The organism is Blastococcus sp. SYSU DS0753 (assembly GCF_054051175.1).
Genome location: NZ_JBJHAT010000003.1, coordinates 166,497 through 267,675 on the forward strand (window position 1 = coordinate 166,497; position 101,179 = coordinate 267,675).

Consider the following 101,179-nt stretch of genomic DNA (forward strand, 5'->3'; position numbering starts at 1 on the left):
TCATGGTGGTGGTCCTCCGGATGATCGGTGTGCGGTCGGTCGGTCTGGTGCTGCAGGGACGACGCTGATCGCTCGGACCGCGGAACTCACGGGAGAGAGGGGCATCCCGACGGCGCGGAGAGCGCGTCTGGACGGCGCGGTGCCGCCCTCAGAGGGCGGGACACAGGCAGCTGCCGACGCGGCACAGGTCGACTGTGCGGCGCGAGGTCAGCAGGATGCCCACGGCGCGAGGGTAGCCGATCACCGCGCCCCGCCCACGTGGGCGTCCACCAGTGCGAGGAGTTCCTCCGGCCGGGGTGCGCCGGTGCTGCGCCCCACGAGCGCTCCGGCCCGGTCGAGGTAGAAGAGCGTGGGCGTCCGCCGGACGCCGAGCTCACGCACCTCGTCCAGGTGGCTCTCCGCGTCGACGTGCACCGTGACGAGGCCGGGTCGGGTCGCCTCCAGCCGGGCCAGCCGCGCCCTGGTCGCCCGGCACGGCCCGCAGAACGCGGTGGAGAACTGCACCACGGTCAGGTCCGCCTCGGCCGGTCGCACGCCGAGCCGTCCGAACACCGCAGTCGTGTCCACCGCATCCACCTCCGCTCCGGGCACCGGCTGGCACGAACCGGGGCCACCAGGGCGCTATTCCGGCCGGAGAACCGTGTCCTCGGCCACCGCGCGCACCTCGACGCCGTCCTCCGCGGGGGTCACGTCCGTGAGCCGGAGCCCGTAGGGCAGCTCCACGGGGTACCGGAGGTCGAGCAGCTCGGTGACCCGGCCGACGAGGGAACGGGGCACCTCGACGCCGGCACCGGCGACGCGGTCGACGTCGACGACGAGCTCGTCCCCGTCGACCGAGACGGTGCCGGCTGCGGTGAGCGGCAGCGTGCGGCCGAGCAGCTCGACCGTCCGGGTGATCCGGAGCCCCTCGCCCTCGCGCTCCAGCGTGGTGTCCCCGCCGAGCTCCCGGGCGAGCAGCTCGTAGGAGAGCGTCGCCGTCCCGTCGATGCGCTCGACGGGCACCTCCTGCACCGTCCCCGACCGCAGCTCGGACAGGGGCAGGTGCACACCGCGGAGGGTGACGTCGGCGCGGGTGCCCTCGGGCTGGCCCAGGTCTTCCGCGGTCAGCGAGACGTGGACCTCCTCGTAGCGCCCGCCGACGGCCTGGGTGAGGAACGGGAACCCGCGGACGTCGACCTCCGGGCGGCCGGCCAGCTCGTCCTGGCTCGCCAGCTGCTCGGCGACCCGGTCCTCGGCGAAGCCCACCGCGACCCGGTCGAGCAGGACGCCGACGCCGAGGAGCAGGACCAGGAGGACGGCGACGACCTTCACAGGACGGTCAGCAGGGCCAGGGCCACCGGGGCGCAGGCGGCGAAGGGCAGCACGACCTGCACCACGGTCGGTGCCCACGGGGAGAGCGCCTCCGCCTGGCCCTCGCTGGTCGTCTCGACGGCGAGGTAGCTGCCGGCCACGGCCACCAGCGCCACCACCCCGGCGACGACGGCACCGACGGCCGGTGCGCGCAGCGCACCGAGCTCGGCCAGGTCGCGGACGGCCCAGGCCGTGCCCGCGCCCGCGAGCACCGCGAGGACGATGCCGAGCAAACCACGGGGGACGCCGGGGGCGAGCTGCGGCCGCGGCAGCACCTGGTCGACCAGGTGGCCGACCAGGAGCGCGACCCCGGCCACCAGGGCGGTCGTGGCCAGGCGGCCGTCGTCGGCCCGGCCCAGCGGGAGGAGCACCGCGAGTGCGCCGACGGCGGTGATCAGCACGGCCGACCCGGCCAGCGAGTCGACCAGGTCGTGCCGTGGCGAGCGCAGCATCTGCTGCAGGACGGCGGCGAGGAAGCCGATGCCGAGCACGGCCAGCAGACCGCCCGGACCCGGGTCCTCGGGCAGCGCCAGCGCGAGGTCCGCCGCCACGGCGGCGGCCGTGCCGACGGCGAGCGAGGCCGCGAAGCCCTGCATCCCGGTGGCGAGCACCCAGGAGAGGACCAGCGCCAGCTGCAGCACGAGCACGGCGGCGAGCGCGCCCACCTCGCCGACCGCCGCCGGGAGGCCGGCGAGCAGGCCCGCCGCGACGACGGCGAGCCCCGCGGCCGACAGGTGGTGCGGTCGGGCCGGTGTCGTCGACGGGACCGCGGTGGGGCTCACGCGCCGATCGTCTCAGAAGCCCGACGCCCGATCCGCCCGACGAGCGGAGCGCTCGCTCCGCTCCCGGCGTGTCCGGGCCCCGGGACCACCCGTGCGGTGGCGGTGGGCCTGCGGGCGGCACCTCGACCGGCCGCCTCCGCGGCAGCTGGGGCTGTCCGGCAGGCACGTCCGCTATCCTGCTGGCTCACCTCGACAGCGTTGTCGCAGGTCCGGTCGGCGCCCGCCGGCCTCGGACCCCGGAGGAGACGACATGCGACTCGTGCTCATGACCGCCGCACGTCAGGCCACGACCGAGGTGCTGCCCGCCCTGGGGCTGCTCGGCCACCAGGTCCGCGTCGTGGCGCCCGAGCTCTCCAGCCTCCTCGACGGCGACTCCGGCGACGTGGTCCTGGTCGACGCCCGGTACGACCTCATCCAGGCGCGCACCCTGTGCGGGCTGCTGTCCTCCACCGGGGTGGCCTCGGCGCTGGTCGCGGTGCTCTCCGAGGGCGGGTTGGTCGCCCTGTCCGCGGACTGGGGCGTCGACGACGTCCTCCTGGACACCGCCGGCCCGGCGGAGGTCGACGCCCGGCTGAAGTGGGCGACCGCCCGGCGGCTGGCCGCGACCACCCCGGCCGACGGCGCCGACGGCGGGGTCACCCAGGCCGGTGAGCTGGTGATCGACGAGCACAGCTACTCGGCGAAGCTGCGTGGCCGCCCGCTCGACCTCACCTACAAGGAGTTCGAGCTGCTGAAGTACCTGGCGCAGCACCCGGGGCGGGTCTTCTCCCGCGCGCAGCTGCTCCAGGAGATCTGGGGTTACGACTACTTCGGCGGCACCCGCACCGTCGACGTCCACGTGCGCCGGCTGCGGGCCAAGCTCGGCACCGAGCACGAGGCGCTGATCGGCACCGTGCGCAACGTCGGCTACAAGCTGGACCAGCAGGTGGCCGACGCCACCGCCCGGGCCGCCGCGGAGGGCCGCGCCGCGACCGCCGAGGACAGGGCCGGCGCCGAACTGGTCTGATGGCCCGGTGATCGACGATCCCGACGTCGCCGGCGTCCTCGCCCTGCTCCGCGCCGCCGGCGCCGCGGACGGGGTCCGCCCCGTCTCCGAGGAGGGCGAGCTGCGGCTCCGCCACGGGTCCCCCGGTGGGCACGACCTCACCGTCCACGACGAGGACGGCGCCCTGGCCGGCTACGCCCGCCTCGACGGCGACACCGCCGAGCTGGTGGTGCACCCCGAGCGGAGACGGCGTGGCCACGGCACCGCGCTGCTGCGCCGCCTCCTGGACGTCGCCGGCGACCGGCCGCTGGACGTCTGGGCGCACGGCGACCTGCCCGGATCCGCCGAGCTGCTCGCTCCGCACGGGTTCCGGCGGGCACGGGTCCTGCTGCAGATGCGGCGGGACCTGGCCGGCATCGACCCCGAGCCGCGACCCGAGCTGCCCGCCGACGTCCGGGTGGTGCCGTTCGTCCCCGGCCGCGACGAGGAGGCGTGGCTGGGGGTGAACGCCCGCGCCTTCGCCTGGCACCCGGAGCAGGGCCGGATGACGCGCGCGGACCTCGAGCTGCGCGAGGCCGAGCCGTGGTTCGACCCGGAGGGCTTCCTGATGGCCTGGCGGGGGGATCCGGGAGCCGGCGAGCTGCTCGGCTTCCACTGGACCAAGGTGCACCCGGCCGGGGACGCCGGTCCCGAGCCGGTCGGGGAGATCTACGTGCTCGGCGTCGACCCGGCGGCCCAGGGGCTGAGGCTCGGTCGGGCACTCACCGATCTGGGTCTGGCACACCTGCGCCGGCAGGGCCTCGAGGAGGTGCTGCTGTACGTCGAGGAGGACAACGCGGCGGCGGTGCGCTTGTACGAGGGGCGGGGGTTCCGCCGGTTCGCCGTCGACGTCGCGTGGCACCGGGAGTCGCAGCGCTCCTGAGGCCGTCGGCGGCTACGGGGCGGGAGCGCTCAGGACGACGTGGCGGAACCCCGACGGGCCGGGTCACCGCGGTACGCCGACTGGTCGTCGTCCTCCCCGAGGAGGTGGTCCCGGAGGAAGGTCTTCGGGTGGTAGCGGCGGAGGTCGACGTCGCGGAGGTGTTCGAAGTCCCCGCCGAGGGTGTCGTGCAGCTGTCCGCGCACACCGGTCACCGCACCCCGCACCCGCTTCAGGCCGCCGGCGGCGTCCTTCGCCAGGTCCGGCAGCCGCTCCGGGCCGAAGATGAACAGCGCGGCCAGGCCGAGGACGACGATCTCGCCCCACCCGATGGAGCTGAACACCGGCGCTCCCTTCAGGATCGATCAGCGGACAGGACTCAGCCCAGGGCGGGGACCGCGTGCCCGACGGCGGCCTCGGTGGCGATCTCCCCCGCCCAGCTCCGGACGGCTCCCCAGTTCCGGAGATCGCCTCCCGCGCCGCCGGTCGGCCAGACGCTCCGTTCGGCGGCCGAGAGCAGCCGCCGCTCCAGCCGGCCGCTGAACAGGCGGTGACCGCGGGCCCCGATGCGGTCACCGAAGGAGCGCGCGTCCCCGTCGCCACCGTCGGAGCACCCCGGGTGGCTGGCGCCCAGTCCGCTGGAGAACAGCCACGTCGGGCGGCGGAGCAGCTCCGGGGCGACGGCCTCGACGTAGCGCCGGGCCGGCTCCAGCCAGCGGCCCGAGTAGACGGCGCTGCCGAGCACGACGGCGTCGAAGTCGGCCGGGTCGGGCAGCAGCTCCACCGGGGCCAGGGTCGCGGACAACCGACCGCTGCGTCCCGCAGGCGATGCGGACAACCCCCGGGCCAGCTCGGCGGCGATCTCCCTGGTCGACCCGTGCCGGCTGGCGAAGGCCACCAGCACGCGGGGACCACCGCTGCCGCCGGTCCGGGCGGTCAGCGAGGTGAGGAGATCCCCGGTTCCGGGAGGACAGGCCCGGACGGGCGTGGGGGTCGCGCCGGGGCTCGTCGCCAGCAGGTGGGTCATGACCGTGGACGCTATGCGGCACGGGACCGCGTCGGCGTGAACTCCGGGGGAACAGCCGCCGACCCCGGGAGAGCCGGTGCAGAGGGCTCCCGAGTCCCGCGCGCGCGGAGGCCGGCGCCGCAGGAGAACGCGCGGTCGACCGGCTCGCCGCCGGGTGAACTCGACGCCCCGACCGTTGTCCGAGGGTTCGCCCGCGGGCCGTCCGAGCGCCTCATGGCGTGCCTAGCGTCCGACAGGCCCTGGGGTTGCACCGGCCCCGAGGACCCACTCCGAGGAGACACGGTTCATGACCATCTCGTTCGATCGACGCAAGTTCCTGCAGCGCGGCGCAGCGGTCACCGCCGGCACGATGCTGGCCAGCGGCACCCAGCTCCTGGGGGCGCACGGCGCGCTCGCCGCCCCCGGCGCTCGCGGCCAGCAGCTGAAGGCCCCCGACAACGGCGGCTACGGCCCGCTGCAGCCCACGAAGGACCGGACCACCGGGCGGACCCTGCTGAACCTGCCGGCCGGCTTCGAGTACGCCTCGTTCGGCCACGCCGCCGAGTACGCCGCCGCCCTCGGCCTGCCGGCCGCGGTCGGTTCCGACGGGTACCCCACCCCCGGCCGTCACGACGGCATGGCGACGTTCACCGAGCCCCAGAGCTACCGGGGCATCATCAAGCTGGTCCGCAACCACGAGCAGGGCTACTCGCCGATCGACGCGGGGCAGGAGCCGGGGGACTACACCGGCCGCGACTACGACCGCGACCTGATCGGTGACCCGGCGTCGGCGTACGACCCGATGGCCGCCGGTGGGACCACGACCCTGACGTTCGACACGCGTTCGCTGACGCTGGTCGACAGCTTCATCAGCCTCAACGGCACGTCGGTCAACTGCGCCGGCGGCCCGACGCCCTGGGGCTCCTGGCTGAGCTGCGAGGAGACGGTCAACGGGACCCAGAACGGGTTCACGAAGAACCACGGCTACATCTTCGAGGTCCCGGCCAACGCCCCCGACCGGAAGCGGAGCCGCGGCCCCTTCCCGGAGATGGGCCGGTTCGCGCACGAGGCGGTGGCCGTCGACCCGGCCAACGGGACCGTCTACGAGACCGAGGACAGCGGCAACACCTCCGGGTTCTACCGCTTCCTCCCCAACAAGCCGGGCTACCTGGCCGAGGGCGGCACCCTCCAGATGCTCGCCGTCAAGGGTCAGCCCCAGCTGAAGACGTACGAGGGCCACAGCGACCGCGTGGGCCAGCCGATGCAGGTCGAGTGGGTCACCATCGACGACCCGGACCCGGCCGACATCACCACGGAGTCGGTCTTCAACCAGGGCTTCGCCAAGGGTGGCGCCGCCTTCGCCCGTCTCGAGGGCTGCTGGTACGACGGGGGCAGCATCTTCTTCAACGCCACCAGCGGCGGTGACGTCGGCGCCGGCCAGGTGTGGGAGTTCCGGCCGCGCGGTCGCTCCGGCGGCCAGCTGATCCTGCTCTTCGAGTCGCCGTCCCCGGAGGTGCTCGACGCGCCGGACAACCTGACCGTCAGCCCCCGCGGCGGGCTGGTCCTGTGCGAGGACGGCGGCGGTGAGCAGTACGTCCGCGCCCTCAACGAGCGGGGCGAGATCTTCGACTTCGCGCGCAACAGCATCGAGGGCACGGAGGACGACATGAACAACGAGTTCGCCGGGGCCTGCTTCAGCCCGGACGGCGACGTCCTCTTCGTCAACATCCAGACCCCGGGTGTCAGCTTCGCCATCCGCGGCCCCTGGGAGAAGGGCGCGATCTGACGCCCGGTACCTGCGCGGGGCTCCGGCACGCACGCTGACGCCTCGGTCCACCGGCTGCGCCCCGGCATCTCCCCGGATGCCGGGGCGCAGTCGCGTGTCCCGGGTCGTCCATCGCCCCGCCCGTGACTCTTCGATCCGCCGTCGCGCCGGCTCTGCCTCGCGGACACCGCACATCCACCCGGACCCGCGACCGTGTCGTCGTGCCCCTTGCCCCAGACCACGCCGGCCGGCCCGACGCTCCCGGCCGCTCCCGGACCCGCCGGCGCGGATGCGCGTCGATCCCCGTGGACGCCGGCGTCCGGGGAGTCCGCGCCCGGCACCTCCCCTCCTGGCCTTGCGGGTGCCCCCGCACGAGCCCGTCGACGTCGAGGCGCCCGCTCGGCCGGAGCGCTCGGTGACGTCGCCGCTGGAGCGGAGCCCGCTGCAGACGCCGGCGGATCACTGCGGGTGGGCTGACGGCCCTCGCGCCGACGCGGCGACCCGCCGGCGCCGGTCGTGTCGCCTGGTCGGGGCGCTGCTGGCCGCGGCGATCCGCGTCCCGCTGCGGGCAGGCGCCGGCGGGAACGGCCGGCGGCGGTCCGCCGTCTGCAGCGCCGCCGGCATCCTCACCGCGCTGGGGGTCCGCGTCGAGGTCGTGAACCCGCCGCGGCCCTGGCCGCGCCCGCGGACCGGCCACCTCGTCGTGAGCAACCACGCCTCCTGGCTCGACGGGCTCGCTCTGCTCGTCGCCGTGCGGGCGACACCGGTGGTCGAGGCCGGCGAGCGGGACCGGGCGCTCGTGGGCCGGCTGGCACGGCGCCTCGGCGTGGTGGTCGTGGAGCCCGAGCGACCGCAGTCGGTCGCGGCAGCGGCTGCGGAGGTCGCTGCACGACTCCGTCGCGGCGAATCCGTCACGGTGCGCCCGGAGGGAGCACCGAGCTGCAGCGGACCGGTCCTGGGCTTCCGCCCGGTCTTCTTCCAGGCCGCCGTGGACGCCGGCGCGGCGGTGTGCCCCGTGTCGATCCGGTACCGCACCGCCACCGCGGGGCCCACCGGCCGGCACGTCTGCGTCGGTGGCTCGCTGGGGAGCAGCATCCGACGGGTCCTCGCCACGCGGGACCTCGTGGTCGAAGTGCACCTGCTGCCCGCGCTGGAGGCGACCACGCACGACCGGAGGGCCCTCGCGGCGCACGCGATCGGTGGTGCCGGCCGGCCCCTGCCATCGCCGGACGGCAGCACACCCGGCCCCGCCCGGTCGAGCTCCACCCTCGGCCGGCCCGGGATCCCCGTCCCGCGCCGGCACATCCCGCCGGCCGCTTGAGGCGACGCCGACGGGACACCGCCGCGCTACAGCCCGACGCCGGCGCCCCGGCGACCGCGACCGCCCCGCCGGCCGCGGCAGACCCCTGCGACGAGCGGGGTCAGCACCAGGGCCGCGGGGAAGGCGAACGGTCCCAGGCCGCCGGCGGACACCTCGCCCGTGCTCACCAGGGCGGCCCCTGCGGTCCCCGCGGCGACGGCCGATGCCGCCAGGACGAGGACCCGCACCGCGCGACCGCACTCGCGTTCGGGGTCGCCGGACTCCACCGGCGGCTCCCCCGCCTGGTGGACCATCGACGCGCCCGCGGCGACCGCCAGCACCGCGGCCGCCAGCAGCAGCAGGACGGCGACCATCGTGGTCACGCCCCGCGGATCTCGACGCGGCCGGAATGGCTCCTCACGGGCCCACCGTCGGCGGTCGACGTGACCCTGGGGTGGCGCGGACGTGTCAGCCGGCTGGAGTCTGCGAGGCGTCTCCGGGCGCCGACCGCCCCCCTGACGGCGACCTCCGCGACGCCTGGTGACACCGACCCGGGAGGACACGCCCCGAGCCGCACCCGGTCTTGCCCGGCAGGCAGCGCCTGAGGGACCATCGTCCCTGGCCGACGTGACGCCGGCCACCCATGATCATCTCAGTCCTCTGCGGTCGTTCACCCTGCGTTCACCTGCCCTCGGTAAGCGCGCCACCTGAGGTCCCTAGCTTCGGTCGCGTCGGTCCCACGCTGCCCGGAAGACGTCCGGGCGAACCTGAGAGGCCCTGAGTTGAAGCTCAGCACCAAGACGCGCGCCACCACGCTCTCCGTGGCGCTCGCCAGCACCCTCGCGCTCGCCGCCTGCGGCGCGTCCAACGAGTCGAGCAACGCCGGTGGGGGTAGCGACGCCGGCAGCGGCGGCGAGCTGAGCGGCACGCTCGTCGGCGCCGGCGCCAGCAGCCAGCAGGCGGCCATGCAGGGTTGGACCGCGGGGTACAACAGCGTCCAGCCGGACGTGACCGTCAACTACGACCCGGTCGGCTCGGGCGGTGGCCGCGAGCAGTTCCTCGCCGGCGGTACGGACTTCGCCGGCTCGGACGCCGCGCTGGACGAGGAGGAGCTCGCCGAGGCCGAGGAGCGCTGCGGGACCTCCGGGGTGTTCGAGCTGGTCAACTACATCGCGCCGATCGCCGTGGTCTACAACCTCGAGGGCGTCGACGAGCTGAACCTCTCCCCCGAGACGCTCGCGGGGATCTTCAACCAGCAGATCACCAACTGGAACGACCCGGCGATCGCCGCCGACAACCCCGACGCGACGCTGCCCGACCTCCCGATCACGCCGGTCAACCGTGCCGACGACTCCGGCACCACGGAGAACTTCACCGAGTACCTGGCCGCCGCGGCGGCCGACGCGTGGCCGCACGAGCCCGACGGCGTCTGGCCGGTGTCCGGCGGCGAGGCTGCCCAGGGCACCTCGGGCGTGGTGAGCGCGGTCGGCGCCGGCAACGGCGCCATCGGCTACGCCGACCTGAGCCAGGCCGGCAGCCTCGGCGTGGCCAACATCGGGGTGGGCGACGAGTTCGTCGAGCCGTCCGCCGAGGCCGCGGCCGCGGTCGTCGAGAACTCCGAGACGCTGGAGGGCCGCGGCGAGTACGACTTCGCCATCGAGCTCGCCCGCGACACGACGGAGTCCGGCAACTACCCGATCGTGCTGGTCAGCTACCACGTCGGCTGCATCGAGTACGAGGACCAGGAGACCGCTGACCTGGTCAAGGACTTCATGGGCTACGTGATCAGCGAGGAGGGCCAGCAGGCCGCCGCCGAGGCCGCCGGGTCGGCGCCGATCTCGGACTCCCTGCGCGAGCAGAACCAGTCCGCGATCGACGCGATCACCGCCGCCGGCTGATCCGGCACCATCAGTGACGGCCCGGAGCGTCTGAGACGCTCCGGGCCGTCACTCCGCCCGCCGCCGGCGGGCACACCCGACGGGCACCCCATCGACGCGCAGCAGACGGAGCAGCGGTGACAGTCAGCAGTCCCCCGCAGGAACCGACGGCTCCCCGGGCAGTACGACGGCCCGGCGACCGGATCTTCGCCGGCAGCGCCAAGGGCGCCGGGATCCTCATCCTCGTCATCCTCGCCGGGGTGACCGTCTTCCTCCTCGCCGAGTCGCTCCCGGCGCTGACCGCGCCGGCGGAGGAGCTCCCGGGCGAGGCCGGGCTGGTCTCCTACGTCTGGCCGCTGATCTTCGGCACGCTGCTGTCCGCCGCGATCGCCCTGCTGGTGGCCACGCCGCTGGCGGTGGGCATCGCGCTGTTCATCACCCACTACGCGCCGCGCCGACTGGCCCAGGTCCTCGGCTACGTCGTCGACCTCCTCGCCGCCATCCCGAGCATCGTCTACGGGTTCTGGGGCATCTTCTGGCTGGCGCCGCGGCTGGTCCCCTTCTACCGCTGGCTCGAGGAGAACCTCGGCTTCATCCCGCTGTTCGCCGGCCCGGTCTCGGCCACAGGCCGGACGATGCTCACCATCGGCCTGGTGCTGGCGGTCATGATCCTGCCGATCGTCAGCGCCATCTCCCGCGAGGTCTTCACCCAGGTGCCCACGTTGCACACGGAGGCCGCGCTCGCCCTGGGGGCCACCCGGTGGGAGATGATCAAGATGGCGGTCATCCCCTACGGCAAGAGCGGCGTCATCGGTGGCGCCATGCTCGGCCTGGGACGCGCACTGGGCGAGACCATGGCGGTCGCCATCATCCTCTCCGGCTCGGCCGCCGGCATCACCTTCGCCCTGATCTCCAGCGCCAACCCGCAGACCATCGCGGCGAACATCGCGCTGCAGTTCCCGGAGCAGACCGGGCTCGGTGTCAACACGCTGATCGCCAGTGGCCTGGTGCTGTTCGTGATCACGCTCCTGGTCAACATGCTCGCCCGCTGGATCGTCAACCGCCGGGCCGACTTCTCCGGAGCCAACTGATGAGCACGTCGATGCAGCAGCGCAGCACGGGCGTCAGCGCCCCGGGCACGCCCCCCGAGCGGCGCGGGGAAGGCCGGCTCCCCCAGTGGGCGCCGTGGGCCTGCTTCGCCGCGGCCCTGGCGCTGGCGGCCCTCATCGGGTTCCTGACCAGCCCGAACATCGTCCTGCTGGTCATCTTCACCGTCGTCCTGGGCACCATCGCCGTCTACGCGACATCGCGCGTCGTCGAAGGCCCCCGGCGGGCCGTCGACCGGCTGGTCACGTGCCTGGTGGTGACGGCGTTCGGGATCGCCATGGTGCCCCTGGTGTCGCTCGCCTACGAGGTGATCCGCCGCGGCGCGGAGCGGTTCGACGGCGAGTTCTTCGGCGCGTCGCTCCAGGGCATCATCGGCGAGGGCGGTGGCGCCTACCACGCGATCATGGGCACGCTGATCATCACCGCGCTGACCACGCTCATTTCGGTGCCCATCGGCCTGATGACCGCCATCTACCTGGTCGAGTACGGCTCCGGCCGGCTCAAGCGATCCATCACCTTCTTCGTCGACGTCATGACCGGCATCCCGTCGATCGTCGCCGGCCTCTTCGCCTACGCCCTCTTCGTGATCTTCTTCGGCCCGGGGATCCGGCTCGGCATCATGGGTGCCGTGGCCCTCTCGGTCCTGATGATCCCCGTCGTGGTGCGGTCGGCCGAGGAGGTCCTGAAGCTGGTGCCCAACGAGCTGCGCGAGGCCGCCTACGCCCTCGGCGTGCCGAAGTGGCGCACGATCCTCAAGGTCGTCATCCCCACGGCGATCGCCGGCCTCGGGACCGGCATCACGCTGGCCATCGCCCGCGTGATCGGCGAGACCGCTCCGCTCCTGGTGACCGTCGGCATCACCAACGCCACCAACTTCGATCCGTTCGACGGCCGCATGGCCACGCTGCCGGTCTACGCCTACTACCAGCTGACCCAGCCGGGTGTGCCCCCCGAGCACGCGATCGCCCGGGCCTGGACGGCAGCCCTGGTCCTCGTCATGCTGGTCATGGGCCTCAACGTGGTCGCTCGCCTGATCAGCCGCTTCTTCGCCCCCAAGACCAGTCGCTGAGCTTCATCCACCCAGGAAGGGACCACCCCCGTGGCCAAGCGCATCGAGGTGTCGGATCTCGACATCTACTACGGCAAGTTCCTCGCCGTGCAGGGCGTGAACGTCTCCATCGAGCCGCGCAGCATCACGGCGCTCATCGGGCCGTCGGGCTGCGGCAAGTCGACGTTCCTGCGTGCGCTCAACCGCATGCACGAGGTCATCCCCGGTGCGCGCGTCGAGGGCAAGGTCGTCATGGACGGCCAGGACCTCTACGGCTCCGACTCCGACCCCGTGACGGTCCGCCGGCAGATCGGCATGGTGTTCCAGCGGCCGAACCCGTTCCCGACGATGTCCATCTACGACAACGTCGCTGCCGGCATGCGCCTGAACGCGAAGAAGATGAAGAAGTCGGAGACCGACGAGCTCGTCGAGCGCTCGCTGCGCGGAGCCAACCTGTGGGAAGAGGTGAAGGACCGCCTCGACCGGCCCGGCTCGGGCCTCTCCGGTGGTCAGCAGCAGCGGCTCTGCATCGCCCGCGCCATCGCCGTCGAGCCCGACGTGCTGCTCATGGACGAGCCGTGCTCGGCTCTGGACCCGATCTCGACGCTGGCCATCGAGGACCTGATGACCGAGCTCAAGGAGCGGTTCACGATCGTCATCGTGACCCACAACATGCAGCAGGCGGCCCGGGTCAGCGAGCAGACCGGCTTCTTCAACCTCAACGGGGTCGGGCAGCCCGGCCGGCTGATCGAGTTCAACCCGACCGAGAAGATCTTCAGCAACCCCGACGAGAAGGCGACCGAGGACTACATCTCCGGACGCTTCGGCTGAACGGCCCTGGTGCACGGCCCCGCCGCGAGCCTGCGAGCGGTGGGGGGCACCAGGGTCCTTCTACTAGCAGGTGACGGCGGCCGCCTCCGGCTCGGGGGCGGCCGCCGCCGTGTCCGGCGCGGCCTGGACCGGCTCCCGGGCACCGACCTCGACGGGCACGACCGTGGAGTAGCCCGGTCCGATGACCAGCTGGACCGTGTCGACGATCGCGTCGCTGGGCTCGATGACGGCGCCGGGGACCGCGGCGGCCACGGTGCGGGCCTGCTCCAGCGCACCCGGCCCGTACCGGACGACGCTCTCGTTCACGGTGCCCGGCTCGTTGCCCACCGCGCCCACGGCGAAGCCCTGCCCCCGGAGCGCGTCGGCGACCGTGGCGGCCAGCCCGGTGGTGGCCGTGCCGTTGAGCACGTCCACGGTGATCTCACCGGGGGCCGCGGTGAGCGGCTCGGGCGCCGCCGGCTCGGGGGCCTGCTCCGGCGCCGGTTCGGGCGCGGCCGTCTCCGGGGTGGCCAGCAGCTCCGCCGGCACCTGGGCGCCGTCGATGACCGCGTCGAAGAGCGCGCGCGTGCCCTGCCGATCGAGGACCACGTAGGCCTCATCGGTGCCGGCCGGCACGTAGCCGACCTGGGCGACCGGCAGCGCGGCGCGCTGGACCGCGTCACCGGAGAGGTCGCCGAGCGTGGCAGCGAGGACGCGCAGATCCCCCAGCGTCGTCTGCTCGTCGACCGTCAGCGCATCCGCGGCCCGGGAGAGGAAGCGGGTGAGGGTGACCGGGTCGAGCACCGTGTCCGCGGACATCGCGGCCCGGAGGGTGGAGGTGAGCAGCCGCTGGGCGCGTTCGGCGACGGCCGCACCGGTGACGTCGACCCCGCTGTCCCCCGGCTCCAGGAAACCCGACGCCGCGGCGCCGGACAGCTCGGACGGCCCGGCCGGGGGCGGGGTGGCCGCGGCAGCGGTGGTCGTCGAGGGAATGACGCAGACGGGGACACCGCCCAGGGCGTCGACCATCCCGGGGAGGCCGGCGAGGTCCACGCCGAGGTAGTGGTCGATCCGGAGGCCGGACAGCTGCTGGACCGCCCGCACCGTGCACGCGGGCCCGCCCTGGAGCAGCGAGCTGGCGAACGCCTCGGTGACCGGGTCGCGCAGCGTGCCGTCGGGCGTACGGCAGACCGGGGTGTCCACGAGCGCCGTGGGGGGCACGCTGACCAGCGCTGCGCGGTCACCCTCGGCCGAGACCGAGACGACCAGGGTGGCCACCGACGCCGCGCCCGTCTGCCCGGGGACGCCCGTACCGACGACCAGATAGGTCTCGGCGGCGTCCTGCAGACCCGGGGCGAGGACCTCGGGGCCGTCGACCGCGAGCGCGTCGACCCGGTCGATGCTCTGGTCGACGTAGAAGTACAGCGCCAGGTGGTAGAGGACGACCACGCCCACCACCGCGGCCAGCGCCGTTCCCGCACGCATCAGGCGGCGGCGACGCGGGCTGCGCGGAGGGCGGTCAGCGGCCCGCCGGCGGGTGGCGCCCGACGGGCGCGGCGGCGGAGCCAGCCCGGGGAGCGGGGGGATGGGTCCACTGCGCCGGGAGGGCCGCTCGTCGGGCGCCCAGGCCGTCGGTGTCCCGGCCGCCGACGACCGGTCCGGCGCGGACGGGACCGGGGGAAGTCCTGGCTGCGCACCGGCCGCCGGTGGCACCCCCGGCTCGGCGCCGGGGACCGGCGGGAGGCCGGGCTGCGACCCCGCGACGCGGCCGGGCCGGGCGGCGCCGGGGACCGGCGGGAGCCCGGACCGGACGGCGGGGGCGTCCGCTGGGCCGGCCGGAGGGATGCCGGCGCCGGGCCCGGAGAGCGGACCGCGCTCGGCCGGCCGCGGCTGGTCGCCGCCTCGGGCCGGATCTGCCGCCTCCCGCCGGCCATCGGGGGCAGCGGTGTCACCGCGGGAGGACGACGGCTGGGCAGAGCCCCGCCGAGCGGCCCGTCGACCACCGACGGCGTTGCCCTGCCGGGCGAGGAGCTGCTCGACGGTCACCGGCTCCGCGACGCCGTCGGCCGGGGCGCGCCTCCGGCGGGTGCGACCGGGGACGTCGCGGCCATCCGCGTCGCCCCACCTCGGCTGATCACCCACAGGTGTCGACACCTTTTCGTCGTCCGCATGTCCCTGCCTGTCGGTCCCACGATACGGGCGGATCTGCGATCGCCACGCCGACGCGCGGGCGCCGCTGCGCCGACGTGCGGCCCGATCGGGGCGAGGGGCGCAACCGAATGGTGGGCCACCGGCGCACTGCGTACCGTCCACACGGTGCGCCTGCCCTCCGTTCCCGGCCCGTCCGACGTCCTCGCCGCGGTGGGCGGTCTGCGCGAGGGCGTGGCGGACGCCCTCGCTCTGGTGCCGCGGGCAGCCGGCGTCCTCGGCCGCGTGGAGCAGCTGCTGGACCAGGCGTCCGGGATGGTTGCCCGCGTCGAGACGCTGCTCGACCGGGCGGACGTGGCGATCACCGGTCTGGACGACACCCGGTTGGCCGCGGACGAGGCCATCGTCGCCGTCGGCCGGACCCGGATCGCCGCGGACGAGGCCATCACCGCCATCGGCGACACCCGTACCAAGGCCGACGACGCCATCGAGGCCATGGGCCACACCCGCGCCAAAGCCGACGACGCCATCGAGGCCATGGGCCACACCCGTACCAAGGCCGACGACGCCATCGAGGCCATGGGCCACACCCGCGCCAAAGCCGACGACGCCATCGAGGCCATGGGCCACACCCGCGCCAAAGCCGACGACGCCATCGAGGCCATGGGCCACACCCGCGCCAAAGCCGACGACGCCATCGAGGCCATGGGCCACACCCGCACCAAAGCCGACGACGCCATCGAGGCCATGGGCCACACCCGCACCAAAGCCGACGACGCCATCGACCGGGTCGCCGGCACCACGGAACGGGCCGACGGCATCGTCGGGCGCGCGGAGGGGCTGGTCGGTCGCGTCGAGCCGCTGCTGACCGACTACGAGCCCGCGCTCACCGCCCTGGCGCCGTCCATCCGGCGACTGGCGGCCGAGTTCGACGCGACGGAGGTGGACGCGCTCATCACGCTCATCGACCGGCTGCCGCAGGTGCTCGGGCACCTCGACGAGCAGGTCCTCCCCGCGCTGGAGGGGCTGGAGAACGTGGGGACCGACGTCCGGGACCTCGTCGACACGGTCCAGGACATGCGGCAGATCGTGAAGGGCTTCCCCGGCTCGAAGCTGTTCCGCCGGCGCGGTGCCGAGGAGATCGCCGACGGCGAGGCGCGGGAGAGAGAGGCGGAGGGCGCCGGCTCCTGAGCCGACGCCCTCCCACCCCGGGCGGTCGAGGCGACCGGAGGGGCGTCCGGGCTAGGCGCCCGGACCGGAGCCGGTCTCGGTGGGGTAGCCCAGCGCGCGGACCACGTCGCCGATCCGCTCGTAGGTCTCCCCCTCGGGCAGTCGCTCCAGCTCGCTGACGACGACGTCGGGGGCCCGGTGGTCGCGGGCCGCCTCGACCAGGTCGGGGCCGGTGCTCGGGAAGTCGGCCCGGTCCAGCCACCGCGCGAGCTCGGCGCGCGCCACGACCGCGTCCTCGGTCATGCCCACGGGGGTGCCACCGACGAGGGTGCCGGCCGGATCGGCGTCGACGTCGGGGTCACCTTCGGCGACCGGCTCGACCTCGCGCCACTCGTGCGACCGGGTGGCCCGCTCGGCCTTCATCATCCCCTGCGTCTCGTGCTCGAGCTCCTCGTCGAGGCGCGGGTTGTGCTTGGTGCTGCGCGAGCCGGCGAACTCGCCTGCGGACTCGGTCACGTGTGCCTCCTGGTGTTGGGGCCCGGCACCGCCGGGCCGTGGATCCGTCCGCGAAGGGGGTCAGGCCTCGTCGAGGGCACCCGGCTTGTGCACCGCGGTGCGCCCGGACTTCTCGCTGCGCACCTCGTACTGCGGGTCGTCCTCGCTGGCGCGCACGGTGCGGCCGGAGGCCTCGGTGTCGGAGGTGATCTTCCGCTCGACCGTGCCCTCCGTCGTCGAGCCGTGGCTCTTCCAGGTGACGTGGTCACCCTTGTCGAACTCGTCGGCCATCGTGGTCTCCGTTCGTCGGACGGTGCTGCCCCTGCCCCTGCCCGCAGCAAGGCCCGGACACACATGCGCAGACCGGGCCGGCCGCCCGCCTAGGCTCGTCGGACGTGACCACCGCGAACGACGCCGCCCTCGTGGACGGCCTGCGCCCGGTCGACGTCCTCACCGTCGTCGCGGTCACCGACGTGACGCCCTCGGTCCGCCGGGTGACCCTCACCGGGACGGCGGAGGCGGTGGCGGCGGCCGGGCCGACGGTGAACCTGCTGGTGCCCCGGGTGGACGACCCGGCTCCCCGCTGGCCGCTGATCCAGCGCGACGGCCGGGTCGTGTGGCCCGACGGCAGCCACGGCGTCGCACTGCGCAGCTACACCGCCCGCCGGCAGGACCCGGCCGCGGGCGAGCTGGACATCGACTTCGTGCTCCACGGCGACGGACCGGCCGCGTCCTGGGCCGCGGCGGCCCGTCCCGGCGCCCTGCTCGGCGTCGCCGGCGCCGCCTCGCTCGCCGAACGCCCGGCCCGGTGGCTGCTCCTCGCCGCGGACGAGACGGCGCTGCCCGCCGTGAGCCGCATCCTCGCCGCCGCACCGCCGGAGACGACCGGTGTGGCCTACCTCGAGGTGGCCGGACCGGAGGAGGAGCAGCAGCTGGCCGCCCCACCGGGCGTCGACCTGCGCTGGCTGCACCGGGGCGCGACGCCTCCCGGGGAGAGCACGCTGCTCGTCGACGCCGTGGCGGCCCTGGAGCGGCCCCCGGGTGACGACGTCTTCGCCTGGGTGGGCGCCGAGTCGGCCGCCGTGCGGGCCATCCGGGCCGACCTGCGCGGTCGCTGGGGGCTCGGCCGGGCCCAGCACCATGCCATCGGTTACTGGCGGCGCGGCCGGGCGATGGCGCCGGCCGGCTGACCCGTCCGCCGCGTGGCCCGGGTCGGTTCCCAGGGGGTTCACAGGTAGCGTCCAGATCCACCGCAGCCGGCGTCCCCACCCTGGGGGCATGACGACGGCATCGGCGCACGCCACCGGAGGAGCGATGTCCGGCACCCAGCCCACCGGGCGCACGGCGCCGGAGGCCCGCCTGCTCGTGGTCGACGACGAGCCGAACATCCGCGAGCTGCTGTCGGCCAGCCTCCGCTACGCGGGCTTCGAGGTGGCCACCGCCGCCGACGGTCAGCAGGCCCTCGCGCTGGCCGCCTCGTTCCGGCCCGACCTCCTGGTGCTGGACGTCATGATGCCGGGCCTCGACGGCTTCGGTGTCGTGCGGCGCCTCCGGGAGACCGGCCGCCACACCCCGGTGCTCTTCCTCACCGCCCGGGATGCCGCGGAGGACAAGATCTCCGGGCTGACCCTCGGCGGCGACGACTACGTGACCAAGCCGTTCAGCCTGGACGAGGTCGTGGCCCGCATCCGGGCCGTCCTGCGGCGCACGGCGGGAACGCAGCGGGAGGCCGATGCCCCCCGGATGACGTTCGCCGACATCGAGCTGGACGAGGAGACCCACGAGGTCATCAAGGCCGGCGAGGTCATCAGCCTCTCCCCCACCGAATTCAAGCTGCTGCGCTACCTGATGGCCAACGCCGGGCGGGTGCTGTCGAAGGCGCAGATCCTCGACCACGTGTGGAACTACGACTTCAACGGCGAGGCGAACGTCGTGGAGTCCTACATCTCCTACCTACGCCGCAAGATCGACACGACCGAGCCGCGCCTGCTGCAGACGATCCGCGGGGTCGGCTACACCCTGCGGCTGCCGCGCGGCTCCTGACCGCGATGGACGGGCAGGGCCCCGTGCGCGCCGGGGGGCAGCAGATCCCCCTGCGCGTGACCCTGGTCGCGCTCCTGGTCGCCCTCGTCTCGGTCGCGCTCCTGGCCACCGGGGCCGCCGCGACGTCCCTGCTCGCGGACTACCTGCAGGAGCAGCAGGACGACGAGCTGCAGGCCATCGTCGCCAGCAACCAGGGCCCGCGGCTGGTCAGCACCTGCCTCCGGGAGATCTCGGAACCCAGCCCCCTCTACGTCGCCTGCCTCCCGCCGGACAGCGACGAGCCCGTGGTCATCGGGGAGCCGTACGGCCCCGGCGTCCACGAGCTGCCGGAGCTGGACGAGGCGGACGTCGAGGCCCTCCGCGAGGGTGGTCCCGCGATCACGGTCGGCTCCGGCCGGAACGCGTGGCGCATGGCCTCGGGCGAGCTGCCGGGGGGCTACACCCTGGTGGTCGGCGAGGACCAGGGGCGCGACGGAGGGGCGATCTCCCGGCTGATCCGCATCGAGCTGGTCGTGGGTCTGGCGGTGCTGGCGCTGCTGGGCGCCGCCGGCTACGTCCTGGTGCGCAACAGCCTCCGGCCGCTGGCCGAGGTCGAGGAGACCGCCCGGGCCATCGCCGCGGGCGATCTCTCGCGGCGGGTCCCGGTCGGCGACGACCGTACGGAGGTGGGCCGTCTCTCCACGGCGCTCAACGGCATGCTCGCCCGGATCGAGACCGCCTTCCGCGCCCAGCAGGCGTCGGAGGAGCAGGCACGCGGCTCCGAGCAGCGGCTGCGCCGGTTCGTCGCCGACGCCAGCCACGAGCTGCGCACCCCGCTGACCTCCATCCGCGGCTTCGCCGAGCTGTACCGGCAGGGGGCCGTCCGGGAGGAGGCGGACGTCGCCCGGCTGATGCAGCGGATCGAGGCCGAGGGCAGCCGGATGGGGCTGCTCGTCGAGGACCTGCTGCTGCTGGCCCGGATGGACCAGCAGCGACCGCTGTCCCTGGCCCCGGTCGACCTGGCCGCGATCGCCGGCGACGCGGTGCACGACGCCCGCGCCGTCCAGCCGGACCGGCCGATCAGCCTGCACCTGGACGAGTCGCTCACCGACGTGCCGGTCGTGCTCGGCGACGAGAGCCGCCTGCGGCAGGTGGTCGGCAACCTCGTCACGAACGCGCTCACGCACACCCCGGCGGGAACCCGCGTGCAGGTCTCCGTGGCACAGGACCCCGCCGACGACGACGTCCTCCTGCTCCGGGTCGCCGACGAGGGCCCGGGCATGGAGCCGGCCGACGCCGAGCGCGCGTTCGAGCGCTTCTACCGGGCCGACGCCTCCCGCACGCGGGCGGCCGGCGGCACCGGCCTCGGGCTGTCGATCGTCGCCTCGCTCGCGGCTGCCCACGGCGGATCCGCCTCGCTGGAGACCGCGCCCGGGGCGGGCCTGGCCGTCACCGTGCGACTGCCCCGCGGTGGCCCGGACGGGGGTGCGACGCGTTCGTCGTGACCCGGCTTGCGACCATCTGGTGGTGACGACGAACGACGGCCACCCGGACACCGCGGCCTCCTACGACCCGGCGCTGATGGCGGCGTCCACCGACCTGGGGGCGGCGATCCGCGAGCTGATCGAGATGTCGGTCACCACGACGGAGCCGGCGACCGAGATCGCGGCCGCGACCGACCTGGTGCGGCAGGCGACCGCCCGCATCGCCGCCTCCCGGCGCCCGGCCTCGGTGCTGCCGGCGCTCGACGACCCGTCCGTGGGCCGACGGGTCTTCAATCCGGTCGTCGGCGCCGGGAACGCCCTCGCGCCGCCGCTCGTGGTGCGCCGGGAGGAGGGCGGTGTGGTCGCCGAGGTCACCCTGGGTGTCGCCTACGAGGGCCCGCCCAGCTACGTGCACGGCGGCATGAGCGCCCTGTTCATGGACCAGCTGCTCGGCAGCGCGGCCGGCGCGGCGGGCCTGTGGGGCATGACCGCGCACCTGGAGCTGGACTACCGCGGCCCGCTGCCGCTGGAGACCCCGCTGGTGCTGCGCGCGTGGGTCGAGAGCACCGAGGGCCGCAAGTCGGTCATCGCCGGCACGATCGCGCTGGCCGCCGAGCCCGGGCAGCCGCTCGTCGAGGCGCGCGGGATCTTCGTCATGCCGCGCCCGGAGAAGGCCCGGGCCTACTTCGGCGCCATCACCGACGTCGAGGGCCGGCACACCCCGCCCCGCCGGCCCGGCGACGCCACCTCGGTCCAGTGGAGCTGACCCCGGGCGGCGACGTCGCGGTCGCGGTGGCGGCCGCCCGCGCCGCGGCCACCGCCCTCCTGCCGCTGCGGACCGGCGGGCCCGGCGGGCGGGCGCTGGGAGACGCCGGGGACGCCGCCGCGCAGCGGGCGATCCTCGCCGTGCTCACCGACGCGCGCCCCGGCGACGCCGTGTTCAGCGAGGAGGCCGTGGACGACCCCCGCCGGCTGACCGCCGACCGCGTCTGGATCGTCGATCCGCTCGACGGCACCCGCGAGTACTCCGATCCCGCCCGGAGCGACTGGGCGGTGCACGTCGCGCTGTGGGCCGGCGGTGACCTGGTGGCGGCGGCCGTGGCGCTGCCGGCGCTCGGCGAGGTGCACGTCACCGACCCCGCACCGGTGCTGCCACCCCGGCCGGCGGGGCCGGTCCGCATCGCCGTCAGCCGCACCCGCCCTCCGGCCGAGGCGCAGGCCGTGGCCGCCGCTCTGGGCGGCGAGCTGGTGCCGATGGGCTCGGCCGGCTACAAGACCCTCGCGGTGGTGCGCGGCGAGGTCGACGCCTACGTGCACGGCGGCGGGATGTACCAGTGGGACTCCGCCGCGCCGGTCGGCGTCGCTCGCGCCGCCGGCCTGGTGACCTGCCGGCTGGACGGGTCGCCGCTGGTCTACAACGCCCCCGACCCCTACCTGCCCGACCTGGTCGTCGCGCGTCCGGAGCTGGCCGACGAGGTCCTGGCTGCGGTCGCCGCCGCCCGATAGCGGACACTGGGCACCAATCCCCACCGATCCGACCGGGTTGCGCCGGTCGGGTCGCCCGACCCCTAGCCCCGTGGAGCACGAGAGCGTGACGACGCCCGACTACCGGCTCAGCCAGCTGGAGACGCTGGAGGCCGAGTCCATCCACGTCATCCGTGAGGTGGTCGCCGAACTGGAGCGGCCGGTGCTGCTGTTCTCCGGCGGCAAGGACTCCATCGTGATGCTGGAGCTGGCCCGCAAGGCCTTCGCGCCGGCGCGCATCCCGTTCCCGGTCATGCACGTGGACACCGGGCTGAACTTCCCGGAGGTCCTGGAGTTCCGCGACCGGAGGGTGGCGGAGCTGGGTGTCCAGCTCGTGGTCGCCTCGGTGCCCGAGGCGATCGCGGCGGGCACGGTGAAGGAGGAGCCCAACGGCTCCCGCAACCGCATCCAGACGCCGGTGCTGCTCGACGCGGTCGAGGAGCACGGGTTCACCGCGCTGTTCGGCGGCGCCCGGCGCGACGAGGACAAGGCCCGCGCCAAGGAGCGGGTGTTCTCCTTCCGCGACGAGTTCGGCCAGTGGGACCCGAAGAACCAGCGGCCCGAGCTCTGGGACCTCTACAACGGCCGGATCCACCTCGGCGAGTCGATCCGGGTGTTCCCGCTGTCGAACTGGACCGAGCTCGACATCTGGCAGTACATCCTCCGCGAGGAGATCGCCATCCCCCCGCTGTACCTCGCGCAGGAGCGGGACGTCGTGGAGCGCCAGGGCATGCTGTACGCGGTCAACCAGTTCATCTCCCCGCGCGAGGGCGAGGAGGTCCAGCGCCGGAGCGTCCGCTACCGCACCGTCGGTGACGCGAACCTGACCGCCGCCGTGCCGTCGACCGCCACCACGGTCGAGGAGGTCATCGCCGAGATCGCGGTGACCCGCATGACCGAGCGCGGCGCCACCCGGGGCGACGACAAGGTCAGCGACGCCGCGATGGAGGACCGCAAGAAGGAGGGCTACTTCTGATGCCCCTCCCGTCCGCGGCGACGCCGGAGCACGAGCAGCGCCCGCACCACGGCGGCGAGCAGCACCACGCCCGTCGACCAGCCGGTCACCTCCGGCGTGCTGCCCGGTCGCGCGCCGAGCAGGTCGCAGACCCAGCCCGCCACCGCGAAGCCGACGACGTAGCCGGCGACCACGACGAGCAGCGCCGGTACCGCCGCGACCAGCACGAACACGCTCTGCCTCCCCGGACGACGGACCCCAGCGTCCGCCGCTCCGCCGTCCTCTGCCAGGAGATCTCCCGATGACCGCCGGCTCCGCCGACCAGCCCGGCGTCCACCCCGACGCCCCCATCGACGTCCACTCACCCGCGGCGGAGGCGGCGGCGGAGATCGCCACCGCGCGCAAGGACATCCTGCGCATCGCCACCGCGGGCTCGGTGGACGACGGCAAGAGCACGCTCATCGGCCGCCTGCTCTACGACAGCAAGGCGGTGTTCGAGGACCAGTACGAGGCGGTCGAGCGCGCGAGCAAGGGTGACTACGTCGACCTGGCCCTGCTCACCGACGGCCTGCGCGCCGAGCGCGAGCAGGGCATCACCATCGACGTCGCCTACCGGTACTTCGCCACCCCGCGGCGCACCTTCATCCTGGCCGACACCCCCGGTCACGTGCAGTACACGCGGAACATGGTCACCGGCGCCTCGACCGCCGACCTGGCGATCGTGCTGGTCGATGCGCGCAAGGGCATGCTGGAGCAGAGCCGGCGCCATGCCTTCCTCGCCTCGCTGCTGCGAGTGCCCCACCTGGTCGTCGCGGTCAACAAGATGGATCTCGTCGACTGGTCGGAGGACACCTACGAGGCGATCCGCGACGAGTTCACCGCGTTCGCCGCGAAGCTCGACGTCCCCGACCTCACCGTCGTCCCGATCTCGGCGCTGCACGGCGACAACGTCGTCCGCCGCTCCGAGCACACCCCCTGGTACCAGGGTTCCTCGCTGCTGCACCACCTCGAGCACGTGCACGTGGCCAGCGACCGGAACCTCATCGACGTCCGGTTCCCGGTGCAGTACGTGATCCGCCCGCAGTCGGACGCGCACCACGACTACCGGGGCTACGCCGGGACGGTCGCCAGCGGGGTGCTGCGCCCCGGCGACGAGGTCCAGGTGCTGCCCAGCGGGCTGACGACGACGATCGCCGGCATCGACGGGCCGCGCGGCCCCGTCGAGGAGGCCTTCGCCCCGATGTCGGTGACCGTCCGGCTGGCCGACGACCTGGACGTCTCCCGCGGCGACCTGATCTGCCGGCCCGCGAACGCCCCGCACGTGACGCAGGACCTGGACGCGCTGGTGTGCTGGATGACCGACGAGCCGCTGCGTCCCCGGCAGCGACTGGCCGTCAAGCACACGACCCGCTCGGTGCGCGCGGTGGTCAAGGAGCTGCAGTACCGGCTGGACGTCAACACGCTGCACCGCGAGCAGGGCGCGACCGAGCTCGGCCTCAACGACATCGGCCGGGTGCGGCTGCGCACCACCCAGCCGCTGTTCGTGGACGAGTACAGCCGCAACCGGGTGACCGGCCGGTTCATCCTGGTGGACGAGGCGACCAACGCGACGGTCGGCGCCGGGATGCTGGTCCCCGGCAGCTGAACGGGCGGTCCTGGCTCACCTCGAGGGTCCTGGCTCACCTGCAGGGGTCCTGGCTCACCGTCCACCGTGAGCCAGGACCCCTGTTGATCAGGTGACCTGATCAACAGGGAGCGGAGCGGGTTCCTAGCGCAGGGTCACCGGGAGGACCTCGAAACCGCGGAGGGTCCGCAGGTCGCGGCGCCGCGGACGGCCGGCCACCCGCAGCCGCGGGAAGCGCTCGTCGAGCGCCTGCAACCCGACGGCGCCCTCCAGCCGCGCCAGCCCCGCGCCCAGGCAGTAGTGGATGCCGCCGGAGAAGGCCAGGTGCTCCCGCGCGTTGGCCCGGGTGACGTCGAACCTCGCCGGGTCGGGGAACACCTCGGGGTCGCGGTTGGCCGCCCCCAGCAGCAGCGTCACCCGGGTGCCGGCGGCCACCGTCCGCCCGGCGAGCTCGACCTCTGCGCGCGCCGTCCGGCCGGTCACCTGCACGGGGCTGTCCAGCCGGAGCACCTCCTCGACGGCGTCGTCCCAGCCCGCGGCGCCGCTGCGGAGGAGCTCCCGCTCGCCGGGGTGCACGTCGAGCAGCACGACGGCGTTGCCCAGCAGGTTCATCGTGGTCTCGAAGCCGGCGCCGAGCAGGAGCAGCACCGTGGCGTGCAGCTCCCGGTCGGTGAGCGCCTCCTCCGCCGGCAGGGTGACCAGCCGGCTGACCAGATCGTCGGCCGGGTCGTGACGCAGCCGCGCGAAGTGCTCCGCCAGGAATCGGTGCATGGCCCGCAGCGCCTTCTCGGCGGCGAGGTAGCGGCGCAGCGGCAGGCCGGGGTCCAGGGTCGCGGCGGCCGCTGCGCCCCACCGCAGGAAGTCCTCCCGGCGCTCGAGAGGCACGCCGAGCAGGTCCGCGATCACCAGCACCGGCAGCTGGGCGGCGTAGGCACCGACGAGGTCGACCGTGCCGTCGCGGCGCGCCAGGTCGTCCAGGAGGCGCTCGGCCGTGCGCCGGATGACCGGCTCGAACGCCGCCGTCGCCCGGGGGGTGAAGGCCCGGCTCACCAGCCGGCGGAACCGGGTGTGGTCGGGTGGGTCGACCACGAGCATGGACGGCGGTTCGGCGACACCGGCCGCCGTGGGGTCGTCGCCGAACTCCAGCGCCCAGCGGATCACCCCGGGGGCGGCCGAACGGTCCCAGCCGACGCCGAACCGGTCGCTGCGCAGGACCTCCTGCGCAACGGGGTGCGACGTCGTCACCAGACCCAGGCTGCTGCCCGGGAGCGGGCCGCGGGCGCGCAGCTGCTCGTAGAGGTCGTAGGGGTGCTCGCGCAGCGCCGGATCACGCATCAGCCGGCCGACCAGGTCACCGCGGCGCGCACTGCGGGACAGGTAGACCGCCGGCAGGGCGTGCCGGACGGCCCAGCGCACCGCGGTGCGCGCGGGGCGGGCGAGCGGCCCGAGCGCCGCCCCGGAGGGTGCGGGCCGCACCTCGGCTGTGGCGGTCATCACCGAAGTCTGCCAGCGCGGACCCGGCGACGGAACGCGGCGCCGCCCCCGTCCCGGGAGCGGGACGGGGGCGGTGCGGGACGTCGGGAGGTCAGGCCTCGTCGGTGGGCGCGGGCGCCGCGCCCGGATCGCCGTCCCAGTCCTTGCCCGCCACGTCGGCGTTCTCCGACGCGCTGTCGGTCTGGCCGGCGACGGTCTCGATCATCTCCTCGTCGGAGACTCCCTCACCTGCAGCGTGGGTGTTCGGCTCGCTCATCGCGCAGTCCCTTCCTTCGGCTGGCTTCCCCTCCGCCCGTCCCCGCTCGGCGAGGGCGGCAAACCAGCTGGTGGATCACAGCCGGGGCGGACGCAGCTCGAACCACACCCGCTTGCCGTCGCGGTAGTCCTCGCACCCCCACCGGTCGGCGAGGACCTCCACCATCAGCATGCCCCTCCCGCGGGGTCGGTCCGGGGTGAGCTGCTGGACCGCCGGCCGGACCGGGGAGCAGTCGACGACGGCGAGCCGGAGCCAGTCCTCGGAGTAGGTCGCCTCCACGGTGAGACACGCGCTGCCGCCCACGTGGTCCACGACGTTGGCCACCAGTTCGGTCACCAGGAGGGCCGCGTCGTCGTGGTCCTGGCGGGCGCCCCACGACCGCAGCAGCTCGCGCACCAGCCGCCGGGCAGCCGGGACACTGGCGGCGACCGGGGGGAGGTCGAGGCTGGCGCTGAGCGTGGACATGGAGCCTTCCGTTCTGCCGGCGGGCGGGTCGGCGCGGCCGCCCGATGCCGGACTCATCGGCAGTTCGGACGGGGAACTCGACTGTGTTGTGCGCAACTGTCCACTGCCGAAGCACGGGGCGCAACCCCCCTTGCGCCCCATGCCGGTTGTGTGCGATATATATCCCGCTAGAGTTCGCCCGTCCCGTTGCCCGCGTCCGTGAGGAGCAGCATGCCCAGTCCGGACGCAGCACCGGACGAGCCCGCCACGCAGGCGCTCGAAGGCCTGATCGCCTGCATCGACGGCTCGCTCGTAGAGCTGCAACGCGCTCGCGCCCGGGCCGACCGGCTGCTGGTCGAGCGCCGCGCGGGCCGGCCCTGGCTGGAGCTGGTGACGGAGGAGTCCCGCCCGCTGGTCGTCGAGAGGGTCTCCACCGTGCTGACCTCCCTGGCGACGGCCGGCCACACCTGGCGGTGCGAGGAGGCGGCGGCGCTGCAGCGCGAGCAGGTGAGCATCAACCGGATCGCCGCGCTGTTCGGCGTCACCCGCCAGCGCATCTCGGCGCTGCTGAAGGAGAGCGGCGCCGGCGCGGCCGGGTGAGCCCGTCGGACTACCCCAGGATCGCGTCGATCGCCTTGTAGATGCGCTGCTCGGAGACCGGGCGCGGCGTGCCGACGTTCTGGGCGAAGAGAGCAACCCGCAGCTCCTCGATCATCCAGCGCACCCGGACGACCGGGTCGTCCGGCGCCCCGGTCGGCGGGACCTGCCGCCGCAGCTGCTCGTACTCGGCCGTCACCGCGGCCACCTGCTGCATCCACAGCTCGTCGCGCGCCGCGTTCGTCGGCAGCTTCTCGAGCCGGTGTGCCATCGCCGTGAGGTACCGGACGACGTCGGGCAGGCGCCGGCGACCGGTCGCGGCCACGAAGCCGCGGTGCAGCAGCCCGGTCATCTGGCGCCGGAGGTCGGCGACCGCCGCGTCGGGCACCCGGCGGCCCGGCGCCGCACCGATCGCCACCGCCACCTCGCGCGCCCGGGTCAGCACGGCCTCGACCCGGCCGACGACGTCGACGGCGAGCGGCTGCAACTGCGCCTTGGCCGTGGTCACCAGTGCCGCGAAGGCCTCCGGTTCCCGCGGAGGGCCGCCCGCCGCGGCGATCAGCTCGTCGGCGGCCGCGTCGACGCAGTCGGCCACGAGGTCGGGGATCTCGCCGTCCGGATTGAACTGCAGGGCCAGCCGGGTGGCGGGCCGCAGCCCCTTCACCACCTGCTTGACCGGCGAGCCCGCGACCAGGACCAGCAGCCGGCGCGCGCCACGCCAGGTCAGCCGGCTCGCCTCCGCCTCGGTCGGGACCACCCGGACGCCGACCGTCGTCCCCTCGTCCACCAGCGCGGGATAGGCGGTGACGACGTGGTCGCCGCGGCGCACCTCCACGGTGCGCGGCAGCTCACCGAACTGCCACGACGTGCAGCCGATCCGCTCGAGGTCCGACGCCGCCCGCGCCAGGCTGGCCCGGGCGTGCGGCGCCACCTGGGCCTTGAGCGCCGCGAGGTCCTTGCCGGTCGCCAGCGGCCGCTGCTGGTCGTCGAGCACGCGGAAGGTGGCACGCAGGTGATCGGGCACCTGGTCCGGCTGCCAGGCGTCCGGCGGGATCACCACACCGGCCGTCCGTCGCAGTTCCCGCTCCAGGGCCGGCAACAGGGGCTCGCCGGGGTCGATCCGGGGCAGGACGGCGCGGACCCGGTCGGGGATCGGGACCAGCGCCCGGCGCTGCGGCTTGGGCAGCGTGCGCAGCAGCGCCGTCACCAGCTCCTCGCGCAGCCCCGGCACGGTGAACGCCAGCGATTCGCCCGACGTGCGCTGCGCCACCGAGTCCAGCACGCCCAGCGGCACGTCGACGGTCACGCCGTCCTCGGCGCTGCCGGGGGCGAAGGCGTACGAGAGCGGCAGGGCGAGGCCCTGGGTCAGGCGCACCTCGTCGGGGTAGTCCTCCGGCCGGACCTGCGCCGCCGCGGCGGCGTTGGTGAGCATCTCCGGCGTGAAGGTCAGCAGGTCCGGCTGTTCGTGGCGGGCGCGCTTCCACCAGCGGTCGAAGTGCCGGGTGGAGACGACGTCGGCGGGGATGCGGGCCTCGTACAGCTCGAACAGCGTCTCGTCGTCGACGCCGATGTCGCGCCGGCGGGCCCGCTCCTCCAGCTCCGCGACCCGCTCGATCGCGCGCTGGTTCTCCGCCCAGAAGCGGTGGTGGGTGGTCCACTCCCCCTGGACCAGGGCGTGCCGGATGAACAGCTCGCGGGAGACGACCGGGTCGATGGAGCCGTACTGGACGCGCCGGCCCACGACCAGCGGGAGCCCGTAGAGGGTCACCCGCTCGGTGGCGACGACCGAGCCCCGCTTGGCGTCCCAGCGCGGCTCGGAGTACTGGCGCTTGACCAGGTGGTCGGCGAGCTTCTCGACGGTCTCGGGGTCGATGCGGGCCACCGTGCGGGCGAACAGCCGGCTGGTCTCGACCAGTTCGGCGGCGACGACCCAGCGGGGCGGCTTCTTCGCCAGCGGGGTGCCCGGCGCGATCACGAACCGGGTGTTCCGGGTGCCCAGGTACTCGCGACCGGGGCGCTTGTCACGCTCTGCTTCCTGCCCGCCCCGCCGCCCCTGGCCGTGCTCGACCTGCAGCCCCACGTGGCTGAGCAGCCCGGCGAGCAGGGACGCGTGGATGCCCCGCTCGTCGGGCTCGCCGGCCGGCTCGCCGACCGCCATGCCCAGCCGCCGCGCGGTGCCGCGCAGCTGGCCGTGCAGGTCCTGCCACTCGCGGATGCGGAGATAGTGCAGGAACTCCCGCTTCACGGTCCGGCGGAACTGGTTGCCGGACAGCGCGTCCTGCTGCTCGCCGAGGTAGCGCCACAGGTTGAGCAGGGCCAGGAAGTCGGAGTTCTCGTCGGCGAACCGGGCGTGCATCTGGTCGGCGGCCTGCTGGTGCTCGGCGGGCCGCTCGCGCGGGTCCTGGATGGTCAGGCCGGCGGCGATGACCAGCACCTCGTCGAGGACGCCGCGCCGGTCGGCCTCCACCACCATGCGGGCCATGCGGGGGTCCAGCGGCAGCGCGGCCAGGGCGCGGCCGGTCGGGGTGAGCCTGCCGTGCTCGTCGAGGGCGTGCAGCTCCTCCAGCAGCGCCAGCCCGTCGGCGACGGAGCGGCGGTCGGGCGGGTCGATGAACGGGAACTCGGCGACCTCCCCGAGGTCCAGCGCGGCCATCTGGAGCAGCACGGACGCCAGGTTGGTGCGCAGGATCTCGGGATCGGTGAACTCCGGCCGGGCGAGGAAGTCGTCCTCGCTGTAGAGCCGGATCGCGACGCCCGGGCCGAGCCGCCCGCACCGTCCCGAGCGCTGGCGGGCCGACGCCTGGCTGACCGGCTCGATGGGCAGCCGCTGGACCTTCGTGCGATGGCTGTACCGGGAGATGCGCGCGGTGCCCGGGTCGATCACGTAGCGGATGCCCGGAACCGTCAGTGACGTCTCGGCGACGTTGGTCGAGAGCACGACCCGCCGGCCGGTGTGCGGCTGGAACACCCGGTGCTGCTCGGCGGCCGAGAGCCGGCTGTAGAGCGGCACCACCTCGGTGTTCGGCAGGGCGCGGTCGGCCAGTGCGTCGGCGGTGTCGCGGATCTCCCGCTCGCCGGCGAGGAAGACCAGGATGTCGCCCGGCCCCTCGGCGACCAGCTCGTCGACCGCGTCGAGGATCGCGCTCACCTGGTCGCGGTCCGGATCGGCGTCCGGATCGTCCGGGTCCACCACGGGGCGGTAGCGGACCTCGACCGGGTAGGTGCGGCCACTGACCTCCACCACCGGCGCATCACCGAAGTGCTTCGCGACCCGCTCGACGTCGATCGTCGCGGAGGTGATGACGACCTTCAGGTCGGGCCGCTTCGGCAGCAGCTGGGCGAGGTAGCCCAGCAGGAAGTCGATGTTGAGGCTCCGCTCGTGCGCCTCGTCGATGATGATCGTGTCGTACTGGCGCAGCAGCCGGTCGTGCCCGATCTCGGCCAGCAGCACGCCGTCGGTCATCAGCTTCACCAGCGTCGAGTCCGACACCTGGTCGGCGAAGCGCATCTTGAAGCCGACGACCTCGCCGAGGGGCGTGCCGAGCTCCTCGGCGATCCGCTCGGCCACGCTGCGTGCCGCGATCCGCCGCGGCTGGGTGTGCCCGATCCGGCCCCGCACGCCACGGCCGAGCTCGAGGGCGATCTTGGGCAGCTGGGTGGTCTTCCCCGACCCGGTCTCGCCGGCGACGACCACGACCTGGGCGTCCCGGAGCGCGGCGGCGATGTCCTCGCGCCGGGCGCTGACCGGCAGCTCCTCGGGGTAGCCGATCGCCGGCACGGCGGCCCGCCGCCGTGCGATCCGCTCCTCGGCCGCCGCGACGTCGGCGGCGATGCGCTCCCGCTGCCGGTCGCGCGCCCCCTGGTCCTTCGTCCGGCGCAGCCCGTCCAGCCGGCGGCGCAGCCGGTGCTCGTCGGCGAGAGTCAGGCCGGCGAGGCGCTCCCGGAGATCGTCGCGCGGCGCCCGCTGCTCGGGGTGCACATGGCTCACGGGGGCGCTCGCGTTCCTCTCGGCCGGGACGGGGTACCGGGGCGCCGACCCCGGGACGGGCGGGCCGCCGTCCAGGATCCCACTGCCCGACCGCCCGGCGCGGCGGCGGTGGGGCAGGTCACCGCCCGTGCGGACCGCAACTCGTTGCATGCACCGCACAACGGGTTGTACGTTACATCCAATTTCCCCGTTCCTGGAGGCCCATGTCTTCCCCCGCGCGCCCCGGAGCGGCCACCACCCCCACGGGCGGCCGTCCGCAGGTGGAACTGCTCTCCGAGCAGCTGCCCCGGTTCATGCGACTGGTCCAGGCCCTGAAGAACCAGGCCTCCGGCCCGGAGAACCGCGACCGCGCAGCGCTCGTCCTGCTCTTCCCCCTGGTGCGCCTCGGAGCCCTCCGCCAAGGAGCCCTGGCGGACCTGGTGCACGCCGACCCCTCCACGATCAGCCGGCACGTGGCGGCACTGGTGGAGCAGGGGCTGGTGCGCCGGGTCGCCGACGAGAGCGACGGCCGGGCCAGCCTGCTCGTCGTCACCGATGCCGGACGCGCCGCCCTGGAAGCGCTGCACAGCGAGCGGACGGCCCACCTGGCGCGGGTGACCGCGCACTGGGACGAGGCCGACCTCGCCGCCCTGACCACTCTGTTCGGCCGCCTGCTCGACGACATCGCGGCCGACCTGCCCGGAGCCGCCGAGAACGCCGCCGCCTCCACCCCGAGCACCGATCCAGCCGGAGAGACCCGATGAGCCAGACCACCCGCAACGCCGCTGCGGCGCGCCGCAGCGCCCGCGCGGCCGCCGCCGCACCCGATTCCGGCGGGACCTTCAGCCACCGGCAGATCGTCACCATCCTGGTCGGCCTGATGGTCGCGATGTTCCTGGCGGCCCTGGACCAGACCGTCGTGGCCACCGCGATCCGCACGATCGCCGACGACCTGCAGGGCTACGACCTGCAGGCCTGGGCGACGACGGCCTTCCTCATCACCTCGACCATCGCCACGCCGCTCTACGGCAAGCTCTCCGACATCTACGGCCGGCGGCCGTTCTACCTGTTCGCCATCACGATCTTCGTGGTCGGCTCGGCGCTGTGCGGCATCGCCGACACGATGTACCAGCTCGCCGCCTACCGGGCGGTCCAGGGCATCGGCGCCGGTGGCCTGATGTCCCTGGCGCTGGCGATCATCGGCGACATCGTCCCGCCCCGGGAGCGGTCGCGGTACCAGGGCTACTTCATGGCCGTCTTCGGCACCTCGAGCGTGCTCGGCCCGGTCATCGGCGGCTTCTTCGCCGGCCACGACTCGATCCTCGGCGTCGACGGCTGGCGCTGGATCTTCTGGATCAACGTGCCGCTCGGCGTGCTGGCCTTCGCCGCCGTGTGGCGGGTGCTCCACCTCCCGCACGAGCGCCGTGAGCACCGGATCGACTGGCCCGGCGCCCTGGCGCTGGTCACCTTCCTCGTCCCCCTGCTGATCGTCGCCGAGCAGGGCCGCACCTGGGGCTGGACCTCCTCGGCGGCCGTCACCTGCTACGTGATCGGCGCCGTCGGCTTCGTGCTGTTCCTCCTGGCCGAGCGCGCGTACGGGGACGACGCCCTGCTGCCCCTGCGGCTGTTCGGCAACCGCAGCTTCGCGGTGAGCGGTGTGGGCAGCGTGGTCATGGGTGCCGGGATGTTCGGCGGCCTGCTGCTGCTGCCGCAGTACCTGCAGATCGTGCAGGGCTCCAGCGCCACGGTGGCGGGGCTGCAGATGATCCCCCTCGTCGGCGGGATCATGGTCGGCGCGATGAGCTCCGGCATCGCCATCTCCAGGACCGGCAAGTACAAGGTCTTCCCGCTCGTCGGCATCGCCCTCATGGTGACCGCGCTGCTGTCGATGTCCTTCCTCGTCGAGGCCGACACCTCCATCTGGTCCCTGGTCCCGTTCATGGTGCTGCTGGGCCTCGGGCTGGGCTTCAACTTCCAGCCGGTCATCCTCGCCGTCCAGAACGCCGTCTCCCCCCGGGAGATGGGCGTGGCCACCTCCTCGGTCACGTTCTTCCGCCAGATGGGCGGCACGATCGGGACGGCGGCCTTCCTGTCGATCCTGTTCACCCGGCTGCCGCGGGACATCGACGCCGCCGTGCAGGACACCGTGCGGGCCAACCCGGAGCTGGCCCCGCAGTTCCAGCAGCTGGACGCCGGCGGCGGAGCAGCGCTGGACGACACCTCCTTCATCCAGGAGCTCCCGGCCGCCCTGGCCCAGCCCTTCAAGGTCGGCTTCTCGAACTCGATCGACCTGGTGTTCCTCATCGCCGCCTGCGTCGTGGCGGTCGGGTTCTTCGTGTTCCTCTTCCTGCCCCAGCTGGCGCTGAGCACCAAGTCGGGCATCCAGGCCCGCCAGGGCGAGGCGGCCGGCACGGCGACCAGCGACCCCGGAGATCCCGCGGAGGAGGCGACCGAGGCCGTGGGCGCGGCCGCGCCGACGTCGGTCCCGCCGCCGGTGGGCCAGCCCGGCGACCGGCCCGACGCCCGGCGCTGACCGCGACCGCCGACGACCCCTTCCCGCACCGCGGGAGGGGGTCGTCACGCATCGGGCGGGCAGCAGCCCTACGGCGGTGACCCGCGGGCGGACATCCCGGCGGGCAGGATGTCCGCCTCGGGGTCAATGCCGGGCTGCGCCGCCCGCGGTCAGGGCAGGAAGACCGCGCGCACGCAGCCGTCCTCCTTCTCCTTGAACAGCCGGTAGCCCTCCGGCGCCTCGGTCAGCGGCATGACGTGGGTGGCCAGGTGCTCGGTGACCAGCTCCCCGGCCTCCATCCGGCGCAGCAGCTCCGGGATGTAGCGCTGGGCGTGGACCTGGGCGCCGCGGATCGTGAGGCCCTTGTTCATGGCCGCTCCCAGGGGGAACTTGTCCACCATCGCGGCGAAGACCCCGAGGGTGAAGACCGTGCCGCCCTTCCTGCACGCCATGATCGCCTCGCGCACCGCGGTCGGCCGGTCGGTCTGCAGCCGCAGCTGCTGCTTGACCTGGTCGTAGATGCCGGGCGCTCCCGGGGCGTGCGCCTCCATCCCCACGGCCTCGATGCAGACGTCCGGGCCTCGCCCGCCGGTGCGCTCGCGCAGCTCCGCGACGACGTCGGTGGTCGTGTAGTCCACGGCCTCGGCGCCCACGTTGTCCCGCACCTGCGCGAGCCGCTCGGGGATCCGGTCGATCACCACGACCTGTGCGGCACCCAGCAGCATCGCCGCGCGGGCGGCCATCTGACCGACGCCGCCGGCCCCCCAGACCGCGACGACGTCACCGGGCTTCGTCCCGGCCAGGTCGGCGCCCATCCAGCCGGTCGATGCGGCGTCGGAGGCGAACAGCGCCCGGGTGTCGGAGACCCCGTCGGGGACGACGAAGGTGCCGACGTCGGCGTAGGGCACCCGCATGAACTCCGCGTGGCTGCCGGCGTACCCGCCCATCGCGTGCGAGTAGCCGAAGCACCCGCCGGGGCTCTGGCCCCACAGCCCCTCGGTGATCCCCGGGTTCGCGTTGCCGTTGTCGCAGAGCGAGTACAGCTCCTGCTTGCAGTACCAGCAGCTGCCGCAGGCCGCGAACGGCGCGACGACGACGCGGTCGCCGACCTTGCGGTTCCGGACCTCCTTGCCGACCTCGACGACCTCGCCGATGAACTCGTGGCCCAGCACGTCACCGGCGCGCATGAACGGGATGTAGCCGCCGATCAGGTGCAGGTCGGAGCCGCAGGTGACCGACTGGCTGATCTTCAGGATCACGTCGTGGTCGTTGAGGAGCTGCGGCTCGGGGACGTCCTCCACCGACACCTCGTTGACCCCGGTCCACGTCGCGGCCTTCACAGCACACCCTCCTTCGCAGCCGATCCCGTCATGCCCTCCAGGGCCGCGCCCTGGGGGGTCGGCTTGCGGAAGCCGTGCGGCTGCGGGTCCACGCGCAGCACCTCACCGGTCTCCAGCCGCTGCTTCGCCTCGCGCAGCGCGGCGCGCAGCTCGCCGATCTCGTCGTCGGTCGGCGTCTCCTTGAAGCGGGCCGCGAGCTCGGTCCCCCTGTCCCCGGGGGCTGCGGCGATGCGCACCTCGACCCGGTCGCCGAAGCGGTCCAGCGGGGGCGGCGGCGACGCCGGCGAACCGACCTGGTCAGGCGCCTTCAGCACGGTGACCGCCCGCCAGCGGCGGGCGGCGGTCGCCGGGTCGTCGGTCACCGACGCCTGCCCCACGCCCGGGATGCGGACGTGCTGCAGGGTGCTCAGCAGCGCGCCTCCGGCGCGGCTGACGATGGCGGGTAGCTCCATGGCTCCTCCTCGGTCGACGACGGTCCCGACCTACCCGCACATGCCGCCGGGGCAACCGGCCTAGTGTGAGGTGGTTCGCACCGCCCCGGAGACCCGCGCCCTGGAGACCTCGTGCCGTCGTCGCTGATCCTGTCCCGCCGTGACCTGGACTTCCTGCTGAACGAGTGGCTCGACGTCGAGTCGCTCACCAAGCGGTCACGCTTCACCGAGCACTCGCGAGAGACCTTCGACGCGGTGCTCGACCTGGCCGAGCAGATCGCCACCGAGCACTTCGCCCCGCACAACCGCAAGGCCGACGAGAACGAGCCGCGGTTCGTCGACGGCAAGGTCGAGCTGATCCCGGAGGTCGCCGAGGCGCTCCAGGTCTTCGCCGAGGCCGGGCTGATGGCCGGCGAGTTCGACGAGGAGTTCGGCGGCATGCAGCTGCCGCACGTGGTCGGGCAGGCCGTCTTCGCGTGGTTCAAGGCGGCCAACGTGGGCACGTCGGCCTACCCGTTCCTCACGATGGGCAACGCGCGCCTGCTGCTGGCCCACGGCAGCCGGGAGCAGATCGACACCTACGTGGCCCCGGAGATCGAGGGCCGCTGGTTCGGCACCATGGCGCTGTCCGAGCCGCAGGCCGGCTCCTCGCTGGCCGACATCACCACCCGGGCGGTGCCGCAGGACGACGGCACCTACCGGCTCACCGGCAACAAGATGTGGATCTCCGGTGGCGACCACGAGCTCACCGAGAACATCGTCCACCTGGTGCTGGCCAAGATCCCCGGCGGCCCGCCCGGGGTGAAGGGCATCTCGCTGTTCATCGTCCCGAAGTTCCTGGTGAACGAGGACGGCTCGCTGGGCGAGCGCAACGACGTCGTCCTGGCCGGGCTCAACCACAAGATGGGCTACCGGGGGACGACGAACACGCTGCTCAACTTCGGCGAGGGCGTGCACAGGCCGGGCGGGCAGCCCGGCGCCGTCGGCTACCTGGTCGGTGAGCCGCACAAGGGCCTCACCTACATGTTCCACATGATGAACGAGGCCCGGATCGGCGTCGGGATGGGCGCGACCGTGCTCGGCTACACCGGTTACCTGCACGCGCTCGAGTACGCGCGCACCCGCACGCAGGGGCGGCCGGCGGGCGCGAAGGACCCGGCCTCGCCGATGGTGCCGATCATCGAGCACGCCGACGTCCGCCGGATGCTGCTGGCCGCGAAGTCCTACGCCGAGGGCGGCCTGGCCCTGGGCCTGTACTGCGCGCGCCTGGTCGACGAGGAGCAGACCGCGGAGACCCAGGAGGAGCGGGAGCGAGCGCACCTCCTGCTCGACATGCTCACCCCGGTCGCCAAGGCGTGGCCCTCGCAGTGGGGGCTGGCCGCCAACGACCTGGCCATCCAGGTGCACGGCGGCTACGGGTACACGCGGGACTACCCGGTGGAGCAGTTCTACCGGGACAACCGGCTCAACCCGATCCACGAGGGCACCCAGGGCATCCAGTCCCTCGACCTGCTCGGCCGCAAGGTCGTCATGCAGGGCGGGGCGGGGCTCGCCCTGCTGGGCGAGACGATCGCCGCGACCACCGCCCGCGCCGCCGGCACGCAGTGGGCCGGCTTCGCCGCGGACCTGGACGCCGCGGTCGCCCGGATGGGAGCGGTCACCGCCGCCCTCTGGGGCACCGGCGACCCCGACCTGGCCCTGGCCAACTCCCACGTCTACCTGGAGGCGGCGGGCCACATCGTGGTCGCGTGGCTGTGGCTGGAGCAGGCGCTGGCCGCCGAGGCCGGCACCACCGACTTCCACGAGGGCAAGCGCGCCGCGGCCCGCTACTTCTGGCGCTGGGAGCTGCCCCGCACCCGGGGCTGGTTCGACCTGCTGGAGTCGCTGGACCGCACGGTGCTGGACGCCCGCGACGCCTGGTTCTGAGACGCGACGACGGCGCCCCGCCGCTCCGGGTGGAGCGGCGGGGCGCCGTCGTTCGCTGTGCTGCGGGGGTCAGGCTCGTGCGGCCCCCACGGGCTCGGAGCCGGAGCGCCGGGCGTTCGCGGCACCGCGGGCCGCCCGCTGCTCCTGCTCGTACCGGGCGGTGGACTGGGTGCCCATCGCGATGACCAGGGCCGTCAGGACGAAGAACCCCAGCAGGGTCACGGCCGGCCACAACATCATCAGATCGCTCTCCTCGCAGAACTCGCGGATGCCACCACCGGGTCAGGGACGGCGGCACGTCGTCGGGGCTCACTGTCCCCCGCTCGAACCCGTCTCAATCGTCGGTTCCGGGAGTTCACCTGGCCGGGTGTGATCCGATGCACAACCGTTACGCGCGCCGAGCGGGGAACCGCGGCGTGGTTGCATCACAGCGTGTCCGAACCCACAGCAGCTCCGGCGGCCGGCACCGGTTCCGGCACCCGTCCCGTGGCGTTGGTCGTGGCCCTCTCCCTGGGCGTCACCACGCTGTCGCTGCTGCAGAGCCTGGTCGTGCCGGCGCTGGGACGGATCGAGGAGCAGCTCGGGGTCTCACCCGGGGCCGCTGGCTGGGTGCTCACCGCCAACCTGCTCGCCGCCGCCGTCCTGACCCCGGTGCTCGGCCGGCTCGGCGACCTGAAGGGCGAGCGCCCCGTCATCCTCGGCATCCTGGTCGCGGTCGTGCTGGGCACCCTGCTGATCGTCCTGACGGAGTCCCTGCCGCTGCTGCTGGCCGGCCGGGTCCTGCAGGGGGCGTCCTACGGCCTCTTCCCCCTGTCGATCAGCGTCCTGCGACGGGAGCTCCCCGAGGCCCGGCTGAGCGTGGCGATGTCGGTGGTCAGCAGCACGCTCGCGGTGGGCGGCGTCGTCGGCCTGGTCGCCACCGGGCTGATCACCGGCGACGACGGCGACTACCGGCACGCCTTCTGGCTGGGGCTGGGCATCGCCCTCGTCGCCCTGCTGCTCGCCGCCTGGCTGCTCCCCCGCCGCCGGGTCTCGGCGAGCGGCCGGGTCGACTGGTGGGGCGCCCTGGTGCTGGGCTTGGGCCTGGTGCTCCTTCTCCTGCCCCTCTCCCAGGGGCACACCTGGGGTTGGGCCTCACCGGGCACGCTCGGCTGCCTCGCCGGCTCGGGCGTCGTCCTGACCGCGTGGGTGGCGCTGCAGCGGCGCACCGCCGAACCGCTGGTGCGCCCGTCCATGCTCGCCGACCGGCGCACCCTCGTCCCGAACGTGGCCGGCCTCATGAGCGGGATCGCGCTGTTCGCCTCCTTCCTCGCCGTCCTGCAGTACGTGCAGGCCGACCCGGAGGTCACCGGGTACGGCTTCGACGCGAGCGTGCTGGAGGCAGCAGTGGTCTACCTGCTGCCCGGCGGGGTGGTCGGCATCCTGCTCGCGCCCTTCGCGGGCCGGGTCGTCCACCGCCTGGGCGGCCTGCCCACCCTGACCGCGGGCGCCTCGTGCGGGGTCGCCGGCTTCGCCCTGCTCGCCGGGGCACGCGGCGAACCGTGGCTGGTGATCGTCGCCGGCCTGCTCACCCAGGTCTCGGTCACCGTGGCCTACGCGGCGCTGCCCGCGCTCGTCGTCGACGCGGTCCGGGAGGAGGAGACCGGGGTGGCGAACGCGGTGAACTCGATCGCCCGCTCGGTCGGGCAGGCGCTGGGCAGCACGCTCGCCGTCACGCTGATCGCGGGCAGCATCGACGCCGCCACCGGGTTGCCGCGGGCCATCGCCTTCACGCTGGTCGCGCTCATCGGCGTCGGCGCCTCGGTCGTGGTCGTGCTCGTCGCGCTGCTCGGCATGCTCGCCGACCGCCGCGGCGGGCGAGGCCGCCGCGATCCGCTGGCGGAGGTGGAACAGGCCACCGCCGGGGCGGGCGAGTGGTCACCGGTGTCCGGGGTGCGCTGACCGGGGCACGGGCGCCGGTGAGAGGTGTGGCCGGACCGTTACCGGCGCGTCCGGCATGGAACGAGTTCGTCCGGGGCATCGACAGGCGCGACCGCCCGCGTCCCAGGAGGACTTCTTCATGGCCCGACCCACCGGCTCGTCCAGCCGCACCAAGGCTGAGACGCGCTTCACCGACAACCGCGCCGGCGGCGATCCCGCGCCGCAGGACGACAACATCAGCGGCACGCGGGCCGATTACGCGCCCACCGGCGCCGATCCGAAGCCCACGACGGGCGGCACGCTCAAGCGCGCGGCCAAGGAGTTCAGCGAGGACAACCTCACCGACTGGGCCGCCGCGCTGACCTACTACGGGGTGCTGGCGCTGTTCCCCGCGCTCGCCGCCCTGGCCGCCGTCGTGGGTCTGTTCACCAGCCCGCAGCAGCTCACCGACGCGTTGACGCAGGTCGTCCCGCAGTCCGCGGCCGAGACCATCAGACCGGCCATCGAGGACATCGCCGGCAACACCGCGCCCCTGGGCTTCGCCCTCGTCCTCGGTCTCCTCGGTTCGCTGTGGACGGCCTCCGGTTACGTCGGCGCCTTCACCCGCGCGGCGAACGTCGTCTACGAGACGCGCGAGGGGCGCAAGGTCTGGAAGCTCAAGCCGCTGCAGATCCTGATCACCCTGGTCGGCATCCTGTTCGCGGCGCTGCTCGTCGCCATGCTGGTGCTCAGCGGCCCGGTGGTCGACGCGGTCGGCCAGGCGATCGGCCTGGGTGACACCGTCCTGACCGTCTGGAGCTGGGCCAAGTGGCCGGTCATGCTGGTGATCCTGGCGCTGATGATCGCGGTGCTCTACTACTCGACGCCGAACGCCAAGCTGCGCGGCTTCAAGTTCATCAGCCCCGGGGCCGGCGTCGCCATCCTGGTGGCGGTCGTCGCGTCGGCCGCGTTCGCCTTCTACGTGGCGAACTTCGGCAGCTACAACGCCACCTACGGGGCGCTCGCGGGCGTCGTGATCTTCCTGATCTGGTTCTGGCTGATCAACGTCTCGCTGCTCTTCGGCATCGAGCTCGACGCCGAGATGGAGCGCACCAAGGAGCTGAAGGAGGGCGTGCCGCGGGCGGAGAAGGAGATCCAGCTCGACGCCCGGGACGAGCCCGACGACAAGCAGACGACCTGACCGGACTGCCCGAGTGCGACGTAGGCGCAGCACGCACTGCGGCTGACGGCCCCCTCCCGCTGCGGGAGGGGGCCGTCGACGTTCATCGGGCGAGGCCGGGGCCGCCCGGGCTGCGGCGCGCGGCTCAGCGGCTGGTCGGCGGCCCGTCGCCGCGCCGGGCCAGGGGCACCCGCTCCACCACGCCGGCGACGGCGGCCAGGCCCTGGCTCACCGCCCGCCCGGCGGGGGCGAACCGGTCCGGCACACGGCGCACCCCGGCGTCGACGACGTCGCGGGTGCGGTCGATCAGCGACAGCGGCAGCCCGGACAGCGCGTTGCCCGGTGGGCGACGGGAGACGGTGGGGTGCGGGCGGGTGGGCGAGATCCGCCGCATCACCGCCCACCGCCGGCCCAGGGCGCGGAGCTCCTCGGGGCTGAGCGCCTCCTGGAGCCGCGGGAACATCACGTCCTCCTCGTCACGCACGTCCTCGCGGAGCACCTCCACCAGCCGCTGCAGCCGCGCCGGGCGCTCGGGGTGGTCCAGGCCGTCGCGCTCCAGCGCGCTGACCAGCTCGTTGACCTCCTGGTGCTCCTCCTCCACCTGCCGCGTGAGGGCGTCCCCGTCGGGCAGCGCCCGGCGGATCACCGGCCAGAGGACGGTCTCCTCCGCGAAGGCGTGGCTGAACACCAGCCGGTCGATGCGGGTGAGCACCTCCTCCTGGGCGGCGCCGGTCGTGCCGTCGAGCTCGTGCAGCAGCCGGTCGAGCTCCGCGTGGTCGCGGCGCTGGCGGACGAGCACGCTGCCCGGCCCGCCCAGCTCCTCGACGGTCTGGTCGGCGATGGAACGCATCAGGAACTCCTCCGGTCGGTCGGTCACCTGGTGTCCTGCCCCCGGCGGGCCCGCGGCACGCCTGGTTGCCACCACGACCCCCGGGTAGGTGCGGACCACCGTTCCCCGATCCAGGAGGCCCGAGCCCCCATGAGCAGCGAACCGTCGACGATCACCTCCGACTTCTACGACCTCGAGGCGCTGCTCGACGACGACGACCGGGCGCTGCTGCACCGGGTTCGCACCTTCATGGACGAGCAGGTGACGCCGGTCATCAACGAGTACTGGACCCGCGCGGAGTTCCCCCGTCAGCTCATCCCCGCCATGGCCGAGCTGGGCATCGCCGGCGTCTCGCTCCAGGGCTACGGCTGCCCGGGGCGCTCATCCCTGCTCGACGGCATGATCGCGATGGAGCTCTCCAAGGGCGACCCCTCCATCTCGACGTTCATGGGCGTGCACGGCGGCCTGGCCATGGGCTCGATCTACCTCTGCGGCTCAGAGGAGCAGAAGGAGCGCTGGCTCCCGGCGATGGCCCGCATGGAGCTCATCGGCGCGTTCGGGCTGACCGAGCCCGACCACGGCTCCGACGTCGCCCGCGGCCTGCAGACGACGTGCCGCCGGGACGGCGACGAGTGGGTGCTCGACGGCGAGAAGAAGTGGATCGGCAACGCCAGCTTCGCCGACCTGGTCATCATCTGGGCGCGCGACGTGGACACCGAACGCGTGCTGGGCTTCGTCGTCGAGCAGGGGGCGCCAGGCTTCACCGCCGTCGACCTCCAGGACAAGATCGCGCTCCGCGCCGTGCAGAACGCGCACATCACCCTGGACGGTGTGCGGGTGCCGGAGGAGAACCGGCTGCAGGAGGCGCACAGCTTCCGGGAGACGGCCAACGTGCTGCGCACCACCCGGGCCGGGGTCGCCTGGTCGGCGGTCGGGTGCTCGCGCGGCGCCTATGAGCACGCGCTGCGCTACGCGCTGGAGCGCGAGCAGTTCGGGCAGCCCATCGTGGAGTTCCAGCTCGTGCAGGACCTGCTGGTGCGGATGCTCGGCAACATCACCGCCTCGGGGGCGATGTGCGCCCGGCTGTCCCAGCTGCAGATGGCGGGCACCATGACCGACGAGCACGCGTCGCTGGCCAAGGCCTTCTGCACGATGCGCATGCGCGAGACCGTGGGCTGGGCCCGCGAGCTCATGGGCGGGAACGGGATCCTGCTGGAGAACCACGTCGGCCGGTACGTCGCCGACGCCGAGGCGATCTACTCCTACGAGGGCACCCGCGAGGTGAACACGCTCATCGTCGGCCGCGGCGTCACGGGGGCCAGCGCGATCGTCTGACCGGCTGCGTGCACGGCCTGCCGGGTACCGAGGGCTGTGGTTGAGTGGTCGGGGTCACACACTGCCCCTCCCAGGGGCCGGCGACGTCGCCGGCCCGGGGAAGCGCACGAAGGGAACCGCCATGGCGCAGCCCGCGACCGAACCGGACCGGACGGCCTCCACACCCACCGCCGGCCGCCCCGAGAGCGACCTCCCCGCCGGGACTCCCGAGCAGGCCGCCGAGGCCGCTACGGGCCTCGACATGGTCCTGGTCGACGCCGCCCGCGGGCCGCTGCGCCGGCTGGTCCCGCCGGCCGGCACCGCGCTGCGCTTCGGCTCGGCGCTGGCCCGCAAGCCGGACGTGGTGGCCCGCCGCGGCGGGGAACTGGCCCGCGAGCTCGGCAAGGTCGTGCTCGGCCGCTCGGAGCTCGCGCCCGGGAAGAAGGACAAGCGGTTCGCCGACCCCGCGTGGAGCGGCAACCCGCTGCTCCGGCGGGCCATGCAGGCGCACCTGGCGACGGCGCGGGTGGCCTGGGAGCTGATCGAGGACGCCGACCTCGACTGGCAGGACGACGAGCGGATCCGGTTCACCGCCACGAACCTGGTCGACGCGCTCGCCCCCAGCAACGTGCCGGTGCTCAACCCGCTGGCCCTCAAGGCGGTCATCGACACCGGCGGCAAGAACGCCGTCGAGGGCGTGCGGCGGATGGTCAAGGACCTGGCGAACCCGCCCCGGGTGCCGTCGATGGTCGAGCCCGACGCCTTCACCGTCGGGGAGGACCTCGCGGTGACGCCGGGGGCCGTGGTGTTCCGCACCGATGTCTTCGAGCTGATCCAGTACCGGCCGACGACGGAGCGGGTGCGCGCGGTGCCGCTGGTGATCGTCCCGCCGACGATCAACAAGTACTACATCACCGACCTGGCGCCTGGCCGCAGCATCGTGGAGCACTACGTGGCCAGCGGCCAGCAGGTCTTCATGATCTCGTGGCGCAACCCCGACGAGCGGCACGCAGACTGGGGCCTGGACGCCTACGGGCAGGCGGTCCTCGACGCGATGGACGCCGTCGAGCGGGTCACCGGGCAGGAGCAGGTGAGCGTCCAGGCGTTCTGCTCCGGCGGCATCATCACCGCGATGGTGCTGGCCCACCTGGCCGCGACCGGCCGGCAGGACCGGGTGCGCGCGGCCAGCTACGCCGTCACCGTCCTCGACTGGGCGCGCGCCGGCACCATCTCCGCCCTCATGGACGAGGACGAGGTGCAGGCCGCCACCGAACGCTCCCGGAAGAAGGGCTACCTCGACGGCGCCCAGCTGGCGGAGGTGTTCGCCTGGCTGCGACCCAACGACCTGATCTGGAACTACTGGGTCAACAACTACCTGCAGGGCAAGCCGCCGCCGAACTTCGACATCCTGTTCTGGAACGCCGACACGACCCGGATGAGCGCGGCCCTGCACCGCGACTTCATCGAGGTGGCACTGGGCAACGCGCTGACCGAGCCCGGCCGGGCCACCATGCTCGGCTCGCCGGTGGACCTGTCGGCGGTCACCGTCGACTCCTACGTCACCGCGGGGATCGCCGACCACCTGTGCCCGTGGCAGGCCTGCTACCGGACCACCCAGCTGCTCGGCGGGGAGAGCCGGTTCATCCTCTCCACCAGCGGCCACATCGCCTCCCTGGTGAACCCGCCGGGCAACCCGAAGTCCACCTTCCAGGTGGCGGGCGCCACGCCACCCGACCCCCAGGAGTGGCTGCGGTCGGCCGAGACGGTGCAGGGCTCCTGGTGGCCGGACTTCATGGCCTGGCTCGGCGAGCGGTCGGGCGAGGAGGTGCCGGCGCCGGCCGAGCTGGGTGGGAACGGCCTCGAGGTGCTCGCCGAGGCCCCGGGCACCTATGTCTTCGACAAGTAGTCGGGAGGTCGTCCGCAGCCTCACCGTCGGGGGCCGGACGCTCCGGACCGCCGTGCGGCCGGGTACCGACGACGCGGTGCCGCCGCTGCTGCTGATGAACGGCATCGGCGCCAGCCTGGAGGTGCTGCAGCCCTTCGTCGACGCGCTGGATCCCCGGCGCACCGTCATCCGGTTCGACGTACCGGGCGTGGGCGGCTCACCGCCACCCGTCGTCCCCTACCTGCTCTCCACGCTGAGCCCCGTGGTCGCCGGGCTGCTGGACCGGCTGGGCCACCACCGGCCGGTGGACGTCCTCGGGCTGTCCTGGGGCGGAGGGCTGGCCCAGCACTTCGCGGTGCAGCACCGGCGCCGCTGCCGGCGGCTGGTGCTGGCCGCGACGGCGACCGGCTCCCTCATGGTGCCGGCCCGCCCCGCCGTGCTGGCCCGCATGCTGACCCCGCGGCGGCACCGCGACCCGGAGTACGCCCGCGAGATCGCCGGCCTGATCTACGGCGGGACGATGCGCACCGACCCCGAGCGGGCGGCGGCGGCGCTGCACACGCACACCCGGGTCGGCCCGAAGCGCGGCTACTACTACCAGCTCGCCTCGAGCACCGGGTGGAGCAGCCTGCCGTTCCTGCGGCTCATCCGGCAGCCGACGCTGGTGGTGGCGGGGGACGACGACCCGATCATCCCGGTCGTGAACGCCCGGGTGATGGCCCGGCTGATCCCCCGGGCGCAGCTGCACGTCTACCGCGGCGGGCACATCGCGCTGGTCACCGAGGCCGACGAGCTGGCCCCGGTGATCGAGTCGTTCCTCGACGGCTGACCGGGCGGTTCAGCCGCGGGCGGCCGCGGCGGCGACGTGCTGCTCGAAGCGGTCCATCACGTCGTCGATGAGCTGGGCGTGGGTGTAGTTCATGACGTCGTAGCCGCCCGCCCCCGCCGGGCTGCCCGGCTCGACCTGGACGTCGAGCCGGGAGGCACCCGGGTCCGACGACGGCCGGGCGCCGTCCCCGCGGCGCGGCGGGCGGCTGGGCCGGATGCGGTAGCGGAACGGCGCGCCGCCGTCGGCCTGCGCCGTGAGCTCGACGCAGGGCGCGCCGGAGTCGTCGACGGCCCAGTGCATGTCCGACTCGACCTCCCGGGCGCGCAGCTCGGCCGCGGCCTCCGCCAGGGCCGGCCGCGCCGTCTCGTGGAGGTACTGGTCGACCCGCTCACGGCCGGTGGGGACAGGTGCCCGGCGCCGTCGCAGCCGGGCGCGCCGCCGCGCGGCCGGCCGGCCGGAGGGAGCGATCCGGTGGCGGTTGACGGCGCGATCGGCCTCGCTGCGCAGCGCGCGGTGCAGCCCGACCATCACCGCCACCATCACGAAGGCGAAGGGCAGGCCCATGATGATGGTCGCGTTCTGGAGCGCGGGCACGCCGCCGACCAGCAGCATCGCAGCGGTGAGCACGCCGGTCACGACCGCCCAGACGATCCGGACGCCGGCGGCCGCGTCGTCCTGCGGCCGGCGCAGCCGCGAGGACAGGTTCGCCATCACCAGCGCGCCGGAGTCCGCGGACGTCACGTAGAACAGCAGGCCGATGAAGGTCGCGATCGAGGCGATGAACGGAAAGGCCGGGTAGTCCGCCAGGAGGGTGTAGAAGCCCCGCTCCGGGATGTTCATCGCCGTCTCGCCGAACGCCGCATCGCCCTGCCGGATGCGGTCGATGGCGCTGTTCCCGAAGATCGACACCCACATCAGGATGTAGCTGAAGGGCAGCAGCAGCGTCCCGGCCACGAACTGGCGGATCGTCCGGCCCCGCGAGATGCGGGCGAGGAAGAGCCCGACGAAGGACGCCCAGGCGATCCACCACGCCCAGAAGAACAGCGTCCAGCCGTTCAGCCACTCGTCCGGCCGGTCGTAGGCGAAGGTCTCCATGGTGAGGCCGGGGAAGCTGCTCACGAAGTCCCCGACGTTCTGGACCAGCCCGTTGAGCAGGAACGCGGTGTTGCCGGTCACCAGCACGAAGCCGGCCAGCCCCAGGGCGAGGACGACGTTGAGCTGGGAGAGCCGCTTGATGCCCCGGTCGACACCGCTCACCGCGGACACCGTCGCCACGCCCACGGCCAGGGCGATCAACCCCAGCTGCGCGGCCCGGCCCTCGGGGATGCCGAACAGCACCGACAACCCGTAGTTCAGCTGCACCACACCGATGCCCAGCGACGTGGCGACGCCGAAGATCGTGCCGAGGACCGCCGCGACGTCCACGGCGTCGCCCAGCGAGCCGTGCACGCGCCGGCCGAAGATCGGGTACAGCACCGAGCGGATGGCCAGCGGCATGTTCATGCGGTAGGCGAAGTAGGCCAGCGCCATCCCCATCAGCGCGTACATGCCCCAGCCGTTGATGCCGTAGTGGAACAGCGTCCACACGGTCGCCTCGCGGGCGGCCTCCACCGTCTCGCCCTCAACCACCGGCGGGGCCAGGTACTGCGTGACCGGCTCGGCGACGGCGAAGAACATCAGGTCGGTGCCGATGCCGGCGGCGAAGAGCATCGACGCCCAGGCGAAGGTGCTGAACTGCGGGGTGGAGTGCTCGGGGCCGAGCTTGACCTTCCCGTACCGCGAGAAGGCGATGGCCAGGACGAAGACGAGCACGGCGGTGGCGAAGGCGATGTAGAACCAGCCGAACCACTCCGACGTCCAGCCGACCAGGGAGCCGATCGTCTCCGCGGCCGACGTCGGGGTCGCCGTCGCCCAGAGCGCGATCGCGAGGACGCCGGCGACCGAGCCGTAGAAGACGCGCCGTTTGATCCCGGAGCCCGCGTCGGGGGACCGGGTGCCGGGCTCGCTCATGCCCGCTTCCCCCACTCTGTCGCGAGGTGCGCTGCCGACGTCTTCGATGTGCCGCTCACCGGCCGGATGGTGGCACACCCGGCGGCGTGCGGCAGCCGCACGGCAGCCCGGGCCGACGGGCTCAGGTGGTGGGGGCGGCCGTCTCCTCCCGGCGCAGCAGCGCTCCGGCCTCGGCCGCGGGCAGCGGCCGGGACAGCAGGTAGCCCTGCGCCCGGTCGCACGCCTGTGCCCGGAGCCGCGCCATCTGCGCGTCCTCCTCGACCCCCTCGGCGACCACGGTGAGACCGAACGTGTGCGCCGCGCGGATCATCAGGGCGACCAGTTCGAGGTGGGCGGGCTCCCCCGACGCCACGAAGCTGCGGTCGATCTTCAGCGTGTCCACGGGCATGTTCCGCAGCTGCCCGATCGAGGTGTACCCGGTGCCGAAGTCGTCGATGGCGATGCCGACGCCCATGTCCCGCAGCTCGGTCAGGTGGTCGTACGCGGCCGGGTCGTCCACCAGCACCGTCTCGGTGACCTCGAGGACCAGCAGCCGCGCCGGCAGCCCGGAGGTGGCGAGCGCGTCCGCGACGTCGGTGACCACCCGCCGGTCGGCGAGGTGCCGGCCGGAGATGTTCACCGCGATCGTCGGCTCGGGCCGCCCCGGGGCCACCGGGAACTCCACCCGCCACTGCGCCAGCTGACGGGTCGCCTCCTGCAGCACGAAGCGGTCGATGTCCCCGACGAGGCGGGACCGCTCGGCGACCGGGATGAACTGGTCCGGCGGGACCGGGCCGACGCCCGGCCGGTCCCAGCGGACCAGTGCCTCGTACCCGGTCAGCCGGTCGGACGCCAGGTCCATGACCGGCTGGTAGACCAGGTGCATCTCGCCGCTGGCCAGGCCGTGGCTGATGGCCGCCTCGAGCTCGGCCTGCTCGGTCAGCTGCAGCCGGAGCGTCTCGTCGAAGATCTCCGCCCGGCCCCGGCCGTGCGCCTTGGCCCGGTACGCGGCGGTGTCGGCCTCGGCGAAGAGCACGTCGGCGTCGGTGCCGCCGTCGCGGCTGATCGCCACGCCGACGCTGGCGCCGACGCCGACCGTCAGCGCCCCCACCGGGATCGGCTCGCTGACCGAGGCGATGAGCCGCTCGGCGAGGTCGATCAGGTCGTGCTCGGCGTGCACCGGCTCGACCAGGACGACGAACTCGTCGCCGCCGAGGCGGCAGACGACGTCACCCGGGCGCACGGCCGCCCGGAGCCGGCCCGCCACCGCGCGCAGCACCTCGTCGCCGGCCGCGTGGCCGTGGCCGTCGTTGACGGCCTTGAAGCCGTCCAGGTCGATGAAGAGGAGACCGGTCATCTCCCCGGACCGCCGGCCGCGGTGCAGGGCCGAGGTCACGAGGGTGAGGGCCTGCGCGCGGTTGGGCAGCTCGGTCAGCGGGTCGTGCGTGGCCTGGTGCGCGAGAGCGAACTGCAGCTCCTCGCGCTGGCGCACCGAGGTGACGATCGCCTTGACCGAGGCGTGCACGACCTCGCCGAGCGGGCCGGGCAGGGGCTCGTCGAGGAGCGCGTCGTCGAGGTCGCCGCGGGCCACGGCCTGCGCCTGGTCCTGGATCCGGCGCAGCCCGGCGACGGCCGACCCGAGCGCGGCCGAGACCGTCCGGACCTCCCGCGGCCCGGCGACCTCGACCGCCACCAGCGATCCCTCGCTGATCTCGGTCGCCTGGGCGGCGAGCAGGCGGAGCGCCCCGGTGACGCTGCGGCCGAGGACGAAGGCGCCGAGCAGCGAGGCGACGAGCAGGCCGGCTCCCATCAGCAGGACGAACTGGAGCCGGTCGCCGGCGCGCTCGAGGTCGGCGGCCACGAGCTGCCGGGCCTCGTCGACCGCCGTCCCGACCAGCTCGGCCAGCATCGTGCTGCGGTCCTGGCTCTGGAACAGCACGGTGACCAGGTCGCTGAGCGGCATGGCGGCGCCGCCGTCGTCGGTGAGTCCCTGCGCGAGCAGGCCGTCCAGCTGGGTGACGACGTCGGAGGTGCGGACCTCCTCCCAGGCATCCCGCAGGCCCTGCCCCGAGACAGTGTCCATCCGGCGCTGGGCGTCCAGGTAGTCCAGCCACTGGGTCTCCCAGGCGGTGCGGGAGCCGATCAGCTCGTCGCCGCCCTCGGCCAGCAGGGAGCCGATGAAGAGGGGCATCTGCCGGCCGGCGGCCTGCGCCAGCTGGGCCACGGTCTGGACGTCACGGATGGCCCGCAGCGTGTTCCCGGGCACGCCCTCGGAGGTCGCTGCCGCGGCGGCCGCCGCCTGCGCGTTCATGAGGTCGTTGGAGACGCGCAGGAACCGGAGGTGCAGCGCCTCGATGTCCAGCCGGCCCGCCTGGTCGGCCTGGCGCAACTCCGCCAGGTCATCGGCGGCACGCGCCGCGGCCGCCGCCCCGACGGAGCCCGCCGAGACCCGGGCCAGGGCCTGGTCGGTGACTGCTCGCGCACGAGCCGCCTCGTCGATCGCGGTCTGCCGCTGGGTGCGCAGGAAGAACTCGGGCAGCCCGAGGGCCGCCGCGGCCGCCGGATCGCCGATGACCGACAGCGACAGGACCGGGATCATCTCCTGCTCCACACCGCTGCGCGCGGCATCGAGCAGGGCCAGCGCGCGCACGGCGACCTCGGCACGCTCCGCGCCGGCGACCTCGGCCGCGCGCGCCTGGGCCGCCGCGACGGTGAGAACACCGACGCCGACCATGGGCAGGAGCACCAGCGCGATCAGGTACCGCCGCAGCGGGAACCCGCGCCGTCGCCCGCTATCCACGTCCTGGTGTGTGCGCACGCTGCTCCTATCGGGCCGTGATCCACGGCACTTGAGGTCGGTCCCCACCCGTCCAGGTGAGGTGACACGGGCAGGGGGGCACAGGCAGTTCGCAGGCGCTGCCGAGGGAAACCGTCAGACCTGCCGGGGATGCTCACGGCACGCCCCAGCCCCGAGGAGATCCGTGATCGACCTGGCCCCCCGTCCCACCCGCCCGCAGTCCGCGCGCCTGCCGTCGGCCGGCGCCCGCCTACCGGCCCGCTTGCGCCAGCGCGCCGTGCTCGTGGTGCCACCCGTTCCGGGGGCCGACCGCCGGGAGTGACACCGGTCCGCGCCCCCGGGTCAGCGGGCTGGTGCCGTCACCAGGTGGCACCCGGGGGAGCCGAACTCCTCCACCTCGAAGCCCATCAGCCGCAGCACGGTGACGACGGCCGCGGTCATCGACCGCTGCACGGCGGCCTCCATGGCACCGCCACGGGCCTGGTGGACGCTCATCCGGTCGTGCTGACGCCAGGTCACGAGGACCCCGGCCGAGTCCGGGTGCGGGGTCAGGCAGACCCCGCCCACGGCGTGCCCCACGCCTTCCCGGCCGTCGCAGTCGTGCAGGGGCAACCCGGCCTCGAGCAGCGCGGCGGTGACGTCGACGGCCAGCGTGGTCAGCACGTCGTCGTCGTCGGTCATGAACGGGTCCCAGTCCTCCGGGAGCAGGTCGAGCTGGTCCCCCAGGTCGGCCAGCCAGTCGCGCTCCTCCGCCGACTGCCGCCGGACCACGCCGCCGTCCGCCCGCCGACCGCCGTGGACGACCCGCGTGCGGTCGGTCAGGTCCTCGGCCAGGCGCGCCCACTCGGCGTCGAGCGAGTCCGCGAACGGACCGGCCACCGCCGCACCGTCGTGCTCGTCGACCAGCCACCAGCCGGTCGCCCCCGTGGTGTCGGGGAGGCTCCGGCCGGCCGGGTGGGTGGCCAGGCCGACAGCCGCCCGCTCCGCCCCGGGCTGCCCGGCCGCATCGCCGGAGGACTCGACGCCTGCGGCGTCAGCGGCCGCGCGGGCGGCCGCGCCCTGGCCGGCGGGCTGCGGCGCGTGGACGGTGGCGCGGTGCGCCCGCACCGCGTTGCGCTCGAACTCGTACCGGGCGGTGGAGCTCGCGGCCAGGACGACGACGAGCGCGATCAGCCCGCAGCACCCCAGCAGCGGCCCGGCGATGGCCAGCAGCTCACCAGGCACGCCAGGCCCCCTGCGGCCCCGCGCCCCAGGACGCCGCGCGGTTCGTCCACTCCTGCACCCGGGCCGCCCACCCGGGGTGCGGTGGGCGCACCACCGGTGGCGCGGGGACCGGCTCCTCCACCATCAGCTCCCTGAGCAGGTCCAGACCCGGGTCGTCGAAGACCTCGCGCAGGGGGAGGGACGGCGTGCGGACAGGTGATGCGGTGGCGTGCACTGGGGGCTCCTCGCAGGTGGTGCTCCGCGGCTGGGAAGCACCGCGGATGACCCGAAGGCTAGGGACGACGGGCCCCCGCGAAGGCCGCTCGGACCGGTTCCGGGCCTGGCCCGTGTCCGTTTCGTTGCGGAGCGGGGCCCGGGCGCGCGGTGACCCCTTCCCCGGGACGCCGACCTGTCGACAAACCACCCGTTCGCGAGCGTGGCGGGGGCCGATGGCCGGGTCGGTCATCCCGCCGCGGACCCGGCGCGCCGGCGTGTCGCGGGTCTACCGCAGGCCGGCGAGGAACGCCCGCACGCGCTGCGCCAGCAGGGCGGCCGCACCCGGGTCGTGGTCGGGCAGGCTGCGGTCGCTGAACAGGTGCCGGTCGCCCGGGTAGAGGAACAGCTGCGCGCCGTCGATCGCCTCGGCGAGATCGCGCGCGACGTCGACGTCCCCCCACTCATCGGCGTCCATGACGTGGAACTGCACCGGCACGCCCGCGGGCCAGTCGTCGGCGAACTCGCCGAGTGGGACGGCGGCGTGCATCAGGACCGCGCCGGCGGCCCCCGGACGGGTCTGCGCCAGCAGCTGCGCCGGCATGACCCCGAGGGAGAAACCGGCGTAGACCAGCCGCTCGGGCAGCTCCGCGACGGCCGCGCGGCCGCGCTCCAGCACCGTGCCGAAGCCGATCTCCTGAGCGTGCGCGACGCCGTTCTGGAGGGTGTCGAACGTGCGCCCCCCGTACAGGTCGGGCGTGTGGACGACGTGCCCGTCCGCGCGCAGCTCATCGGCGAACGCGAGGCACCCGGGCGTCATCCCCTGCGCGTGGTGGAACAGCACCAGCTCGGCCATGGCGGCACGCTAATCGCCGGGGCTGACGGATGGACGCCCGACGGTGGGCCCCGTGGGGATCGAACCCACAACCCGCGGATTAAAAGTCCGCTGCTCTGCCAGTTGAGCTAGAGGCCCGGGAGCGCGCGACCGACGGGCCGGCGGCACCCGGCGGAAGGCTACCGCCGGTGGCGCACCCGGCCCCGGCGCCGGCACCGTGGCGGCCGGCCGAGCAGCCGCGGAGCAGCGCCGGCGAGGTTCGATCGGGAACTGCCGGGTCGGCCCACGCATCGACCCCGGCGCACCCGGTCATAACCTTGAGGAGCCGCACCCACGAAGCGCGGTGACATACCTCATACGCCCGCGATCGCATGTAGCGGCCGAATCCGGCCGACGATCGTTGAGGAGGCGCTGCGGCGCCGGGCCGAGCACACAGCCAGAGAGGCAGACGTGACTTCCGAGCGCAGCGTTCCCGACAGCGCGAACCCCGACGTCGTACTCGTCGGCGGCGGCATCATGAGCGCGACCCTGGCGCAGCTGTTGCAGGTCGTCGCCCCCGAGTGGAGCGTCGCGGTCTTCGAGTCGGGCAGCGCCGTCGCTTCCGAGAGCTCGGGGCCCTGGAACAACGCCGGCACCGGGCACGCCGCCCTCTGCGAGCTGAACTACACGCCTGCGGGCCCCGACGGCCGGGTCGACCCGAGCAAGGCGATCACGATCAACGAGCAGTTCCAGGTGTCGCGCCAGTTCTGGTCGCACCTGGTCCGCGCCGGCATGACGGGCTCCCCCAAGGAGTTCATCTCGCCCGTTCCGCACCTGAGCTTCGTCACCGGCGAGCAGGGTCGCACCTACATGCGCAACCGGTACGCCGCGCTGAGCGCCCAGCCGCTGTTCGCGGGGATGGAGTACACCGAGAGCCCGGCGGAGATGGCCGACTGGCTGCCGCTGATGATGGAGGGGCGCGACCCGGAGCAGATCGTCGCGGCCACCCGCTCGGTCGCCGGCACCGACGTCAACTTCGGCGCCCTCACCCGCCTGATGCTCGACGACGCCGCCACCCGCGGGGTGAACGTCCACGTCAACCAGCGGGTGGACGCGCTCGAGAAGGAGAGCGACGGCCGCTGGAAGGTGACCGTCCGCGACACCCAGACCGGCGACCGCGTGACGATGCGCGCCGGCTTCGTCTTCGTCGGCGCCGGCGGCGGTGCCCTGCCCCTGCTGCAGAAGGCCGGCATCCCCGAGATCCGCGGCTTCGGCGGCTTCCCGGTCAGCGGCATGTTCCTGCGCTCCCGGTCCCCCGAGCTGGTCGGCCGCCACCAGGCGAAGGTCTACGGCCAGGCGGCCGTCGGCGCCCCGCCGATGTCCGTGCCGCACCTGGACCTGCGGCTGATCGACGGCGAGTACTCGCTGCTGTTCGGGCCCTACGCCGGCTTCTCCCCCAAGTTCCTCAAGGCCGGCTCGATGTTCGACCTGCCGAAGAGCGTCAAGCCGAACAACCTCGGCTCCATGCTCGGCGTGGCCCGCACCGAGATGGCGCTGACCAAGTACCTGATCGGCGAGCTGATGCAGACCCGGTCGGCCCGGCACCGCACCCTGCAGGAGTTCGTGCCCACCGCCGAGCAGGGCGACTGGGACATGGTCACCGCCGGCCAGCGGGTGCAGGTCATCAAGCAGGACCCGAAGTCGGGCAAGGGCGTGCTCCAGTTCGGCACCGAGCTCATCGTCGGCGGGGACGGCAGCATCGCCGGCCTGCTCGGCGCCTCGCCCGGCGCCTCGACCGCCGTCTCGGCGATGCTGACCCTCCTGGAGCGGTGCTTCCCCCAGCGCATCGACGCCTGGCGCCCCCTGCTGCAGACGGCGATCCCGTCCTACGGCCACTCGCTGAACGACGAGCCGGCGCTGCTGGCCCAGGTACGCGCGGAGACCATGCAGACGCTGGAGCTCAACGGCTGATCAGCGGTAGCCCGCTCGACACCACGGCAACGCCCGGGGAACCGGTCCGCGCAGGACGGGTTCCCCGGGCGTCGTCGTCACAGCACGCCCAGCACCAGGAGCAGCAGGAGCGTCAGCAGCGCCGAGATCAGCAGCGAGCCGAGGCAGCCGAGACGGCTGGAGAACAGGAAGAACATCCTCGGGAGTTGCCCGCGCGCCGACGGACCACACCTCCTGTGCAGTGGGTCACCGTGATTCGGTACGGTCCACCCGTTCAGGGGATCGCGGTCGACCCCGGCGGTTACGTACCGTCATCATCGTTCCGGTCGGGGAACGCGACTCCGCGCCCCTGTCCGCCGCATCCTCCGCCCCGCGCTCCGGCGCCGGGCGGGCACGACCCCGGCCCGGCTGACCCGTTCCCCCCGGGGCAGCCGGGCCGGCTTCTTCCCCCACCGCCTCAGCCGCGCCGGCACACCTGCCGGACCAGCTCGACCAGGGCGGCACGCAGCTCCTCGTCGACGGGGAGGTCGACCACCAGCTCCGGTCGTCCGCCGATCCGCACCCCGACGGGGAAGAGGTGCGGCTGCTTGGCCTCGGCCAGCACGTGCGCGTCGCACGTGGCCACGGTGAAGGTGAGCGACCCTTCCGCAGCGCCGGTCCCCGCGGGCAGCTCCAGCGGCACCTCCGCCGCGACGTCGAACTGGACGTTGCCGCCCACCCGCTCCACGAGGATCCGCGCGTCGGGCCCCCGCCGGGCCAGCGTCAGCCGGGCGGTGAGCCGGTCCGGCCCGGCCCGCGGCCCGCTCACCCCGAGCTCCACCGCGTCGGCCACCGCACGGGCCCCGCACTCCTCGCCGTGGACGCGGTCGAGGGCCTCCCCCTCCAGCGCCACCCGCACGTGTTCCACCGTGCCGTCGGGCCGCAGCAGCGTCAGCCGGGCGGTCGCGGGCCCGTCACCGGCCGGGCACACCGCCTCGCCGTAGGGCGTTGGCAGGTCGACGACGCGCCCGGGCACGAACTCGGTGGCCACCTCGGTCGGCGGCAGCGGCGCGAAGCCGGGCGCGTCCAGCGCCACCGCGGTCACCGTGTACGGCGCGCCGCCGGTGTGGGTGATCCGCACCTGGATCCGCCCGCCGACGGCCTCGTCGGTGCGCAGGCGGACCGCCTCGGCGGCGACGCCGGGCACCGCCGGCACCAGCGGAGCCGCGGCGGTCGACGGCGGGGGATCCGCCTGCCCTCCGGCCGGTTGCGTGCCGCAGGCCGCGGCCAGCAGCACCGCCAGACCCACGGCCGTGCGCCTCATGGCGCCGCAGCGTAGAGCGGCGCCACCCCCGCGTCAGCGGTGCCGGCTCGGCACCCGGGCCATGACCCGGCCGGCGTCCATGCGCACCTCGAGCTTCTCCTGCGGGTTGGCCGCCGGCCCGCGGCGCGGCTCCCCGCTGTCGAGGTCGAACGCGGAGCCGTGCCACGGGCACACCAGGCACTCGCTGCCGCGCACCGTCTCCACCGCGCCCTCGTCCAGCGGGCCGGACAGGTGGGAGCAGGCCCCGACGAAGACGTCGACCCGCGCGCCGCGGCGGACGACGGCCAGCGGCACCGACATGCTGCCGCCCTTCCCGGTGCGCAGCGTCGGCCGCCCCTCGGGCAGGTCGTCGAGCGGTCCGAGGTCGACCCAGTCGGTGGTCAGTGCCCGGACAGCGGTGGCCGCGTGCGAGGCGCCCGAGGACTGCGCGTAGGACATGTGCCCGCCGATCGCCGCCGAGCTCCCCGCGAGGCCCAGGCCCGCGTACGCCAGCGCCCGGCCCAGTGCGCCCCTGCCCTGGGACCGGGCCACCAGCGAGCCGGCGTAGAGGCCCAGCGCGGCGGTGTTCATCAGCGCGTGCAGGGCGCCGAGCCGACGGACGCCGGCGCCCTGCTCCGACCAGTCCGCCGCTCCCGACAGGGCCGCCGGCACCGCCGCGGCCACCCCCGTGCCGATCAGCACGGTGGCGGCCGGCCGCAGCGGGGGCACGGCGTCCAGCAGTCCGGCCGACACCCAGCTGCCCACTGGCACCTGCACCAGCACCGGGTGCAGCGGATGCCCCAGCCAGGTCCCGTGCAGGACGTCCTTGACCGCGCTCGGCATGCCGAGGACGGCGCGCCGTGCGGGCTCGATGGCCTTGTCGAACGCCGACACGTCCGCGATGCGGTCCAGGAAGCCCATGAGACTCATGGCCGCCCCCTACCCGCGCGGACCCGGCCCGACGCACGGCGCCCCGACGACTGCACCGAGGTGCTCACAGGTGACCGTGAGCAAGGACACGGGTGAGTGCCAGTGACGCCAGGCATGTTCAGAGGTGACAGGGGTTCTGCCGAAGAGAATCATTGACCTGTTCACCTGCGACCGACCGGAGGCCCTCCCCCGTGACCTGCCCGTCCCTGCTCCGCCGCGGCCACGCCGCCGACGCCGTCGGCGACCTGCCGCACGCAACGGTGCAGGGCCCGCCCGGGGACGCCACCTCGGCGCAGTTCCTGCGCGGGGACGCCACCTCGGCGCAGTTCCTGCGCTTCGTGCTGGTCGGCGCGGTCACCACCGTCGTCTACGCGGCGCTGTTCGTGGCGGGGCATGGCTGGGGCTACCTGCCGGCCCACCTCGTGGCGACGGCGGTCTCCACGGTGCTGGCCAACGAACTGCACCGCCGGCGCACGTTCCACGCCGACCAGCGGGTGCACTGGTTCACCGCCCAGTGGGAGGCTGGCGGCGTCACCGTCCTGGGCCTGCTCGCGACCAGCACCGCCCTGGGGCTGCTGGACGCCCTCACCGACGGCACCCACCCCCTGCTGCAGATCGCCACGGTCGCCGGCGTGACGGCCTTCATCGGCCTCATGCGGTTCCTCGCGCTGCGCTGGATCTTCCGCCCCGCACCCACCCGGATCTGAGCGCCTCGCCGCGCCGATCGGAACGACGACCCGGACGTCGCTAGCGTGGTCCACGTGAGCGAGCCCACCGCGTCGACGTCCCCCTGGCCCGGCCGGGCCCGGGTGGCCGGCCGATGGGCCGGCCGCGTGGCCATCGCGCTCGTCGGTGCCGTCATCGCGGTCCTGCTGTTCGCGCGGGTCTCCGCGCCCATCGGGCCGTTCGACGCCACGCTCGCCTTCCGCCCCGCCTCCGGCGGTGCGGAGGTCGCCGTCCCGCCGCTGGGCTCCCTGGCGGTCGACGCCTACGACGGGCCGCTCCGGCTGGACATCTCGCTGCAACGGGTCGACCAGGCCCGCGCGGAGGCGCTGGCGACCGACCCGGTGCGGCTGGCCGGCGTCGTCGACCGGGTGACCGAGGACCTGCAGTCCGCCGTCGTCCGGCTGGTCTGGGTGACCGTGCTGGTGGCGCTCGCCGGAGCCGCGCTCACCTCCTGGGTCGTGCTGCGCCGCCGCCGCGAGCCGCTCATCGCCGTCGGTATCACCGCGGCGCTGCTGGCCGGCACGGGCGCGCTGGGCGCCGCGACGTGGCGCCCCGAGGCGCTGTCGCAGCCGACGTACACCGGACTGCTGGTGAACGCCAACAGCCTGATCGGCAACGCCCAGGACATCGTCGCCCGGTTCGATGCCTACCGGGCGTCCCTCGAGGACCTGGTGGCCAACGTGGGCACGCTCTACGCGACGTTGTCCGCGCTGCCCTCGCCGAGCGGCACCGGCGACTCCGTGGCCCTCCTGCACGTGTCCGACATCCACCTCAACCCGGCCGGCTTCGACCTGGTGCGGCAGGTGGCGCAGCGCTTCGAGATCGACGGCATCCTCGACACCGGCGACATCACCGACTGGGGCAGCGAGCCCGAGAACCGGCTGATCACCGCGGTGGGCGACCTCGGCGTGCCCTACGTCTACATCCGCGGCAACCACGACTCGGCCACCACGGCGAGCATCCTCGCCGCCCAGCCCAACGTCACCGTCCTGGACGACTCGGACGTGAGCGTCGCCGGCATCCGGATCGTCGGCGCCCCCGATCCCCGGTTCACCCCGGACAAGAGCACCGGCGACGACGACGCGGGCGCCGACGTCCTCGAGCGGTCCGGCGAGGAGCTGGCGGACTACACCCGGACGCTGGCCGAGGACCCGGCCATCGCGATGGTGCACGACCCGAAGCAGGCGCCGCCGCTGGACGGCCTCGTGCCGCTGGTGCTGGCCGGGCACACGCACAACCGGGTGGTCGAGGAGCTCTCCGACGGAACCCTGCTGATGGTGCAGGGCTCGACCGGCGGCGCCGGCCTGCGAGCGCTCGAGGGCGAGTACCCGGAACCGCTCACCTGCACCGTGCTCTACCTCGACCCGGCCACCGGCGCGCTGCAGGCCTACGACGACATCACCCTCGGTGGGCTGGGCTCCACGGAGGTGACGGTGGAGCGCACCATCGTCGCGGAGAGCCCGCCGGCCGACGAGGCCCAGCTGCCCGCCGGCGGGGTGGCGCCCCCTGCCGTCGGCGGGGTGGAGCCCCCTGCCGTCGGCGGGGTGGAGCCCCCGGTGGTCGGCGAGGTGGAACCCCCCGACGCGGGCGTGGAGCCGGGGCCGGGCGGCGGCGTGGTCGTGCCCCCCGGGCCGGGCGGCGCCCCGCTCGCGCCGACCTCCCCGCCGGGATGACCGCCGGGTCCTACGCTCGCGACATGACGTCGACGACCCGCATCACCCGGTTGGCCGCTGGGGTGCTGGCCGGCGGCCTCTCCCTCGCGGCGCTCAGCGGCTGCACCCTCTCGTCCCAGAACGTCTCGTGCTCCGGGGGAACCTGCACGGTGACCCTCTCCGGCGACGGCGCGGAAGCCGAGATCCTCGGCACCACGCTGGCGTTCGACAGCGTGCAGGACGGTCGCGCCACGCTGACCGTCGGCGGGACCACCGTGTCCTGCGCCGAGGGCGAGAGCGTCTCCGCCGGCCCTCTGGAGCTCGCCTGCTCCAGCGTCACCGACGACTCGGTGGAGCTGCGGGCCACCCTCGGCTGAGACGGGTCGTCCGGCGCGCCGCCCCCTCTCGGGGGACCCCGCCTCGGGCGGGGCCCGGGAGCCATGTATTGTTCTCGCTGCCCCCGGCGAACACGAGCCCCCATCGTCTAGCGGTCCAGGACGCCGCCCTTTCAAGGCGGTAGCACGGGTTCGAACCCCGTTGGGGGCACGCAGCACCAGCACCACCAGCAAGGCCCTGTAGCGCAGTTGGTTAGCGCGCCGCCCTGTCACGGCGGAGGTCGCGGGTTCGAGTCCCGTCAGGGTCGCTCTCCGGTGAGGTCACCGGAAGGGGCAGGTAGCTCAGTCGGTACGAGCGCTCGCCTGAAAAGCGAGAGGTCGGCGGTTCGACCCCGCCCCTGCCCACACTCTCCTCATCGCACGGGCCCGGCAGTCGCCGGGCCCGTCGTCATCTCACGCCCAGCTGCGGTCGGCCACCACCTGGGCGTAGACCTCCCCGTGCACCTCGCGCACGGCGGCGCGCTGGTCCTCCCGCCAGCTCCGGTCGGCGGGCCGCGGCATGGGCCGGGTGAGCGCCGCGCCGATCGCGGCGGTCAGCGACACCGGGTCCAGGCCCGTGAACTCGTCGTTGGTGTAGGGCGCGACGTCCGACCACTGGTCGGCGAACCACCCGCAGCTCGGCGCCACCACCCGGGTGCCGACGTCCCGGCAGATCTCGACGTCGGCCGAGTGCGTGCCGCACCGCTCGGGCAGCACCGCGGCGTGCAGCTGCTGCAGCTGGGCGGTCCATCCACCGTCGCCGACCAGGACGAGCTCCACCTCTCCCTCCTCGGCGAGGGCGACGATCTCGGGATCCAGGGCCGGCGCCTCCGCCTCGTCGACGAGGACCCGCAGCCGGCCACCGCCCGACAGCGCGCCCGAGAGAGCCGCGCGGACGATCCCCACGGGGTCGGGGATCGTGCTGGACGCCGGCCCCACCCGCACGCCGACCAGCCCCCGCTCGGCGCCCAGCTCGGGGTCGGGGACGGCGATGGACGGGTGGGCCACGACGATCGCCGTGCGCCCGTACCGCTCGGCGATCTCGTCGGCCGCCCCGGGGGTGAGGGTGAGCACGACCTCCGCCGTCGCGAGCACCGCCGCGAGGTGGTCGTCGGTCTCCGCGGGCGCGGGGCGCTGCGGGTCGCGCAGCTGGTGGACCGTGACGACGAGCGGGATACCGAGCCGCTGCAGCTCCTCGGCCCACGCCTCCAGCTCGGTCGCGCCCAGGTACCCGTGGACGGCGTGCAGGTGGACGACGTCGACCTCGTCCGCGTGGACCGCCAGGTGGGCGAGGTCCAGCCACGGGCTGGGGACGACGTGGTCGCCGACCCGGATCGACCCGTCGGGGAGCACGGCGTCCACGTAGGGGTCGGTGTGCGGGATGGACACCACCCGGATGCCTGCCCCCGGCGTCGGGGGCAGCCCCGGGAGCGGGGGTTCTGCGTGCGTCACGCGCGGGTGCATCTCCTCGTGCGGTCGAGCCTCACGACAGCACGACGGTGCCGCTCGACGTCCTCAGCGCCCGGCGACGTCCATGCGCCCGGTCCGGTTCTGCATACCCCACGCGGCCCCCGGGCAATCGGTGATCAACTCCATCGGGTGAGTTGGCATCTCCGGCGCGTCACGAACCGGTGCGGCCGATCCAGCGCGCCGTGGCGTACGCAGGCTCGCGGAAGCGGGCGAGCGGGCCGTCGGCGGCCAGCCCCGGCGGCGGGTTCCGCACCGCGTCGAAGCGCAGGTCGGTGTCCAGCGAGCCGTGCCGACCGGTGGCCCGCAGCGTGGCGAAGGGGCGCCACTCCTCCAGGCCGCGGGCGGCCGCCAGGGTGAAGACGACGTCGCCCGACACGGCGGCCGCGGCCAGCGGCGCGGGGTCGGTGGGCAGGGAGGATGCCTGCGGGAGGGCGGCCAGCCGCACCGGCCCGACGGCCGAGCGGTAGGCCATGATCGAGCCGTAGGTCGCCGCCGCGTCCGCCCGCGGCACCGGCACCAGCCGCGTCAGGCGGCCGCGCCCGATGGTCGAGAGCAGCAGGTCGACCGGGAAGCCGTCCGCACCGGTCAACCGGATCGTCAGCCCCAGGACGTCGGGCAGCGGGGCCGGGAGCCCGGCGCCGCGCGACATCCGGACGACGACGTCGTCGGTACCGGCGCCGTCGAGCCACGGGACCCCGAACGGCGGTCGCGCGCCCTGCCGGTCCAGCACACCGGCCAGCACCGCCCCGCGCGGGTGCATGGGGCGGCCACGCCGCCAGCGCGCCACGGCGCCGAGCGGCACCGCCACCACCTGCCCCGCAGCTGCCACCAGATCAGGCACACGTCCTCCGTTCGACCGACGGCGCCTGCCCTACCCGCCGTCGACCGTCGGGCAACCGGCCACGGCAGAGCGACCAGTGCGGCGGCACCCCTCGGCGAAGGGTGCTGGGGCAGCTGGGGCGCGACGGGAGAACGCGGGTGAACTCTGCGCACGTCGCAGCCGATCTTCGGGGAGTTCTGCCCGGTGACAGCACAGCACCAACCGCCTACGTTGTGTACATGCTCTCCACGCTCCTGACCCTCGGCGGTGTACTGGTCGGCCTGCTCGTGCTCCTGGCCGCGATCGTGAGCCTGAGCGCCCGTCCGGCCACCACCAGCCGCGGGCCGCAGAGCGGGCCCCGCACCCCGGCCTGGACGTCCGACGTCGGACGGCCGCACCCCGACGCCTGGTCGGCCCCGACCACCACCACCAGCGAGATGTCCGCCATCCGCTGACCCGGAGCCCGGGTCCCGGCGGCCGCGCCTCTCGCGCCGCCGGGACCCGCGCCGACGGCCGCGTGGCTCAGCTCCCGGCCATCAGCTCTGCGGCGCGTTCCCCGACCAGCACGGCGGTGGCAGCCGGTCCGCGGCTGGGCACCTGCGGGAGCACCGACGTGTCGGCCACCCGGAGCCCCTCGACCCCGCGGACCCGCAGCCGCTGGTCGACCACGGCTCCGGGATCGCTCTCCGGCCCCATGCGCGCGGTCCCGGACAGGTGGACGGCGGTGGTCAGGCGGGCACGGATCCAGGCGTCCAGCGCGACGTCGTCGGCCAGCACCGCGCCGGTCGGCTCGTCGGTCGGCACACCCACCGCGGCCAGCGCGCGGGTCCGCAGCAGCTCCGCCGCCATCCGCACCCCGTCCCGCATCCGCCGGCGGTCCGGCTCCTGCGCCAGGTGCCCGTACTCCACGACCGGGAGGGCGGCCGGGTCCCGCGGGTCGAGGACCAGCCGCCCGCGGCCGACCGTCCGCTGGAGCCCCACCCCGAGCTCGACCACCTCGCCCTCGGGTGCGGCGTGGCCCGTCATCACCTGCGCGAACGGGGCCAGCCAGGGCAGCAGCTCCAGGTCGCCCGGCACCTCGGCGCCGGGCGAGGTCCCGTGCAGGACGCCGTGCAGCGGGGACCGGCCGGGCGGGGCCGTGGTGCCCGGCACGGGACGGAAGGGCAGGTAGACCAGCGGGTGGTCCGAGCACTGCTGCCCCACCCCCGGGGCGTCGACCAGCAGCTCGATCCCGGCGGCCCGTAGCACCGACGGTGGACCGATCCCCGAGAGCAGCAGCAGGTGCGCCGAGCCCACCGCCCCCGCGGCCAGCACCACCTCCTCGGCGCGCACCTCGCCGCCGGTCGTGCGCACGCCCACCGCGTGGCCGTGCTCGACCAGCACCCGCAGCACCTGGACGCCGCCGCGCACGGTGAGGCCGGGGTGCCCGCGGCGCGGGGCCAGGTAGGCCGCCGCGGTGCTGATCCGGACGCCGTCGACGACGTTGCGCGGCAACGGGCCGTAGCCGGGCGCGCCACCGGCGTTCTTGTCCGGCTCGGCCGGGACCCCCAGCTCCTCGGCCGCGGCGGCGAACGCCTCGGCGAGGGGCGGGGCGCTCCGCGGGCGCGTGACCGGCACCGGCCCGTCGGCCCCGTGGCCGGGGCGGTCGCCGAAGTCGCGGTCGCTCTCCAGCCGCACCAGCGCGGGCAGCAGCCGGTCCCAGGACCACAGGTCGTTCCCCGCCGCGGCCCAGCCGGCGGCGTCCGCGGGCGTAGGGCGCACGAAGTAGCCGGCGTTCACCGCGCTGGAGCCGCCGGACACCCGGCCGCGGGGCACCCGCACGGCCCGCCCCCCGGGCAGCAGCCCGGGCAGGTCCCAGTTCGCCGGGTGCCCGCTCACCGCGGCGCGCAGGGTGCTGGCGTCGCGGAGCTCGGGCGGGACGCGCGCGGGGTCGGGGTGGTGCGCCCCCGCCTCGAGCAGCAGCACCCGCCGGCCGGCGTCGGCCAGCCGGGCGGCCAGCGGGCACCCGGCCGTGCCCGCGCCGACGACGACGACGTCCCAGTGCTCAGCCACCGGCCAGGCCGAGCACCCCCGGCAGGTCCAGCCGGCGCACCTTGCCGGTCGAGGTGCGGGGCAGGTCGGCCAGCGCGTGCAGCGACTTGGGGCGCTTGGCCGGCGCCAGCCGCTCCCGGGCCCAGGCGGCCAGCGCGCCGGCGTCCGCGTCGCCGACGTAGGCGGCCACCACCCGCTGCCCCCACTCGGGGTCGGGGATGCCGAACACCGCGCTCTCCACGACACCGGGATGGGCGTCGAGGACCGCCTCCACCTCCGCCGGGTAGACGTTCACCCCACCGGAGATGACCAGGTCCTCCCGCCGGCCGTCCAGCCAGACGGTGCCGTCGTCGTCGACCCGGCCCAGGTCGCCGACGGTGACCCGCTCCCCCCGCCACGCCGCGGCCGTCTTCTCGGGCGCCCGCCAGTACTCGAAACGGGCCCAGCGGGGCACCGCGCACCAGAGCTGGCCGCGCTCGTCGGTCTCCAGCCGCCGCCCCGGACGGGCCCGCCCCACGCTGCCGGGGTGGGCCAGCCAGTCCTCGGGCGAGCAGACGGTGAACTGCGCCTCGGTGGACCCGTAGAACTCCCACACGCTGCCCTCCGGCAGCGCCGCGAGGACCGCGCGCTTGAGCGGCTCGGGGCACGGCGCGCCGGCGTGCACCAGCCGGCGGAACGAGGACCAGTCGACGTCGTCCCGGGCGAGCAGCCGCTGCAGGTGGGTGGGGACGCAGAACGCCGTCGTCGGCCGGTGGGTGGAGATCACCCGGGCGGCGCGGGCGGCGTCGAAGGGGCCGGGCAGCAGCACCTCACCGCCGGCCAGCAGCGTGTGGACGGCGAACCGCAGCGGCGCGCTGTGGTGCAGCGGCGAGAGGACGACGTGCCGGTCCCCCGGCCCGAAGCCCCACAGCTCGATCTCCTCCCCGGCCAGGGCGCGGGCGTCGTCGGCGCCCAGGACGCCGGACCACACGCCCTTGCGCCGGCCGGTGGTGCCGGAGGTGTAGTGCATGGGCCGCGCCAGGGGCACGGGGGCCAGCGCGGCCTCCGCGTCGCCGAGCAGACGCGCCGGGTCGGTCCCGGCGTCCAGCGCGGGGTCGGCGTCGGCGGCCAGCGCCGCGCGCTCCTCGGCCGGCAGCGCCGGGTCGAGCACCACGGGGACGACGCCGGTGCGCAGCGCGCCGAGGACGACGGCGAGCAGCGCCGGCGAGGCGACCGCGGACACGAGCACGCGGTCGCCCTCCCGCACCCCGGCGGCAGCGAGCCCGGCTGCGGCGCGCCGCTGGTCGCGCTCGCCGGCGCCGGCGGTGACCACGGCGACCCCCGCCCCGGTCATGCCGGCCGCACCCCGTCCCCGCCGACGAGCTCGACCCGGCCGTCGGCGGCGAGCTTGGCCAGGGTGGCCCGGGTCGACTGCGCCGCGGCCGGCCACACCTCGCGGGGCACGTCGGCGTAGACCGCCGCCACGAGCTCGTCGACGCTGCGGGCACCACCGGCCAGCGCGTCGAGCAGTTGCTGCTCGCGGTGCGCCCGGTGCGCCAGGTAGTACTCGAGGACCGCACCGGGATCGGTGGTCAGCTCCGGGCCGTGGCCGCAGTAGAGGGCGCTGGGCCCCAGGTCGTGCACCCGCCGCAACGACTCCAGGTACGCCACCACGTCGCCCTCGGGGTGGGTGACGACCGAGGTGCCCCGCCCCAGGACGTGGTCGCCCACCAGGACCGCCCCGGACTCCAGGCGGAACGCCAGGTGGTCGGCGGTGTGGCCGGGCGTGCCGACGACGTCGATCACCGTCCCGGCCAGGGACAGCCGTTCCCCCGGTTCGAGCACCCGTCCGGCGGGACCCGCGACGTCCCCCGACGCCGCCGCGACGGGGGCGCCGAGACGGGCCCCCCACGGCAGCGCCGCCTCGGCGTGGTCCCCGTGGTGGTGGGTGACCAGGACGGCGACGCAGCGCGCCTGCCGTGCGGCGAGCGCGGCCTCGACGGCGGCCAGGTGCGCGGCGTCGTCCGGACCCGGGTCGACCAGCACCGCCTGGCCGCTGCCCGGGGCGCCCACCACGTAGGTGTTCGTGCCGTCGAGGGTCATCGGCGAGGGGTTGGGCGCCAGCACCCTGGTGACCAGCGGCTCCAGCTCGGCGGTGCGCGGCAGTGCGCCGGGTGCGGGGAGCCCCCACGAGGTGCGGGGGTCGGTCGGGAGGGCCACCCCCGGCACGCTAGTGCGCCGCCGCCGGGGCGCGCACCCGGCGGCTACCCTCCGCCCATGCGCCGCCCCCTCCTCCGCGCCGGGGTGCTCCCGGCCGTGACCGCCCTGGCCCTGCTCACCGGTTGCGGGAGCTCCGACGACGACGGGGGGAGCACCGCAGCCGGGGAGACCACCGCGACCGGAGCTCCCGAGGCCACCGACGGTGGTTTCTGCGCGGAGGCCGTCAGCATCCAGGAGCGGCTCACCGGCAGCGCGACCGCCGCCGGCGACCCCGGTGACCTGCCGGAGATCCTCCGCGCGGCGGCGCGGGAGATGCGCGCGATCGACGCGCCGGACGAGATCGCCCCGGACTGGAGCGCGCTGGCCGACGACGCCGAGCAGCTCGCGGCCACCCTCCAGGGCGTCGACCTCAGCGACCCGGAGGCGCTGGCCACCCTCGAGCAGGAGCTGGCTCCGCTGGAGCAGGAGCTGGACACGGCCTCGACCAACGTGCAGGCCTACCTCGCCGAGGAGTGCGGGCTGGGCCTGCCCACCGAGGAGAGCGCCCCCACCAGCTGACCGTTCCCGGCCCGACCGGGCCGTGGTCAGCCGCCGCAGCCACCGAGGTAGACGCCCCGGGCGTTGAGCCACGGCACCGGGTCCACGTGTCCGCCGTACATCCGGCCGCTGGGGTGGACCTCGAAGTGCAGGTGCGGCCCGGTGGACTGCCCACGGTTGCCGACCTCGGCGATCCGCTCGCCGGCCGACACCCGCTCGCCGGCGGAGACGAAGTACCGGTTCACGTGCCCGTACACGGTGACCGCGCCGTCGTCGCCCTCGATGTAGACCGCGTACCCGAAGCCGGTCGCCGTGCCGGCGCGCCGGACGACGCCGCTGGTCACCGCGTACACCGGGGTCCCGATCGGGGCGGCGATGTCCACACCGCCGTGCAGGGCCCCCCAGCGCCAGCCGTAGCAGCTGGACACCCGCCCCGAGGTGGGCTTGACGTAGCCGGACCCGCTGACCGTGCCGCCGCCACCGCCGCCGCCGCCGCCGCCGCCAGTGCTACCGCCGCCCGCGCTGCCGCCGCCACCGGCGTTGGCACGGTTGCGGGCTGCCTCCGCCTCGGCCTCGCGGGCGGCACGCTCGGCCTCGCGGGCGGCGCGCTCGGCCGCCTCGCGGGCGGCGGCCTCCTCGGCCGCCTTCTGAGCCACCCACTGGTCGTGGGCGTTGCGCGCGCCCTGCAGCTCGAGGAGGCGGATCTGGGCGGCCTTCAACTGCTGGTCGTACTCCGCCTTCTGCGCCTCGATCCCCGCGTAGGCCGCCTGCTGGGTGGCGAGCTGCGCGTCGGCCGCCGCCTTGGCGGCCTCGGCGGTGTCCTCCGCGGCAGCGCGCTCGTCGCGCGTGGCCCGGGCGGTCGAGTTGGCGTTCGCCTGCCGCACACGAGCCACCTCGAACTCGGCCAGGACGTCGAGCTGGTTGGCCGCGACGTAGTCGAGCATCGCTGCGCGCTGGATGAGCTCGCCCGGCCCCTCGGAGTCCAGGAGCGCGGCGGAGCTGGTGAGGCTCCCACCGTTCATGTAGCTGTCGCGGGAGAACGCCGCGATCCGCAGCCCCGCCGCGGCGACGGCCTCGTCGGCGGCCCGGAGCTCGGCAGCGGCCCGCTCGGCGGCCTCCTGGGCGAGCTGCAGCTCCTCGACGGCCGCCTCGTAAGCGGTCCCGGCGGCCTCGGCCAGGACACCGACGCGCTCCAGTTCGGCCTCGGCGGTGGCGACGAGGGCCCGGATGCGGCCCACCTCCGCGGCGGCCGCGTCCTGCTCGCTCCGGGCCGCACCGAGCTCGCCGTCGGTCGGGTTGGGCGGCGGCGGAGGCACCGCGACGGCGGGCGTGCCGGTGAGCACGAGCGTCGCGCCGACCACCGCCCCGATCAGGGCGGTGCGGAACGGGCGGGGAGAGCGGCCCGCAACGGGCCGGCGGCTGCCGGCCCGTGGAGTCGCCGGTCCGGTCGGACGGCGCTGGGACATGTGCTCGCTCCCTGGGGAAGAGGGTGGGCGGTGTGGCCCGCGAACAGTCGCACTGTCACCGGTAGTCACAAAGGCAACACGCGGAACTCTCGCCGCGCCGCAACAAGAACGCTCGGTGACCGCATCGTCGCGATCGGTATGTCGACATGGCCGACGGCGTCCGTCCCCGCCCCGCGGCCGGGCTCAGCCGGATGGGCGCTCCAGCTCGTGGGACAGCGCCTCCAGCTCCGCCCCGCCGGCCATCAGCCGGGTCAGCTCCTCGCGGCTGATCTCCGCCTTCGCGAACTCCCCCATGCTGCGCCCCCGGTTGAGCACCAGGAACCGGTCACCCACCGGGTGGGCGTGGTGCGGGTTGTGCGTGATCAGCACGACGCCGACCCCGCGGTCCCGCGCCTGCGCCACGTAGCGCAGCACGACCCCCGCCTGCTTGACCCCCAGCGCCGAGGTCGGCTCGTCGAGGATCAGCACCCGCGCACCGAAGTGCACGGCCCGCGCGATGGCCACCGACTGGCGCTCCCCACCGGAGAGCGTGCCCACCGGCTGGTCGGGATCGCGGATGTCGATCCCCATCGCCGCCAGCTCCCGGCGGGTCGTCTCCTTGGCGCGCGCGACGTCGAAACGACGGAACGGCCCCCACCCACGGGTGGGCTCGGCACCGAGGAAGAAGTTCCGCCAGATCGACATCAACGGGATCATCGCCAGGTCCTGGTAGACGGTCGCGATGCCGGCGTCCAGCGCCTCGCGGGGCGAGCCGAAGGCGACGGGTCGCCCGTCGAGCAGGACCGCGCCGCGGTCTGCACCGTGCACGCCCGACAGGACCTTGATCAGCGTCGACTTCCCGGCGCCGTTGTCCCCCAGGACGCAGGTGACCTCCCCGGCTCGCACGGTCGCGCGGATCCCGTCGAGCGCGATGACCGAGCCGTAGTCCTTGCCCACGTCGCGCAGCTCGAGCAACGGCGGGGTCGTCGGCGAGGTCGTCGGTGCCGTGCTCATCGCCGGGCCGCCTCGGCGTAGCGCCGCACCAGCCGGTTGGCGAGGACCGCGAGCAGCAGCATCGCCCCCAGGAAGAAGTAGAACCAGTCGGCGTCCCAGCGCAGGTAGGGGATCCCCAGCAGGGTCATGCCGAAGATCAGCGCCCCGAGGGCGGCGCCGACGGCCGAGCCGAAGCCGCCGGTGAGCAGGCACCCGCCGATCACCGCGGCCACGATGTAGATCAGCTCCTGGCCGATGCCGGTGTTGGCCTGCACCGAGGTCAGCCGCACCGCCAGGGTGGTGCCGACGAACCACGCCGCGGCCGCCGTCGTCATGAACAGGGTGATCGTGGTGCGGCGGGCGGGCACGCCGACGTTGCGGGCGGCCACGTCGTCGCCGCCGGTGGCGAAGACCCAGTTGCCGAAGCGCGTGCGCAGCAGCACCCACGTCGCCAGCGCGGTGAACAGCAGCCACCAGAACACCGCCACCCGCACATCGGCGCCCAGGACCTGGACGCGCGAGGCGAAGACCCACTCGGCGGCGGCGTAACCGGGTGCGTCGTCGATGCCGCCGACGGTCACCGTGCTGGTGAACAACTTCGTCAGCCCCAGGTTGAGCCCCTGGAGCATCAGGAAGGTGCCGAGCGTGATGATGAAGCTCGGCAGCCCGGTGCGGGTGACCAGCCAGCCGTTGAAGAAGCCGATCGCCAGCGCCAGCACGAGCGCCACGCCGATGGCCACCCAGATGTTCTGGCCGAGCTCCGTGGCCACGATCCCCACGGTCAGCGCCGTCGTCCCCGTCATCACCCCGGCGGAGAGGTCGAAGTGCCCGCCGATCATGAGCAGCGCGACCGCGACCGCCATGATCCCCAGCGTCGACGCCGGGTCGAGCCAGTTGGCGATGCCGCGGGGCGACCGGAACACCTCGGACTGGACCGCGAAGAAGGTGAACACGGCGACCGCGCCCACCAGCGCGCCCAGCTCCGGCTTGGCCAGCAGCCGGCGGAGCGGCCCCGGTGCGGCCAGCCGCTCGTCGGCCCGCTCCTCGGCCGGAGCGGAGGCCTCCCGGGTGCTCAGCGGGTGCCCTCCGAAGCCAGGTCGGCGATCTCGTCGACGTTGTCGGCGTCCACGAAGCCGGGGCCGGTGAGCACGGCCTGCCCGCCGCCGACGGTGTTCAGGTTCTCCGCGTACAGCTTGAGCATCACGATCGGCAGGTAGCCCTGCTCGTACTGCTGCTGGTCGACGGCGAAGGCGATGTCGCCGTCCTGGATGCCGCTGATGACGTCCTCGTTGAGGTCGAACGTGGCCACCAGCGCCTCCGACCCGGCGTCCCCGGCGGCCTCCACGGCGACGGGGGCGAGCGCGGAGTTCAACGTGAGGACCGCGTCGATCCCCGGGTCGGCCTGCAGCTGGGAGGCGATCGTCGACTGGGCGCCGGTGAGGTCGTTGATGTCCACCTGCACGACGGTGAAGTCCCCGGGCGCCGAGCCGGCGTCCGCGAAGCCCTGGGAGGCGCCCGAGCAGCGCTGGTCCAGCCCGATGTTGCCGGCCTCGTGGATGACGCAGAGCACGCTCGTGGCGCCTTCCTCGGCCAGCCGCCGGCCCGCCCCCTGGCCCGCGACCACCTCGTCCTGGCCGACGTGGCCGATGGCGCCGAACTCGGCCGACCGGTCGCCGCCGGAGTTGATGGTGACGACGGGGATCCCGGCGTCCACCGCCGCCTCGACCGAGTCCCGCAGGGCGTCCGGGTTCGCCAGCGAGACGACGATCCCGTCCACGTCCTGGTTCACCGCGGCGTCGATCAGCTGCGCCTGGCGCTGCGGGTCGCCGTCGCTCTGGTAGTCGACGTCGATGCCGAGGTCCTCCCCGGCCGCCGCGGCGCCGTTCTGCACGACGTCCCAGAAGGCGTCACCGGCCGAGCCGTGCGTGACGACCGAGAAGGTGAGGTCCCCGCCGTCCGCACCACCCGCGGCGCTCTCCCCGCCCCCGCCGCCCTCGGTGGTGCACGCGGAGAGGAGCAGGGGTGCAGCCACGGCGAGTGCCAGCAGTCGCTTCGGTGCGGCCATCGGGAATCCTCCTGTGCTCGCGGGGTGCGGGCCCGCGCGTCATGTCCGCCAAGGATCATGCCCCGCCCACCTGCCGCCGGTGCCGCCGGAGGCACCGGCAGGTCACTTCCACCGACCGGGCGACGCCCGGTCGGCCTAGGCTCGGCGTCGTGGACGTGCTGGCATCCGGTCATGAGCAGGTCGTCTTCTGCAGCGATCCCGGTTCGGGGCTGCGCGCGATCATCGCGATCCACTCCACGACCCTCGGGCCGGCGCTGGGGGGCACCCGCTTCTACCCCTACGCCAGCGAGGACGCGGCGGTGGCCGACGTGCTGCGGCTGTCGGCCGCCATGTCGTACAAGAACAGCCTGGCCGGCCTGGACCTCGGCGGCGGCAAGGCCGTGATCATCGGCGATCCGCGCACCGACAGGAGCGAGGCGCTGCTGCGGGCCTACGGCCGGTTCGTGGAGTCCCTGGGCGGGCGCTACCTCACCGCCTGCGACGTCGGCACGTACAACGCCGACCTGGACGTCGTGGCACGCGAGACCCGGTACGCGCACGGCCGCTCGGAGGCCTACGGCGGGTGCGGCGACTCCTCCGTGCTCACCGCCTACGGCGTCTTCCAGGGCATGCGGGCCGCCGCCCAGCACTGCTGGGGCACCCCCGCGCTGGGCGGGCGGACCGTGGCCGTCGCCGGCGTCGGCAAGGTCGGGTCCTGGCTGGTCGACCACCTCGTGCAGGACGGCGCCGACGTCGTGGTCACCGACGTGGACCCAGGCGCCGTCGAGCGGGTGCGGGCCAGGCACCCGCAGGTGCGCGCCGTCGCCGACACCGCCGCCCTCGTGCGCACGCCGCACGACGTCTACGCGCCCTGCGCGCTCGGCGGGGCCCTGGACGACGAGACGGTGGAGGCGCTGCCGGGCCGGATCGTGTGCGGCGGGGCGAACAACCAGCTGGGCAGCCCCGGGGCGGCCGACCGGCTCCGCGCACGCGGCGTCCTCTACGCGCCCGACTTCCTGGTCAACGCCGGCGGGGTGATCCAGGTGGAGGACGAGCGGCACGGCTTCTCGTTCGACCGCGCCCGGGCCAAGGCCTCGGGGATCTTCGACGTCGCGCTGCGGGTGTTCGCGCTCGCCGACGCCGAGGGCATCTCCCCCGCGGCCGCCGCCGACCGGCTCGCCGAGGAGCGGATGCGCTCGGTCGGCCGGCTGGCCACGATCCGGCTCCCGCGCCGACCGGTGGAGGGCGCGCACACCTCCTGAGGGGGAGGGCGTGTGCCCGTCGCCGATCCGTGTCGTAATGTTGTCCGAGACATAGTCACTCAGTCGGGGTCGCCATGCGGGCCGCATCAGCCGCTTGGCTGGGCCTCCGCACTCCGTAATGAGGGGGTCGAGCCGATGGGGCGCGGCCGAGCGAAGGCCAAGCAGACACGCGTGGCCCGTGAGCTCAAGTACAGCTCACCCAACACCGACCTCACCGCGCTGCAGCGCGAGCTGGCCGGTTCGTCGTCGACCTACACCGCGCCCAGCGCGGCGAAGGACGACGACGACGAGGACGACGAGTACGCCGACCGCTGGGCGGACGACGACTCGGACGACGACTGGGCGGCCAGCCGCTGACCGGCGGTCCGGGCACCTGATCCGTCGACACCACGACACCGCCGCCCCTCGGGGCAGCGGTGTCGTGGTGTCGGGTCCGCGTCGGCTCGGCGGCGAGCTCACCGGCCACCGTGCTCACCACCCCAGCGCGGTGGTCGTCATCCCAGGGCTGTGGCCCTCGGAGGACGAGCGCAGGGCTGGGGTGACGTCGCAGCGGTGTCGTAGCGGCGGGTGTCGCTCTGGTCGGCTCAGCGGTAGGTGCCGACGAGCTCCGCCGCCGGCGCCTGCCCCGCCGGCTCGAGCACGGTTCCGGCGACCCACGCGGGAACGCCCCGGGCGGTGAGCAGCGCGACCGTGGCGTCCGCCTGCTCCGGCGCGACGGCGGCGACCATGCCGACGCCGCAGTTGAAGGCGCGCTCGGACTCCGCCCGCGGCACCCCGTGCTCCTCCATGAGCCGCACCGCGGCCGGGAGCGTCCAGGTGCCGCGGTCCAGGACCGCCTGCAGCCCGTCGGGGACCACGCGCGCGGTGTTGCCGGCCAGCCCGCCGCCGGTGATGTGCGCGAAGGCGTGCACCGCCTCCACGCCGAGCTCCTCGACCAGCGCCAGGCAGTCGCGGGCGTAGATGCGGGTGGGCTCGAGCAGCTCGTCGCCCAGCGGCCGGTCGAGGCCCGCAGGGGTGGCGGCCAGGTCGAGCCCCGCCGCCGAGACCACGCGCCGCACCAGCGAATAGCCGTTGGAGTGGAAGCCGGACGACGCCATCGCGACGACCGCGTCGCCGCTGCGCACCCGCTCCGGACCGAGGACGGCGTCGGCCTCCACGACCCCGACGGCGGTGGCGGCCAGGTCGTAGTCGTCGGCGCCCATGAGGTCGCCGTGCTCGGCGGTCTCGCCGCCGACCAGCGCGGCGCCGGCCTGGGTGCACCCTGCCGCGATGCCGGTGACGATCGCGGCGATCCGCTCCGGCACGACCTTCCCGCAGGCCACGTAGTCCTGCAGGAACAGCGGCTCGGCGCCGCAGGCGACCAGGTCGTCGACGACCATCGCCACCAGGTCGATGCCCACCGTGTCGTGCCGGTCCAGCTGCCGGGCCAGGGCGATCTTCGTCCCGACGCCGTCGGTCGAGGACGCCAGCAGGGGCCTGCGGTACTTCTGCACGTCGAGGGCGAACAGGCCGGCGAAGCCGCCGAGCCCGCCGACCACCTCGGGCCGGTTGGTCCGCTCGACAGCGGCCTTCATGAGGGTGACGGCGCGCTCGCCGGCGTCGATGTCGACGCCTGAGGCGGCGTAGGTGAACTGCCCGGCGTCGCTCCCGCGGCTCACGGCCGCCTCAGCGCGTCCTCGGCGCCACCGGGGACCGCGGCGCTACCGGCCTGCTGACCGGTCCAGCCGCTCACCGCGCGCTGGCCGATGCCCTCGAGCACGTGCTTGCCCAGCACCTCGGGGGCACCCAGCGGGATCGGGTACTCGCCGGTGAAGCAGGCGGTGCACAGCCGGTTGACCGGCTGCTCGGTGGCCGCGATCAGCCCCTGCTCGGAGACGTACCCGAGGGAGTCGGCGTTGACCGACGCCCGCACCCCGTCGATGTCCAGGCCGTTGGCGATCAGCTCGGCCCGGCTGGCGAAGTCGATGCCGTAGAAGCACGGCCACTTGACCGGCGGCGACGCGATGCGGACGTGCACCTCGACCGCACCGGCCTCGCGCAGCATCCGGACCAGCGCGCGCTGCGTGTTCCCGCGCACGATCGAGTCGTCGACGACCACGAGCCGCTTGCCGCGGATGACGTCGCGCAGCGGGTTCAGCTTGAGCCGGATGCCCAGCTGCCGGATGGTCTGGCTGGGCTGGATGAACGTGCGGCCCACGTAGGAGTTCTTGACCAGGCCCAGCCCGTAGGGGATGCCCGAGGCCTCGGCGTAGCCGACCGCCGCCGGGGTGCCCGACTCGGGCACCGGGATCACGAGGTCGGCGTCGGCGGGGTGCTCCTTCGCCAGCCGGCGGCCGATCTCCACGCGCGCCGCGTGCACGCTGCGCCCGGAGATCGTGGTGTCGGGCCGCGCCAGGTAGACGTACTCGAAGACGCAGCCCTTGGGCTCCGCCGGGGCGAAGTGCTGGCTGCGCAGGCCGTTCTCGTCGATGGCGATCAGCTCGCCGGGCTCGACCTCGCGCACCACGGAGGCGCCGACGATGTCCAGCGCGGCGGTCTCGCTGGCCACCACCCAGCCGCGCTCGAGCCGGCCGAGCACCAGCGGGCGCACGCCCTGCGGGTCACGCGCGGCGTAGAGCGTGTCCTCGTCCATGAAGGTGATGGAGAAGGCGCCCCGCAGCTGCGGCAGCACCTCCATCGCCGCCGCCTCGACCGAGACGTCCTGGTAGGAGGCGATGAGCGCGGTGACCAGGTCGGAGTCGTTGGTCGCCACGAAGGCCCCCGGGACACCGGCGTCGGCGGCCTTGCTGGCGAGCTCGGCGGTGTTGACCAGGTTCCCGTTGTGGCAGAGCGCCAGGCCGGTGCCGGCCTCGGTGGTGCGGAACGTCGGCTGCGCGTTCTCCCACGTGGAGGCCCCGGTCGTCGAGTACCGGGTGTGACCGACGGCCAGGTGGCCGCGGAGGCTGCCGAGGGTCGGCTCGTCGAAGACCTGGCTGACCAGCCCGAGGTCCTTGTAGACGACGACCGAGGCGCCGTCGGACACCGCGATCCCCGCCGCCTCCTGACCGCGGTGCTGGAGCGCGTACAGACCGAAATAGGTCAGCTTCGCGACCTCCTCCCCCGGCGCCCACACACCGAAGACGCCGCAGGCGTCCTGAGGTCCGGGGAACTGGGGATCGAGGTCGTGCGTCAGCCGTCCATCACCGCGAGGCACGGGGTCGAGCGTACCGGCGCGCGCCACCGAACCGAGAGCCGAGCGGGTGGGCCGCGTCACCCCGGTGGGTCGTCGCCGCTGGTCGCGGGACCGGCGGGCGGGAACCAGGTGTCCGGGCAGCGCGTGGTCGGCCAGTTCCCACCGGCCCCGGAGGTCCGCCTGTGCCCACGCTGCTCGCCCCTCTCCCCCCGGCTGCGGCCCAGGCCGAGCGGTTGATCGCCCTCGGCCTACCCGGGATCGCCGACGTGACGGCGGCCGACCTGCGCGCCGCGGCCGACGGACTCGCCCCCGGCGCCCTGCTGGTGGTGCACCCCGACCGGGCACCCGTGTCGGGGCTCGCCCCGCTCGTGACGCTGGCCGGCAAGCCCGGTTTCGTCGTCGCGGACATGACCGACCTCGACGCCTTCGCACCCGTCGAGTCGGTCGAGCTGCCCGCCACCCCGGTCTACGCCGTGAGCGGACTCGAGCGCGGCGACCAGTGGCGGAACTGGAGCCCGGACGAGGCACTGCCCGCCATCCTGGGTGCCGGCCGGACGCCGCTCACGCTCGGCGAGGGCATCCACTGGCTGCTCCAGTGCCCGGAGGTCCTGGCCCGGAACGCCTGCTTCATGACGATCGGCTCGCGGCTGCGCAGGCCCGACGGACGCCTGGACGCCCGGACGCCGGCGCTGTGGATCAGCAACGGCACCGGGCGCGACGGCCGCGACCGGCGGGGGGCACCCAAGGTCGGCTGGTGCTGGGCCGGCAACCGGCACACCTGGCTCGGCTTCGCCTCCGCGCAGCGGCGCGTCGCCGCCTGACGGGAACCCCGGCGGGGTCGCGCACGTTTCCCCACCGGCCGCGTCCTCACCGCCGGAGGAGGCAGACGATGGCGAACGACCGACCCGACCCGGGCGACTTCCTGGCGATGGCGCAGCGGATGCTGCGCGATCTCCTCGGCGATGCGCGGGGCACCGACGATCCGTGGTCGGAGGCGACGCGCCGGATGCGTGAGTCATCCGCCCGCAATCCCGGGAGTGCACAGCGGCATCGCGAGCCCAGCCCCAGGGAGCAGCGCGAGAACCTGACGTTCGCCCTCGCCACGCGCGCGGTGGAGGCCCTCGAGGACCTCGCACTCGACGTGGCGGCGATCCGCCAGAACCTCGAGCGGACGAGCCCGCAGCCCCGCACGAGCCCGTCCGATGCCACGAGCGGGTCCGAGCCCGAGGCCGGGTCCGAGCCCACGAGCGGGTCCGAGGCGAAGAGCCGGCCCGAGCCCACGAGCCGGTCCGAGCCCAAGGCCGGGTCCGAGGCGAAGAGCCGGTCCCAGCCCAAGAGGTCCTCCGAGCCCAAGAGCCGGTCCGGCAGCAAGCGCCGGCGTCCGGCGGAGGACGACACCGCCGGCGGGTGAGCGGGCGGCGTCGTCCCCCAGAACCAGGGGCGGGGGTCAGCCGAGGGTGCGGAGCTCCGCGGCGATCGTGGTGTCGTCGCCGTGCCCGGTCCGCACCACCGTGTCGCCGTGGAGGGTGAACAGCTCCGAGCGGATCGAGTGCTCGATCGTCGGGCGGTCGCTGAACGAGCGCCCGGTGGCTCCCGGACCGCCGCAGAACAGCGTGTCACCGGTGAAGACCGTGCTCAGGTCCGGCGCGTGCAGGCAGGTGCTCCCCGGCGAGTGACCCGGGGTGTGCAACGCGGTGAGCGTCGCACCGGCCACCGTGAACCGCGTGCCGGCCAGGAGGTCCCGGTCGGGTGCGGCGTCCGGGTGCACGACGTCCCACAGCATCCGGTCCATCGGGTGGAACCAGATCGGGGCGCCGGTCGCCTCGCGGAGCGCCGGCGCGGCGGTGATGTGGTCGTTGTGCCCGTGCGTGAGCACGATCGCGGTGACGTTCCGGCCGCCGACGGCCGCCACGATGGGGGCCGCGTCGTGCGGGGCGTCGATCACCAGCACCTCGTCGTCGTCGCCGACGAGCCACACGTTGTTCTCGACGTCGAAGTCCTGGCCGTCCAGGGAGAAGACGCCGGGGATCACGACCTTCTCGATGCGCGCGGTGCTCACTTGTCGAACACCACGACCGAGCGCAGCACGTCACCGGCGTGCATCTTGTGGAATGCCTCCTCGACGTCGTCCACGCCGATGGTCTCGGTGACGAAGTCGTCGAGCGGGAACCGGCCCTGCAGGTAGAGGTCGACCAGCATCGGGAAGTCGCGGCTGGGCAGGCAGTCGCCGTACCAGGAGCTCTTCACCGCCCCACCCCGGCCGAAGACCTCGATCGCCGGCAGGGTGATCTCCATGCCCGGCGTGGGGACGCCGACCATGACCACGCGGCCGGCGAGGTCGCGGGCGTAGAAGGCCTGCTCGAACACCTTCGGGTGGCCCACGGCGTCGATGGCGACGTCGACGCCGAAGCCACCGGTGGCGGCCTTGATCGCCTCGACGGCGTCGGTCTCCTTCGAGTTCACGGTGTGGGTGGCGCCGAACTTCCGGGCCCACTCCAGCTTCCGGTCGTCGATGTCGACGGCGATGATCGTCGTCGCGCCGGCGAGCTTCGCGCCGGCGATCGCGGCGTCGCCGACGCCGCCGCAGCCGAAGACGGCGACCGTCTCGCCACGCTGCACGCCACCGGTGTTGATCGCCGCGCCGACGCCGGCCATCACCCCGCAGCCGAGCAGCCCGGCGGCCGTCGGGGGCGCAGCCGGGTCGACCTTCGTGCACTGCCCGGAGTGGACGAGCGTCTTCTCGGCGAAGGCGCCGATGCCCAGGGCCGGGGAGAGCTCCGTGCCGTCGGCCAGCGTCATCTTCTGCGCGGCGTTGTGGGTGTTGAAGCAGTACTGCAGCGCACCCTTGCGGCACGCGCGGCACTCCCCGCACACGGCCCGCCAGTTCAGGACGACGTAGTCCCCGACGGCCACGTTCGTGACGCCCTCGCCCACTGCCGCGACCACGCCGGCCGCCTCGTGGCCCAGCAGGAACGGGAAGTCGTCGTTGATGCCGCCCTCGCGGTAGTGCAGGTCGGTGTGGCAGACCCCGCAGGCCTGCACGTCCACGACCGCCTCACCGGGGCCCGGATCGGGAACGACGATGGTTTCCACCGTGACGGGCTGTCCCTTGCCGCGGGCGACCACGCCCCGCACCTCGTACGCCATGCCTGCACCCTAGGCGGAGGCACAGCGGGCGGCTGAATCCCCTTCCGCCCTGCGGTCGGGTGGTCACGCGAGGATCACGAGTTGCATGTTGAGCGCGCAATAGCACGGACGGCCACGTACGGTGCGACCCGATAGCGACCCATATCACAGGGCGCGTCCCGGTGGTGTCCATCCGGACGCACCGGTTCCCGTCCCCGGAGGTACACCCCGTGGCAGTACCCAGTTTCCTGGCACGCGAGCGCATCGTCGCCCGGCCAGGATTCAACCGCTGGCTGATCCCGCCGGCGGCTCTCGCCGTCCATCTGTGCATCGGCCAGGCGTACGCGACCAGTGTCTACAAGGTCGCGCTCGTGGAGCACTTCGACACGGGCCTCACCCAGATCGGGATCATCTTCTCGATCGCCATCGTGATGCTCGGCCTCTCGGCCGCCGTCTTCGGCACCTGGGTGGACAAGAACGGCCCCCGCGCCGCCATGTTCACCTCGGCCGTCTTCTGGGTGTCGGGCTTCCTCGTCGGCTCGCTCGGCATCTACACCGAGCAGCTCTGGCTGCTCTACCTCGGCTACGGCTTCCTCGGCGGCATCGGCCTGGGCATCGGCTACATCTCGCCGGTCTCCACGCTCATCAAGTGGTTCCCCGACCGCCCGGGCCTGGCCACCGGCATGGCGATCATGGGCTTCGGTGGTGGCGCGCTCATCGCCTCGCCGCTGTCCCGCCAGCTCATGAACTGGTACGACCCGAACTACGACCCGGCCATCGCCGGCACGGTGCCCAGCGGTAACGCCGTCGCGGGCCTGTTCCTGACCCTGGGCCTGATCTACCTGGTCTTCATGATGTTCGGCGCGTTCATCATCCGCGTCCCGGCAGCCAACTGGCGGCCCGACGGCTTCGACCCGTCGGCCGTCAAGCAGAAGTCGCTGGTCACCACGGAGAACGTCTCGGCCAACAACGCGATCAAGACGCCGCAGTTCTGGCTGCTCTGGACGGTGCTGTTCTGCAACGTGACCGCGGGCATCGGCATCCTCGAGCAGGCCGCGCCGATGATCCAGGACTTCTTCCGTACCGGTGAGACCTCCACCGTCCTCGCCGCCACGGCCGCGGGCTTCGTGGGCCTGCTGTCGCTGTTCAACATGGCGGGCCGCTTCGTGTGGTCCTCGACGTCGGACTACATCGGGCGCAAGCCGATCTACATGGTCTACCTCGGCGTCGGCATCGTGCTGTACGTCATCCTGGCGACCCTCGGCAGCACCGCGACCTGGATCTTCGTGGTCACCGCCGCGATCATCATCAGCTTCTACGGTGGTGGCTTCGCGACGGTCCCGGCCTACCTGCGCGATCTCTTCGGCACCTACCAGGTGGGCGCCATCCACGGCCGGCTGCTGACCGCCTGGGCGGCCGCCGGCGTCGTCGGCCCGCTGATCATCAACGGCGTCCTCGACGCCCGCGGGACGCCGGGTCAGCTCGTCGCCGGTGACTACCGGCCCGCGCTGTTCATCATGGTCGGCCTGCTGGCCGTCGGCTTCGTCGCGAACCTGCTGATCAAGCCGGTGTCGGAGAAGTACTTCGAGCCCAAGCAGACCGACATCCCCACCACGGCCGCCGAGCCCGAACGGAGCATCCGATGAGCACTCCCGCGTCCCGGACCGGCGAGCAGCCGACCACGCACACGCCGGTGGCCCTGATCGCATTCGCGTGGACCCTGGTCGGCGTCCCGCTGGCCTACGGCCTGTACAACACGGTGAAGGCGGCCAGCGCGCTCTTCGGCGGCTGACCCTCGCACCACCCGCAGCGGCGGGGATCCCTCCCGGGATCCCCGCCGCTGTCGTGTTCCCGGGGCCTCAGCGGAGCGGACGCAGCGGGAGCAGAGCGGAGAGGTCGGCGCGGTTGCCGCTCGCGGTGAGCGTCCCCCCGGCGACGGCCTCGTCCCAGGTGAGCTGCCCGGTGGCCAGCCGGAGCCAGGTCGCCGCGTCGGTCTCGACGACGTTCGGCGGCGTGCCGCGGGTGTGCCGGGGCCCCTCGACGCACTGGACGGCGACGTGCGGCGGCACCCGCAGCTCCACCGAGCGGCCCGGCACCTGCTGGGCCAGCCAGCGCGCCGTCGTCTTCACGGCGGCACCCAGCACCGCCCGGGGCGGCTGCTCCGCCTCCCCCGCCAGCCAGGCCCGCACCGGGTCGACCACCGCACGCAGCTCCTCGGCCGGGATGGGCGCCGGCATCAGGAGGTGGGGACGGTGCCCGCCGGGACGGTGAGCGGGGTGCTGTGCTCCGGACCGCCGAAGAGAGCCGGCAGCGTCGCGGTCCACGCGGCGCGCAGCTCGGCCAGCGGCAGCTCGAGCAGGCCGGCCACGGCGACCGAGTCGCCCCCCGTCGTCCCGAGCTCGGTGACCGGCACGCCCGCCCACTCGGCGGTGGTCTTCACCCCGCCCGGGTCGGACGTGGTGACGACCGCCCGGGCGGTGGACTCGCTGAACAGCGCGGTGAACGGGTCCGCACCGAGGTCCAGGGCGGCGCCGACGCCGTACCGCAGCGGCGACTCGGTGAGCGCCTGGGCCAGCCCGCCGTCGGCCAGGTCGTGCGCGGAGCTGATCACGCCTTCGCGGCCGAGGGCGCCCAGCAGGTCGCCCAGCGCCCGCTCCGCGGCCAGGTCGACCGCCGGCGGCCGCCCCCCGAGGTGGTCGTGCACGACGCTCGCCCACGCGGAGCCGCCGAACTCCGGGCGGGTGGTGCCCAGCAGGAGCACCGTCTCCCCGGCCGCCCGCCAGCCGGAGGAGACCCGGGTGCGGACGTCCTGGTGCACACCGAGCACACCGATGACCGGGGTCGGGTTGATCGCCACGTCGCCGGTCTGGTTGTAGAGGCTGACGTTGCCGCCGGTGACCGGCAGGCCGAGCTCGCGGCAGCCGTCGGCCAGGCCGCGCACGGCCTCGGCGAACTGCCACATCACCTCGGGGTTCTCCGGGGAGCCGAAGTTGAGGCAGTTGGTGACGGCGAGAGGCTTCGCGCCGGAGACGGCCACGTTGCGGTAAGCCTCGGCGAGGTTGAGCTGCGCGCCGGTGTAGGGGTCCAGGCGGGCGTACCGGCCGTTGCCGTCGAGCGAGAGCGCGATGCCGCGGTGGCTCTGCTCGTCGATGCGCACCACCCCGGCGTCGTCGGGCTGGGCGAGCACCGTGTTGCCGCGGACGTAGCGGTCGTACTGCTCGGTGACCCAGGTCTTGTCCGCGCCGTCCGGGCTGCTGACGACGGCCAGCCAGTGGGCCTGCAGCTCGGCGCCGGTCTGCGGCCGGGGCAGGTTCCCGGCGTCATCGGCCTGCAGGGCGTCGAGGTCGCGCGGCCGGGTCATCGGCCGCTCGTACACCGGGCCCTCGTGGGCCACGGTCCGCGGCGGGACGTCGACGATCCGCTCGCCGTGCCAGTCGACGGTGAGCCGGTCGCCGTCGGTGACCTCACCGATGACGGTGGCCAGCACGTCCCACTTCCGGCAGACGGCCAGGAAGGCGTCGACCTTGTCCGGCTCCACGATCGCGCACATCCGCTCCTGCGACTCGCTCATCAGGATCTCGGCCGGCGTGAGGGTGCTGTCGCGCAGCGGGACGGTGTCGAGGTCGACGTGCATGCCGCCGGTGCCGGCGCTGGCCAGCTCGCTGGTGGCGCAGGAGAGGCCGGCGCCGCCGAGGTCCTGGATGCCGGTGACGAGGTCCTGCTGGAAGATTTCCAGGCACGCCTCGATGAGCAGCTTCTCGGTGAACGGGTCGCCCACCTGCACGCTCGGGCGCTTCGCCGGGCCCTCGGCGTCGAAGGTCTCGCTGGCCAGCACGCTGACCCCGCCGATGCCGTCGCCGCCGGTGCGGGCGCCGAACAGGATGACCTTGTTCCCGACTCCCTCGGCCTTGGCCAGCCGCACGTCCTCGTGCTTCATGACCCCGACGCACAGCGCGTTGACCAGCGGGTTGCCGGCGTAGCAGTCGTCGAAGAGGACCTCGCCGCCGATGTTGGGCAGGCCCAGGCAGTTGCCGTAGCCCCCCACCCCGGCGACGACGCCGGGCAGCACGCGGGCGGTGTCGGGGGCGTCGGCGCGGCCGAACCGGAGCGAGTCCATGACCGCGATCGGGCGGGCGCCCATGGTCAGGATGTCGCGCACGATGCCGCCGACGCCGGTGGCCGCGCCCTGGTAGGGCTCGACGTAGCTCGGGTGGTTGTGGCTCTCGACCTTGAAGGTCACCGCGTAGCCGTCGCCGACGTCGACCACACCCGCGTTCTCGCCGATGCCGACCAGCAGGGCGTCGCTGGGCGGCAGGTCACCGAACTGCCGGAGGTGGACCTTGGAGCTCTTGTAGGAGCAGTGCTCGCTCCACATGACGCTGTACATCGCGAGCTCCGCCGTGGTCGGGCGGCGGCCGAGGATGCTCTTGATGCGGTCGTACTCGTCGGCCTTGAGGCCCAGCTCGGCGTAGGGCTGCTCGTCGTCGGGGGTGCCCGCCGCCAGCTCGACGGTGTCGAGCCGGTTGGCGAGCCGGCCGGGTCCGGTGTCGAGGTCGGAGAGCCCCGCGGTCGCGCTGGCCCGACCCGCCGTCACGTCGTCGCTCACGCGTTCACGACCGCCTTCAGGACGCTGGTGAAGAAGCCCAGGCCGTCGGTCGACGGCCCGGTGAGGTCCTCGATCGCGTGCTCGGGGTGCGGCATGAGGCCGACGACCCGGCCGTTCTCGCTGGTGACGCCGGCGATGTCGCGGCTGGACCCGTTCGGGTTCCCGTCGACGTAGCGGAACACGACCCGGCCCTCGCCCTCCAGCCGGTCCAGCTCGGCGTCGGCGGCGACGTAGCGGCCCTCACCGTTCTTCACGGGGATGACGATGCGCTGGCCGGTCGCGTAGTCCTGCGTCCAGGCCGTGTCGGCGCGCTCGACCACCAGCACCTGATCGCGGCTGCGGAAGTGCAGGTGGCTGTTGCGGGTCAGCGCGCCCGGCAGGAGCCCGGCCTCGCAGAGCACCTGGAAGCCGTTGCAGATGCCGAGCACCGGGAGGCCGCGGTTCGCCGCGGCCACGACGTCCTGCATCAGCGGGGAGCGGGCGGCGATGGCTCCGGCGCGGAGGTAGTCGCCGTAGGAGAAGCCACCGGGGAGGACGACGGCGCCGACGTCCTGCAGGTCGTGGTCGGCGTGCCAGAGGGCGACGGGCTCACCCCCGGCGAGCCGCACCGCGCGCGCGGCGTCGACGTCGTCCAGGGAGCCCGGGAAGGTGATGACACCGATGCGCACAGCGGTTCTCTCAGTCGTTGGGGAGGTGCAGCTCGACGTCCTCGATGACCGGGTTGGCCAGCAGCGTCTCGGCGATCTGCTTCAGCTCGGCCTCGTCGGGGGTCCCGTCGACCTCGAGCACGAAGTGCTTGCCCTGGCGGACGCTCCGGACGGAGTCGTGGCCGAGCCGGCCGAGGGCGCCGAGGACCGCCTGCCCCTGAGGGTCGGAGATCTCCGGCTTCAGGACGACGTCGACGACCACGCGGGACATGCCGCCGAGGGTACCGGGGCCTCCCCCGACCCCCGCGTGACCCTGCTCTCCCCGGCCGGACCCCGCCGAGTGCTCCCGTGCCCCGGCGAGATCTGCACAGCGGCCCTCATCAGCCCGTTGGACGGGCCACATCGCAGATCTCACCGGGCGAGCGCCCGGGCGGTCTCGGCAACCACCTGGTCCGGACGCCCGAGGACGTCCGCCGAGCTGAAGCGGAGGACCGTCCACCCCGCGGCGACCAGCGCGTTCTGGCGCCGGAGGTCCCGGACGAAGACCGCGCGGTCGCGGTGCAGATCGCCGTCGAACTCGACGAGGACCCGGCGCTCCGGCCAGGCCAGGTCGGCGCGGAACTCCCCGCCCGGCGTCCGGACGGGGTGCTGCAGCACCGGAGCCGGCAATCCGGCGGCGTGGATGAGCCACCGGAGCACCGACTCCATGGGCGACTCCGCCCGCGGATCGGCGACGGGGAGCACCGACCGCGCCCGCGCGGACCCCCTCCCTGCCGGTCGCAGCGCCAACTGCTCCTCCAGGTCGGCGGGCGTGCACCACGACCCGAGCAGCTGGTCGGTCACCGCGAGGAGAGCAGCCGGCGGCAGCGTCGCCGCGAGATCGCGCCAGGTCCGCCGCGGGGTGGTCAGGGGGAAGCCGAGGCGCTGGTCGACCTCGCCGGGGCCGAGGGGGGAGCGGTGGATGCAGCGGTCGGCGCGGGCGCGCACGGCCGAGCCCGTGGCCACGGTCAGGTGGACCCGGTCGTCGTCCCGCTGCAGGGGGATGTCCACGCCCCAGATCGCCGCCGCGGTCCGGTGGCTGACGACGGCGCCGGGCGGCGCGGTCAGCAGCACCGCCTCGATGCGGACCGTGACGTCGTCCACCAAGGCGCGGGGCACGTAGGTGTCCCTCGACAGCCGGACGACGTCGCGGTGCCGGAGCTGCTTGCCGCTGATCCCGGCCGCCGCCGCCATCGCACGCGTCGCCGGGGCGGTGAGCGGGAGCGGGCGGGACGCGCGGGCACCGGGGGATGGTGGCCGCTGCCAGCCGCACGGCGCGGCGGCTGTCCACAGACGCCCTCCGAGGTATGCGATCTGGCCCCTGTGCCGGCCCTGATGGGGGCGAGTGTGCAGATCTCGCGCGTCGGGGTCAGGCGAAGCGGCGGCCGGTGAGCTGCTCGTAGGCGGTCACGTAGCGCTCGCGGGTGGCGGCGACGACGTCGGCGGGCAGCTCGGGCGGCTGCGAGACGCGGTCCCAGCCGGACGACGTCAGCCAGTCGCGCACGAACTGCTTGTCGTAGGAGGGCTGCACCGCGCCCGGCGACCAGGTGCCGGCCGGCCAGAACCGCGAGGAGTCGGGGGTGAGCACCTCGTCGCCGAGCACGAGGCCGCCGTCGGGCGCGACCCCGAACTCGAACTTGGTGTCGGCCAGCACGATGCCCGCCTCGGCCGCGATCTCCGCACCCCGCCGGTAGAGCGCCAGCGTCAGCTCGCGCAGCTCCGCGGCCCGTTCGGCACCCACCGCGGAGACGACGGCGGCGAAGTCGATCGCCTCGTCGTGCTCACCCACCTCGGCCTTGGTGGACGGCGTGAACACCGGCGCGGGGAGCTTCGAGCCCTCCACCAGCCCGGCGGGCAGGGGGACGTCGCGGATCGAGCCGGTCCGCTCGTACTCCTTCGTCCCCGAACCGGACAGGTAGCCGCGGGCCACGCACTCCACCGGGAGCATCTCCAGCCGCCGCACCAGCATCGCGCGCCCGGTCACCGACGCAGGCACGTCCACCGCCGACACCAGGTGGTGCGAGGCCCCGAACGAGTCCAGCACCGGAGTCAGCTGGTCGAACCACCACACCGACAGCTGGGTGAGCACCCGCCCCTTGTCCGGGATCGGCGTGGGGAGCACCCAGTCGTAGGCCGAGATGCGGTCCGAGGCCACGAGCAGCAGCTGGTCGTCGCCGGCGTCGTAGATCTCCCGCACCTTGCCGCGGGCGACCAGCGGGAGATCCACGCTCACGACAGCGCGGCCAGCCGGTCGAACAACGGCCCCAGGTTGGCGACGTACTCCTCCGGCCGGCAGATCTCGTCCAGCCGCGCCTCGTCCAGCGTCACGCCCGAGGCAGCAGCGCGCGTCCGCAGCGTCTCCCGGAAGGGAGTGCCCGAGTTCCACGTCTCCATGGCCGCCGACTGGACCAGCGCGTAGGCGTCCTCGCGGGAGTGCCCGCTCTCCACCAGCTCGAGCAGCACCGAGGAGGTGTAGATCAGCCCACCGGTCGACTCGAGGTTGGCCCGCATCCGCTCGGCGTCGACCACCAGGTTCTCCACCAGGCCGGCGGTCAGGTCCAGCAGGTAGTCGGTGGTGATGGCGGCGTCGGGCAGGAACACCCGCTCGGTGGAGGAGTGCGAGATGTCCCGCTCGTGCCAGAGCGGGATGCCCTCCATGACCGGCACGATCGCCGCCCGGACCACCCGTGCGAGCCCGGCGATGCGCTCGGATCGGATCGGGTTCTTCTTGTGCGGCATCGCGCTCGAGCCCTTCTGGCCCGAGCCGAACGCCTCCGACAGCTCGCGCACCTCGGTGCGCTGACCGTGCCGGACCTCCAGCGCGATCGCCTCGCAGACCGTGGCGATGATCGCCAGCGCCGAGACCCACTCGCTGATCCCGTCGCGGAGCACCACCTGGGTGGAGGCGTCGGCGGGCCGGAGGTCCAGCGCCTCGGCGACGGCGACCTCGACCGAGGGGTCGATCAGCGAGTACGTGCCCACGGCGCCGGAGATCGCCACCACGCCGACGGCATCGCGCGCCGCGCGCAGCCGGTCGCGCGAGCGGGCGGCGGCGAAGGCCAGGTCGGCGACCCGGTGCCCCCACACGACGGGCTCGGCGTGCACGCCGTGCGTCCGCCCGACCTTGATCGTCGAACGGTGCGCCAGCCCGTGGTCGCGCAGGGCCGCCACGAGCCGGTCGGCCTTGGCCAGCAGGATGTCGGTGGCCTCGGTGAGCTGGACGGCCAGCGCGGTGTCGAGCAGGTCCGACGACGTCATGCCGTGGTGCACGAACGCCGCCGCCGAGCGGGGTTCGGTGTTGTCGGCCCAGGCCGTGAGGAAGGCGATGACGTCGTGCTGCGTCGTCTCCTCGATCTCGGCGACCCGTTCGGCGGTGGGCGGGGGCGCGTTGCGCACCGGCTCGACGACGTCGGCCGGGACGCGGCCCGCGGCGGCGTGCGCCTCGAGCACCAGCGTCTCGACGCGGCACCACAGCTCGTACTTGTGGGCGTCGCTCCAGACCCGGCCCATGTCCGGAAGGGTGTAGCGCTCGATCATGCGGGTACCGCCCGCCACCGGTCAGCTCGTCGCAGCACGGGGACAGTCTCCCGTAGGGCTAGCGTGATCACGAACGGCCCCTACCGGAGGTGATCGATGCGGCGTCGCGCCCGTGATCTCGCCGTGCGCACCGGGGACCTCGCCGCGCGCGCCCGCGACCGGATCCGTGCCGCCCGCGAGCACGATCCGCACGCCTGGCACCACCACCACGGGCCACCCGATCCCTATCCGGTCGGCATCCGGCACGATCCCGTGCCCGACGGGCCGGGCGATCGGCCGGACGACACCGGCGCCACCAGCCCGCCCCTGGGCAGCCCGGCCCCCGGCGCCCCGGACCTGGACGGCGTGGTCGGTGCCGGCGGGGTCGGCGGCCCGCCCGACGCCCGCTCCCCCGAGGGGTCCGGGCCGCGCCCTCCCGGGCCGCCGGCCGTCGTCCACCCCGCCCACGCGGAGGACGACGTCCCGTTCGGGCTGCGCACGGCGGCCGCCTGGTCCTGGCGGCTCATCGTGGTGATCGCCGGCTTCTACGTCCTGCTCTCCGCCGCCGCCTACATCGCCGTCGTCGTCGTCCCGGTGCTGGTGGCGCTGCTGCTGGCGGCGCTGCTGCAACCGGGTGCCGCGGGACTCGCCAGACGCGGCTGGCCGCCCCCGCTGGCCGCGTTCACGATGCTGCTGGTGGGCCTCACCGTGGTGGCCGGGATCATCACGCTGGTCGTCGAGCGGTTCACCGCGGGCTTCGCCGACCTGGCCGAGCAGGTGAGCGAGGGCCTCGAGCAGGTCCAGACCTTCGTCGTCCGGCGGTTCCCCATCAGCGAGGGCCAGCTCGCCGACCTCCTCGACCAGGCCCAGGACGTGCTCCTGGACAACCAGGACACGCTGGCCTCCGGGGCGCTGACGACCGCGGCGACGGTGGGCGAGGTCGTCACCGGCATCGTGCTGGCGCTGTTCACCCTCTTCTTCTTCCTCAAGGACGGCCGGTCGATCTGGCTGTGGCTGGTGGGCCTGTTCCCCGCCGCCTCCCGCGCCTACCTCGACGAGGCCGCCCGGCGTTCGTGGCGCACGCTGATCTCCTACGTCCGCGCCACCGTGGTCGTGGCGCTGGTCGATGCCGTCGGCATCGGCGTCGGGCTGGCCATCCTCGGGGTGCCGCTGGTGATCCCGCTGGCGGCGCTGGTCTTCCTCGGCGCGTTCGTGCCGATCATCGGTGGCTTCCTGGCCGGCACGGTGGCGGTCCTGGTGGCCCTGGTCTCCAACGGCCCGATCACCGCGCTGATCACGCTCGCCATCGTCATCGGCGTCATGCAGCTGGAGGGCCACGTGCTCCAGCCGCTGCTGCTGGGCCGGGCGGTGCGCGTGCACCCGCTGGCCGTGGTCCTCGCGATCGCCGCGGGCCTGCTCGTCGGCGGCATCTTCGGCGCGCTGATCGCCGTCCCCACGGTGGCGTGCGTGAACGTCGCGGGCACCTACCTCAGCCGCCGGCACGAGGGGCCACGGCCGCCCGAACCACGCCCGGAGCGGGCGCGGCCCGTGGTCGCGGCGAGCTAACCGGGAAGGTCGATGCGGCCCTCGACGGCGGCGAGCGCGATGTCGGTGCGCCAGTGCGCGTCGGCCAGCCGGACGCCGGCGACCCGCTCGTAGGCGGCCTGCCGGGCGGCGGCCAGGTCCGAGCCGGTGGCGGTGACGGCGAGGACCCGCCCACCGGCGGAGCGGACCGTGCCGTCGTCGGCGAGCGCGGTGCCGGCGTGCAGCACGCCCTCGCCCTCGGCCCCGGTGATCGGGGCGCCGGTGCGCGGCGCCTCGGGGTACCCCGGTGCGGCGACGACGACGGTCACCGCCGCGCCGTCCCGCCAGCGCAGCGGCGGGTGGTCGGCGAGGGTGCCGGTGGCCGCGGCGTGCAGCAGCCCGCCCAGCGGGGTCTCCAGCAGCGGCAGCACCACCTGCGTCTCCGGGTCCCCGAACCGGGCGTTGAACTCCACCACCCGCACGCCGCGGGAGGTGAGGGCCAACCCGGCGTAGAGCAGGCCGCTGAACGTCTCGCCGCGGCGTGCCATCTCGTCCACGGTCGGCTGCAGCACGGTGGCGAGGACCTCGTCGACCAGCCCGGGCGGTGCCCACGGCAGCGGGGCGTAGGCCCCCATGCCGCCGGTGTTGGGACCGCCGTCACCGTCGTCCCGGCGCTTGAAGTCCTGCGCGGGCACCAGCGGCAGCACCGTCGTCCCGTCGGTGACGGCGAACAGCGACACCTCGGGGCCGTCGAGGAACTCCTCGACCAGGACCGCTCCCCCGGCGTCGAGCACCCCGCGCCCGTGCGCCAGGGCGGCGTCGCGGTCCGGGGTCACCAGCACACCCTTGCCGGCGGCCAGCCCGTCGTCCTTGACCACGTAGGGGGCGCCGCCGGTGAGCGCGGCGACCTCGTCGAGCGCCGTCTCCAGCTCCGCCGGGCCACCGACGGGCCACGAGCGGGCGGTGGGGACGCCGGCCGCCGTCATCACGTGCTTGGCGAAGGACTTGCTGCCCTCCAGCTGCGCGGCCTGCGCCGAGGGCCCGAAGCAGGCGATGCCGGCCTCGCGGACGGCGTCGGCCGCTCCGGCGACCAGCGGCACCTCGGGGCCGATCACCACCAGGTCGGCCCCCCAGTCCCGGGCCAGCGCCGCCACCGCGACCGGATCGGCCGCGGCGAGCCGTTCCCCTCCCGGGGGCGGCGGCGCGGCCACCCGGGTCCCGGCGTTGCCGGGGGCGCAGGCGAGCTCGCGAACCGCAGGGTCGGACTGGAGAGCCACGCACAGGGCGTGCTCCCGGGCACCGGAGCCGATCACCAGCACGCGCACGAGCCGCGACCCTACCGATGCCCGGCCGGCCACGCTCCGGGGCGGCGCCGCCGGGCGGCGAGTCACACCAGCCACAGACACCTCGGGTGATGTCCGTCACAGCAGAGGTGGTCGTCCGCTGGTCAGCGAGCTGGCCTTTCGATCGTGCGCAACCCGTCCCCTCCAGTTCGCCCCGGATTCACCCGATTCCTGTGTGGTGGGTGCCATGCGCGCGACCGAGTCGCTGGCCGTCCGGCCAGGGGCACGCCTTCCCCGGCCCGTCGTCATCGGACACCGCGGCGCTCCGGCCTACCGGCCGGAGCACACGCGGGCCAGCTTCGAGCTGGCCATCGACCTGGGTGCCGACCTCATCGAGCCCGACGTCGTGCTCAGCCGCGACGGCGTGCTCGTCGTCCGGCACGAGAACGAGCTCTCCGTCTCCACCGACGTCGCCGACCACCCGGAGTTCGCCGACCGCCGGACCACCAAGCTGGTCGACGGCGAGCTGTGGACCGGCTGGTTCACCGAGGACTTCACCCACGCCGAGCTGCGCACCCTCCGCGCGGTCGAGCGGATGCCGTCCCTGCGGCCGCTGAACACCGCCTACGACGGCCGCTACGGCATCCTGACGCTGGCCGAGGTCGTCGAGCTGGCCCGCTGCCGGTCGACCGCCGACCGGCCGGTGCGGGTGCTCGCCGAGCTGAAGCACCCCGGGTACTGGGCCGCGCTGGGCATGCACATGGGCGAGCTGGTGGCCGAGGAGCTGCGCCGGCTCGGTGCCGACAGCGCCGAGGGCACCGTGGTGGTGCAGGCGTTCGACCCCGCCGTCCTGCGCGACCTGCGTGCGCGGCTGGGCGAGGACGGCCCCCGGCTGGTCCAGCTGGTCGGTGACGACACGGCAGGCGACGCGATGGTCACCCCGGCCGGTCTGCGGGAGATCTCCACCTACGCGCAGGGCATCGCCCCGAGCCGCGACCGGATCCTGGCCAGCGGTGCCCAGCAGGCGGTCACCGGCACCCCGCACGTGGTCACCCAGGCACACGCCGCGGAGCTGACGGTCCTCTGCTGGACGCTGCGGGCGGAGAACACCTTCCTCCCCGCCCACCTGCGGCGCGGCGACGCTCCCGGAGGGCTCGGGGACGCCGTCGGCGACGCCCTGGCCCTGCTCGCCCTCGGGGTCGACGGCCTGATCAGCGACTCCCCCGAGCACGCCGTCCGCGCCCGCACCGCCATGGCCGCCCAGCTGGTCTGAGCGCCACCGCGCGTCGGTGCGGCGCGGAGCCCGGAGGGCCCCGGCACAGCCCACGCGCCGGCTCAGCCCGAGCCGGTCCCCCGCCTGGCCGCGGTGTCGTCCGGAGGGCGACGACGTCGCTGCGCGCGGTGCACGCTCCGCAGCCGGGCGCGTTCCTCGGCCCGGGCCCGGGCATCGACGCGGAGCCGCTGGCGGTGGGCCTCGCCCTGCAGCTTCCGCCAGGCGGTGAAGCGGGCGGGGTCCAGCCGGCCGTCCTCGAGGGCCGTGGCGACGGCGCACCCGGGTTCGGTGCGGTGCGCGCAGTCGCGGTACCGGCACGCGGTGGCGAGCTCCGCGACGTCGGGGAACGCCCGGTCGACGCCCCCAGCGTCGTCGTGCAGACCCAGTTCGCGCATCCCGGGCGTGTCGATCAGCAGCCCGCCACCGGGCAGCCGGTGCAGCTCCCGGGCGGTCGTGGTGTGCCGCCCGCGGCCGTCCTCGCGGATGTCCCGGGTGCCGGCCACCGCCCGGCCGGCCAGCGCGTTGGCGAGGCTGGACTTCCCGACGCCGGAGGGGCCGACCATCGCCGCCGTCCGGCCGGGGCCGACGAGTTCACCGACAGCGGCCAGCCCCTGCCCCGTCACCGAGCTGATCGGCAGCACCGGGACGCCGAGCGCGTCCTCGGCGACCTGTTCCACCACGGCGGCCACGTCGTCGCACAGGTCGGCCTTCGTCAGGACGACGACGGGAGCCGCCCCGCTGCTCCAGGCCACCGCGAGGTAGCGCTCGATGCGCCGCACCCGCGCCTGGCCGATCAGCGCGTCGACGACGAGGACCACGTCGACGTTGGCCGCCACGACCTGCGCCGCCGACGTCCGGCCCGCGGCGGTGCGGGTGAAGGCGCTGCGACGCGGGAGGACGGCGAGCGCCAGCTCCCCGCGCAGCGCCACCCAGTCCCCCACGGCCGGACCGGCCTCGTGGTGCACGGCGGCGGACGGGTGCACGCGTCGCTCACCGTCCGCGGCGAGCACGGTCAGCCGGCCGCGGTCGACCCGCAGCACCCGCCCGGGCTCGCAGCCGGGCGGGAGCTCGGCGACGCGGTCGGCCGTCCAGCCCAGCGCGAGGAGATCCACGCCGGCGATGGTGACGCCCGGTCCGCCCCGCTGTCGCGGGGTTTTCTCAGGCGATGAGGTCGTGGATCACGACGTTCTCGTCCCGGCCGGGGCCGACGCCGATCACGCTGATCCGGGCTCCGGAGAGCTCCTCCAGCCGCCGCACGTAGGCCTGGGCGGCCGCGGGCAGCTCGTCGAAGGTCCGGCAGTGCCGGATGTCCTCGAACCAGCCCGGCATCTCCTCGTAGACCGGCTTCGCGTGGTGGAAGTCGGTCTGCGTCATCGGCATCTCGTCGTGCCGGACGCCGTCGATCTCGTAGGCGACGCAGATCGGCACGGTCTCGAGCCCCGAGAGCACGTCGAGCTTGGTGAGGAAGTAGTCGGTGATCCCGTTGACGCGGCTGGCGTAGCGGGCCACGACGGCGTCGAACCAGCCGCAGCGCCGGTCGCGCCCGGTGGTGACGCCGACCTCGCCGCCCTGCTTGCGCAGGTACTCGCCCCACTGGTCGTGCAGCTCCGTGGGGAACGGGCCGGAGCCGACGCGGGTGGTGTACGCCTTGAGGATGCCCACGACGCGCTCGATCCGCGTGGGGCCGACCCCGGCGCCGACGGCCGCCCCGCCCGCGGTCGGGTTGGACGAGGTGACGAACGGGTACGTGCCGTGGTCGACGTCGAGCAGCGTGCCCTGCGAGCCCTCGAGCAGCACCCACTCGCCGGCGTCGAGCGCATTGCCCAGCAGCAGCCGCGTGTCGACGATGCGGTGCCGGAGCGCCTCGGCGTACTGGCTGTACTCCTCGACGACCTCGTCGACGTCGATGGCCTTGCGGTTGTAGACCTTGACCAGGACCTGGTTCTTCTCCTGGAGCGTCCCCTCCAGCTTCTGCCGGAGGATCGACAGGTCGAGCAGGTCCTGCACCCGGATGCCCACGCGGGCGACCTTGTCGCCGTAGGCGGGGCCGATGCCCCGGCCGGTGGTGCCGATCTTCCGCTTGCCCAGGAACCGCTCGGTGACCCGGTCCAGCGCCCGGTGGTGCGGCATGATCAGGTGCGCGTCGGAGGAGATCACCAGCCGCGAGGTGTCGACCCCGCGCTCCTCCAGGCCCGCCAGCTCGTCGATGAGCACCTGCGGGTCGATCACGACACCGTTGCCGATCACCGGAGTGCAGCCCGGCGTCAGGATCCCGGACGGGATCAGGTGGAGGGCGTACTTCTCACCGTCGGGCGTGATCACCGTGTGCCCGGCGTTGTTGCCACCCTGGTAGCGGACGACGTAGGGGACGCGGCCGCCGAGCAGGTCGGTGGCCTTGCCCTTGCCCTCGTCGCCCCACTGGGCACCGATCAGCACGACAGCGGGCATCGGCTCCTGGGTCTCCTGTTCGGTGGGGTGACGGTCGGCGCGCGACACCCGGATCGATCCGGCCGGCAGGTCGGCCGGGGCGGTGGGGCTGGACGGGTGACAGGGTATCGGCATGTCGTCGGTCGAGTTGGACCTCCGCCGCCTGGGTCCCGGGGAGGCGCCGTTGCGGAGCCAGCTGGAGCCGGTCGCCGGGGCCGGGCAGCTGGTGGTGCGCGGCCCGGTCGCGGCCCTGTCGGGGGTGCTGGCGGCGCTGCTGAAAGCGGGCCGCACGGCAGAGGTGCCGGTGGCCTGGGAGCCGACCGCCGACAAGGGCTCGGCCGCCCTGGCGCGCGCGCTGGGGCTCGGCACGGGCACCACCCGGGATCTCACCCTCGTCCGCGACGACCACGGTGGTGTGCTGCTGCACCACGGCCGGATCGAGGCCCCCGGGAACGGCCGCCGCTCCCTGTCGCGCCGGCTGGGCCTGCAGGCGTACCACGACGACATCAAGGTGGCCGACGGCGAGATCACCCGGATCGACGTCCGACCGGACTGGACCGCCGTCGACACCATCGGCGTGACGGTGATGACCCAGCCGCTGCGCCCCACCCGGCAGACCAGCGGGCGCGCCCTCCAGGTCGCCTCCGACCCCGCTCGGGTGGTGCGCGACGGGGTGCCCTACGTGCGCCCCGTCCCCCGGTGGACCTGGTACGCCGACGACCGGGTGCGGTGGCGCCTGGTCCCCTAGGAGCGGCCTGCGCGGGGCCGGGGCCGTCGTGGACACTGGTGGGGCACCCGACCGCCCGAGGAGGACCCGCTGCCGACGTCCTGCTGTCCCGCTGGGTCGACGTGCCGGTGATCACCGATCCGCGCACCTCGTTCGGGTCCCGCGCCGCCGTGGCCCCCGCCGGCCGCCGCTCCCTGGCGCGCACGCTCACCCGGCCGAGCCTGCCCGCCGTCGTCGGACTCCTCGTGGTCGTCGCCTTCTTCGCGGTGCGGGTGCCGGACCTGGTCAGCCCCTTCGGGCTGGCGACGGTCCTGGACACCGCGGCGCTGCTGGGCATCGGCGGCGTCGCCGTCGCGCTCCTGCTGGTGGCCGGGCAGTTCGACCTCTCGGTCGGGGTGGTCGCCGTCGCGAGCTCACTGCTCACGGCGCTGCTGATCGGCCACGCGGGGTGGGGCACCTGGCCGGCCCTGCTCGTCTCGCTGCTGGCGGCGCTGCTCGTGGGGGTGGTCAACGGCGTGCTCGTCGTGAACACCGGCCTGCCGAGCTTCCTGGTGACCCTGGCGACCTTCCTGATCCTGCAGGGCACCTCGCAGGCCGGGGCCCAGGAGGTCGCCGGCGGCACGCGGATCGGCGGTCTGGACCAGGCCCCTGGCTGGTCGTCGGCGACGGCTGTCTTCGACGCGACCGCGCAGCTGGGCAACGGCCGGTTCAGCGTGAGCATCCTCTGGTGGCTCGGCCTCACCGCGCTGGCCACCTGGGCGCTGTGGCGGACCAAGTTCGGCAACGCGGTGTTCGCCAGCGGGGGCGCCCGGCGAGCCGCGCGTGAGCTCGGCGTCCCGGTGCGCCGGACGACGGTGGCGCTGTTCTGCCTCACCGCGGCAGCGGGCTGGCTGCTCGGCACCATGACGCTGGTGCGGCTGGGCAGCGTCCAGGCCGGCGGAACCGTCGGCATCCTCAGCGGGATCGACTTCATCGTGGTGGCGGTCATCGGCGGCTGCCTGCTGACCGGCGGATACGGGTCGACGATCGGCGCCGCCGTCGGCGCCCTGCTGTACGCGGTGGCCCGGCAGGGCATCACCCTGGCCGACTGGGACACCCGCTGGTTCCAGGCGCTGCTGGGGGTGCTCCTGCTGGTGGCGCTGCTGGCCAACGGCGAGGTGCGCCGGCGGCTCCGGGCGAGGCCACGGTCGTGAGCTCCGCCGCCCCCGTCGACGAGGCCGCCGCGCCGGGCCCCACCCCGGTCGTGGAGCTGCGCGGCGTCACCGTGCGGCACGGCAGCGTGCCGGCGCTGAGCCGGGTCAGCGTGGCGCTCCTGCCCGGGCAGATCACCTGCGTCCTCGGGGAGAACGGCTCCGGCAAGTCCACGCTCGTGTCGGTGGTCTCCGGGCTGCGCCGCCACGACGAGGGCGAGCTGCTGGTGGACGGCGTGCCCACCCGGTTCCGGTCCCCCCGGCAGGCGCGGGACCTGGGCATCGCCACCGTGTGGCAGGACCTCGCCGTCGCCCCGCTGCTGTCGGTGTGGCGGAACTTCTTCCTGGGCGTCGAGCCCACGCGGGGGGTGTGGCCGCTGCGCCGCCTCGACCTGGACGGAGCCCGCGAGACCACCGTGCGCGCCATGGCCCGGGTCGGCGTCACCGGGCTGGACCCGGACCAGCCGGCCAGCGCCCTGCGGGCCGGGGAACGGCAGAGCCTGGCCGTCGCCCGCGCGCTGCACTTCGGCGCCCGGGCCCTGGTGATCGACGAGCCCGTCACGCCCATGACCGTGGCGCGCCAGACGCTGTTCGGGCAGTCCGTCCTCGCGGCCCGCACCCAGGGGCTGGCGGTCGTCGTCGTCACCAACAACCCGCGCTACGCCCACCTCATCGGTGACCGGTTCCTGCTGCTGGCCCACGGCCAGGTGGCCGGGAACCTCACCCGCGACGACGTCGACGCCGACGTGCTCACCGCGCTGATGGCCGGCGGGGACCAGCTGACCACCCTGACCGACGCGCTCACCGCGCTGCACCCGGAGCTCGGCGAGCGGTGAAACTCCCCCGGGCCCCCGCCGCGCGGGGGCCCGGGGCCGGTCAGCCGGTGAAGATGCTCACCCCGCCCGGGCCGACCAGCAGCCCCACGACGATGAGCACGATCCCCCACAGCAGCTGCCCGCGGAAGATCGAGAAGATCCCGCTGATCACGAGGATCACCGCCAGGATCCACAAGATCGTTGCCAGCATCCGAAACGTCCCTCCTCCGGGCGCCCTGTCGGCACCGTGCACGCTCCGTGGTTGCCGTTGACGGGTCCCGGCAAACCCCGGGTCGCAAAAACCCAGGTGAGGAGTGCAACGGGCGGCCCGCACCGGCGGGCCGCCCGTCACCGATGGTGACTGCTCAGGAGACCAGCGTCGGATCGCAGTCCCGGAGCAGCTGCGTGCAGCGCTCGGCCTCGGCCGTCTCGCCGATGGCCTCGGCCGCCCGTGCCAGGACGGTGACGCAGCGCAGGAAGCCCCGGTTCGGCTCGTGCGACCACGGGACGGGGCCGTAGCCCTTCCACCCGTTGCGGCGCAGCGCGTCGAGCCCGCGGTGGTAGCCGGTGCGGGCGTAGGCGTAGGCCTGGATGGTGTCGCCGAGCGCCCGCTCGGGGCGGCTCATCGCCTCCTCGGCGAGGCCGGCCCACACCGCGCTCACCGTGGGGTGGTGCGCGGCGACCTCCGCGAGCGTGGCGCCCTCGGCGAGCTCGGCGTCGGCCTCCGGCGTGGCCGGCAGCAGCGTGGCCGGCGGCTCGCCCAGCAGGTTTCCGTGGGAGTGGCTCATCGTCAGGCCCCCTGCGACTGGCCGGCCGAGAGCAGGTGCTCGCACGCCTCGACGACACGGGCGGCCATGTTTGTCTCGGCGGCCTTCATGTAGCTGCGCGGGTCGTAGACCTTCTTGTTGCCGACCTCGCCGTCGATCTTCAGCACGCCGTCGTAGTTGCTGAACATGTGCCCGGCGATGGGCCGGGTGAAGGCGTACTGGGTGTCGGTGTCGACGTTCATCTTCACGACGCCGTAGGAGAGCGCCTCGCGGATCTCCGACTCCGCCGAGCCCGAGCCACCGTGGAAGACCAGGTTGAACGGCTTGGCGTCCTCGCCGAGGCCGAACTCCTTCGCGACCAGCGCCTGCCCGCGCTGGAGCACGTCGGGGCGGAGCTTGACGTTGCCCGGCTTGTAGACGCCGTGCACGTTGCCGAAGGTCGCCGCGAGCAGGTAGACCCCGCGCTCCCCCAGCCCCAGCTTCTGCGCGGTGCGCAGGAAGTCGCCGTCGGCGGTGTAGAGCTTCTCGTTGATCTCGGCGACGACGCCGTCCTCCTCCCCGCCGACGATGCCGATCTCCAGCTCCAGCACGAGCTTGGCGGCGGCGGACTTCTCCATCAGCTCCTCGGCGATGTCGAGGTTCTCACCGAGCTCGATCGCCGAGCCGTCCCACATGTGCGACTGGAACAGCGGCTCCTGCCCGGCGTCCACCCGGTCCTTCGACAGCGCGATGAGCGGGCGGACGTAGGAGTCGAGCTTGTCCTTGGGGCAGTGGTCGGTGTGCAGCGCCACGTTGATCGGGTACTTCTCGGCGACGACGTGGGCGAACTCGGCGAGCGCCACCGCGCCGGTGACCATGTCCTTGACCCGGGTGCCCGAGCCGAATTCGGCGCCGCCGGTGGAGAACTGGATGATCCCGTCGCTGCCGGCGTCGGCGAAGCCGCGCAGCGCCGCGTTGATCGTCTCCGAGGAGGTGCAGTTGATCGCCGGGTAGGCGAACCCGCCCTCCTTCGCGCGGCTGATCATGTCGGCGTAGACCTCGGGGGTCGCGATGGGCATGGGGGTGCTCTCCTCCGTCGGGAACGGCTGTACGGCGCTGTACGGGCGAACGTCGGTGATCAGTATCGCGCTGCGCCCCCGGCCGCGACAGCACGGGCGGCAGCGGAGCCCGACCGGGCGACACCGGGTCGGCCCGGGTCGGGCACCGGTCAGCCCTGCTCGATGCGGCTGACCACCCGGGCGGCGACGACCACCGGGTCGTAGGTCGGCGAGAACGGCGGCGCGTAGGAGAGGTCGGACCCGGCGAGGTCCTCGGCGGTCATCCCCGCCCAGATCGCGGCGGCCAGCACGTCGATCCGCTTGCCCGAACCGGGGCCGCCGACGATCTGGGCGCCGAGCAGCCGCCCCGAGCCCGCCTCGCTCAGCAGCTTGATCGCGATCTCCTCCGCGCCGGGGTGGTACCCGGCCTTCGTCGTCGCCTCCACGGTGTCGGTGCGGTAGTCGAACCCGGCATGCTCGGCCTCGGTGGTGCACAGCCCCGTGCGGCCGATCTCCAGGTCCCCCACCTTGGTCAGCGCCGTCCCCAGCACCCCGGCGAAGCGGGCTGCCCGGCCGCCGACGACCGAGCCGGCCACCCGGCCCTGCTTGTTCGCGTGGGTGCCCAGGGCGACGTGGGCGACCTCGCCGGTGACCCGGTGGAAGGTCTGCGAGCAGTCGCCGGCGGCGTAGATCTCCGGGTGCGAGCGGGTGCGCTGGGTGCGGTCGACGTCGATGGCGCCGGTGGTCCCGAGCCGGATGCCGGCCTGCTCGGCCAGCGCCACCTCCGGCCCCATGCCCAGGCCCAGCACCACCAGGTCGGCGTCGTAGCTGCCGGCGTCGGTGCGCACCCCCCGCGCCCGGCCCGACTCGTCCACCAGGATCTCGCGGACCGCCTGGTCGGGGTGCATCTCCATGCCCATGGCCCCCATGCCGGCGCAGACCCGCTGGGCCATGTCGGCGTCGAGCAGCTGCATCGGCAGCGGGTCGGCGAGCACGACGGTGACCGCCAGCCCCCGCCGCTGCAGCGCCTCCGCCATCTCCAGCCCGATGTAGCCGCCGCCCAGGACCAGGGCGCGGCGGGGACCGGCGTCCAGGGCGGCCCGGATGGCGGCGCCGTCGTCGAGCCGGTGCACGCCGAAGACGCCCGGCGCGTCCAGGCCGGGGATCGGCGGGCGGGTCGGGCGGCCTCCCGTGGCGACGAGGAGGCGGTCGTAGCCGATCCGCTCGCCGGTGTCGGTGACGACCTTCCCGGCGTCGGGATCGATCCCGACCGCCCGCGTGCCGGTGTGCACGGTGATGTCCCGGGCGGCGAACTCCGCCGGCGTCCGGGCGATCAGCTCGTCCCGGCCCTGGACCTCCCCGCCCACCCAGTAGGGGATGCCGCAGGCGGAGTACGAGACGACGTCGCCCTGCTCGAGCACGACGATCTCGAGGTCGTCGGCGTTCCGCAGCCGGCGGGCCTGGGCCGCCGCGGACATCCCGGCCGCGTCGCCTCCGATGACGAGGAACCGCTCCCTGCTCATCGCCCCAGCGTGGCACCGGCCGGCGCGCTGCGGAACACCGTGCCGGGGTTGAGCAGGCCGGCCGGGTCGAGCGCGGACTTGATCGAGCGGTGCACGTCCAGCGACACCGGGCCGATCTCGCGCTCCAGCCAGTCGACCTTGAGCACACCCACCCCGTGCTCGCCGGTGATCGTCCCGCCCAGCGACAGCCCGAGCTCCAGGATGTCGTCGAAGGCGGCGTAGGCCCGCTGCCGCTGGTCGGCGTCGCCGCCGTCGAAGCAGACGGTCGGGTGCATGTTGCCGTCGCCGGCGTGCCCGACCACCCCGACCACGACGGCGCGCTCCGCGGCGATGCGGTCGCAGCCGTCGAGGAACCCGGCGATCCGCGACCGGGGGACGGCGACGTCGTCGATGAGGATCGCGCCCCCCACCTGCTGCAGGGCGGGCAGCGCCATGCGCCGGGCGGCGAGGAGCAGGTCGCCCTCGGCCTGGTCCTCGGTGGAGTGGACGAACTGCGCGCCGGCCTCCTCGCACAGCGCGGTGAGCGTCGCGATCTCCTCGGCGGCGGCCGCCCCGCCGGTGTCGGACTGCGCCACCAGCAGCGCGCGGGTGTCGTGGTCCAGGCCGGCCTTGAGCACCTGGTCCACGGTGCGGATGCAGGTGTTGTCCATGATCTCCAGCAGGCTGGGCACCAGCCCCGCGGTGACCACCCGCTCGACGACCTGGCCCGCCTGGGCCGTCGTGGCGAAGGATGCGGCGAGGGTGACCGGCGCCTTCGGTGCGGGCCGCAGCGCGAGCGTCGCCTCGGTGATGACGCCGAGGGTGCCCTCGGACCCCACGAACAGCCGGGCGAGGTCGTAGCCGGCCACGCCCTTCACGGTGCGGCGCCCGGTGCGGAGCACCCGGCCGTCGGCCAGCACGACCTCCAGGCCCAGCACGTAGTCGGTGGTGACGCCGTACTTGACGCAGCACAGACCGCCGGAGTTGGTGGCGAGGTTGCCGCCGAGGGTGCACCAGTCGTAGCTGCTCGGGTCCGGCGGGTAGAACAGCCCGCTGCCGGCGACCGCGTCGCGCAGCTGCTTGTTCACCACCCCCGGCTGGACGACGGCCAGCCGGTCGGCCGGCGAGACCTCCAGGACGGCGTTCATGCGGGTCATCACCAGCGTGATGCCCCCGTCCACGGCGTTGCTGCCGCCCGCGAGCCCGGAGCCGGCGCCCCGCGGGACCACCGGGAGGCCGTGCCGCGAGGCCACGCGCATCACCGCGACGACGTCGTCGGTGCGGCGCGGGAACACCACGGCCGCCGGGGTTCCGGCGGGCGCCATCATCGCCTGGTCGCGGGCGTAGCCGGCCGTCACGTCGGGGTCGGTCAGGACGCCGTCGGGGCCCAACGCGTCGGTCAGCTCGGCGAGCCACGTCGCCGTCGTCGTGGTCACCGTCACACCGTACGGCCTCCAGTCCGGGGGGGGGGGCGGGGGGGGGGGGGTGGGCCGGGCCGCGCGGGCGGGGCGCCCGGGCGGGGG

97 protein-coding genes and 4 tRNA genes (1 of these 101 running past the window's edge) are annotated in these 101,179 nt (G+C 74.2%); 46 read left to right on the top strand and 55 right to left on the bottom strand.

What is annotated here, in order from left to right; translation table 11 throughout:
* From ACI799_RS04205 to ACI799_RS04220, 4 genes are all read right to left on the bottom strand, one after another.
* On the bottom strand, positions 1 to 4 hold the start of the coding sequence (locus ACI799_RS04205) for a sulfurtransferase (protein ID WP_456589181.1). 824 nt of this gene lie to the left of the window's left edge; 4 of the gene's 828 nt are visible here — the first part of the coding sequence; its start codon is at positions 2 to 4; its stop codon lies beyond the left edge, outside the window.
* Positions 5 to 240: 236 nt separating this feature from the next.
* Entirely contained in the window at positions 241 to 567 is a 327-nt protein-coding gene (locus ACI799_RS04210) for a thioredoxin family protein (protein ID WP_456589182.1), read from the bottom strand.
* A 54-nt stretch (positions 568 to 621) separates the two neighbouring features.
* Positions 622 to 1,311, bottom strand: a complete 690-nt coding sequence (locus ACI799_RS04215) for an LmeA family phospholipid-binding protein (RefSeq protein WP_456589183.1) — start codon at positions 1,309 to 1,311, stop codon at positions 622 to 624.
* Entirely contained in the window at positions 1,308 to 2,132 is an 825-nt protein-coding gene (locus ACI799_RS04220; RefSeq protein WP_456589184.1) for a hypothetical protein, read from the bottom strand. The genes ACI799_RS04215 and ACI799_RS04220 overlap by 4 nt, the downstream gene beginning before the upstream one ends.
* 250 nt (positions 2,133 to 2,382) lie before the next feature.
* Between ACI799_RS04220 and ACI799_RS04225 the strand changes: the two genes are divergently transcribed.
* A complete protein-coding gene (locus tag ACI799_RS04225) occupies positions 2,383 to 3,138 on the top strand; it encodes a winged helix-turn-helix transcriptional regulator (protein WP_456589185.1) in 756 nt (251 codons plus the stop codon).
* Between the two features lie 7 nt (positions 3,139 to 3,145).
* On the top strand, positions 3,146 to 4,039 hold the full coding sequence (gene mshD / locus ACI799_RS04230; protein WP_456589186.1) for a mycothiol synthase: 894 nt from the start codon (positions 3,146 to 3,148) through the stop codon (positions 4,037 to 4,039).
* Positions 4,040 to 4,068: 29 nt separating this feature from the next.
* Here mshD and ACI799_RS04235 read toward each other — a convergent pair whose 3' ends face one another.
* On the bottom strand, positions 4,069 to 4,380 hold the full coding sequence (locus ACI799_RS04235) for a twin-arginine translocase TatA/TatE family subunit (protein ID WP_456589187.1): 312 nt from the start codon (positions 4,378 to 4,380) through the stop codon (positions 4,069 to 4,071).
* A gap of 35 nt (positions 4,381 to 4,415) precedes the next feature.
* Positions 4,416 to 5,063 (bottom strand): flavodoxin domain-containing protein, encoded by a 648-nt coding sequence (locus tag ACI799_RS04240; protein WP_456589188.1) that lies wholly within the window; start codon positions 5,061 to 5,063, stop codon positions 4,416 to 4,418.
* A gap of 286 nt (positions 5,064 to 5,349) precedes the next feature.
* Here ACI799_RS04240 and ACI799_RS04245 point away from each other — a divergent pair, with 286 nt between their 5' ends.
* Entirely contained in the window at positions 5,350 to 6,828 is a 1,479-nt protein-coding gene (locus ACI799_RS04245) for a PhoX family protein (protein ID WP_456589189.1), read from the top strand.
* Between the two features lie 340 nt (positions 6,829 to 7,168).
* On the top strand, positions 7,169 to 8,128 hold the full coding sequence (locus ACI799_RS04250; protein WP_456612530.1) for a lysophospholipid acyltransferase family protein: 960 nt from the start codon (positions 7,169 to 7,171) through the stop codon (positions 8,126 to 8,128).
* Positions 8,129 to 8,154: 26 nt separating this feature from the next.
* On the opposite strand, the gene ACI799_RS04255 is transcribed toward ACI799_RS04250, so the two are convergent.
* Positions 8,155 to 8,490: a hypothetical protein gene (locus tag ACI799_RS04255; RefSeq protein WP_456589190.1), complete on the bottom strand. Its 336-nt coding sequence runs from the start codon at positions 8,488 to 8,490 to the stop codon at positions 8,155 to 8,157.
* A 399-nt stretch (positions 8,491 to 8,889) separates the two neighbouring features.
* Between ACI799_RS04255 and pstS the strand changes: the two genes are divergently transcribed.
* From pstS to pstB, 4 genes are all read left to right on the top strand, one after another.
* Positions 8,890 to 10,005, top strand: coding sequence for a phosphate ABC transporter substrate-binding protein PstS (gene pstS, locus ACI799_RS04260; RefSeq protein ID WP_456599570.1), 1,116 nt, complete (start codon positions 8,890 to 8,892; stop codon positions 10,003 to 10,005).
* A 116-nt stretch (positions 10,006 to 10,121) separates the two neighbouring features.
* On the top strand, positions 10,122 to 11,075 hold the full coding sequence (gene pstC / locus ACI799_RS04265; RefSeq protein WP_456599569.1) for a phosphate ABC transporter permease subunit PstC: 954 nt from the start codon (positions 10,122 to 10,124) through the stop codon (positions 11,073 to 11,075).
* Positions 11,075 to 12,160 carry a phosphate ABC transporter permease PstA gene (pstA, locus tag ACI799_RS04270; protein ID WP_456589193.1) on the top strand — a complete coding sequence of 362 codons (1,086 nt, stop codon included), beginning with the start codon at positions 11,075 to 11,077 and terminating at the stop codon, positions 12,158 to 12,160. The genes pstC and pstA overlap by 1 nt, the downstream gene beginning before the upstream one ends.
* Before the next feature lie 30 nt (positions 12,161 to 12,190).
* Positions 12,191 to 12,970 carry a phosphate ABC transporter ATP-binding protein PstB gene (gene pstB / locus ACI799_RS04275; RefSeq protein WP_456589194.1) on the top strand — a complete coding sequence of 260 codons (780 nt, stop codon included), beginning with the start codon at positions 12,191 to 12,193 and terminating at the stop codon, positions 12,968 to 12,970.
* 63 nt (positions 12,971 to 13,033) lie between these two features.
* On the opposite strand, the gene ACI799_RS04280 is transcribed toward pstB, so the two are convergent.
* A complete protein-coding gene (locus ACI799_RS04280; protein ID WP_456589195.1) occupies positions 13,034 to 14,434 on the bottom strand; it encodes an LCP family protein in 1,401 nt (466 codons plus the stop codon).
* Between the two features lie 831 nt (positions 14,435 to 15,265).
* Between ACI799_RS04280 and ACI799_RS04285 the strand changes: the two genes are divergently transcribed.
* Positions 15,266 to 16,288 carry a hypothetical protein gene (locus tag ACI799_RS04285; RefSeq protein WP_456612496.1) on the top strand — a complete coding sequence of 341 codons (1,023 nt, stop codon included), beginning with the start codon at positions 15,266 to 15,268 and terminating at the stop codon, positions 16,286 to 16,288.
* 51 nt (positions 16,289 to 16,339) lie between these two features.
* Here ACI799_RS04285 and ACI799_RS04290 read toward each other — a convergent pair whose 3' ends face one another.
* Both ACI799_RS04290 and ACI799_RS04295 read right to left on the bottom strand, forming a co-directional pair.
* On the bottom strand, positions 16,340 to 16,783 hold the full coding sequence (locus tag ACI799_RS04290; RefSeq protein ID WP_456589960.1) for a DUF2795 domain-containing protein: 444 nt from the start codon (positions 16,781 to 16,783) through the stop codon (positions 16,340 to 16,342).
* 60 nt (positions 16,784 to 16,843) lie between these two features.
* Entirely contained in the window at positions 16,844 to 17,053 is a 210-nt protein-coding gene (locus tag ACI799_RS04295) for a DUF2945 domain-containing protein (RefSeq protein WP_456596217.1), read from the bottom strand.
* 104 nt (positions 17,054 to 17,157) lie between these two features.
* On the opposite strand from ACI799_RS04295, the gene ACI799_RS04300 reads away from it, so the two are divergent.
* The 6 genes from ACI799_RS04300 (at position 17,158) to cysD (ending at position 22,768) form a co-directional block, all read left to right on the top strand.
* A complete protein-coding gene (locus ACI799_RS04300; RefSeq protein ID WP_456589962.1) occupies positions 17,158 to 17,952 on the top strand; it encodes a siderophore-interacting protein in 795 nt (264 codons plus the stop codon).
* A gap of 88 nt (positions 17,953 to 18,040) precedes the next feature.
* A complete protein-coding gene (locus ACI799_RS04305) occupies positions 18,041 to 18,805 on the top strand; it encodes a response regulator transcription factor (RefSeq protein WP_456589963.1) in 765 nt (254 codons plus the stop codon).
* Positions 18,806 to 18,810: 5 nt separating this feature from the next.
* Entirely contained in the window at positions 18,811 to 20,289 is a 1,479-nt protein-coding gene (locus ACI799_RS04310) for a sensor histidine kinase (RefSeq protein ID WP_456612497.1), read from the top strand.
* Between the two features lie 22 nt (positions 20,290 to 20,311).
* The gene (locus tag ACI799_RS04315; RefSeq protein ID WP_456612498.1) at positions 20,312 to 21,034 is read left to right on the top strand and encodes a PaaI family thioesterase; all 723 of its coding nucleotides are present in this window, start codon (positions 20,312 to 20,314) and stop codon (positions 21,032 to 21,034) included.
* Positions 21,025 to 21,774, top strand: a complete 750-nt coding sequence (locus tag ACI799_RS04320) for an inositol monophosphatase family protein (protein ID WP_456600022.1) — start codon at positions 21,025 to 21,027, stop codon at positions 21,772 to 21,774. The genes ACI799_RS04315 and ACI799_RS04320 overlap by 10 nt, the downstream gene beginning before the upstream one ends.
* An 85-nt stretch (positions 21,775 to 21,859) precedes the next feature.
* Positions 21,860 to 22,768, top strand: a complete 909-nt coding sequence (gene cysD, locus ACI799_RS04325; protein ID WP_456589967.1) for a sulfate adenylyltransferase subunit CysD — start codon at positions 21,860 to 21,862, stop codon at positions 22,766 to 22,768.
* Here cysD and ACI799_RS04330 read toward each other — a convergent pair.
* Positions 22,759 to 22,980: a hypothetical protein gene (locus ACI799_RS04330; RefSeq protein ID WP_456612499.1), complete on the bottom strand. Its 222-nt coding sequence runs from the start codon at positions 22,978 to 22,980 to the stop codon at positions 22,759 to 22,761. The genes cysD and ACI799_RS04330 overlap by 10 nt on opposite strands.
* 68 nt (positions 22,981 to 23,048) lie before the next feature.
* Here ACI799_RS04330 and ACI799_RS04335 point away from each other — a divergent pair, with 68 nt between their 5' ends.
* Complete coding sequence (locus ACI799_RS04335; protein ID WP_456589969.1) at positions 23,049 to 24,392, top strand: sulfate adenylyltransferase subunit 1; 1,344 nt, start codon at positions 23,049 to 23,051, stop codon at positions 24,390 to 24,392.
* Positions 24,393 to 24,515: 123 nt separating this feature from the next.
* Here the strand turns inward: ACI799_RS04335 and ACI799_RS04340 are convergent, their stop codons facing one another.
* From ACI799_RS04340 to ACI799_RS04350, 3 genes are all read right to left on the bottom strand, one after another.
* The gene (locus ACI799_RS04340) at positions 24,516 to 25,865 is read right to left on the bottom strand and encodes a cytochrome P450 (RefSeq protein ID WP_456612500.1); all 1,350 of its coding nucleotides are present in this window, start codon (positions 25,863 to 25,865) and stop codon (positions 24,516 to 24,518) included.
* Positions 25,866 to 25,956: 91 nt separating this feature from the next.
* Positions 25,957 to 26,121 (bottom strand): hypothetical protein, encoded by a 165-nt coding sequence (locus tag ACI799_RS04345; RefSeq protein ID WP_456589971.1) that lies wholly within the window; start codon positions 26,119 to 26,121, stop codon positions 25,957 to 25,959.
* Positions 26,122 to 26,196: 75 nt separating this feature from the next.
* Positions 26,197 to 26,586, bottom strand: coding sequence for an ATP-binding protein (locus tag ACI799_RS04350; protein ID WP_456612501.1), 390 nt, complete (start codon positions 26,584 to 26,586; stop codon positions 26,197 to 26,199).
* 210 nt (positions 26,587 to 26,796) lie between these two features.
* On the opposite strand from ACI799_RS04350, the gene ACI799_RS04355 reads away from it, so the two are divergent.
* Positions 26,797 to 27,165, top strand: a complete 369-nt coding sequence (locus tag ACI799_RS04355) for a hypothetical protein (protein ID WP_456589973.1) — start codon at positions 26,797 to 26,799, stop codon at positions 27,163 to 27,165.
* Positions 27,166 to 27,175: 10 nt separating this feature from the next.
* Here ACI799_RS04355 and hrpA read toward each other — a convergent pair whose 3' ends face one another.
* Complete coding sequence (gene hrpA, locus ACI799_RS04360) at positions 27,176 to 31,150, bottom strand: ATP-dependent RNA helicase HrpA (RefSeq protein ID WP_456612502.1); 3,975 nt, start codon at positions 31,148 to 31,150, stop codon at positions 27,176 to 27,178.
* Between the two features lie 203 nt (positions 31,151 to 31,353).
* On the opposite strand from hrpA, the gene ACI799_RS04365 reads away from it, so the two are divergent.
* Positions 31,354 to 31,893, top strand: a complete 540-nt coding sequence (locus tag ACI799_RS04365; RefSeq protein ID WP_456589975.1) for a MarR family winged helix-turn-helix transcriptional regulator — start codon at positions 31,354 to 31,356, stop codon at positions 31,891 to 31,893.
* The gene (locus tag ACI799_RS04370; RefSeq protein WP_456612503.1) at positions 31,890 to 33,662 is read left to right on the top strand and encodes an MDR family MFS transporter; all 1,773 of its coding nucleotides are present in this window, start codon (positions 31,890 to 31,892) and stop codon (positions 33,660 to 33,662) included. Before ACI799_RS04365 ends, ACI799_RS04370 begins: the two co-directional genes overlap by 4 nt.
* Positions 33,663 to 33,811: 149 nt before the next feature.
* On the opposite strand, the gene ACI799_RS04375 is transcribed toward ACI799_RS04370, so the two are convergent.
* Together ACI799_RS04375 and ACI799_RS04380 are read right to left on the bottom strand one after the other, a co-directional pair.
* Complete coding sequence (locus ACI799_RS04375) at positions 33,812 to 34,981, bottom strand: zinc-dependent alcohol dehydrogenase (protein WP_456612504.1); 1,170 nt, start codon at positions 34,979 to 34,981, stop codon at positions 33,812 to 33,814.
* The gene (locus ACI799_RS04380; RefSeq protein WP_456589978.1) at positions 34,978 to 35,433 is read right to left on the bottom strand and encodes a hypothetical protein; all 456 of its coding nucleotides are present in this window, start codon (positions 35,431 to 35,433) and stop codon (positions 34,978 to 34,980) included. The genes ACI799_RS04375 and ACI799_RS04380 overlap by 4 nt, the downstream gene beginning before the upstream one ends.
* A gap of 111 nt (positions 35,434 to 35,544) precedes the next feature.
* Between ACI799_RS04380 and ACI799_RS04385 the strand changes: the two genes are divergently transcribed.
* Entirely contained in the window at positions 35,545 to 37,338 is a 1,794-nt protein-coding gene (locus tag ACI799_RS04385; RefSeq protein ID WP_456612505.1) for an acyl-CoA dehydrogenase, read from the top strand.
* A gap of 69 nt (positions 37,339 to 37,407) precedes the next feature.
* On the opposite strand, the gene ACI799_RS04390 is transcribed toward ACI799_RS04385, so the two are convergent.
* Positions 37,408 to 37,578 carry a hypothetical protein gene (locus tag ACI799_RS04390; protein WP_456589980.1) on the bottom strand — a complete coding sequence of 57 codons (171 nt, stop codon included), beginning with the start codon at positions 37,576 to 37,578 and terminating at the stop codon, positions 37,408 to 37,410.
* Between the two features lie 192 nt (positions 37,579 to 37,770).
* Here ACI799_RS04390 and ACI799_RS04395 point away from each other — a divergent pair, with 192 nt between their 5' ends.
* Positions 37,771 to 39,279 carry an MFS transporter gene (locus ACI799_RS04395; protein WP_456612506.1) on the top strand — a complete coding sequence of 503 codons (1,509 nt, stop codon included), beginning with the start codon at positions 37,771 to 37,773 and terminating at the stop codon, positions 39,277 to 39,279.
* 118 nt (positions 39,280 to 39,397) lie between these two features.
* Positions 39,398 to 40,438 (top strand): YihY/virulence factor BrkB family protein, encoded by a 1,041-nt coding sequence (locus tag ACI799_RS04400; protein WP_456589982.1) that lies wholly within the window; start codon positions 39,398 to 39,400, stop codon positions 40,436 to 40,438.
* Between the two features lie 124 nt (positions 40,439 to 40,562).
* On the opposite strand, the gene ACI799_RS04405 is transcribed toward ACI799_RS04400, so the two are convergent.
* A complete protein-coding gene (locus tag ACI799_RS04405) occupies positions 40,563 to 41,294 on the bottom strand; it encodes a hemerythrin domain-containing protein (RefSeq protein ID WP_456612507.1) in 732 nt (243 codons plus the stop codon).
* A gap of 102 nt (positions 41,295 to 41,396) precedes the next feature.
* Between ACI799_RS04405 and ACI799_RS04410 the strand changes: the two genes are divergently transcribed.
* The 3 genes from ACI799_RS04410 (at position 41,397) to phaZ (ending at position 45,274) form a co-directional block, all read left to right on the top strand.
* On the top strand, positions 41,397 to 42,581 hold the full coding sequence (locus ACI799_RS04410; RefSeq protein ID WP_456612508.1) for an acyl-CoA dehydrogenase family protein: 1,185 nt from the start codon (positions 41,397 to 41,399) through the stop codon (positions 42,579 to 42,581).
* Between the two features lie 121 nt (positions 42,582 to 42,702).
* Entirely contained in the window at positions 42,703 to 44,466 is a 1,764-nt protein-coding gene (locus tag ACI799_RS04415; protein ID WP_456589985.1) for a PHA/PHB synthase family protein, read from the top strand.
* Positions 44,450 to 45,274: a poly(3-hydroxyalkanoate) depolymerase gene (gene phaZ / locus ACI799_RS04420; protein ID WP_456589986.1), complete on the top strand. Its 825-nt coding sequence runs from the start codon at positions 44,450 to 44,452 to the stop codon at positions 45,272 to 45,274. The genes ACI799_RS04415 and phaZ overlap by 17 nt, the downstream gene beginning before the upstream one ends.
* Before the next feature lie 9 nt (positions 45,275 to 45,283).
* On the opposite strand, the gene betT is transcribed toward phaZ, so the two are convergent.
* Together betT and ACI799_RS04430 are read right to left on the bottom strand one after the other, a co-directional pair.
* The gene (gene betT, locus ACI799_RS04425) at positions 45,284 to 47,284 is read right to left on the bottom strand and encodes a choline BCCT transporter BetT (RefSeq protein ID WP_456589987.1); all 2,001 of its coding nucleotides are present in this window, start codon (positions 47,282 to 47,284) and stop codon (positions 45,284 to 45,286) included.
* Positions 47,285 to 47,405: 121 nt separating this feature from the next.
* On the bottom strand, positions 47,406 to 50,063 hold the full coding sequence (locus tag ACI799_RS04430; RefSeq protein WP_456612509.1) for a putative bifunctional diguanylate cyclase/phosphodiesterase: 2,658 nt from the start codon (positions 50,061 to 50,063) through the stop codon (positions 47,406 to 47,408).
* 181 nt (positions 50,064 to 50,244) lie between these two features.
* Between ACI799_RS04430 and ACI799_RS04435 the strand changes: the two genes are divergently transcribed.
* Entirely contained in the window at positions 50,245 to 50,382 is a 138-nt protein-coding gene (locus ACI799_RS04435; RefSeq protein ID WP_456612510.1) for a hypothetical protein, read from the top strand.
* Positions 50,383 to 50,402: 20 nt separating this feature from the next.
* On the opposite strand, the gene ACI799_RS04440 is transcribed toward ACI799_RS04435, so the two are convergent.
* The 4 genes from ACI799_RS04440 to ACI799_RS04455 all read right to left on the bottom strand — a co-directional run bounded on the left by ACI799_RS04440 (position 50,403) and on the right by ACI799_RS04455 (position 52,449).
* A complete protein-coding gene (locus tag ACI799_RS04440) occupies positions 50,403 to 51,284 on the bottom strand; it encodes a hypothetical protein (protein ID WP_456600014.1) in 882 nt (293 codons plus the stop codon).
* Positions 51,274 to 51,498, bottom strand: coding sequence for a hypothetical protein (locus tag ACI799_RS04445; RefSeq protein WP_456589990.1), 225 nt, complete (start codon positions 51,496 to 51,498; stop codon positions 51,274 to 51,276). Before ACI799_RS04445 ends, ACI799_RS04440 begins: the two co-directional genes overlap by 11 nt.
* A 267-nt stretch (positions 51,499 to 51,765) precedes the next feature.
* Entirely contained in the window at positions 51,766 to 52,332 is a 567-nt protein-coding gene (locus ACI799_RS04450; RefSeq protein ID WP_456612511.1) for a dienelactone hydrolase family protein, read from the bottom strand.
* A gap of 44 nt (positions 52,333 to 52,376) precedes the next feature.
* Positions 52,377 to 52,449 (bottom strand) — tRNA-Lys (locus tag ACI799_RS04455).
* Between the two features lie 312 nt (positions 52,450 to 52,761).
* Between ACI799_RS04455 and ACI799_RS04460 the strand changes: the two genes are divergently transcribed.
* On the top strand, positions 52,762 to 54,261 hold the full coding sequence (locus tag ACI799_RS04460) for a malate:quinone oxidoreductase (protein WP_456612512.1): 1,500 nt from the start codon (positions 52,762 to 52,764) through the stop codon (positions 54,259 to 54,261).
* 436 nt (positions 54,262 to 54,697) lie between these two features.
* On the opposite strand, the gene ACI799_RS04465 is transcribed toward ACI799_RS04460, so the two are convergent.
* A complete protein-coding gene (locus tag ACI799_RS04465) occupies positions 54,698 to 55,543 on the bottom strand; it encodes a hypothetical protein (RefSeq protein WP_456589998.1) in 846 nt (281 codons plus the stop codon).
* Between the two features lie 33 nt (positions 55,544 to 55,576).
* Positions 55,577 to 56,452, bottom strand: coding sequence for a Rieske 2Fe-2S domain-containing protein (locus tag ACI799_RS04470; RefSeq protein WP_456589999.1), 876 nt, complete (start codon positions 56,450 to 56,452; stop codon positions 55,577 to 55,579).
* 191 nt (positions 56,453 to 56,643) lie between these two features.
* Between ACI799_RS04470 and ACI799_RS04475 the strand changes: the two genes are divergently transcribed.
* The 6 genes from ACI799_RS04475 (at position 56,644) to ACI799_RS04500 (ending at position 59,570) form a co-directional block, all read left to right on the top strand.
* Complete coding sequence (locus tag ACI799_RS04475) at positions 56,644 to 57,159, top strand: GtrA family protein (protein ID WP_456596194.1); 516 nt, start codon at positions 56,644 to 56,646, stop codon at positions 57,157 to 57,159.
* Positions 57,160 to 57,213: 54 nt separating this feature from the next.
* A complete protein-coding gene (locus ACI799_RS04480; protein WP_456590001.1) occupies positions 57,214 to 58,851 on the top strand; it encodes a metallophosphoesterase family protein in 1,638 nt (545 codons plus the stop codon).
* 23 nt (positions 58,852 to 58,874) lie between these two features.
* Entirely contained in the window at positions 58,875 to 59,207 is a 333-nt protein-coding gene (locus tag ACI799_RS04485) for a hypothetical protein (RefSeq protein WP_456590002.1), read from the top strand.
* Positions 59,208 to 59,303: 96 nt separating this feature from the next.
* Positions 59,304 to 59,376, top strand: a tRNA-Glu gene (locus ACI799_RS04490).
* A gap of 23 nt (positions 59,377 to 59,399) precedes the next feature.
* A tRNA-Asp gene (locus tag ACI799_RS04495) sits at positions 59,400 to 59,473 on the top strand.
* 23 nt (positions 59,474 to 59,496) lie between these two features.
* A tRNA-Phe gene (locus ACI799_RS04500) sits at positions 59,497 to 59,570 on the top strand.
* A 48-nt stretch (positions 59,571 to 59,618) separates the two neighbouring features.
* On the opposite strand, the gene ACI799_RS04505 is transcribed toward ACI799_RS04500, so the two are convergent.
* Both ACI799_RS04505 and ACI799_RS04510 read right to left on the bottom strand, forming a co-directional pair.
* A complete protein-coding gene (locus ACI799_RS04505) occupies positions 59,619 to 60,656 on the bottom strand; it encodes a glycosyltransferase (protein ID WP_456612513.1) in 1,038 nt (345 codons plus the stop codon).
* Positions 60,657 to 60,825: 169 nt separating this feature from the next.
* Positions 60,826 to 61,515, bottom strand: a complete 690-nt coding sequence (locus ACI799_RS04510) for a phosphodiesterase (protein ID WP_456612514.1) — start codon at positions 61,513 to 61,515, stop codon at positions 60,826 to 60,828.
* 218 nt (positions 61,516 to 61,733) lie between these two features.
* Here ACI799_RS04510 and ACI799_RS04515 point away from each other — a divergent pair, with 218 nt between their 5' ends.
* Positions 61,734 to 61,949, top strand: coding sequence for a hypothetical protein (locus ACI799_RS04515; RefSeq protein WP_456590005.1), 216 nt, complete (start codon positions 61,734 to 61,736; stop codon positions 61,947 to 61,949).
* A 67-nt stretch (positions 61,950 to 62,016) separates the two neighbouring features.
* On the opposite strand, the gene mftG is transcribed toward ACI799_RS04515, so the two are convergent.
* Genes mftG through ACI799_RS04530 form a run of 3 tightly spaced genes read right to left on the bottom strand, consistent with a single transcriptional unit; the run spans position 62,017 to position 65,724 of the window.
* Positions 62,017 to 63,546 (bottom strand): mycofactocin dehydrogenase MftG, encoded by a 1,530-nt coding sequence (mftG, locus tag ACI799_RS04520; RefSeq protein WP_456612515.1) that lies wholly within the window; start codon positions 63,544 to 63,546, stop codon positions 62,017 to 62,019.
* Positions 63,539 to 64,858: a class I adenylate-forming enzyme family protein gene (locus ACI799_RS04525; protein WP_456612516.1), complete on the bottom strand. Its 1,320-nt coding sequence runs from the start codon at positions 64,856 to 64,858 to the stop codon at positions 63,539 to 63,541. The genes mftG and ACI799_RS04525 overlap by 8 nt, the downstream gene beginning before the upstream one ends.
* Positions 64,855 to 65,724 (bottom strand): MBL fold metallo-hydrolase, encoded by an 870-nt coding sequence (locus ACI799_RS04530; RefSeq protein ID WP_456600006.1) that lies wholly within the window; start codon positions 65,722 to 65,724, stop codon positions 64,855 to 64,857. Before ACI799_RS04530 ends, ACI799_RS04525 begins: the two co-directional genes overlap by 4 nt.
* A gap of 57 nt (positions 65,725 to 65,781) precedes the next feature.
* Here ACI799_RS04530 and ACI799_RS04535 point away from each other — a divergent pair, with 57 nt between their 5' ends.
* Complete coding sequence (locus ACI799_RS04535; protein WP_456600005.1) at positions 65,782 to 66,282, top strand: hypothetical protein; 501 nt, start codon at positions 65,782 to 65,784, stop codon at positions 66,280 to 66,282.
* 26 nt (positions 66,283 to 66,308) lie between these two features.
* Here ACI799_RS04535 and ACI799_RS04540 read toward each other — a convergent pair whose 3' ends face one another.
* From ACI799_RS04540 to ACI799_RS04555, 4 genes are all read right to left on the bottom strand, one after another.
* On the bottom strand, positions 66,309 to 67,727 hold the full coding sequence (locus ACI799_RS04540; RefSeq protein WP_456612517.1) for a M23 family metallopeptidase: 1,419 nt from the start codon (positions 67,725 to 67,727) through the stop codon (positions 66,309 to 66,311).
* A 183-nt stretch (positions 67,728 to 67,910) separates the two neighbouring features.
* Entirely contained in the window at positions 67,911 to 68,720 is an 810-nt protein-coding gene (locus ACI799_RS04545; protein ID WP_456600003.1) for an ATP-binding cassette domain-containing protein, read from the bottom strand.
* Complete coding sequence (locus ACI799_RS04550) at positions 68,717 to 69,667, bottom strand: ABC transporter permease (RefSeq protein WP_456596184.1); 951 nt, start codon at positions 69,665 to 69,667, stop codon at positions 68,717 to 68,719. The genes ACI799_RS04545 and ACI799_RS04550 overlap by 4 nt, the downstream gene beginning before the upstream one ends.
* 104 nt (positions 69,668 to 69,771) lie before the next feature.
* Positions 69,772 to 70,764: a sugar ABC transporter substrate-binding protein gene (locus ACI799_RS04555; protein WP_456590013.1), complete on the bottom strand. Its 993-nt coding sequence runs from the start codon at positions 70,762 to 70,764 to the stop codon at positions 69,772 to 69,774.
* A gap of 149 nt (positions 70,765 to 70,913) precedes the next feature.
* On the opposite strand from ACI799_RS04555, the gene ACI799_RS04560 reads away from it, so the two are divergent.
* Positions 70,914 to 72,005 (top strand): Glu/Leu/Phe/Val family dehydrogenase, encoded by a 1,092-nt coding sequence (locus tag ACI799_RS04560; RefSeq protein WP_456590014.1) that lies wholly within the window; start codon positions 70,914 to 70,916, stop codon positions 72,003 to 72,005.
* A gap of 135 nt (positions 72,006 to 72,140) precedes the next feature.
* Entirely contained in the window at positions 72,141 to 72,362 is a 222-nt protein-coding gene (locus ACI799_RS04565; RefSeq protein ID WP_456590015.1) for a DUF3073 domain-containing protein, read from the top strand.
* Positions 72,363 to 72,589: 227 nt separating this feature from the next.
* Here ACI799_RS04565 and purM read toward each other — a convergent pair whose 3' ends face one another.
* Complete coding sequence (purM, locus tag ACI799_RS04570; RefSeq protein WP_456590016.1) at positions 72,590 to 73,663, bottom strand: phosphoribosylformylglycinamidine cyclo-ligase; 1,074 nt, start codon at positions 73,661 to 73,663, stop codon at positions 72,590 to 72,592.
* On the bottom strand, positions 73,660 to 75,198 hold the full coding sequence (gene purF / locus ACI799_RS04575; protein ID WP_456590017.1) for an amidophosphoribosyltransferase: 1,539 nt from the start codon (positions 75,196 to 75,198) through the stop codon (positions 73,660 to 73,662). The genes purM and purF overlap by 4 nt, the downstream gene beginning before the upstream one ends.
* Before the next feature lie 161 nt (positions 75,199 to 75,359).
* Here purF and ACI799_RS04580 point away from each other — a divergent pair, with 161 nt between their 5' ends.
* Complete coding sequence (locus tag ACI799_RS04580) at positions 75,360 to 75,998, top strand: DUF5701 family protein (RefSeq protein WP_456612518.1); 639 nt, start codon at positions 75,360 to 75,362, stop codon at positions 75,996 to 75,998.
* 68 nt (positions 75,999 to 76,066) lie between these two features.
* Positions 76,067 to 76,588: a hypothetical protein gene (locus ACI799_RS04585; RefSeq protein ID WP_456612519.1), complete on the top strand. Its 522-nt coding sequence runs from the start codon at positions 76,067 to 76,069 to the stop codon at positions 76,586 to 76,588.
* Positions 76,589 to 76,624: 36 nt separating this feature from the next.
* Here the strand turns inward: ACI799_RS04585 and ACI799_RS04590 are convergent, their stop codons facing one another.
* Positions 76,625 to 77,236 carry an MBL fold metallo-hydrolase gene (locus ACI799_RS04590; protein ID WP_456612520.1) on the bottom strand — a complete coding sequence of 204 codons (612 nt, stop codon included), beginning with the start codon at positions 77,234 to 77,236 and terminating at the stop codon, positions 76,625 to 76,627.
* Positions 77,233 to 78,324: an S-(hydroxymethyl)mycothiol dehydrogenase gene (locus ACI799_RS04595; RefSeq protein ID WP_456590021.1), complete on the bottom strand. Its 1,092-nt coding sequence runs from the start codon at positions 78,322 to 78,324 to the stop codon at positions 77,233 to 77,235. Before ACI799_RS04595 ends, ACI799_RS04590 begins: the two co-directional genes overlap by 4 nt.
* Before the next feature lie 209 nt (positions 78,325 to 78,533).
* Between ACI799_RS04595 and ACI799_RS04600 the strand changes: the two genes are divergently transcribed.
* Both ACI799_RS04600 and ACI799_RS04605 read left to right on the top strand, forming a co-directional pair.
* Entirely contained in the window at positions 78,534 to 79,949 is a 1,416-nt protein-coding gene (locus ACI799_RS04600; protein ID WP_456590022.1) for an OFA family MFS transporter, read from the top strand.
* Positions 79,946 to 80,095 (top strand): MFS transporter small subunit, encoded by a 150-nt coding sequence (locus tag ACI799_RS04605; protein ID WP_456590023.1) that lies wholly within the window; start codon positions 79,946 to 79,948, stop codon positions 80,093 to 80,095. The genes ACI799_RS04600 and ACI799_RS04605 overlap by 4 nt, the downstream gene beginning before the upstream one ends.
* A 67-nt stretch (positions 80,096 to 80,162) precedes the next feature.
* Here the strand turns inward: ACI799_RS04605 and ACI799_RS04610 are convergent, their stop codons facing one another.
* The 7 genes from ACI799_RS04610 to purB all read right to left on the bottom strand — a co-directional run bounded on the left by ACI799_RS04610 (position 80,163) and on the right by purB (position 87,132).
* The gene (locus tag ACI799_RS04610) at positions 80,163 to 80,540 is read right to left on the bottom strand and encodes a sterol carrier family protein (protein WP_456590024.1); all 378 of its coding nucleotides are present in this window, start codon (positions 80,538 to 80,540) and stop codon (positions 80,163 to 80,165) included.
* The gene (purL, locus tag ACI799_RS04615) at positions 80,540 to 82,909 is read right to left on the bottom strand and encodes a phosphoribosylformylglycinamidine synthase subunit PurL (protein WP_456612521.1); all 2,370 of its coding nucleotides are present in this window, start codon (positions 82,907 to 82,909) and stop codon (positions 80,540 to 80,542) included. Before purL ends, ACI799_RS04610 begins: the two co-directional genes overlap by 1 nt.
* Entirely contained in the window at positions 82,906 to 83,577 is a 672-nt protein-coding gene (purQ, locus tag ACI799_RS04620) for a phosphoribosylformylglycinamidine synthase subunit PurQ (protein ID WP_456612522.1), read from the bottom strand. Before purQ ends, purL begins: the two co-directional genes overlap by 4 nt.
* Before the next feature lie 10 nt (positions 83,578 to 83,587).
* Positions 83,588 to 83,827, bottom strand: coding sequence for a phosphoribosylformylglycinamidine synthase subunit PurS (gene purS, locus ACI799_RS04625; protein WP_456590027.1), 240 nt, complete (start codon positions 83,825 to 83,827; stop codon positions 83,588 to 83,590).
* A gap of 140 nt (positions 83,828 to 83,967) precedes the next feature.
* The gene (locus ACI799_RS04630; RefSeq protein WP_456612523.1) at positions 83,968 to 84,789 is read right to left on the bottom strand and encodes an endonuclease domain-containing protein; all 822 of its coding nucleotides are present in this window, start codon (positions 84,787 to 84,789) and stop codon (positions 83,968 to 83,970) included.
* 175 nt (positions 84,790 to 84,964) lie between these two features.
* Positions 84,965 to 85,828, bottom strand: a complete 864-nt coding sequence (locus ACI799_RS04635; RefSeq protein WP_456612524.1) for a phosphoribosylaminoimidazolesuccinocarboxamide synthase — start codon at positions 85,826 to 85,828, stop codon at positions 84,965 to 84,967.
* Positions 85,825 to 87,132: an adenylosuccinate lyase gene (purB, locus tag ACI799_RS04640; RefSeq protein ID WP_456612525.1), complete on the bottom strand. Its 1,308-nt coding sequence runs from the start codon at positions 87,130 to 87,132 to the stop codon at positions 85,825 to 85,827. The genes ACI799_RS04635 and purB overlap by 4 nt, the downstream gene beginning before the upstream one ends.
* A 96-nt stretch (positions 87,133 to 87,228) precedes the next feature.
* Between purB and ACI799_RS04645 the strand changes: the two genes are divergently transcribed.
* Positions 87,229 to 88,677: an AI-2E family transporter gene (locus tag ACI799_RS04645; RefSeq protein ID WP_456612526.1), complete on the top strand. Its 1,449-nt coding sequence runs from the start codon at positions 87,229 to 87,231 to the stop codon at positions 88,675 to 88,677.
* Here ACI799_RS04645 and purD read toward each other — a convergent pair.
* Entirely contained in the window at positions 88,674 to 89,960 is a 1,287-nt protein-coding gene (purD, locus tag ACI799_RS04650; RefSeq protein WP_456612527.1) for a phosphoribosylamine--glycine ligase, read from the bottom strand. The two genes, ACI799_RS04645 and purD, sit on opposite strands and share 4 nt — an antisense overlap.
* 205 nt (positions 89,961 to 90,165) lie before the next feature.
* On the opposite strand from purD, the gene ACI799_RS04655 reads away from it, so the two are divergent.
* Positions 90,166 to 91,191 (top strand): glycerophosphodiester phosphodiesterase family protein, encoded by a 1,026-nt coding sequence (locus tag ACI799_RS04655; RefSeq protein ID WP_456590033.1) that lies wholly within the window; start codon positions 90,166 to 90,168, stop codon positions 91,189 to 91,191.
* Between the two features lie 62 nt (positions 91,192 to 91,253).
* Here the strand turns inward: ACI799_RS04655 and rsgA are convergent, their stop codons facing one another.
* Both rsgA and ACI799_RS04665 read right to left on the bottom strand, forming a co-directional pair.
* Positions 91,254 to 92,303, bottom strand: coding sequence for a ribosome small subunit-dependent GTPase A (rsgA, locus tag ACI799_RS04660; protein WP_456612528.1), 1,050 nt, complete (start codon positions 92,301 to 92,303; stop codon positions 91,254 to 91,256).
* Between the two features lie 46 nt (positions 92,304 to 92,349).
* Positions 92,350 to 93,639, bottom strand: coding sequence for an adenylosuccinate synthase (locus tag ACI799_RS04665; protein WP_456590035.1), 1,290 nt, complete (start codon positions 93,637 to 93,639; stop codon positions 92,350 to 92,352).
* Positions 93,640 to 93,751: 112 nt separating this feature from the next.
* Between ACI799_RS04665 and ACI799_RS04670 the strand changes: the two genes are divergently transcribed.
* Genes ACI799_RS04670 through ACI799_RS04680 form a run of 3 tightly spaced genes read left to right on the top strand, consistent with a single transcriptional unit; the run spans position 93,752 to position 96,371 of the window.
* The gene (locus ACI799_RS04670; protein ID WP_456590036.1) at positions 93,752 to 94,366 is read left to right on the top strand and encodes a hypothetical protein; all 615 of its coding nucleotides are present in this window, start codon (positions 93,752 to 93,754) and stop codon (positions 94,364 to 94,366) included.
* A gap of 38 nt (positions 94,367 to 94,404) precedes the next feature.
* Positions 94,405 to 95,538 carry an ABC transporter permease gene (locus ACI799_RS04675; RefSeq protein ID WP_456590037.1) on the top strand — a complete coding sequence of 378 codons (1,134 nt, stop codon included), beginning with the start codon at positions 94,405 to 94,407 and terminating at the stop codon, positions 95,536 to 95,538.
* Entirely contained in the window at positions 95,535 to 96,371 is an 837-nt protein-coding gene (locus tag ACI799_RS04680; RefSeq protein ID WP_456590038.1) for an ATP-binding cassette domain-containing protein, read from the top strand. The genes ACI799_RS04675 and ACI799_RS04680 overlap by 4 nt, the downstream gene beginning before the upstream one ends.
* A 40-nt stretch (positions 96,372 to 96,411) precedes the next feature.
* On the opposite strand, the gene ACI799_RS04685 is transcribed toward ACI799_RS04680, so the two are convergent.
* The 5 genes from ACI799_RS04685 to ACI799_RS04705 form a co-directional block, all read right to left on the bottom strand.
* Entirely contained in the window at positions 96,412 to 96,561 is a 150-nt protein-coding gene (locus ACI799_RS04685; RefSeq protein ID WP_456590039.1) for a GPGG-motif small membrane protein, read from the bottom strand.
* A 154-nt stretch (positions 96,562 to 96,715) separates the two neighbouring features.
* A complete protein-coding gene (locus ACI799_RS04690; RefSeq protein WP_456590040.1) occupies positions 96,716 to 97,138 on the bottom strand; it encodes a DUF3151 domain-containing protein in 423 nt (140 codons plus the stop codon).
* A 2-nt stretch (positions 97,139 to 97,140) separates the two neighbouring features.
* Positions 97,141 to 98,175 carry a class II fructose-bisphosphate aldolase gene (gene fbaA / locus ACI799_RS04695; protein WP_456590041.1) on the bottom strand — a complete coding sequence of 345 codons (1,035 nt, stop codon included), beginning with the start codon at positions 98,173 to 98,175 and terminating at the stop codon, positions 97,141 to 97,143.
* Positions 98,176 to 98,324: 149 nt separating this feature from the next.
* Positions 98,325 to 99,677: an FAD-dependent oxidoreductase gene (locus ACI799_RS04700; protein WP_456612529.1), complete on the bottom strand. Its 1,353-nt coding sequence runs from the start codon at positions 99,675 to 99,677 to the stop codon at positions 98,325 to 98,327.
* On the bottom strand, positions 99,674 to 101,092 hold the full coding sequence (locus tag ACI799_RS04705; protein WP_456590043.1) for an FAD-binding oxidoreductase: 1,419 nt from the start codon (positions 101,090 to 101,092) through the stop codon (positions 99,674 to 99,676). The genes ACI799_RS04700 and ACI799_RS04705 overlap by 4 nt, the downstream gene beginning before the upstream one ends.
* Positions 101,093 to 101,179 lie beyond the last annotated feature (87 nt).

Bases quoted from the DNA above. Each gene is read 5' to 3' on its own strand.
- ACI799_RS04535 (WP_456600005.1), top strand. From the start codon at position 65,782: ATGCGCCGCCCCCTCCTCCGCGCCGGGGTGCTCCCGGCCGTGACCGCC.
- ACI799_RS04670 (WP_456590036.1), top strand. From the start codon at position 93,752: ATGTCGTCGGTCGAGTTGGACCTCCGCCGCCTGGGTCCCGGGGAGGCG.
- ACI799_RS04595 (WP_456590021.1), bottom strand. From the start codon at position 78,324: ATGGCGTACGAGGTGCGGGGCGTGGTCGCCCGCGGCAAGGGACAGCCC.
- ACI799_RS04665 (WP_456590035.1), bottom strand. From the start codon at position 93,639: ATGCCCGCTGTCGTGCTGATCGGTGCCCAGTGGGGCGACGAGGGCAAG.
- ACI799_RS04390 (WP_456589980.1), bottom strand. From the start codon at position 37,578: ATGATGTTGTGGCCGGCCGTGACCCTGCTGGGGTTCTTCGTCCTGACG.
- ACI799_RS04450 (WP_456612511.1), bottom strand. From the start codon at position 52,332: ATGGCCGAGCTGGTGCTGTTCCACCACGCGCAGGGGATGACGCCCGGG.
- ACI799_RS04470 (WP_456589999.1), bottom strand. From the start codon at position 56,452: ATGAGTCTCATGGGCTTCCTGGACCGCATCGCGGACGTGTCGGCGTTC.
- ACI799_RS04305 (WP_456589963.1), top strand. From the start codon at position 18,041: ATGACGACGGCATCGGCGCACGCCACCGGAGGAGCGATGTCCGGCACC.
- ACI799_RS04310 (WP_456612497.1), top strand. From the start codon at position 18,811: ATGGACGGGCAGGGCCCCGTGCGCGCCGGGGGGCAGCAGATCCCCCTG.
- ACI799_RS04355 (WP_456589973.1), top strand. From the start codon at position 26,797: ATGCCCAGTCCGGACGCAGCACCGGACGAGCCCGCCACGCAGGCGCTC.
- ACI799_RS04585 (WP_456612519.1), top strand. From the start codon at position 76,067: ATGGCGAACGACCGACCCGACCCGGGCGACTTCCTGGCGATGGCGCAG.
- ACI799_RS04630 (WP_456612523.1), bottom strand. From the start codon at position 84,789: ATGGCGGCGGCGGCCGGGATCAGCGGCAAGCAGCTCCGGCACCGCGAC.
- ACI799_RS04525 (WP_456612516.1), bottom strand. From the start codon at position 64,858: ATGACCGGGGCGGGGGTCGCCGTGGTCACCGCCGGCGCCGGCGAGCGC.
- purB (WP_456612525.1), bottom strand. From the start codon at position 87,132: ATGATCGAGCGCTACACCCTTCCGGACATGGGCCGGGTCTGGAGCGAC.
- ACI799_RS04295 (WP_456596217.1), bottom strand. From the start codon at position 17,053: ATGGCCGACGAGTTCGACAAGGGTGACCACGTCACCTGGAAGAGCCAC.
- ACI799_RS04280 (WP_456589195.1), bottom strand. From the start codon at position 14,434: ATGCGTGCGGGAACGGCGCTGGCCGCGGTGGTGGGCGTGGTCGTCCTC.
- ACI799_RS04555 (WP_456590013.1), bottom strand. From the start codon at position 70,764: ATGGCCGCACCGAAGCGACTGCTGGCACTCGCCGTGGCTGCACCCCTG.
- ACI799_RS04380 (WP_456589978.1), bottom strand. From the start codon at position 35,433: ATGGAGCTACCCGCCATCGTCAGCCGCGCCGGAGGCGCGCTGCTGAGC.
- ACI799_RS04410 (WP_456612508.1), top strand. From the start codon at position 41,397: ATGAGCAGCGAACCGTCGACGATCACCTCCGACTTCTACGACCTCGAG.
- ACI799_RS04690 (WP_456590040.1), bottom strand. From the start codon at position 97,138: ATGAGCCACTCCCACGGAAACCTGCTGGGCGAGCCGCCGGCCACGCTG.
- ACI799_RS04485 (WP_456590002.1), top strand. From the start codon at position 58,875: ATGACGTCGACGACCCGCATCACCCGGTTGGCCGCTGGGGTGCTGGCC.
- ACI799_RS04335 (WP_456589969.1), top strand. From the start codon at position 23,049: ATGACCGCCGGCTCCGCCGACCAGCCCGGCGTCCACCCCGACGCCCCC.
- ACI799_RS04400 (WP_456589982.1), top strand. From the start codon at position 39,398: ATGGCCCGACCCACCGGCTCGTCCAGCCGCACCAAGGCTGAGACGCGC.
- ACI799_RS04515 (WP_456590005.1), top strand. From the start codon at position 61,734: ATGCTCTCCACGCTCCTGACCCTCGGCGGTGTACTGGTCGGCCTGCTC.
- ACI799_RS04605 (WP_456590023.1), top strand. From the start codon at position 79,946: ATGAGCACTCCCGCGTCCCGGACCGGCGAGCAGCCGACCACGCACACG.
- pstA (WP_456589193.1), top strand. From the start codon at position 11,075: ATGAGCACGTCGATGCAGCAGCGCAGCACGGGCGTCAGCGCCCCGGGC.
- ACI799_RS04610 (WP_456590024.1), bottom strand. From the start codon at position 80,540: ATGCCGGCGCCCATCCCGGCCGAGGAGCTGCGTGCGGTGGTCGACCCG.
- ACI799_RS04685 (WP_456590039.1), bottom strand. From the start codon at position 96,561: ATGCTGGCAACGATCTTGTGGATCCTGGCGGTGATCCTCGTGATCAGC.
- ACI799_RS04545 (WP_456600003.1), bottom strand. From the start codon at position 68,720: ATGAGCACGGCACCGACGACCTCGCCGACGACCCCGCCGTTGCTCGAG.
- ACI799_RS04565 (WP_456590015.1), top strand. From the start codon at position 72,141: ATGGGGCGCGGCCGAGCGAAGGCCAAGCAGACACGCGTGGCCCGTGAG.
- ACI799_RS04415 (WP_456589985.1), top strand. From the start codon at position 42,703: ATGGCGCAGCCCGCGACCGAACCGGACCGGACGGCCTCCACACCCACC.
- ACI799_RS04370 (WP_456612503.1), top strand. From the start codon at position 31,890: ATGAGCCAGACCACCCGCAACGCCGCTGCGGCGCGCCGCAGCGCCCGC.
- ACI799_RS04465 (WP_456589998.1), bottom strand. From the start codon at position 55,543: ATGAGGCGCACGGCCGTGGGTCTGGCGGTGCTGCTGGCCGCGGCCTGC.
- phaZ (WP_456589986.1), top strand. From the start codon at position 44,450: ATGTCTTCGACAAGTAGTCGGGAGGTCGTCCGCAGCCTCACCGTCGGG.
- ACI799_RS04240 (WP_456589188.1), bottom strand. From the start codon at position 5,063: ATGACCCACCTGCTGGCGACGAGCCCCGGCGCGACCCCCACGCCCGTC.
- fbaA (WP_456590041.1), bottom strand. From the start codon at position 98,175: ATGCCCATCGCGACCCCCGAGGTCTACGCCGACATGATCAGCCGCGCG.
- betT (WP_456589987.1), bottom strand. From the start codon at position 47,284: ATGAGCGAGCCCGGCACCCGGTCCCCCGACGCGGGCTCCGGGATCAAA.
- purS (WP_456590027.1), bottom strand. From the start codon at position 83,827: ATGTCCCGCGTGGTCGTCGACGTCGTCCTGAAGCCGGAGATCTCCGAC.
- ACI799_RS04645 (WP_456612526.1), top strand. From the start codon at position 87,229: ATGCGGCGTCGCGCCCGTGATCTCGCCGTGCGCACCGGGGACCTCGCC.
- ACI799_RS04365 (WP_456589975.1), top strand. From the start codon at position 31,354: ATGTCTTCCCCCGCGCGCCCCGGAGCGGCCACCACCCCCACGGGCGGC.
- ACI799_RS04345 (WP_456589971.1), bottom strand. From the start codon at position 26,121: ATGAGCGAGCCGAACACCCACGCTGCAGGTGAGGGAGTCTCCGACGAG.
- ACI799_RS04340 (WP_456612500.1), bottom strand. From the start codon at position 25,865: ATGACCGCCACAGCCGAGGTGCGGCCCGCACCCTCCGGGGCGGCGCTC.
- ACI799_RS04350 (WP_456612501.1), bottom strand. From the start codon at position 26,586: ATGTCCACGCTCAGCGCCAGCCTCGACCTCCCCCCGGTCGCCGCCAGT.
- ACI799_RS04540 (WP_456612517.1), bottom strand. From the start codon at position 67,727: ATGTCCCAGCGCCGTCCGACCGGACCGGCGACTCCACGGGCCGGCAGC.
- ACI799_RS04225 (WP_456589185.1), top strand. From the start codon at position 2,383: ATGCGACTCGTGCTCATGACCGCCGCACGTCAGGCCACGACCGAGGTG.
- ACI799_RS04655 (WP_456590033.1), top strand. From the start codon at position 90,166: ATGCGCGCGACCGAGTCGCTGGCCGTCCGGCCAGGGGCACGCCTTCCC.
- ACI799_RS04245 (WP_456589189.1), top strand. From the start codon at position 5,350: ATGACCATCTCGTTCGATCGACGCAAGTTCCTGCAGCGCGGCGCAGCG.
- ACI799_RS04700 (WP_456612529.1), bottom strand. From the start codon at position 99,677: ATGAGCAGGGAGCGGTTCCTCGTCATCGGAGGCGACGCGGCCGGGATG.